The following is an 82662-nucleotide window of genomic DNA, read 5'->3' on the forward strand; positions in this document are numbered from 1 at the left end:
GGTCAGCGTAAACGTCATGACGCCTGGGTCGTGTAACAACGACTTCTCAGCGGGAATAACGACGAACTGGTTACGCGGCTCGCCTTCGCCGGGTACCAGCTCGAAAGTTTTACCTGTCAGCAGCGAACTGAGATTCACATCGCTTAACGATAATTTAGGGCTGTGTAACTCAATTCGTGTGTTGTCACGCAGTAGCGTTACGACGCTGGGATCGACCGTCATTTCGCCGGTGACTTTACCGCCTGGGTTTAAATCCAGTTTTGTGAGCTGACCGACTTCTAATCCTTGATACATCAGCGATGTTGAGCCTGCTTTAAGTCCATTTCCGCTGGGTAAATCAAGCTTGACGATTACTCCACGCTGGCTGTGCGCGAGATCCTGATATAGACCAAACGTGTCGTCTGCCGCAGCAGGTTTTGAGTCTTCGGGTGAATCAAAAGCAATGGCACCGTTGACCAGCGCGGCCAGGCTTTCCAGTTTTACCTTCGCACCGCTAAGGCTGACATCGGCATTCACACCGGAGACGTTCCAGAAGCGGCTGCCTTTTTTCACCAGATTGGTGAAGCGACGTTCAATCAATACATCGATGGTTACGCCCTGATGGTTCGGGTTGATGGTGTAGTCATAAACCCTGCCCACCGGAATCTTACGGAAATAAACCAGCGAACCGCTATTAAGCGAGCCGAGATCAGGGGCGCGCAGATGCAGCATTAAATCGCCATTATCCAGACGATACTTGGGCTGGGTGTCGAGGGCGACGAAATGATCCTCGGCCTCGCCAGTACCGGGCATCATGCCGATATAGTTGCCGCCAACCAACGCATCCAGACCAGAAACCCCAGCCAGCGACGCCTTCGGCGTGACCAGCCAGAACTGGGTATCTTTGCGCAGAGCATCTTTCATGCTCGATTTGATGCTGACGCGGACTTCAATTTTGCGTAGATCTTTGCTGAGGTTGATATCCTGCACCGTGCCCACTTCAACGCCCTGATAACGAACGGGAGTACGGCCTGGCACAATGCCGTCAGCAGACATAAAGTCGATGGTCACGGTATTGCCGCGATCTTCATAGCTTCCCCAGATAAGCCATCCTGCGATCATCAGCGCGATGAACGGTAGCAGCCAGAACGGGGAGATACGGCGTTTTGTTTTAATCTGCGCTTCAGTCTGCGAAGCGGGCGTTTCCTGACTCATGTGCATCCCAAAGTAAGCGGCTGTCCAGCCATTCCACTGCAAGAATAGTCAATATTACCGCTGCACCGAAATAAAACGCAGCCGGTCCCATAGTAAAAGCAAGTATCTGATCGCGATTTATCAGCGACATGGTTAACGCGATAACAAACAGGTCCAGCATCGACCAGCGACCAATCCAGGTCACCATACGGAGTAGCAGGATGCGGGTGCGCAACCCTTGTTCACATTTAAACTGGATACTGAACAACAACGTAAACATCACTATCACTTTGGTGAAGGGCACCAGGATACTGGCGATAAAAACAATGGCTGCTACACCAACGTTGCTGTTCGCCAGGGACATGATGCCGGTCAGAATTGTGTCTTCCTGACGGGCACCGTTAACGTAAATTACCGAGATAGGCAGCAGATTAGCAGGCAGCAACAGGACAATCGAGGCCAACAGAGCTGCCCAGCACTTTTGGATGCTCTGATTTCTGCGCCAGCGTAATGGAATATGGCAACGGGGACAGCGGCCTCGGGCATCAGGATAACCTGTAAAGTGACAGCCGAGGCAAACACGAAGCTGTCCGTCTGGGCGACGTGCGGGACTTTGTGGGTAAAAGCGTTCCCACAATTGCTCAACATTGAGATGCGACAGCGTCAAAATGCTCAGGATCACCAGTGCGATAAAGGCATAGAGTCCCACTCCGGGCAGCAGAAAAGCGTAGTCCTGCACTTTGATAGAGGCGACGCCGATACCGACAAGATAGATATCCAGCATGACCCACTCTTTAAGCCTTTCCAGCATCAATAATACCGGGCGTAGGTTCATGCCGAGAATATTGCCAAACCACAGATAAGCGATTGATGACACGAGTATTACGGGAGCGCCAATGACGCAAAACATCACAAAGGATGCTGTCAGCGGATCGCCTTGCCGGGTCATCTGCCAGATGCCCTGTACTACATTCGCGTCAATGCGTATGCCTAATAAATAGATGTGCAGCAGCGGCTCTCCCCACGCAAAGGGCATCAGTAACAGCATGGTGATAGCCATTGCCGCCAGTCGCGTTAACGACCAGTCACGGCCGTCACGAATTTTGGCCTGACAGCGTGGGCAGAATGCACTTTGGTGCGAACGCATTTTCGGCAAGCTAAACAGCAGGTCACATTCAGGGCATCGTTGGTAATGCGCACGGGGTAGCGCTTCACCAATGGACCTGATCGCTATTTTTTTAGTCGGCGTGATGCGTGGATGAGTAAGGGCCATGTATCGCGAATCAAAGTGTTGAAGTAATGTTATCTTAACCCATGATGGGAATGATCTTGAGCATTTACGCATTTAATGTTTATTTTAGTAGGCTGCAGTTTTAAGTAAGACAACTAAGTGATTACATAATGAACAAAATAGAGCTATACACGGATCTGAACCGTGATTTTCAGGCATTAATGGCAGGTGAAACCAGTTTTCTGGCAACGTTGGCGAATACCAGCGCGTTATTGTACGAACGTCTTGCAGAAGTGAACTGGGCGGGTTTTTACCTGCTTGAGAACACTACGCTGGTGCTCGGTCCCTTCCAGGGGAAAATTGCCTGCGTTCGCATCCCGGTAGGGCGTGGCGTGTGCGGTACTGCAGTGGCGCAGAACCAGGTTCAGCGTATAGAGGACGTGCATGCCTTTGATGGCCATATCGCTTGCGATGCCGCCAGCAATGCGGAAATCGTTCTGCCGATTACGGTTGAGAACCAAATTATCGGCGTGCTGGACATTGATAGCACGGCGTTTGGTCGCTTTACTGAAGAAGATGAACAGGGTCTGCGGACGCTTGTGGCACAGCTTGAAACCGTGCTTGCAACGACGGATTACAAAAAATTCTTTGCGACCGTCGCAGGATAATCAACGGATAACGTAGCAATTACTGATGACGTCATTATAATGACGCCTGTTCATGCCTGCGCTTGTTGGCTACGTCCGTTGTAATCAGGAAATTTCATGGAAAATCAACCTAAGTTGAATAGCAGTAAAGAAGTCATCGCGTTTCTGGCCGAACGCTTCCCGCAGTGTTTTAGTGCGGAAGGCGAAGCGCGCCCGCTGAAAATTGGCATTTTTCAGGATTTGGTAGAGCGTGTTGAGGGCGAAATGAACCTCAGTAAAACACAGCTCCGTTCGGCCTTACGTCTCTATACTTCAAGCTGGCGTTATCTGTACGGCGTTAAGCTGGGCGCAACGCGTGTCGACCTCGACGGCAACCCATGTGGTGAGCTGGATGAGCAACACGTTGAACATGCGCGTAAACAGCTTGAAGAAGCTAAAGCCCGCGTTCAGGCGCAACGTGCAGAGCAACAGGCGAAAAAACGCGAAGCGGCGGCCGCTGCTGGTGAAAAAGAAGACGCACCGCGTCGTGAGCGCAAGCCGCGTCCTGCACCGCGTCGTAAAGAAAGTGCTGAGCGTAAACCTCGCGCTGAAAAACCAGTGGCAAAAGCACCGCGTGCTCCTCGTGAAGAACAGCATACCCCAGTATCTGATATTTCAGTGCTGACGGTAGGGCAGTCTCTGAAGGTGAAAGCAGGTAATAATGCGATGGATGCCACCGTATTAGAAATCACCAAAGATGGCGTCCGTGTACAGCTGAATTCGGGTATGTCTTTGATTGTACGCGCAGAACACCTGGTGTTCTGAAACGGAGGCCAGGCCTGGCATGAACACTTTTTTTAGGCTTACTGCGTTAGCTGGTCTGCTTGCATTTGCAGGCCAGGCACTCGCTGTGGAAGACATCACGCGTGCCGATCAAATCCCCGTTTTAAAGGAAGAAACCCAGCATGCGACGGTGAGTGAACGTGTGACATCACGCTTTACGCGTTCACATTATCGCCAGTTCGATCTGGATCAGGCGTTTTCGGCGAAAATTTTTGACCGCTATCTGAATCTGCTCGACTACAGCCATAACGTGCTGTTGGCGAGCGATATTGAGCAGTTTGCCAAAAAGAAAACCGTCCTCGGTGATGAACTGCGTTCGGGTAAGCTCGATGTCTTTTACGATCTCTATAATCTGGCGCAGAAGCGCCGGTTTGAACGCTACCAGTACGCATTAAGCGTACTGGCTCGTCCAATGGATTTCACCGGTAGCGACAACTTTAACCTCGATCGGAGTAAAGCTCCGTGGCCGAAAAGCGAAGCAGAGCTAAATGCGCTGTGGGACGGCAAGGTTAAATTTGACGAACTCAGCCTGAAGTTGACGGGTAAAACCGACGCTGAAATCCGTGAAACACTGACACGTCGTTACAAATTCGCCATCCGCCGTCTGGCGCAGACAAACAGTGAAGATGTGTTCTCACTGGCGATGACCGCGTTTGCACGCGAAATCGATCCACATACTAACTACCTGTCTCCACGTAATACTGAGCAGTTCAATACTGAAATGAGCCTGTCTCTGGAAGGTATTGGCGCGGTTCTGCAAATGGATGATGACTACACCGTCATTAATTCCATGGTTGCAGGTGGCCCGGCAGCCAAGAGCAAAGCGATAAGCGTAGGCGATCGTATTGTTGGCGTCGGTCAGACCGGTAAAGGCATGGTCGATGTGATTGGCTGGCGCCTGGATGACGTTGTCGCGCTGATCAAAGGACCAAAAGGCAGCAAAGTTCGCCTTGAGATCCTGCCTGCGGGTAAGGGCACCAAGACACGTACCGTTACGCTGACGCGTGAGCGTATTCGTCTGGAAGACCGTGCCGTTAAAATGTCGGTGAAAACCGTAGGCAAAGAAAAAGTCGGCGTACTGGATATTCCTGGTTTCTATGTTGGCCTGACGGATGACGTGAAAGTTCAGCTGCAGAAACTGGAAAAACAGAATGTCAGCAGCGTGATTATCGATCTGCGTACCAACGGGGGGGGAGCACTGACCGAAGCGGTCTCGCTTTCCGGTCTGTTTATCCCTTCTGGTCCGGTGGTTCAGGTTCGTGATAACAACGGCAAGGTGCGCGAAGACAGTGATACCGATGGCGTTGTGTACTACAAAGGCCCGCTGGTGGTGCTGGTTGACCGCTTCAGTGCCTCGGCATCAGAGATTTTTGCCGCGGCAATGCAGGATTACGGTCGTGCACTGATTGTTGGTGAACCGACGTTTGGTAAGGGCACCGTACAACAGTATCGCTCCCTGAACCGTATTTACGATCAGATGCTGCGTCCGGAATGGCCGGCACTGGGTTCTGTTCAGTACACCATTCAGAAGTTCTACCGCGTTAATGGTGGCAGTACGCAGCGTAAGGGCGTAACGCCGGACATCATCATGCCGACAGGTAATGAAGAAACCGAAACCGGTGAGAAGTTCGAAGATAACGCGCTGCCGTGGGACAGCATTGATGCTGCAACCTACACCAGGTCCGATAACCTGGCGCCGTTTGGACCGGAATTGCTGAAAGAGCACAATGCACGTATTGCCAACGATCCTGAGTTCCAGTACATCATGAAGGACATTGCGCGTTTCAATGCGATGAAGGATAAGCGCAACATCGCTTCTCTCAATTACGCTCAGCGTGAAAAAGAGAATAACGAAGATGATGCAATGCGTCTGGCGCGTATTAACGATCGATTTAAGCGTGAAGGTAAACCGCCGCTGAAGAAACTGGACGATCTGCCGAAGGATTACCAGGAACCCGATCCGTACCTGGATGAAACAGTAAAAATTGCGCTCGACCTGGCGCATCTTGAAAAAGACAAGCCAGCGGAACAGCCCGCAACTACGCAATAACCTCAAACAGGCACAAGAAATTGTGCCTGTTTTTTTAACAAACGCATGAAGACGTCAGTCTGATACGATAAAATGTAAAGTTGTGTCTTTCTGGTGACTTAGCACCTATGGATGCTTGAAAATAGCCGTAAGACCCATACGATATGGGTAATCGCATAGTGCGTTTTGTTAAATTGAGGTTAAAAGAAAATTATGATGCGAATCGCGCTCTTCCTGCTGACGAACCTGGCTGTGATGGTCGTTTTCGGGCTGGTATTGAGCCTGACAGGGATTCAGTCAAGCAGCGTTCAAGGCTTGTTGATCATGGCACTGCTGTTTGGTTTTGGTGGTTCCTTCATTTCGCTGCTGATGTCCAAATGGATGGCGTTAAAGTCCGTTGGCGGGGAAGTGATCGAACAGCCTCGCAATGAAAGAGAACGCTGGCTGATGAATACAGTCGCGAATCAGGCCCGTCAGGCCGGTATCGCTATGCCGCAGGTTGCCATCTACCATGCGCCAGATATTAACGCATTTGCTACCGGCGCACGACGGGATGCTTCGCTGGTAGCGGTCAGTACTGGCCTGCTGCAAAACATGAGCCCGGATGAAGCTGAAGCTGTTATTGCGCATGAAATTAGCCACATTGCCAATGGCGATATGGTGACCATGACGCTGATTCAGGGGGTAGTGAACACCTTTGTTATCTTCATTTCGCGTATTCTTGCGCAAATTGCCGCTGGTTTTATGGGCGGGAACCGCGATGAAGGAGAGGAAAGTAACGGTAACCCATTAATCTATTTTGCGGTGGCGACGGTGCTGGAGCTGGTATTTGGTATTCTGGCGAGCATTATTACCATGTGGTTCTCACGTCATCGTGAATTCCATGCGGATGCCGGTTCTGCAAAACTGGTGGGGCGTGAGAAAATGATTGCCGCATTGCAGCGTCTGAAAACCAGCTATGAGCCGCAGGAGGCGACCAGCATGATGGCGTTCTGCATCAACGGTAAATCCAAATCATTGAGTGAGCTGTTTATGACTCACCCGCCGTTGGATAAGCGTATTGAAGCGCTGCGCAGCGGTGAATACCTGAAGTAAGCTGCCTGAACTGATAAAGAGCCGCGATGCGGCTCTTTAGATTGTTGTTACGGTGTGGCGACCGTGAAGTCACTGAACCTCTTTACTTACTGGTCGGTGCTAAAACTGTCCATTAAAGCTTGGCCCAACGTCCCCTGTAGTCTGCTTTCAGATCTTTAATATTGAGTATTGCAGAAGAATGTTTTTTAGTTACCTAACATTTTATATTCTCTAAATGCCTCTTTTACTGATTCAGGATCGTTCGGATATTGAAGTCTAAATCCGTCGATCGTTAACTTATCCTGGGCGGTAATCAGCTCTGTTTGTTGAGTAGCTATAATATTTCTGCTATTCATCAATGAATCGGTTAATTTGTTCTGAAGTTTTTCTGAGAAATCTATATCTATAGTATCAAATTCGGTTCTAGCCCTATGCAGATTTAGCTGTGCCTCGTTGACCCTATCCCCTAAAACTTCTAGATTTGTCTGTTCATTTTTTAACCACCCCGTTATAGCTATTCGTTTAGCATCAGTATCATAGTTAGCAGAGCTAGCAAAAAAAACATCGCATTCTGAAATAAATTGGTGAGACGCATCAGCATCTACCAATAAAGTAATCAGCGACTCACGGATGTTATTGAATTGAGAATTTAGATTAGCAAACGCTTTGCCATCGTGATGGGCGTTGCGAACAGCGCTAAGGACAGAACTAAAACCATTGTGTCCTTTGGCTTTTTGTACGTCGAATCTATTTTCAAAACCAATTTTCATGTTGTGCAAACTGACTTTCATATTCATATATCTCCGGTTATGGAATAAGTAAGACAACTCTTCATCACTATGATGGCATCATGGTTGGTGGATTTCTTTCAAAAAGTGCTTCGATTTCTTTATTGTGCAACCTGAGTGCTAATCTTCTAAATTTTTATTTATTTATTTCGACAATGAATACGGTGATAATTATAGGATAACAATCATCTGTTATTTATATGGATCTGGATTTATTATGGACAATGAAAATGATGTGTTGATGGAGGATCTTCTCAGCAAGATTTCTGAAGAGAATCGCGAACAGTTTATTGAAGATTTATTTGAGTCTGGCGCTACCCGCAAACAGCTGTATGGCATTCCAGATAGCCTGATGAACGGTTTTTACGCCTGTGCATACGAGTATTACCAAAAAGGAGAAATTGAAAAAGCGGAGCACTTTTTTAAATTTTTAATGATGTATGACTTCTATAATCCTGATTACGCATTTGGCCTGGCCGCCGTTTATCAGCTAAAGCAGGACTATAAGCATGCGCTGGATATCTATGCAATTGCCTATGCGCTTGATGATGACAATTTGCGCGCCATTTTTGAAGCAGGGCAGTGCTATATGCACTTGCATAACTACTCGAAAGCACGCGATGCATTTGAAGAGGTCGTGGCTGACGAAAAGGATCCTGAGCTGGTCAAACGTGCCGAAGTGTATCTTAAAGCGCTAACAAAGATTAACGACAGTGATGAGGATCATAACCATGTACGGAATAACAAATAAGCCTGTCTCGCTGGTTACCCAGCAGATAACCAGTGAAGGTGATGTCGAAAGAATCACTACCGCGAAAAATGACACTAGTTCAACCAGTAGCAGCGACGCAAATGCGGCACAGAAAATTGTCCAGGAAAAATTGGTTACGCGCGCAGAGAAATTAGCCATGACCAGTGAATCATGGAAACCGACTTTGCGTTCCCCTGAAAGTGTGACGCTGCGATCATCCCTGCAAGCTGAATCGCAGTCAGGTGAGACCAATAGTGCGATGTCGGGAGGGAGCGAACAATCATCGACCTATTCCCTCGCCGTTGTTTTGGCCACGTTAGCGGTAAAACTGGGGGATTCAGCTGTAGTTGGGCAGCTGTTTCGCGCTACGGCGACACAGTTGATGGGGAAAGGATCCTCCGCTGCACTTCATCAGGCTTCACAAGATGTTGAGAATGCACAGCAGGCAGTGACACAGGCAAACTCAGATTACATTGAGGCCACCAGGGAGAAAGAAGAGGCTGACAGCACGTTGACTGCTGCTGAAAAGGCGCTGGAAAGTGCCGATCAGACGCTGAAGTCTGCAAATAGCGAGCTTGCGGACGCGAAAGAAGATGCTGAGAGGATTTATCAGACGGTGATCAAGGGTTTTACCATTGATCCCAATGAATTGAGCGACGCCCTGGACCGCGAGAAGAAAGCACAACAGGCTGTGGATAAGGCTTCCGGGGAGTACCAAACGGCGCTGAATACCAAAGACAATGCGCAAGAGGCGGTAAATTCTGCCACCGTAAATATGGAGCAAAAGCAGCAAGTGCTGGTGGCGGCAAATCAGACGTTAGCAGCGGCGAAGGATCGTTTAAACACCCTGACGGCTAACGTTCAGAACATGAACAACACCAGTAAAGTTAACAACGCCAGTGATAACGGTGGGATTAATTCAGTTGACCTTCTGATGGCACAGTTAGTGACTATTTTAGGTAAATGTAACGAAGAAACCTTAAAGACGAATATGGAACTGGCAAAAAGTCAGCAGTCAGCCAAACAGGCTGAACTAGAAAAAGAAACCGAAAAAGCAGACAAAGTCGCGAAAAAACAAGAACGAATGAATAAAATTTTTGGTGCTCTCGGTAAAGCTATTGGTGCTCTGATGATGGTTGCTGGTGCTATTTCTGCACTATTCACCGGCGGCGCGATGGCAATTTTATTTATTGCTAGTGCCACCCTCATGATAGCGGATCAGGTTACGCAAGCGGTAACGGGTGAGTCCTTTATGGCGAAAGCGATGAATGCCGTTGTGAGCGGAATTGCTAAAATGTTTGAAGCTATGGGCGCCAATGAGCTTGTTGCTTCTATTCTTGCATCAATAACTTTGTTCATAGGGATGATGGCAGCTATGGCAGCGTTGGGGGGGGGCGCAAAATTTCTGGGTAATAAATTCGCAAGCAATATAGCAAACTCTATATTAAGAGGTCTTTCAAACTATGGAACGTCAGGTTTTGGACGCTTTGCAAAAATGGGAACTGAAATTTTATTCAGAACTTCGCAAGCTGCCAGTGGAATTAACAATGCCTCTTATTCAATCACCAGCGGTGTTTATGAACAACAGCGCGATAATATTTCTGCCAGTCTTTTGGAGATCATGAAAGATAATGATTTTGTCAAAAGATTTATGGATATGATCGTGGAAAACTACAGTGCGACGATGAAAACTATGAATGCGATCATTAAAAATGAAACGGAAGCATCGGGTATGTCTATGCAGGTGGGTAAACAAATTCTGGCACATACCCGTGCATAATTGTAATAGAAAAGGAGATAAGTATTATGGTTGGATCGGTTAATTCAGTGGCTACAGGCAATGTATATCTTAATGCGAGTGATAATACGGATATTGTTCTGACGGAAACTACGCGGAACGTGAAAGATACGCAGGCGTATCAGGCGTTAGTGAAATTGGTTGGCGATGGCTACAAAGGTGCGGACGAGACTAAAGAAGACAAAGCTGCAGTACGTAAAGAGGCTCAGCAACTTCTTAGCCAGTTGTATAGTGGTATAGGCAGCAGCGATACCAGCACAGGCAATGTGGTAACGGTATCAATGCCGAAAGCCAGTTCGCTGTTGACCCTCTTGATTGCCATGATTGAGTCAGAAAATGAATCCTCAGTGGCGGGATATAAGATGTCCGGTGATCTCGGCGTAATTAGCCAGGATTTCACCAATGCTGCGGCAGATGAATTACGTCAGCAGGGGGTGATGGCACTGTCGTCGGGGATTACAAGTGGTTTGACTCAGGCAGCCGGTGCGTCAGTGGCGATTGGTTATGGTGTGAGTGGCGCAAAAAATAGTGTCAGGCAGAGCAACGTGATGAAGAGCCATGTTGAGGGTGAGAGCTACGTGGCGAAGATGAATCTCAAGGCGGACGCTGCAAAGTACGGAGGCAAGGCTGGGGATGCTAATACCTACGGACAAGCGGCAAATACGCTGGGTCGAGCTGCTTCTGAAGGAGAACAAGGCTCGTTTGGTATGGCGACGAAAAATTCTGAAGCCGAGCAGACAACCCTGCAGGCAAGCAGCAAAATGATGGACCAAACTATGGAGATGAGTAAAGAAACAGCGCAAAAAGCGGCACAAGTGATGAGTAGCCTTCTTTCTCTGATGGCTGATGTACGCCACTCGTCAGCAGATCTGGTTTCTACAGTCAGTAGCAATCTGAAAGCCTGATTGCTCATTCATATGTATAAAGGCCCGATATGTTTCGGGCCTTTATATGCACTTAAAAATAAAATATCTTAATCGCTTATTCCGAAACCGATTCTACTGCCTGCTGGCGGTATTCTTTAAGACGTTCAGCAATATTCAATGTCGCAAAAGACGCGGCAATAGCCAATTTAGCTAGCTGTGAGGGTTGACGCTGAAAATCACAGCACCATATTTCCTGTCCATATTCTACACGTAACTCTTCAGCCTGACATGGTCGAAGTTCAACATCAATTCCGGACTGCTTAAAATTATCGCTGATGGCTTTGGCTGAGCGAATGGCATAAGCAGGGAATGAAACGATAGCTTTGTAGTCTGTAATAGCATCACGTGATAGATAATGAGCTAACAGTGTGAGTATATTTTCTATACCGGCCTCACTGGCAAATAATTGCTGTAACTGTTTCTCCAGTTGCTGTTGCGAATGTTGCAACAACTGTGATGTTGCAGATTCAATATTGCTGACGTAATCGACTACAGTTTGTGATGCTTTCTGTATTCCCTCACTATAACCTTCTATCCAGGCAAGAGAACGCAATTCATCAGCCTCATTTCTTGCATCACGCAGAATATGTTGCGCATGTTTTCTGGAAAGTTGCTCAAGTCGGGATGCACTCGTCGCTGAATTCAGCCATTTCGCTTTGATAAGCGGGGTATCTGGCAAAGGATACTGCTTCGGAAGTGAGATTTGTCTAAGCATATTCTAAGGCCTGCAAAAAAAGAAAGTATTCATCAGAATAGATTTGGTCATCTCGGATTTCAGGCTCTTGACATTCATCAGAGAAAAATAATGCCAGTAGAGGGACAAGAGAAGGAGGAAATCGATCGTGCATTGCCTTTACCAACAATGTATATGCATACTGTTCAAGCATAGCGAGATCAGGTTGGCGATATTCCAGATTTATAGGTAAAGATGAAAACCAGGGAATATAAAGGAAAGCGCGCTGTTTGGCCGTTAAAAGCGTGAGGGCGGCGGGAAACCGTAAGAACATAGGAGCAAGTTGCCGAGATGCGGCCATCATCGCTGCACTATAGATTTTATCCCAGCGAGAAATAAAAAACATATTTTGTTCAGAGAGTTGCAATAGATCAATATCAATAGTGTTCTGTGGCAACAGAAGTCTGTTTACAACAGTACGTGGCACATTGCGCAATTTAGCTACTCTGGTAGTATTCGCCCAGTCAGCAGGCATTAGCACAATTTTGCTAAGCATAATTATCTCACTCATAGCTTATCCAATAATTAGCGACGAAAAGAAATCGTCGCTAATAAAAAATATTGTGATTGATTACTCTGTCTCTTTCTTAGAAAAAAAACGCTGAGATATACGGGACCAGAACACACCGAGCAAAATCAGTAATAATAGTAGAACTGAAGATACAATGATAACTGTGTATCCCCATAGCGGATGTGAAGGTTTGATACTCACTAACTTAAGTGGCGCGGTTTGGCGGAACATAACCACAGATATATTTTCATAGTGCATATCCTGCAATCCGTTCTTTATAAATAAGCGTATCTTATCTGTATATGCTGCCTCATCAATTGTTCCCTGATAGGTTATCAATACTGATGCCACCATTGAAGATGAATCATTATTTTCAGGGCTAATACCAGGATAACTCAAATGCACTCTGGCGCTGGTAATATGCTCCAGTTCTTGTAGTGACTGACCGAGTCTCTGTTCAATAGCTGAGATCAGCCGTGCTTTTTCACCAAGGGGGGTCGACACCATAGCGTCCGCAGGAAATTGTTGCGATATCTCAATATCATCAGCGGAGGGAAGGTTATAAGCAGTCAGTAATACCGTCGCTGCAGCCAGACTTTCTGAGGAAACCTGAATGGAATATTTTCCTTTGCCACTGTCAACCTTGAAGGCATCGATGTTATTCGACTCCAGAAGTGTAATGATTTCGTTAGCTTGCCTTTCAGATAGTTGGTCAGCTAATTTTTCATTACATCCGCAAAGTAGAAAGACAAGTAGCAACAGCATAGTCTTTATATTAAATGATTTTATCATGTTTTTATTAATGTTTCGATTGCGGAAACACCCTTACGAGCCAGCGTGCTATATAAACTGGTGTCTATAGTATAAGCGCTCAGCTTGTTTTGCCATATTGCAAGTTGTTCTGGGTCGGAAGTGACAGCTGGGTTATTCAATGCGGCGGTAATTCTGTCTTTCTCAACCTGGGTACCTGCTGCCAGTCTGGAAACTTCTTCAGCTAATCGCGTATCCAGATCAATCAAATCACCCGTGACTAAAGAGGGTTGGGATTCTGAAAAAGTTGCTGTCTGTAATGATTGTGGTGATATATGAGTAATAGACATGCTCACGTTAGTACTCCCTGTCCGTAGGATAAATCGATAGCGGCAAAAGCAGCGGACCTACCTTGCCGCACATCATTTTTATTTAAAGTTAGCAATAATACCCTGGTCAATATCACGGAAAGATTTAACAACGTTCGATTGCGCATTTTTGTAAAGAGTATACTCAGATAATGCAGACTGGTATGCTGCCAGATTAGCGGGGTTACTCGGATCTTTTTGTAAAGTCGTTAATGCATCATCCAGCGCTGTTCTAAGGTCTTGTGTACCTTGCTCAAATCCTAAAGCCATATTGCTAATGTATCCCGTACCAAACTCTGCGTTAGGAACAGTACTTGCATCATGTGAGATATTATTAAACGTAACCATTCTAATTTCCTCTTATTCCATTAAATTTAATAGGGATAAAGCCAGTGGTAATCAGATATGATGGCATAACTGTCATCACCGTTCCGATAGGTCAACGGCCGTAACCCTGGTTCGTCCAGCCCAAAATCAAACTGAATATATTCACTGCCATAATTTTGTTTAAAACTGTCTATCGAATTCTGGATAACAGAGTACTGTTCTCTCTCGATAACACCATGAATAATAAAACTCGCTCTTAAAGTCGTAATGTCTGTTGTAAACTGAAATCCTAATTCGTTGAGTTTGCGTTTAGCAGATGCAATAATTTCTTGATCGGAAGATGAACTAATAATTGTATTTTTTACCCACGGGTAATTTTTACTAATCAAAGCGTTAAATGGCTTGCTGCACGTATCATTAGTACAACGTTCGGTACTAAACATTATTGTTAAAGCTGAAGCATCAGTGAGCTCAATTTTATGGAATGGGAGCTTCAACTCATGGAGCATTGCCGAGAGATCAAGGCGAGCAGATTCAAGAGATACGATATGAATTTTTTCTGCATTAATATTGCTTTTATTAAGTTCCTGCCAGCCCCAGCCGGCATCGGTATCATTTTTCACAATGACATAAATACTGCCATCCTTAAGCTTAACAATATCAGGTTCAACAGGAGACAATAAAGACAGTACTGACGCACTATTGTCCACCTTAGCGTAATAACCGATGAAAGAAGCGGCGGCTACAACAAGGATTACGGTGCTGAGAAAAATCAGCCAATAAAGTTGGCGACGAAAATATGAATTATCGGTTGATACTTTAGTAACTGAAATATCGGCAATACTATTATCCTGATGCAGATCAGAAAATGCCTCAGTGGAATAATTTACAACGTCCTGATTCCAGGATTCGTCCTTGATTTTTAAGGCAATAGTTATCAGGCCAATCTTAACTGGGCTGTTCAGGCTTAAAACACGCTCTGAAGTCTCTCTGCCATTTTCCGAAGAAAGGAGGTCTTCTCCGGCAAGTGACAGTAGCTGGCAAGATACAGTCACGGTATCACTTTCAGCAGAGGTTATGAACGACAACAGAAAGCAGGTACTCTGCTCTGCAGGGGCCGGGACAACAACAGTGTTGATGCTGCTAAAAATAGACTGTTGTTCACTCTGTTCCGCAGTTAATAGCTGTTCCTGAGACATGAAGTAGACATGCACGTTTTCGCTGTGAGGTAATGGAATGTCTACTCCATACATCGAGCCAGAAAGCACCTTCATGACATAGTGGGGCAGGCAATCCATACCTACACGCTGCGAATTCTCTTCCATAAAAATCCCGTACAACAACAAGGTTACTATGCTGATAAGCAGTCTAAGGGATAAAAAAAATGAAAAAAATAAACATTTATTTATTTATTCAGCCAAAAAGAAAATGGAAAAAATAAATAAAAATTTATGTGATATTTTTATGAAAGACATTAGCCTATGCAGAAAGCTAAGGCTCTTGGTGATAAAAAGGGTATTCAGTAGCAAAATGGCAGATGAGTTTGCTCCCAGGGAAGGGAATTTAAATTATGAATAAACATTATATGTATAACAGGCATTTATCATTTATTACTGTGTTGATTTTATCAACCGTACTGTTCGGCTGTACAGTTAAAAAACCGGTAGAAAGAGGTATCGCATTGGTGCCTGACGAACACATTACGCATTCTACGCGTTTATTCAGGCAACAACTTGTGTACTGTGCAACGCAGTATCTTGCCGAAACTCGACATGCAGATGCCGAAATTCAGTGGAATCTTCAGTCAAAAACCTTGACGATCAATAGTGCTGACCAAAATCTGGAACATTTCTTAAATATCTGTGTAACGGACGCCGTAGCAATGATGGCTGATGCTAGCGATAGCGGAAGTATGACAATTTCTGCCAACCAGAGTTCTGAATAAAAACGGATGTAGGCCATGAATGTTAAAGGAATTAAATGGTATTCAGGGAATAACCTCAGTCGTAGGCAGTTATCTGAAAAATTTATGCTATGTGTTTCACTAAGCACTGAAAATAAAACTGATCTTTGCCATAAGAATGTGTGGTGTGAAAACCTTATCTGGAAGATTGGCGAACAGGGAAGATTTTCACAGCATTTAGTCTATGGCCGCCAGATCAGAGATTTTCATCAGCAGTCACGGATTTTAACGGGTACTGTAAATATAGGGTATTTTTCTGAACTGCTTGCATTTCTTGATGCTGCGTATCAGGCTTACTCTGACGTAAATACGAACAGGAATTCTGATGCTCAAAATAAGCATAATGGCAATGTATGCTTAAGATATTCAGAACTAGAACAATTATTTATTATTAGATACATCCGAAGAATTGATAATCTCGATTTTATCTCATTATGCGAATTTATACGACAGCAAGAGTCTTATATGATCGCCAACTATCTTATAGAAAATTATATTAATAATGATATAGGTAATGTTACTAACTTGAGTGAACGTTACGGTTTGTCATACTCGAATTTCAGGAAAAAAACGCAATTATATTTCGGGGATACAGTAAAAACCAGAATGCAGGCATGGCGATTGACAAAAACAATGTTGGACATTGTGGAGACAAAAGAAAGCCTTACTCATATAGCAATGAGTAATGGGTTTAGCTCACAGTCTCATTTGAACCAGGTTATCTTATCCTCTTTCGGTATGACGCCGTCCTCATTGAGGAAGATAAATGAAAAATTATGATGTTTGTCATTCTGAACGGTATGAGTTGTTCCTGTTAACCGACGAGTATTTTATTGATAAGTATGCAGTTCTGTCAATGTTAGTGATGAAATTGAATCAATTTTTTGCGTGTAAAATTAGTATTAATGATGGCTGGGTTTGTTTGTTTCCACTTGAATTATCGGATATGGAATTTCTCACGTCTTTCATGGATGGATATAGCAATGTTTTTCAGGACTGAAGCCGCAATAAAAAATTTAAGTACACTCATTGTATTGGGTGCACTAAGCTATAGTGGAGTAGTTTCTGCTGTTGAAGATAATTCGACAAGTAATGGCATTCGGCAATCGACCCACGGTAGCGATGTTACTTTAACGTCACCAATTAACAGTTTTACTGTCAGTAATAAGAGTGTTGATTTTGTTTTTAAAGCAATATCATCACAAACTAATAAACCATTTATTGTAAGTTCACGCGCAAAAAAATATTCGGTGACAGGGCGGTTCGATCTTAATAAACCAATGGAAATGGTTGAACGAATCACGCAGGACTTAGGGTTAATTTGGTACTTTGATGGTTCAATATATTACATATATGAAGCCTCTGAAGCGAAAACAGCAATCATCCATTTCCCAGCCAGAAGCTATAGAGATCTGGAGGATTTTTTGCACAGCAATGGCATGTATGATGCACGATATCCACTTAAGATGAATATGCCATCCAATACGCTTTATATCTCTGGACCGCCAAAATATATTGAAATTGTGGTTGGCATAGCCGGCTTTATGGGAGAGGGATATTCTTCATCTAACAATGAATTAGTTATTGATACTGTAAAACTACGGCATGTATTCGTGGATGATCGTACTTATAGCTATCGTGGACAAACGAAAACGATGCAAGGTATTGCTACCACAATTAACAACTTGTTTTCTGATAATGGAATTCAAGGAAAAAGTAATGTTGCAGTGAAAAAGCAAATTAAGCCAGAGTCTACAACTGAAACAGGAATTCTCGAAGAATCTGAATTTGGCGTGCGTGCTGAATTAAACGATATTGGCAGATTTTCTGGCGGTGAGATTAAAGTATTGCCATTTTCAGGTCGTAACAGTTTGCTTATCAAAGGTACGCAAGATCAAGTTAACATGATAAAAGATCTTATTGCCCGCCTGGATATTCCTCGTAAGCAAGTCGAGTTTTCACTTTGGATTATTGATATTAATAAGGATGATTTAGAACAAATAGGCGTAAATTGGCAAGGGCAATATAAAGTCGGTTCGAACCTCCAGACATTTTTTAATGCCACAAGTATATTAACAAGCTCGCAAAGTGATATGTTTTTAGCAACTGTTAATGCGCTAAGTCAGAGGGATAAGGCGAATATTGTATCTCGCCCCATCATCCTGGCCCAGGATAATATTCCGGCTATCTTTGACAATTCGCGTAGTTTTTATGTCAAATTGATGGGGGAAAGAGAAGTTTCGCTGCAGACAGTAACCTATGGTACCTCCATCAACGTTATCCCAATGATTTCAGATGATAATAAACTCGTTGAGATGAATGTTGACATTACAGATGGAAATACGGTAGCAGATGATCAAGGTGATACTGCCACGGTAGATCAGTTACCGGTTGTGGGAAATACTGCAATCAGTACCATGGCTCGGGTGGCTGCCGGTCAGAATCTTCTAATTGGTGGCTATACACGCGATCAGTTGTCTGATGGTGTGACTAAAATCCCATTGCTTGGTGATATTCCATTGATCGGTAATTTATTTAAAACAAAGACAAACAATTCTTCGAAGGCCGTAAGACTCTTTTTGATTCAGCCCAGGATACTAGAAGATGATTATAGCCACAAAGATGCACTTGATGGCTACATTAATGATGGATGGGATGCCATTAAAAATTATCAGAATAAGACGCAAAAAATTAATCAAGATGCTTTCATAACACCAACTCATCAGGGATAGAATATGGCATTAGAATCTTTGCCGATGTCCCGCATCCGAAGTGCGGGAGGGATTGGCGATTTAAGCAACGTCCTTGCTAAGATGCAGGACGATGCAGAGGTGAAGGTTGAGAAAAGTTCTTTTTCAGTCGCGATGACTATGGCCGATGATATGTCAGCGTTATTGAGTTCTTTTCTGCAGAATAACCGTGCGGCGAAGGCAAAACCTTCATCACCCGAAAGCATTGCTGAAGAGTGTGAAGCCTCAATAAAGGAGAAAACACCAAACTGTGTGGTTAAAATCAATGATTTTGCCAAAGGTGGAGCAATGACGGCAAAACAATTGTTACATTATCTGCATCAATTATTCGCCGATCCGACAGAAATTGCTTTACTTTTGCACGCATTTATTCTGATGAAAAAGAAGAAAAAAGACGATGATGAGTTACCTGATATTACTTCGGATATCCTCGAATCTGCACTTGAATATTTGATGAAGGGACCTGACCGGAAAAAGGTAAAAGCAGGTATTAACAGTGCAAGTACAGCCAGAAAATTTAGTTTGCTACTAAAACAAAATGAGCAGTCATTGCGTAAAGCTTATGAGGGTTTTCTTACGCAAAATCTTGATCCATTAGAAATATACCAGATGTCGATTGAGAAATTTGGCATTGAAAATCGCTATGCTGTACTGGATTACTATTCTCAGGCTCTGCATTATGATATTAATAGCTATGACCCTTCATGCAGTACACTTGAATTTGGCACTTTACTAGAAGCAAATTTTAGAATGAATATACTTCGTTCTGCCGATCAGATGTTTATGTCGAAGATGAATGAAGGTGAGTATATTCCGTCAACAAATGAAAGAGATTTCAGATTGCTTGATTTCTTTTTTCATATTATTTTGCAACCTGATGAAGCTAAGAATTTAACGATTGAACTGGTTAGCAACTGTATGAAATATTATCCAGGTAGCGATAAAACCAATTTTGTTCAACAAATTTATTCTGCCATTAAGCCACTTCCATTTGCGATCTTTGCAGATAATTTGGCCGATGCTGAAAAAATGAAAATGAGTGTTGAGAATACTCTTGCAATGATTATCGACGGGTTTGCTCGTTTTACTCATATCGGAAGGATATATGGTTAATAGCGGACTGGAGAATGAGGTAAGCAATTTGCTGGCCGGAGAAGAAATCTCTGTTACATTCAAGGGAAAATTATTCCGTTTTTGTCGATATGGAGTATGGTACTTTGTAATGGTGGAAATGCCAATAAATGTAATCGATCTTTCTGCATGGTTATATAAAAACAGTGAAATGCTTAGCCACAAGGAGCAAGTTCTATCGTATCACGATAAAGTTTATTATTGTGTGTTGCAGAAAAAAATAGATATAGCTCTTATATACGAGAATTTTATAAAGTATATAGGGTGTAATTAACATTTATAGCGTAGTCTGAGAAAGATATGTGGCAAAGAATAGCGCAGAGACCAGAATTGTTTTTGGTTGTGTTGATGATATTAATATTAGCTATGTTGATTATACCATTACCAACATGGCTTATTGATGTACTATTAGCTTTTAATATTACATTTTCCATTTTAATATTTATTGGCACATTTTACATACAGAAAGTGTTGGAATTTTCTGCACTGCCTTCACTTTTGCTCATTACAACGCTCTTCCGTCTTGCGTTATCTATCAGTACCAGCCGTATGATACTGGTGCAGGCTGATGCAGGACACATTATTACAACATTTGGTAACTTCGTTATTGCAGGGGATATTGTTGTCGGCTTTATTATTTTTTCAATTGTTACACTTTTTCAATTTATTGTTATAACAAAAGGTTCAGAGCGTGTCGCAGAAGTTAGCGCACGTTTTTCTCTTGACGCCATGCCCGGTAAACAGATGAGTATTGATGCGGATCTGCGAGCGGGAAATATTGATGCTGATGATGCCCAACGGCGGCGCTCCATGCTGGAAAAGGAGAGCCAACTGTATGGTGCATTAGATGGTACAATGAAATTTATCAAGGGCGATGCAATTGCCAGCATTGTGATTATTTTTGTCAACTTTATTGGCGGTGTTTCTATTGGCATGGGGCGCCATGGTATGTCCTTTAGTGGGGCTACCGATGTCTATACGATTTTAACTATTGGCGATGCCCTGGTCGCTCAGATTCCGGCTTTGCTTATTTCTATCGGTACCGGCTTTGTGGTAACAAGGGTTAGTGAGGATGGAAAAAATCTGGGTAACAATATCATTGATCAGATTTTCCAGCGTGATTTTGTTTTGATTGTTACGGCAATTGTAGCCATTTTAATTGGTTGTCTCCCGGGATTTCCGCTGATCGTCTTTATGCTTATAGCCGGCATTATTCTTGCTGTTTATTTTAATCGTACGTTGAAAGCTAAAAAGCAGGCAACGTCTTCGGGGAGTATAAAAACGAGTCCAGGGGGGAGTTCTGGTAGTGAAGGATATACTCTTTTACCCACGGCAAGTATTGTACCTGAAACTGTACCGTTGATGGTAATGCTCCCGGAGCAGGGTTTTAGCGATCTGGATCTTGAACATTTTGGTATGCGTTTTTCACAGGATTTTTATCTTAACTATGGCATTGAACTCCCGAAAGTCAGTGTAATAATGAGTCCAAACGTACAGTTGAACCATGTTGTTGTCCTGATCAATGAAGTTACTGCAGGTGTATTTCCAATTAACTTTGGGTATTTTAAACTTTTGAATCTTGACGGTATTATTGATTTACCCGGTATTGATGTAATCACTACTGAATATGGAAATGAAAATGAATACTGGGTTGCAGAGCAGAGCCAGGAGTTATGTTCATCTTTGGGATTCACGTTGCGTTCGGCAGAAGATGAAATGATGCTCTCTTTTCAGTCGCTGGTGACTGCACAGATTCCTGAGCTATTTGGCATTCAGGAAACTAAAAATATTATGGATAAATTTGAACGCCAGTATCCTGAGCTATTAAAGGAAACTTACAGACATTGTACTGTCCAGCGAGTATCTGAAGTATTACAGCGTTTGTTAAGTGAACGCATTTCAGTAAGAAATATGAAAGCAGTGTTGGAAGCGCTGGCATTGTGGGGAGGGAAAGAGAGAGATACTATCCAGTTGGTAGAGCATGTACGCACTGCGTTGGCCCGCTATATTTCGGATAAGTTTTCGACTGAAAATGTATTATCAGTTATGGTGTTATCACCTGAGATTGAAAATAAAATTCGTAAAGGAATCAAAACATCTGCTTCTGGATCATTTATCAATATGGAACCGGAAGATAATGAGTTTGTTATTGATAGGTTTGAACATCATTTATTGAACCTTTCACGAAAGGATGTTGTATTTCTAACTGCAGTTGATATCAGACGCTATACTAAACGTTTGATAATGTCGCAATTTTCTGATCTGGATGTCATTTCATTTGGCGAAATATCAGAAAGTGTTAAAGTTAACGTAATCAAAATGGTGGATTAACTAAATGGATATTTCAATAATTGTAGATACCCTCAAGAAGGCGCTTGAAATAATGGGATGTGATCCATCGCTGATCTCTGATATAGATCATCATTCCACAATCGAACTTAGTTTTGGTGAAAAACCATCAATTATGTTTAGTACTGTTAACGGTGTTGTGGTTCTTTGGAGTACTGTTGCAAAATATGATCGTCATGCCTTATTAAATGCTGCTCCACAACTTATAGAATCATTGGTAGCAACTTGTGACTGGAGCATGACAGGCCAGTTACAGCTGGTTGAAGATGATGGAAGTTTTGTTCTACGAGTATTTTTAAGTGACAATGCAATTGAACAAGGTGAGTTACTGGCGGATGTATTGAGCGAGTTTTATGAGCGTGTAGATGAATTTAGCCAGGCGCTAAAATAATGCAGGAAATCTTGCTGAGTGATATTTTTGATTGTAACGCCAGGATAACATCGATTCAGGGGGCGATCATTACTGCACCGTTGCGCCATACTTTTATTGGTGAACGATGTCGTATTTATCGCTCGCTGAGCGACCCAGGAATTATTGGACAAGCCGAGACTATTGGTTTTAGCCAGGGCAATGCTGTGCTGTGCCTGCTGGGCGGATCTGAGGGTATTTCATGCTCCAATATTATTGTTCCGGATGGTACTGCTTTTTCACTTTCAGTATCGATGGACACGCTGGGTACAGTTATTAATGCACAAGGCGAGATTTGTGAACGTTTTTCTTCACCAGCTCCTGGTATCGCATCTTTACCGATGCTTCGACCCATTATGCAATCTCCGCCAGATTATAGTGAGCGACGGCCAATCGATAGCTTATTTACGACAGGTGTCAGAGCTATCGATGGGTTATTGACTTGCGGCATAGGTCAACGTGTTGGGATCTTTGCTGGGGCTGGGGCCGGAAAAACGTCCTTAATGACGATGATCATTAGTCATTCATCTGCAGATGTATATGTAATTGGACTGGTTGGTGAACGAGGCAGGGAAGTTACCGAGTTTTTATCTGAGGGGATCCCGGGGGATAAGCGTGACAAAACCATTGTCGTCTATTCTACCTCGGATAGGCCCGCTGTCGAACGACGGAATGCGGCTCTTATTGCCACCACTATTGCAGAATATTTTCGCGATGCGGGAAAGAATGTTGTGCTGATGATTGATTCAATGACACGCTATGCTCGTGCGCTTCGTGATGTTGCGCTTTCTGCTGGAGAAATGCCAGCAAGACGTGGTTACCCATCATCTGTGTTTGATAATTTGCCGCGGATCCTGGAAAGAAGTGGTAAAACTCGACTCGGCAGCATTACTGCATTCTATACGGTATTGCTTGAAGAAGAAGAGGAAGTCGACCCCATCGGTGATGAGGTGCGCTCGATTCTCGATGGGCATATTTATCTTTCCAGAAAACTCGCTGGTACAGGGCATTATCCGGCAATTGACGTATTACGTAGCGTCAGCCGTGTAACCCGTGCAGTATCATCTGATGAGCAACGTGAAGCTGCATCTTTATTCCGCAATTATTTGTCAAAACTGGATGAGTTGAAGCTGATGATTGAATTAGGTGAATACCAACCGGGTGAAAATCCAGTTACAGATAAAATTGTTGGAAAAACTGACATTATAAAAAATTTTCTCCAGCAAAAGATGGATGATAAAACATCATTTACACAAATGTTGGAGTCACTGTATGCCATATAAAAGTATGGAAAACTTGTATTCAACGTACTGCGATAGCCTTGTTCTGAAAGTGACGCGTATTGACCGCGAAATTGAACGACTAAAAAATTTGCTGATTGCTAATGCTGAACGTCATAAGGAGACTGATGTCGGTATCATCACCTTATGGCATGGAGTTACCGAAAGTGAAGTGACGAAAAACAGTATATACGCTATTAAAAGAAAAGAATCATTACTGCTCTCAGTTTTATATCGTCTGGATGCGGAAAGAAATGAGTTAATGGCAAGTCAGCATGAACAAGAAGATGAAAAATCGCGTCTGTTGCAATTACGCGCCAGCTATGAACGAAAAAAACGTAAGTGGTCTTTATGCCAACAAAAAGTTAAACGTCTGAGTAGTGTCAAAAGAATTGCTCAGGAAGAATATTCTATAGAGGAATGTATTGCATGGAAAATATAAAATCATCATCAGTTAAAGCACATTCAGCAGAAAACATGGGCTCTTGTGACGACGTGCAATCTATTGATGGTATTATCCAGAAGTTATTGAATGATACTGATATCAAGTCGAAAAAGAATACTAAAATTGAGACCTTTGACAATAACAAAGATGAGAAAAAAGGAGATAAGGGCACCGAACAAACGGACCAGATTGCGGCATCGGTAATATTAGCTGGAGAACCGCTATTATCCTCTCTGTCGGCCAAATTGGTGCAGCAACTACAAACGAATAATGCGGGTAATAAGTCAGTATCTAATGTGCCAACACGTATTTCCACCGTGAATGTTAGCCAACATGCCGGCGTCGATGTAGGGCGATTAAAGGAAGAAATCCTGATCCACAGTGGATCGGCAACAATTTTTACTGCAGCAGATCCGCAACATCAAGAGAATACTCAGAAAACGGATAAGAAAAAATATGAATCTTCGGAGGTAACCGTGCTATCCGCTATGCCAGTACCTGACAAGGTTATCGATGACTCTGGATGGGTAACGGAAAAGCTATCATCTGGAGAACGCGGAAAGGAGACAGTTAATCAGCAGCAATTAATGTCTGCCAAAAATGTAACTCCTGAGGTAAACGCGAAATCGAATGTGACCGAAGTCAGTTGGACCTTTCCTACTCAACAAACGGCCCAGGTACGCATAGAACACGCACAGAATAAATCTGATACACAAATACAAATTGTGCCTTCGAACATTGAAACTGAGCAGCAGTTGGTAAATTTCCAACAGCAACATCCTTTGCACGGATTACGTGTAGATAATGCCGTGCCGACGGTGAATGACTATCTGCAGAATCAGCAGAACTCACAGCAGCAGAATGAGGCAAACCAGGATGTTTTAAATGACGAGGAGGAGGAGATGTGAATACCATTCTTTCGTGTTTACGGCACCTGGATATCACAGAAAACCTGATCATGCAGTACTGTGCACGCAATGCTATCGCTTTGCAGACAAATCAGAAACGAATGCAGGGAGCGTTCATTCATTGTAGCGGTGTTCACGCCGGCACGGAGGTATGTTTTTTTGTCTCTGCAGAAACGCTTTTGCAGAAATATGGCCTGGAGGATGCTCGATTTTCTGTTCAGCAGATGGGAAAAAAATTTATTTCTTCGCTGTACAGTGAGTTGTTATCTAATCTCTCCCTGGGGACTGAGTGGTTTTCAGAACCTATTGCTGAAGTTGTTATTGAGGACCCAGAATGTCAGATTCCTTTGCATGAAAAAGTCTACAGTGCAGGTGAGGATGCCGGTTTCGTTTGGTTTCCAAAAACATCCCTAACCTCATTAGACGTACCGATTACGGAAACAGTAAACGATTGCCAGCATTTGCTTTGCCCCATCAAAGTATCTCTCGGATCCACATCGTTACCCGTGAGTGATATCGAAAATTTGGCCATTGGTGATGCCTTGTGGATTACAAATGTTCAGATTTACCTTTATGTCGGAAATATCGAATATTGTGCGCTCCAATATGAACAGCACAGTTTTACTGTAAGTGAGGATATTATGGATATGGATATGGATATGGATAGTCAAACAGATAATGCTCTTGTTGATAAGCTATGGGCGACAGATGGACTCAAACTAAACATTGAGTTTGTACTCAGTGAGACAACCATGACATTAGCAGACATTAGTAAGATACAAACCGGTGATGTATTAGATGCCCAGCTTGGTCTGGGAGACCACAAAGTTGATGTTGAACTCAGGGTTCAGGGACGGCCGTTAGCAAAGGGAGAACTTGTTTTACTGAATGATCGCCTGGCGGTGGAAATAGAGGAAGTTTACAACACATTGTGAGATAAGATTATGACGGATTATAATAGCATTGGTCTGATAGGGATTTTGAGTCTTGCGACACTTTTGCCATTTTTTATTGCGGGCGGAACGTGTTTTATTAAATTCTCTATTGTTTTTTCATTGATACGAAACGCCATAGGCTTGCAGCAGGCGCCATCCAATATGACCTTGAATGGCATATCACTACTATTAACTGCTTTCGTCATGTCGCCTGTTGCCCTGCAAGGCTATGACTATTATCGCCAGGAAGGTGTCTCTTTTGATAATGTTGAATCAGTGCAAAATTTCATCGATAACGGCCTTTCTGGGTATAAGAATTATTTATACCGATTTTCTGATAAAGAACTCCTTACCTTTTTTAGCAATATCTATCAGCAGCAATATCCCGTAACAGATGATCATCAGGTTGTTGGGGTTAAGCCAACAGTTGAGAATAGTTCGTTATTTACGCTGTTAGCGGCTTATTCACTGAGTGAAATAAAAAGTGCCTTTGTTTTAGGCTTCTATGTTTATCTTCCTTTTATTGTAGTAGATCTGTTAGTTTCCAATGTATTATTGGCTCTTGGCATGATGATGATGAGTCCTGTAACAATATCATTACCAATAAAGTTGGTACTTTTTGTTGCTATTGATGGCTGGTCTAAGATTGCCACCGGTATGGTCATGCAGTACGCAGCGTTATGGAAAACGGCGGGATAACCATGGACAGTATCTTTTATATAGGCAATAAAGCACTATATATGGTCTTAATATTATCTTCAGTTCCGGTTATTGTTGCAACGGTGGTGGGGATAGTTGTGGCCCTTCTTCAGGCAATTACTCATATCCAGGAACAGACCTTGCCATTTGGTATCAAATTGTTGGCTGTATGTGCCGCGCTGTTTATGACGGCACCGTGGTTTATTGCCAGCCTGAAAAGTTTCGCTGCCGAAGTGTTGGCTCTGGCATTCCAGATACCATAATGAGTCGCCTATGAATGTTTATGTGCTCTACCATGAATATATCCTGTTGATTGTTATCGGGATGGCCAGACTTCTGCCAATAACATTTTTCTTACCCTGGTTTAACAGCCAGGTACTAGGGGGCATGTTAGCCAAAAATGTCATTACGTGCTTTATGCTTCTCGGTTTTTTGCCCCTGCTGAGTGTACAGTTTCCACTGGCGCCAGCGGCGCCACCACTGGTGATTATCGTTCGGGAAGCGATTATTGGTTTACTATGCGGCATTTGCCTGTCAGTGCCATTCTGGACTGCTTTGGTGATCGGTGAGGTTATTGACAACCAGCGCGGAGCAACTATCAGTAGCACTATGAATCCAGGGATAGGGGTTGAAACATCTGTTTTCGCCAGTTTTATGAACTATTTCTACGGTGCGACTTTTATGCTAAGTGGAGGAATGGTTACGCTTTGTGAGGCGATAAAAAAAAGTTATCAAATATTTCCGGTGGCTCAATCCTTTCATTTTGACAAAGCATTAGCATTGCAAGTAATTCATCTTGTTAATGAGTTAATGCTAAAGGCTTTAATTTTGGTAGGGCCTGTCGTCGTCGCATTATTTGTCACAGAATGTGCGCTTGGTTTACTTTCACGTTTTGCATCACAATTGAATGCTTTTTCTGTCGCATTAACGTTAAAGAGCGTTATCGCCATTTTCGTATTGTTGATTTATTTAACACCATTACTTATCTCCCAGTTGACTGGATTACGGCTGAGTGATTTTTTACCGAAGAGTTAAGCATAATGAGTGAAGAAAAAACAGAACAACCAACACATAAGAAGAAAGAAGATTCTGCTAAAAAGGGGCAGATGTTTCTTAGCCGAGATTTTGTAGGGCTGCTTACGTTAATTGCGGTCTCCTCATTTGTGTGGATGACGATTGATGCAAGGGAGTTAACATTTTATTTCGATTTATTCGTCAGTAGCGGTTTCATGCTATCAACGGGAGAATATGCGCGACTGGTATTCACAACAGCGTTTAAAATTATCTCTGGGATCGCCCTGATTTCTGTTTTCACTTCGGCACTGGTGACATTGATACAAACACGTTTTAAAATGGCGTCAGAGGCGATTCGATTAGATCTGAATGCCATTAATCCAATAAAAGGATTTAAAGAAATATTTAGTATCAGGGGGCTGAAAGACAGTATAAAAGCCATTTTGTATCTTGGGATGGCACTTACTGGCTTTAGTGTTTTTATTATAAAATATCACTCTCGACTGTTTACTATACCGACCGGTGGGATCCAGCACTTTATTAATGTATGGCGCGGACTAATGCCATTGCTTTTTTGTTATACCTTATTGCCATTTTTAATTATTATGGCATTTGATGCTTTAGTCGATTTTTATCTATATATTAAAGACTTGATGATGACTAAGCAGGAAATAAAACAAGAGTATAAGAATAATGAGGGCGATCAACATATTAAAAGTGCACGTAAGCAGTTGCATCGTGAATTGCTTTCTGAACAGACTAAAGCCAACATATTGACTTCAAAAATGGTGTTGGCTAACCCGACACATATCGCATTGGGAATTTACTTTAATCCTGCGGTAATTGGCTTACCTTTTATTTCAGTCGTCGAGAAAAACTCTCGTGCTGTTGCGGTTATTGCTTTCGCAGAAAAAAACAATATCCCTGTTATTCGCAATATCTCGCTGGCTCGGCGAATTTTTAAGACGGCGAAAATTTATACTTTTATTGATAGCAGCAGTATTGATGAAATTATGCGCTTACTTACCTGGCTCGAGCAGATGGAACAAGCATGGAAAGATGATATTCCTCAGAATGATGAGTCAGAAGAGAGAGAGGTTGATGTTAACGGCGATAAAGAAAATGCGGAAACAAACAAGGAAGGGGATGAAAATGCGTCATAGTTTATTTCTTTTGCTGTGTTGTTTTATGCCTCCCGCGATGGCAGCGCAGTGGTGTTATGAAGATGCTAATGGAATCATGTATGTCGAACAGCAACGAACGTCAAACAAGGCTCGGCGTTGCGCTATCGCTAAAAATGATGTCATGCAACGCTGGCAAGCCACGAAAGCCAATTCCGCCATTCGCATATCGCGTTCCTCACCGCAGAGCAAGTATACGGCGCAGGTGGCAAAGGGTCGTTACGATAAGGTTATCGGCCACTATGCCCGGCGGTATGGTGTCGATCCGTATCTCGTTAAGGCGGTTATGGCCGTTGAGTCCGGATTTAATCCGGATATTATCTCGGCAAAAGGTGCTGTGGGTTTAATGCAGTTGATGCCTGAAACAGCGAACCGCCTGTCTTCAGTATTGGGGTATTCTCTTGAAAAGCATAGATTAGCTGACCCTGAGATGAATATTCATCTTGGTACTTATTTACTCTCAGAATTAGCGAAACGCTATAGAAGTAATCTCGAACTGGTTCTGGCTGCATATAACGCGGGAGAGGGAAACGTTGCAAAGTATAGCAATCAAATTCCCCCGTTTAATGAGACACATAAATATATTAAAAATGTGATGAGCGAGTATAAAAACATTCATTGAAAAAATGATTTAATGTCTCGTTAATTCTAAAGTTAGAATAAATAATTTGAATTGCTTTGTCCTGCATGAAATTATCGCAAATAATTTCTATTCATAGCTAATTAAGGATTGATTAGCGTTTGCATAAGAAGGAACCGGGTATGTCACATAAATTCCAACATTCTCGACTTTCCGTTGCGGTTGCCAGTGATGAACCGATTGTTATTACCGGATTACGCAGCCTGCTTGCCGGATATGCCGATATTGCGTTTGTAACCCATTCACGAAACGAATTGATCCACGCGTTATCAGGCAAGCTCGATGATAAAAATTTAGTTCTGATTGTTGATGTCTCTTTTGACTGTGAAAATAATAATGATGCCAGTTATTATATCTCGAGAATTCAAAAGATAGCACCGGAACTCAAGCTGATTGCACTGGTAAGTGAAAACTATACGTTTACTCCCACGCTCCGACGTCTCCGGGCGTCAGGGGTGCACGCGTTAATAAGCAAGAAAGATGATTTGGAACGTTGCCTGCCAAAAGCGTTATCTGATTTGGCGGCAAAGCGTTTTTATTCTTCTCCGCGGCTCAAACAGACGGATATAACTACTGATAATGCTCAACAGCAGTCCCCGTTAACCTCGCGAGAACTCGAAATTATTCGCCTGTATGCACGAGGCATGCGGGTAAAAGAGATTGCAAACCTTCTCAAGCGTTCAGTCTGTACGGTTGCGGTACATAAGCACAACGCGATGCAGAAACTTGCAATTACCAGCAACATACAATTACTTCATTATGTGCAATCTCAGGATACGTTTGCCGGGATGCCAGGTAACTAAAACGTTGCACACCTTTCAGGGAAAGATACGATGTCTACAAGTGTCACAACAGCACGGCAAATTTCATTTTCAACGCTACGTACAACCACGAATGCGCTTTCTTCATCGCCTGAGGTGCTACAAGCGTCGACAATTGCCGACGCTGCGGAAACGGGTACACGTCACCAGCAGGTGATTGATATATTGACAGAAAAACTGGCAGTCTACTCTGAACAGTATCATCAGCTTCTCAATGCGGGGATCCTTATCGATACAACTCCTGCGCAGAATATGCTGAAGTCCTCTCTTTCTCAGCTCACGAATATCGGTGCTACAAGCCAGGATAATTCGGGTGAAACGGTAGAAGACTCCGCTGACGTTAAGCTGAGTTGGGATATCACTTTTGACAAAAACATGGATAAGGATGGTGACGGTAAGATTGACGGTGATATCGACTACAGCACTTTTACCTGGTCAAATGACAACGATCACGGTGATGGGAGCAATTTTCCCGAGAGTGACTGGGAAATTTATGCAAATATCAGTACTGAACTTCGTGGACTGCAAACGGGTTATATGGATGTATATACCGATCTTGCTAACCAAAGCGTTGAATTTCTCAATGATGTTAACAGCTTTAAATCACTGATGGTGACATTTATCTCCAGCGATGAAGATAAAATGAAAATTGATGTTGCTGGTGTGAATGATGCGCTTGACGCCATAATTTATGGATGGGGGATATATGATGCCGATGGTAATCTCAACCTGACCCCCATTAACCCTGAAACGAGTGCTGGCCCTTTTCCTGAACGCGGTCCTGTCGCTATCCGTGGGTTAGATGCGCAGGGGGTCTATTATTGGGCGGATCAGCTGGAGCTATCCGATCAGCTTACTATCACAACCCATATAGAAGCGGGCACTGATGGGAAAATGAGTGTGAATACGGGTGATCCTGCGGATGATATTGACAATGTAACGGTGGTTGATTCGGTCGCCAATTCTCATGAACCACCGGAAGAGGACGATCGGCTTTATTTGGTGGCGGAGGCAGATGGTACTTATACTTTATATGTCTACCCGGATCTTCAGCCGATTCGTGATGCAGTTGAGGCTACAATCAGTTTATATGCAAGTGATATCGGTGGGGATAATCCCATCAACGTATCTGCACCCACAAATCCACTTTCACGTGATTTCATTTTTGGAGTTGTCTTTTCAAATCCTGACTATAGTGGGGATAGGGAGCCCTCTTTTCCATACGACTATAAAAATTATGATGGTGGTGAAACAACTGACAGATATTATTATGTACTGCCACCGACTGAGGATTTATATGTTGTATCTGATGAAACCATTGATAAAACTTTTTATAAATTTGATGATGATGTGTATAAAGATTTCACAATTGTGAAGATGGCGGATAAAGGTGAACCTAACACTAACACCTCTGAATCTGACTATATTGTAATCCCAACGTACTTACTGACACCTTCAGTAAAAAATGAATCCGTTTCGGGTGACAAGACAATTGTTCATGTTTCAGAGCCTATGATCATCCAGGCAGAAATGTTTAATTTGAATGCCGATAAGGGTGAAATGTCAGATGTGTGTATTTGGCCTGCTGCAGATTGGGATTACTCTAATGCAGACCCTGTCTCTATCAGTAGCAGTATGTTCAACGAGTGGGAAAACTCAATGAACACGATGTCCAGTACGGTAGAGAGTCAGTCGCAAGTTATGTCAGAAAAATTAAGCCAGGCGAATACCATCTACAATAACCTGACCAAAGTCTTGTCGTCGACGATAGAAGCTCTATTGGAAACTGAAAAAGAGTTCTTTAAATAGGAAGTGATCATGAGTGATATGACCATCAGCACAACGCCTGTTTCCGCAGATGATGCTGCTTCAGCAGAAGACCTTGACCCAACAGCGAATTTGACGGATGAGCAGCGTAAATTGATGCAGCTAGCCACGTCAGGATTTAGTCTGGAGTTTTTTTCAGATTGTATTATGGGCGATACCGACGATCCGTCCAATCCTATGTACCAACCGGAGTGGTGACATCGGCACTGTTACGCGAATAATAAATGATGCCAGGCCCGGCGAAGTGTTGCCGGGCCTGGCGTTTATGCGCGTGGCTGCGTGATACGCAGGCCGCTCACTATGGCGGCAACCGTTGCCAGTACACCCGCGGTTATCAGTGACATATGTGTTCCGCTGTCACCAAACTGATTGAGCATTAACGCCACCAATGCCGCGCCGGTACTCTGCCCTAACAAGCGCGCCGTCCCTAGCATACCACTCGCCCCGCCGCTGCGCTCACGCGGCGCAGAGGTGATGATGGTGTGGTTATTCGGTGACTGGAACAAGCCAAAACCCGCACCGCATAAAATCATCGGCCAGATGATATTAAAATCAGAAGGAGTCGCAGGCAGTATCACCAGCGAAAATAACCCGCTTGCCATGACGGCCATACCCAGCGCACCTAAAAGACCCGCATGAACGCGTTCAATCAGATAACCAGCCAGCGGTGCCATCACCATGGTGGCCAGTGGCCATGGGGTCAGTAGTAGTCCTGTTTCGACTTCGCTACGACCCAGTACGGTTTGCAAAAAGAAAGGCAGGGAAACCATCGCCAACATTTGCGCGCTGAATGAACAAATTGACGTGCAAATCGAGAGTGAAAACAGTGGAATGCGTAGCAGGTCAACCGGTAGTAACGGCACCGGCAGCGCCAGCTGACGGCGGATAAAGAAAAAACCGACCACGATAAGCCCTACAAGCTCAGCACCAATTAACTTAAGCGATTGCCCTTGCGCGAACCCACTGAGTGCAGTAATTAACAAGCCAAACGTTAGCGCATTCATCACTGCACTAGGCAGATCAAAACGTGGCTTATTGCTGCGCGGTGTATTAGGTGGCAGGAAGCGCATGGCCAGCAGCAACGCGATAATCCCCAGCGGGACGTTAATCAGAAACAACCATTTCCACGAGGCAATTGAGAGGATCGCTGCCGCAATAGTTGGGCCTGCTGCTGAGGAAACCGCCACAATAAAGGAGTTGATCCCCATTCCTCGTCCAAGCTGACGTTGCGGATAAATCAGGCGAATGAGTGCGGTATTCACGCTCATCAAAGCCGCGCCGCCAAACCCCTGGGCCACGCGCGCCAGTGTGAGCATGTGCAGCGAATCGGAGAGGGCACAGAAAAGTGATGCGAGCAGAAATACCACCAGTCCGCACTTGTATATGCGACGGTAGCCAAACATATCACCCAAAAATGAGAGTGACAGGAGTGATACGACAATCGCGATTTGGTAGGCGTTAACGACCCAGATTGAGCTGGCCGCGGAGGCCTGAAGATCGGTGGCAATCGTCGGCAGGGCAACGTTAGCAATTGCGCCGTCCAGTACTGCCATAGAGATGCCAATAACAATGGTTAAAATTGCACCGTATCGCTGGGGCAATGGCAGGCCATCGGCCTGAATTTTTTCCATAGGAAGTCAATTTTGTCGGAAATTATGATGAGAATAATAATTTTAGCATTGATATTCAGGCGTTAGGTCGCAGATTTGTAACTAAGTGAACAAAGACAGATTGCGGCGGTTGGTACGTGAAATTATAATAAAAACCGGTTCTGATTTTTATAAAACACTCGCAATGAGGTGGTAAATGGCTATCGCAGATCTGGATAAACAACCCGATTCTGTATCTTCCGTGCTGAAGGTTTTTGGCATCCTGCAGGCGCTGGGTGAAGAGCGCGAAATTGGTATTACCGAATTGTCGCAACGCGTCATGATGTCGAAAAGCACCGTTTATCGCTTTTTGCAGACCATGAAAACGCTGGGTTATGTGGCACAAGAAGGCGAGTCTGAGAAGTATTCCCTGACCCTGAAATTATTTGAACTGGGCGCGCGTGCGTTACAGAACGTTGATCTGATCCGTAGCGCTGACATCCAGATGCGCGAACTTTCGCGTCTGACCAAAGAAACGGTACACCTCGGTGCGCTGGATGAAGACAGCATTGTCTACATCCATAAAATCGACTCGATGTACAATTTGCGCATGTATTCCCGCGTCGGTCGTCGTAATCCGCTGTACAGCACCGCCATTGGTAAAGTGCTGCTGGCATGGCGCGACCGCGAAGAAGTGAAGGAAATTCTTGACGGCATCGAGTACAAACGTAGTACAGATCGTACAATCACGAATACTGATGAATTGCTGGTACTGTTGGATAAAGTCCGTGAACAGGGCTATGGCGAAGACAACGAAGAGCAGGAAGAAGGACTGCGCTGTATCGGGGTACCGGTGTTTGATCGTTTCGGCGTGGTCATTGCGGGTCTGAGCATCTCATTCCCGACGCTGCGTTTTTCTGAAGAACGTTTGCACGAATATGTCGAAATGCTGCACACCGCAGCGCGTAAGATTTCAGAGCAAATGGGTTATAACGATTACCCGTTCTGATTTTAACGCGTTGGATACGCAAAAAACCCGATACGCGGTATCGGGTTTTTTTACGACCTGTCGTCGTAGCCGTCGCAAATAACGTACTGATTTTTTTGCTGCTATATTAACCGTTATCGATAACGACGGTGCTTTTCCTCAACAGGGGACAATCTGACAGGCCAATGATGCCGCTGTTGGTATGGACGTATTGCGCGGTGCTGGTCCCGCGGGCGGTCAGATATTGACATTGCAGGCCCAGACCTGCTGCAGTCTCCTTACTGCCTATCAAAACGCCGTAGCCACTCAGTAATAAACCGATCCAAACCAGAGCGAGTAACACAATTGTGCGGATAATCAGACGCATTACAACCTCTTATCTTTTCTCGTTATGAGTAGATTAGCCTGTACATGGGATGAAACAAGTGAATCATTCCTAAAAACATTTAATGCCGTTACAGTTAACTTAGGGTTTAGGTAACTCATGATAATTTATCAACATAAGCTGTAGATTTGGAGAGTGGAGTTGGAGTGAAAAAAATTCGATGGGTGGTCCTGATAGTTGTCGTGCTGGTATGCATACTGATGTGGGCGCAGGTGTTCAACATCATGTGCGATCAGGACGTACAATTTTTCAGCGGAATTTGCGCCATCAATAAATTTATTCCCTGGTAAGCGCATTTCAGTAACAGTTGATTACCTTCTTGTGCGGCAATGGTAAACTACGCTGTCTACATTGAGGTGGTGAAATGAACGAAGTTTTGAATTCTGGCGCGTTGAGTTTTGCGTCTTTAGCGGTATCGGTGGTGGTTCTGGTTGTCGGGCTTGTATTGTGGTTTTTCATCAATCGGGCAAGTTCGCGTACTAACGAGCAGATTGAACTGCTTGAGGCGTTGTTGGACCAGCAAAAACGACAGAACGCATTGCTCCGTCGTCTTTGCGAAGCTAACGAACCGGAAAAAGCAGAAGAGCCTGCCGCGGTGCAAACTCAGGATGAAGATGATGACATCATTCGTCTGGTAGCCGAACGGTAGTAAACAGAAAGACAGGGTGAGAGTCTGTAGATGCTATTCTCAGATGCTTCATCCTGTCGTCAACGATATCAGATTATTTTCTTCTGCAACAATCCGGCAATTACTGCGCCAGCACACGTGGAGCCTGCGTTTTTCCAGATGCTCTGACCAATTAATATCTTATCTCTGGTTCGACATAAATATAATTATCCATAGATTAATAATATGATTGTGTCATTTTTGTGATGCCGATCGTTTTATTATCAGCGAAACGTTTCTCTTACTTTTTTTTGTGCATTGTCATCATTCTTTCATTATTTTGGTGCAAAACCAGAATGCCGATCTCATTTTTACGCTTGTGATATTTTATGCATTACTAAGCATAAAAAATGATATCTGGCAGAGGCTGTGACAGATAATCTGGAACAGTTGAACCTGATGAGCTATGGTAGAAAAGTCCCTGCTACGGCGCAGGCCAGCCGGGGCAAGGGGAGAGAGGCGAGGATATATTGCTACTCGGCCTGGCGCATAACTGTGCAGTTGTTGTTTGATGAACTGCGGGATTTGTGCGACCGATCGAGACACGTTTAAAAATGGCTTGCCATTATTAACGTTGTATGTGATAACACGGTTTGGGTTAAACGAGGTACAGTTCTGTTTATGTGTGGCATTTTCAGTAAAGAAGTCCTGAGTAAACACGTTGACGTTGAATACCGCTTCTCTGCCGAACCTTATATTAGTGCCTCAAGCAGTAATGTCTCAGTTTTATCTATGTTATGCCTGCGGGCGAAGAAAATACTCTAAGGAATTTTGCAAATGGCAAAGATTAAAGGTCAAGTTAAGTGGTTCAACGAGTCTAAAGGTTTTGGTTTCATTACTCCGGCTGATGGCAGCAAAGACGTGTTCGTACACTTCTCCGCTATCCAGGGTAACGGCTTCAAAACTCTGGCTGAAGGCCAGAACGTTGAGTTCGAAATTCAGGACGGCCAGAAAGGTCCGGCTGCTGTTAACGTAACAGCTATCTGATCGATACCACTGATTTGAAGCGCTCAGGCGCAACCAATTCAGATATAAAGCCTCGCGTATGCGGGGCTTTTTAATTCAAATTACGTCAAAATATTTCTGAATGCCTCTCCATTAGCGCTTTGTTGCAAAGGCGTGATGTTCGTAGCATTGTTTTCCCCGCTTTCTCCCGGCAATTCCCGTTAAATCAGTCACCTGAAAAACTATCTTGCTGGAGCCCCGGTGAAAAAGAAAAACGACGGCGATGCGCGCAATTTTACTCCCGTACGTTTTGCCCTGCTTTGTGTGGCAATACTGTTGAGTCTGGGATTGTTGCTTGGTCGGGTTGCGTGGTTACAAATCGTCACCCCAACGAGTCTGGTCAAGCAGGAGGATATGCGTTCGTTACGTGAAGTCACAATCGCCTCACCGCGCGGGATGATTACCGACAGAGAAGGACGTCCCCTCGCAGTAAGCGTGCCGGTGAATGCAGTTTGGGCCGATCCCAAGACCATTATTAGCAAGGGGGGCGTGGGTTATAACGAACGTTGGCAAGCACTGGCCAGAACCCTGCATCTGTCACTCAGTTCACTGGCGGAACGTGTAAACAGTAACCCTGCCGGACGTTTTATCTATCTGGCACGACAGATTTCCCCACAGCAGGCAGAGTGGGTCGATGATCTTAATCTCCCAGGGATCAATCTGCGCGAAGAATCACGCCGTTTCTATCCCGCAGGTCATGTGGCGGCGAATCTCATTGGCTTTACCAACATTGATGGACAAGGTATTGAAGGCCTGGAGAAAAGTTTCAACAGCCAGTTGATGGGTAAACCCGGCTCTCGTCTTGTGCGCAAAGACAAGTTCGGGCATGTGATTGAAAATATCACGGAAGTGATGCCGGTCCCCGCGCACGAATTGCAGCTCAGTATTGATGAGCGTTTGCAGACGGTGACTGAAGATGCGCTGGACAATGCCGTGACATGGAATAAAGCGGATTCTGGTGCGGCGGTGCTGGTAAGTATTGCCACCGGTGAAATCCTGTCGATGGCGAGTTTTCCCGATTTTAACCCTAATAACCGCGAAGGCGCGGTACTGGATGATTTCCGCAACCGTGCAATTAGTGACACCTTTGAGCCTGGCTCAACCGTCAAACCATTAGTGATCATGACCGCTCTCCAGCAGGGGATTGTGCAGCCTGACAGCGTAATTGATACCCACCCCTTTAATGTTGATGGTCATCGTATCCGCGACGTCGGGTTTTACCCTGAGCTATCGTTGACTGGTATTTTGCAGAAATCGAGCGATACCGGTGTGTCGCACCTTTCGCTGGCAATGCCGGTGCAGAAACTGCTGGATACCTATAAAAGCTTTGGCTTCGGCGATCCAACCGGCTTAGGCCTCACCGGAGAAAGTAGCGGCTTAATGCCTCAGCGACGTTACTGGAGCGATTTGGACCGCGCGACCTTTGCATTCGGCTACGGGTTAATGGTGACACCGCTCCAACTGGCACATGTCTATGCCACTATCGGCAGTTTTGGCGTCTACCGACCGCTTTCAATTACCCGTATCGACCCACCGGTGATAGGAACTCGTGTAATGCCAGAAGCGCTGGTGCATCAGGTTGAACATATGATGGAGAGCGTTGCGCTACCCGGCGGCGGTGGGACCAAGGCTGCGGTGAGGGATTATCGTGTTGCGGTGAAAACCGGGACGGCAAAAAAAATAGGCGATGACGGTAAGTACGTCGATAAATACGTGGCGTATACGGCAGGGGTTGCCCCTGCCAGTGATCCGAAATTCGCGCTGGTGGTGGTGATAAATAACCCACAAAACGGCGCTTACTACGGCGGTGCGGTATCGGCCCCGGTGTTCAGCCAGATAATGGGCGATGTCCTGCGTCTGGAAAACGTGAAACCCGACGGGATGCCAGCCGATTCAGACCATCTGTTGGTGATGCACGGTAATAGCCTGGCCTCGCCGTCGCTGTAAGTTATTTTCGCGGGGCGCAAATCGCGTTACACTTGCGCCCTTAAATCACCAGCCGGAGTTGTCATGTCGTTTTCCTGTCCCCTTTGTCATCAGCCTCTTACTCAAGCGAATAACAGTTTTGTGTGCCCTGGACGGCATCAGTTTGATGTGGCGAAAGAGGGATATGTCAATCTGATGCCGGTTCAGCATAAGCGGTCGCGCGATCCGGGTGACAGTGCGGAAATGATGCAGGCTCGGCGGGCATTTCTGGATGCCGGGCACTATCAACCGCTGCGCGATGCGATTGTGGATGCGCTCAGCAAAACGCTGGGAACAAGTGATGCGTCAATTCTGGATATCGGCTGTGGGGAAGGGTACTACACCCACGCTTTCGCGGATGCGATAGCGGGCTGTACAACTTTTGGCCTTGATGTCTCCAAAGTGGCAATTAAAGCCGCGGCCCGACGCTATCCGCAGGTGACCTTTTGCGTTGCCTCCAGCCATCGTCTGCCTTTTGCCGATGCGTCAATGGACGCCATTATCAGGATCTACGCACCCTGCAAAGCGCAAGAGTTGGCTCGTGTGGTTAAACCGGGCGGTTGGGTAATCACCGCCACGCCGGGTCCGCGTCATTTGATGGAGCTGAAAGGGCTGATTTATGATGAGGTGCGTTTACATGCGCCACACACAGAGCAACTGGACGGTTTTGTTCTGCAACAGAGTATTGCGCTGGGGTATCAGATGCAGCTTAAGGGTAGCGAGGCCGTTGCGTTATTACAAATGACGCCGTTCGCCTGGCGGGCAAAGCCGGAAGTGTGGGAAACGTTAGCAGGAAAAACGAAGTTTGACTGCCAGACTGACTTTAGTATTCATATCTGGCAGCGTGTAGATTAACCGTGGAAGTGTGCCCAGAGGATCTGGGCGCCGATACCAATCAGGACCACCCCGCCTAAAATTTCCGCGCGTTTGCCCAGCATCGGGCCAATAAAACGACCGATCATCATCCCGAGCGTAGACATAATTAATGTGGCGCAGCCGATGGCCAGCGCAGTGGCAATAATGTTGACCTGCAGGAAAGCCAGACCCACCCCGACGGCCATCGCGTCGAGACTGGTGGCAATGGCAGTGGTGACCAGCAGCCAGAAACCGTGACGGCGCTGGGGCTCTTCATCTTCATCATCGTTGTCACGAAAGCCTTCGATTATCATTCGGCCGCCTAAAAAGATCAGCAGAATGAAGGCGATCCAGTGGTTCCACTCCAGCACGAATTTGCTGGCAAGCATGCCCATTCCCCAGCCAATCAGTGGCGTAAGGGTCTCGACTGCGCCAAAGATAAGGCCGGTACGCAGAGCTTCAGAGAATTTAGGTTTATGTAAGGTGGCGCCTTTGCCAATTGATGCCGCGAAAGCATCCATCGACATGCCGAAAGCGAGAAGAACGGTAGCGGTGAGATTCATAACAGCGTCCTGACCGGGGTATTCCATAAAACACATCACTGCCCCCAGTAACCATGCACATAAGCTGGAATCACTGTAAATACAGCGCCATTCAAATATGCATTGCAGTTGATGTGCCTATGGTCTCGCCTGACTAAACGTGATGTTCAGTCCGTACGTGCCACGTTTTTCAACGAGTATGTTGACACGTACATTTCCGGAGTCTGGAAATCGGCTACTCCCCAACGACGGGCGCAACCTTAACATATTTTTGGAATATAAAACAAGAAACGCAGAAATATTATTTGACTTCTAAATGAAAACAATTTTCATTTAGATTTATTTATAGATAAAACGTTAAATTAAATAACATGTGGGAGGGGGGATATAGCCTTAGCTATGTTTGTTTTTCACTGAGATATAAAAAACATAGTTCAGGCTATATTTGTAATCTATTGATTTGAAATGAGAAGTTTATATATCTTCTCCAGGTCGTCTATATTTCGTACGCGAATAAGCAATCGTCTCTGTTCTAATTGCATCACCAGCACACCATCTTCTGATAAATTCATCTCTTTAATCCGGTTATATTCAATCCAGACATTGGCGAAGAAAAAACCTTTTTGTTTGAAAATAATTTTGGGCGTACGGATCCAGAACAGATACAACCCCATTAACACCAGTGCACATAATAACCATGTGGTGAATTGTGCGCCGTGGCTGGTGATGTTGTTGTAGATCAGAATAACAATCAAACCGATGAAGATAACGCTGTCGACTCGACTGCGTGGAAGCAGGGCAACAGTCAGTAGAGTGGGGCCATTACGGCGGGGCATGATGAACTGATCGTAAATGGCATACGCCAGCAGCGATAAGATAAAAAGAACCAGCACCAGGTCCGTGATAGTCATGAATCCTCAACCCTCTAAATAGAAAAACCGGGGGCAAGCCCCCGGTGATGTACAACAGTCTTACAGGCCGAGCAGGCCGACAGCGTAGCCCGCGATACCGATGACGAAGAAGCCAACGATAATCCACAGCGGGTTCACTTTCTTACGCAGAAGCCACATACAGGCGAAAGTCAGCAGCAGCGGAACCAGGCCCGGCATCAGCTGGTCAAGGATAGTCTGCACAGTGGTGACGCGAGTCTGACCATCCTGACCGGTGATAGTGGAAACCACCAGCGGGATGTTTACGTGCGTCCACTTGTTAACCAAGGCCCCCATGACAAACAGGCCGAGGATTGACGCCCCCTCAGTCAGTTTCTGCAGGAAGCCGCCGCCCATATCTTTAACGATATCGACGCCTTTACGGTAGCCATATGCTACACCGTAATAACGGGTTGCCAGACGTACCAGGTTGAACAGGATAAAGAACAGCAGTGGCCCAAGCAGGCTACCGCTCATTGCGATACCCGCGCCGAGCGCGGCAAATACCGGACGCACTGTACCCCAGAAAATCGGGTCGCCCACGCCTGCCAGCGGCCCCATCAGACCCACTTTGATACCGTTGATAGCACCATCGTCAATCTCAGCGCCATTCGCACGCTGTTCTTCCATCGCCAGCGTAACGCCCAGAACCGGTGCCGCTACATAGGGATGGGTGTTAAAGAATTCCAGGTGACGCTTAATAGCCTGCTTACGTGCGTCGTTGTTTTCCGGGTACAAGCGGCGGATAGCCGGCACCATGGAGAAACAGAAACCCAGCGCCTGCATACGTTCGAAGTTCCATGAACCCTGAAACAGGTTAGAACGAATGAACACGCCACGAATATCACTCGGAGTGAGTTTTTTCTCGGTGGTAGTTTTAGTCATATCAACCATTTCGCTCACCTGCTAGTCCAGTTCGTTATCAAGATCGTTGTTACCCGCCGCCTGTACTGGCGCACCGGCTACGCGGTTATATTTCGGGCTCAACTGAATGTAGAGGATGGCCATTACGGCACCAATCACACCCAGAGCAACCAGGTTGAAGTTAGTAAATGCCGCGGTGACGAAGCCAAGGTAGAAGAACGGCATCAGGTAGCCTGCGCGCATCATATTGATGACCATCGCATAACCGACCACGACGATCATGCCACCCGCAATATTCAGGCCGCCGGTAACGACTTCCGGAATCGCGTTCAGCATGCTCTGAACTTCACTGGTACCGACAGAAATCGCTACGATTACCGCTGGGATAGCGATACGCATAGCCTGCAGGAACAGGGAGGACACGTGCAGCCAGGAGAGCGCTGTCAGGTTGCCGTTTTCGGCCGCCTTATCCGCCGCGTGCTGGAAGGCTACGGTGATGGTACGAACGATAATGGTCAGAACCTGGCCTGCTGCTGCCAGCGGGATAGCCAGCGCGATGCCTGCACCGATACTTTGGTGACCGGCAATAACCAGAACGGTAGAGATAATGGAAGCCAGTGCGGCATCAGGCGCAACTGCAGCACCGATGTTCATCCAGCCCAGAGCGATCATTTCCAGGGTACCACCGATGATAATACCGGTTTTCATATCCCCGAGAACGGCACCAATCAGCGTACAGGCCACCAATGGACGGTGGAACTGAAATTCATCGAGTACCGACTCCATACCCGCGATACATGCGACGATGAACACCAGCACAATCTGAAGAGTGGTAATCTCCATTGTACTTCTCCTATTGCTATACAGACTTAAGTGTGAAAACTAAGTAAATGCCAGGTGGTTATTTCGCCTTGGCAATCAAATCCATCATTTTCAGTTTCTGATCGGTAGAAACCTTACGGGCTTCGAGTTCAATACCGCGTTCGTTGAGTTTCTTGAAGGCTTCGATGTCTTTTTCATCCACCGAAATCGCGTTGTTTACCTGCGTTTTACCCTGGCGGAATGCCATGCCGCCAATGTTAACAGAGGTAATTTTTACGCCACCTTCAACGATGCGCTCTACATCGGTAGGGTTGGTGAACAGCAGCATTACACGCTCACCGGCGTATTTCGGGTTGTTATAGACGCGGATCATTTTCGCGACATCAACCACGTGTGCTGTAACGCCTGGCGGGGCGACCTGAGTCAGCAACGTCTTACGCACGGTATCAGCAGCGACTTCATCGCTGACGACAATAATGCGCGTTACGTTGGTTTCTTTGGTCCAGCGGGTTGCCACCTGACCGTGGATTAAACGGTCATCGATACGCGCGAGGCCGATCTGCATATAGTCATTCGGGCCCATAGGTTTCGCGGGTGCCGCTGCCTTAGGTGCTGCGACGGGGGCAGGTGCGGCTTTTTCAACAGGTTTTGCTTTCAGCGCTTTTACGCCTTCGCTACCCGTTTCAACCGCCAGTGCGACTAATTCATCGAAGCTGGGGTTGTCGTCACGCGCCATGAAGGTTTCGACCAGCATGGGAATGTTCACGCCTGCGATAACTTCGTAATGCTCTTTATCGACGACAATGCGGCTCGCAGCGTTAAACGGGCTGCCTCCCCATGTGTCAACGAGAAACAGCACGCCTTTACTGGTATCCAGTTTTGCCAACTGAGCGTTATACTTTTCAATCAGCGTTTCGGCATTTTCGCCTGGAACGAAATCGATCCAGCCGACGTTTTCCTGCTCGCCTAACAACATCTCTGCTGTTTTAAGTAACTGCTCTGCAGCCCAACCATGTGTGCCTATTACAATAGCAATGGTCACTTGCTACCTCCTTTATTATCGTTAACACATCAACGTGAAGATGCATTTTGAATCGCTCGTCCGCAATCGAATCGATTCAGATAAGGGTTACAAAGAAAAACCTATGATTTTCGTGAATTATTTTAGATATCGAAAAAAATATTTTATGTGATGAAGATCCGTAATTTAACTTCCGATCATAAGAAATTTCGAAGGGTGAAATATCTCCGAAACAACTTATTGCAAAGGAAGGTAAATCTTTGCTAAAAACCGGTTGTCTCTGTTATGTTTAGCATCTGTTTAATTACTCAGGAGTATAGGGCAGTAGCCCACCATATGGATCGTCACCGACGTCATTTCACCATCAGGCCGCTTTGCGCCTGTCAGATTGGCACTTTTTGCCACAAATTTTCTCTGCATATCGCTTTAACGCCTGAGATGTTCAGGGCGCAGTTTGGTCATTCCTTAAGCAGGAGCTTGTCATGGAACTCTTAATGGACCCGCAGATTTGGGTGGGTTTGCTCACGCTTGTCGTTCTCGAAATTGTTTTGGGTATCGATAACCTGGTCTTCATTGCGATCCTGGCTGATAAGCTGCCGCCGAAACAGCGAGATAAAGCGCGTTTAATCGGTTTGTCACTGGCGCTGATTATGCGTCTGGGCTTGTTGTCCGTGATTTCGTGGATGGTAACGCTGACGAAACCGCTGTTTACGGTAATGGACTATGCGTTCTCCGGGCGCGATCTGATTATGCTGCTGGGGGGTATCTTCCTCTTGTTCAAGGCTACGACAGAGCTGCATGAGCGGCTGGAAAACCGTGAACATGATACCGGGCAGTCAAAAGGCTATGCGAGTTTCTGGGTCGTGGTGACGCAGATTGTTATCCTCGATGCGGTGTTCTCACTGGATGCGGTCATTACTGCAGTCGGTATGGTCAACCATCTGCCGGTGATGATGGCGGCGGTGGTTATTGCGATGGCGGTGATGCTGCTGGCGTCGAAGCCGCTGACGCGATTTGTGAACCAACATCCGACGGTGGTGGTGCTGTGTCTGAGCTTCCTGCTGATGATTGGTCTGAGCCTGGTTGCCGAAGGCTTTGGCTTCCATATTCCGAAAGGTTATCTGTACGCGGCGATTGGCTTCTCCATTATTATCGAACTGTTTAACCAGATTGCCCGTCGTAACTTTATTCGCCACCAGTCGACACTGCCGCTGCGTGCGCGGACTGCGGATGCAATCTTGCGTCTGATGGGCGGTAAACGTCAGGCCAGCGTGCAGATGGAATCCGACAATCCGGTGCCGGTTCCCGTTCCGGAAGGCGCATTTGTGGAAGAAGAACGCTATATGATCAACGGTGTTCTCTCACTGGCATCCCGTTCATTACGCGGCATCATGACACCTCGTGGTGAAATTAGTTGGGTCGACGCTGATTTGAGCGTAGCGGAAATTCGCGAACAGTTGCTTTCTTCTCCACACAGCCTGTTCCCGGTGTGTCGCGGCGAACTTGATGAAATTATCGGTATCGTGCGTGCTAAAGAGCTGCTGGTGGCGCTGGAAGACGGTGTGGATGTTGCAGCGATTGCGTCTGCCTCGCCGGCAATTGTCGTCCCGGAAACGCTGGACCCGATTAATCTGTTAGGCGTGCTGCGTCGTGCCCGTGGTAGCTTTGTCATCGTCACTAACGAATTTGGTGTGGTGCAGGGGCTGGTAACACCGCTGGATGTATTAGAAGCAATTGCGGGTGAGTTCCCGGATGCCGATGAAACCCCTGAAATCATTGCTGATGCCGGTGGCTGGTTGGTGAAAGGCGGCACCGATCTGCACGCGCTGCAACAGGCACTGGACGTGGATACGCTGGTGGATGAGGACGAAGACATCGCCACCGTAGCGGGGCTGGTGATTGCGGCTAACGGTCACATCCCGCGTGTCGGTGATGTTATTGAGGTCGCACCGCTGAGCATTACGATTGTCGAAGCCAATGACTATCGTGTGGATTTAGTTCGCATTGTTAAAGAACAACCCGCTCACGACGAAGACGAGTAAACGGGGTTAGCGAAACGGCATAATGGGCATGATATGGCGCCCGTTATGCCTGGCGGGTGGTGGTGTACTGCCCGCCAGCCATTTGGGAAAATCGCGCAGCGGCATCGGCTTCGCATACAAAAAACCTTGCAATAAATGTACGCCATGACGGCGTAAATGCTGTGCCTGTGCCTGCGTTTCTACGCCTTCAGCCACCAGTTCGATATTCAGCCTTTTTCCCAGCGCGATAATGATGTCTGTGACGGTTGAATTCACGGCGTCGGTTCCTATCGCCGAAGTAAATGATTTATCAATTTTCAACACATCCGGGCGCAATTTTTCCAGCCAGGAGAGTGAACTGTTTCCGGTACCAAAATCGTCAATCGCCAGCTTAACGCCGAGGCGATTCAACTCGCGCACGATCCGATAATCCACATCCAGTAAGGCATCGCGTTCGGTCAGTTCAATAACCAGTTGCTGGATGGGATGCTGGCTGAACCAGTACTGATTGAGGTCTTTTAACAGCGTACCGTGGCGGAAATGGCTGGCGGCAACATTGATACCGATATGAAACTGGCTACTCATCGGAAAAACGTGTCGTTGCTGAATGGTTTCTGCGATGACATGACGGGTAAGAGGGACAATCAGGTTGTGCTCTTCGGCGATAGGAATAAACACTTCCGGCGAAATCCAGCCCTGACGCGGGTTGTTCCAGCGCAACAGAATTTCCACGCCCATACATTGCTGGGTCTGCGCATTCAGCAGTGGCTGACAAAACAACTCGAACTCATGCGCCGCGAGAGCCAGATTAATCTCCCAGGAAAAACTCATTCTGCTGGCGGTTGCCAGCCAGGCAAGGTAGCCCACCAACAGGCTCAGGATCACCGCCAGCGGTAGTTGTGTCGGCAGATGTTTCATCGCCAATTCACTGGCGCCTGGGCCGGTGACGCTGATCGTGAAGGGGAAATGTTGCGATGAAAGCTGATAACGTTTTTCATCGTTTAGTGTAGGCAAGGTCTCGACAACACCTTGTCCGTAGAGCAGGTGGCGGTTGCCGACGGTTAAACTGGCATTGGTGATTTGCGGTGGCTGGGGTTCCAGCAGCATGGTTGCCAATAAATCAATATTGACGATTTCCAGTACCCCATTTTCACCATCCGCGGAGGCCGGATACCACTGCGTCAGAATGGGACTACCTTTAATCAGCGAATGGTCGGTAGACAACAGCAGTTGTGCCTCCCGGCTCGGCAATTCAGGCTGAATTTGGCGGATAGGCACATTGCGATAGCCAAAAATACTGGAGCAATAAAGAATCCCCCCCTGAATCAGACTGATGGAGCGCACGGTTTGTAGTCTGGCAGCATGTTTGCTCAAGGGTAAACGCGCCACCGAGCAGGGAAGACCAATCAACGGGAGCAGCATGTCGCGCCCGGCCTGCAGTGGGAGCAGCACATCATCCAGTGCTTCAACGGCATGATTAGCAAAAGTGACGGTGTAACGGTGATTTATATTACGCTCCGAAATAAATCGGACCGTTAATGTGAGGATGAGCGTCAGTAGTGCACATATTGTGCAGACGATTAAGCGATTACGGCGATAGTTTTGAATGATCCGTTGTGCTGTTTGCATGCGGGCCGCCCGATAAGCCGTTGGTCCCAGAAGCCAACAGCAACAGAGCAAGTGTAGTGGGGAAAATTACAGTAGACGAGCAAGAAGGGGTAAATTCGCCCATCCGTCGCAGATGGGCGAAAATTAAGTATTAGTCACACTGGACTTTGATTGCCAGGCCACCACGTGATGTTTCGCGGTATTTGGCGTTCATATCTTTGCCTGTTTCGTACATGGTTTCGATGACTTTATCCAGCGAGACGCGCGGTGCGCTGGTACGACGCATCGCCATACGTGCGGCGTTAATCGCCTTCACGGACGCAATAGCGTTACGTTCGATGCACGGAACCTGCACCTGTCCAGCAACCGGGTCGCAGGTTAAGCCCAGGTTGTGCTCCATACCGATCTCGGCAGCCACACAAACTTGTTCCGGGCTGGCGCCCAGTAGCTCAGCCAGACCTGCAGCAGCCATGGAACATGCCACGCCGACTTCACCCTGACAGCCCACTTCGGCGCCAGAGATAGAGGCGTTCATCTTGTACAACGCACCAATTGCGCCCGCCGCCAGGAAATAACGGGTGTAGATATCCGGGCTGACAGATTCAATAAAGTGATCGTAGTAAGCCAGAACGGCAGGCACGATCCCGCAGGCACCGTTAGTGGGGGCTGTTACTACGCGACCACCCGCAGCGTTTTCTTCGTTAACCGCCAGCGCAAACATGTTCACCCAGTCGATCACGTTCATCGGATCGTTGGAGAGCTTGTCGCTGGAGACCAACATACGGCGCAGGGCAGAGGCACGACGAGGAACGCGCAGCGGTCCCGGCAGAACGCCTTCGGTGTTCATCCCACGATCGATACAGGCCTGCATGGTTTGCCAGACGTTGCCAAAGTACTCTTCAATCTCTTTCTTGCTGTGCAGTGCGAGTTCGTTCTGCATCACCATGCCAGAGAGAGACAGACCGGTGCTGTTGCAGTATTCCAGCATTTCGGTCGCGGATTTGAACGGATAAGGTACGCTGACTTCGTTCGCTGCATCCTGGCCAAAATGTTCTTCATCAACGATGAACCCACCGCCAATGGAATAGTACGTTTTGCTGTAAATGACGGTTTCGCCGTTGTACGCATGGATCTGCATCCCGTTTTCATGCAACGGCAAATTGCCGTTGTGAAAACGCATGCCGTCATTCTGTGGGAAATCCACTTCGTGTTGACCCTGCGCAAGCAGCAGGCGGCCACGCGCTTCTACATCGCGGATAAATCCGGGAATGCTGTCAATGTCCACGGTAGCAGGCTCATTGCCCGCCAGACCCATAATAATGGCGATATCGGTGTGGTGACCTTTACCTGTGAGCGACAGTGAACCATACACGTCGACGGCAACACGGGTAACGCTGTCCAGTAATCCTTTTTCGACCAGGTCATCGACGAACTGTTTACCCGCCTTCATAGGCCCTACGGTATGGGAAGATGAGGGACCAATCCCCACCTTAAACATGTCGAATAGACTAATCACGATAATACTCCTACAGGGCGACTGGGCTTTCCAGTAACGATGTTATAACTGCGCATAGTGTAAGAGGGAACGCGGCGATCGGCTTAACTATTCACATGAATTAAACTAATAGATAACCGCGGTTTTACTAATGTTGTGACCTGAGTTTCAAGTTGTCTATGGCGTGCGTAAAGATAAGTATAGTCAGGGCTTCACGCCAATTTGCAGCGCCAGCTCACGAATTATTCCGGCGGTCATTCCCCAGACGAAATAGTGTTCATACCAGGAAAGCCACACGCGATGTGAATCGCCGCGGCGGTAGATATCGAGGGGATGGTAACGACCTAAATGCAGGGCTTGCGCCAACGGCATTTCAAACACCGCTGAAACCTCATCTTCACTTGCCCGATACGGTAAATTGGGCGGGATGATGCCCACCACCGGTGTGACCTGGAATCCGGTCACACTATCGACCGGCGGCAGCACGCCAATAACCTCAACGGATGAAGGCGGAATAGCCACTTCTTCCTGGGCCTCGCGCAGGGCGGCGGCAATTAGCGAAGCATCGCTGCTGTCCACCGCGCCTCCAGGAAAGGCGACCTGCCCGGCATGTTTTCGCAAATGAACGGAGCGCTGAGTCAATAGCAACCCTGGCTGTGGGCGACGGACGATAGGGATCAGTACGGCGGCCTGGCGTTGGTTTAGCGCATCATGATTTACCTGCGGGCGCAGGAGTTGAAAACGTGATAAAAAATCATCAAGCGTCAGGCTGCTGTTTTCCACGAGTCAGTTCTCCAGTTGGTGCAAAATACGATTCACTTTATCAAATGTTTCCTGATATTCCGCGTCTTCCTGACTGTCCGCCACAATGCCGCCGCCAGCTGAACAGTACAACTGCCCGCCGGTCGCCGTCAGGGTGCGAATGGTGATACTGGTATCCATATTGCCGCAAAAGCTCAGATAACCGATGCTGCCGCACCAGGCGTTACGACGATGCGGCTCCAGCTCATCAATAATTTCCATTGCCCGCACTTTTGGCGCGCCCGTAATGGAGCCACCAGGGAAGGCGGCACGTAATAGATCGGTCGCGTGCAGCGTCTGCGGCAAACGTGCGGTGATGGTACTGACCAGATGATGTACGGCCGGGAAGGGTTCAACCACAAACAGTTCCGGAACCTTTACCGAGCCGGGCACGGCGACGCGGCCGATATCGTTACGCATCAAATCGACGATCATCAGGTTTTCCGCCCGATCCTTTGGCGAATTGGCCAGCGTGTCGGCTTGCTGGCGATCGGCATCAGGATCGTCCAGTCTGGGTAGGGTGCCTTTAATGGGGCGCGTCTGGATATGCTGATTTTCCAGTTGAATAAAGCGCTCCGGTGACAGGCTAAGGATCGCGCCGTCTTCCAGGCGTATAAACGCACTGAATGGCGCGCGGTTGGCGCGATTGAGCTGGACAAACGCTTGCCATTCATCGCCCTGGTACTGCGCCTGAAAACGTTGGGCCAGGTTGACCTGATAGCAGTCGCCGCTGTGCAGATACTGCTGCACCTGACGAAACTTTTCGCCGTATTGCTCACGGCTCATATTCGAGTGCCATGCCGACGTTAATGTAAAGGGCTCGCATACCGGCGGCAGTTGATTTTCAAGCCAGGCCAGACGGGCATGCACATCGCTATGGCTAAGCAGTGATATAGTCTGTAGCTGGTGATCGACAATCAACGCCCAGTCATAGATACCGACGGCCATATCCGGCAGGGCGATATCGTATTCGGCAATATTCGGCAGCGATTCAAAGCGGCGGCCCAGATCGTAGCCAAACAGGCCCAGTGCACCGCCCTGGAACGGGAGGTCGGGATGATAATCGGGCTGAATAGCCAGGGCGGTTAGCGTTGACTGTAATACTGCCATCGGGTCATCAGGCGTGCGCAAAATGCCTTGCCTGTCCTTGACCACCGTCTCCAGAGCCCGCGTGACCAGCGTTGCTAAGGGGTCGGCGACCAGAATATCAAAACGGTTATGCGGATGATCGGCATCACCTGAATGTAACAGCATCGCCCAGGGGAGATGGCTTAAGGTCGAAAAATAGCGTTCAGCGGCGTTTTGACACCAGGGTAATGTGATTACTGCGGGAGATAACGTCTTCATCAGTCCTGACTCGTTGCTACTCTACTGGCTAACTGCCCGGTAGCATGAAATAATTAGCGCAGACAATTTAGCAGGAGTTAACAATGTTTGCAGGTTTACCTTCACTCAGTCATGAGCAGCAGCAAAAAGCGGTAGAGCGTATTCAGGAACTGATGTCGCAGGGGATGAGCAGCGGACAAGCGATTGCTCTGGTTGCTGAAGAGCTACGCGCCAGCCATACCGGTGAACGGATCGTGGCGCGTTTTGAAGATGAAGACGAGTAACGTTGCTTAAACCGCAGCGATAATCTTGATCTCGACTTTGTATTTCGGGTTCATCAATCCGGCCTGTACCGTACAACGTACCGGCGCGTGACCGGCAACGACCCACGCATCCCAGGCTTTATTCATTGCGGCAAAATCACTTTTGTCTGCCAGAAAAAGGGTGGCATCAAGGATTCGTGACTTGTTGCTACCCTGTTTTTCCAGCACCGCATCAATTTGTGCCAGCGTATTTGCAGTTTGTTCAAAGGCATCTGCGTCCAGGTTCTCCGGTACGCCGGTGTAGTACAACGTGTTGTTATGGATAACCACGTCAGACCAACGTGCTTCGGCATCAATGCGCACAATCGTCATAAATCATTCCTTATTTACATTTTTCTTCATGGGCTTCAGATTGCGCCAAGACTGCCATAATGTTGCGCCCGCGTCACCTCTTCAACTGGCGAAAGACCCGCTGGCCTGACATAATCCCTGTTCAAATGAACAGGGGGCAGTGTGACGGACGATTTTGCAGCAGACGGTCAATTGGCTAAAGCGATACCGGGTTTTAAACCGCGTGAACCACAGCGACAGATGGCGATTGCTGTCAGTCATGCCATTGAAAAATCACAACCGCTTGTTGTAGAAGCCGGCACTGGCACAGGTAAAACATACGCTTATCTCGCCCCGGCGCTTCGCGCTGGAAAGAAAGTGATCGTGTCGACGGGTTCGAAAGCGTTGCAGGATCAGCTCTACAGTCGCGATCTTCCCACCGTTGCCAACGCACTGAAATTCACCGGTAAGCTGGCGTTGCTAAAAGGGCGCTCCAACTACCTGTGTCTGGAACGCCTCGAACAGCAGGCGCTGGCGGGTGGCGATCTGCCGGTACAAACGTTGAGCGATGTCATACTGCTGCGTTCATGGTCAAATCAAACGCTTGATGGGGATATCAGCACCTGTGTCAGCGTGGCGGAAGATTCACAGGCCTGGCCACTGGTGACCAGCACTAACGACAACTGTCTGGGCAGCGACTGCCCGCTGTATAAAGAGTGTTTCGTCGTCAAAGCCCGTAAAAAAGCGATGGATGCCGATGTGGTGGTGGTCAACCACCATCTGTTTCTCGCCGATATGGTGGTGAAAGAGAGTGGATTTGGTGAATTAATCCCCGAGGCAGATGTGATGATCTTCGATGAAGCCCATCAGCTACCGGATATCGCCAGCCAGTACTTTGGTCAATCACTCTCCAGCCGGCAACTACTCGACCTGGCGAAAGACATTACGATTGCGTATCGCACAGAATTGAAAGACACCCAGCAGCTACAAAAATGCGCTGATCGTCTGGCGCAAAGCGCGCAGGACTTTCGCTTACAGCTCGGCGAACCCGGCTATCGCGGAAACCTACGAGAGCTGTTGGCTGACCAGCGCGTACAACGCGCGTTTTTGTTGCTCGATGACACGCTGGAGCTGTGCTATGACGTGGCGAAATTGTCACTCGGGCGCTCTGCGCTGCTGGATGCCGCGTTTGAGCGCGCCACGCTCTACCGTGCCCGATTAAAACGCCTGAAAGAGATCAACCAGCCAGGATTCAGCTACTGGTATGAATGTACCTCCCGGCATTTTACGCTCGCATTGACGCCGCTTACCGTGGCCGACAAATTCAAAGAAGTGATGGAACAAAAGCCGGGGTGCTGGATATTCACTTCCGCGACATTGTCGGTAAACGACGATCTCCACCATTTTACGGCGCGGTTGGGCATTGATGAAGCAGAATCGATGCTGCTGCCGAGCCCCTTTGATTACACGCGTCAGGCACTGCTGTGTGTGCCACGCAATCTGCCGCAAACCAACCAGCCGGGGGCTGCGCGCCAGTTAGCATCCATGCTGCGACCTATTATCGAAGCTAACAACGGGCGCTGCTTTATGCTGTGTACCTCGCATGCGATGATGCGTGATTTGGCGGAACAATTCCGCGCCACCATGACGCTTCCCGTACTTTTACAGGGCGAAACCAGTAAAGGGCAACTGCTACAGCAGTTTGTCAGCGCAGGGAATGCCTTGCTGGTTGCCACCAGTAGTTTCTGGGAAGGGGTGGACGTGCGTGGCGATACGCTGTCGCTGGTAATTATCGATAAATTGCCGTTTACCTCCCCGGACGATCCGCTGTTAAAAGCGCGGATGGAAGACTGCCGCCTGCGCGGCGGCGATCCGTTCGAAGAGGTTCAGCTCCCGGATGCGGTTATCACGCTGAAACAGGGGGTAGGGCGACTGATCCGTGATGCTGACGACCGTGGTGTGCTGGTGATTTGTGATAACCGTCTGGTGATGCGCCCTTATGGCGCGACCTTCCTGGCAAGCCTTCCGCCTGCGCCACGTACGCGTGATATTGCGCGTGCTGTTCGCTTTCTTGCGATACCATCGGCTGAGTAATTTGTTACGGAGTGTGGTAAGATGCGCGCCAAATTTATTGATCTGATCACATATACCCATGCGAATTCTGGCTATCGATACCGCCACAGAGGCGTGCTCTGTTGCCCTGTGGAATGACGGTACTATCAAAGCTCACTTCGAGCTTTGCCCACGAGAACATACCCAACGAATTTTGCCGATGGTCCAGGATATCCTGGACGCTGGCGATTTAACGCTCACCGATATTGATGCTCTGGCATTTGGTCGCGGCCCCGGTAGTTTCACCGGTGTACGCATCGGTATTGGTATCGCTCAGGGGCTGGCGTTAGGGGCGAATTTACCGATGATCGGGGTTTCTACTCTGGCGACAATGGCACAGGGTGCCTGGCGTAAATCCGGTGCGACACGCGTGCTGGCAGCGATTGATGCGCGTATGGGTGAAGTGTACTGGGCTGAATATCAGCGTGATGAAGATGGTATCTGGCACGGCGAAGAGACGGAAGCGGTATTAACGCCGGAGCAGGTACACGATCGCCTGCTGCAGCTTTCTGGCGACTGGGTAACCGTTGGCACGGGCTGGCCAGCCTGGCCTGAACTCGGCAAAGACAGTGGTCTGACGCTGAACGAGGGTGATGTATTGCTTCCAGCGGCAGAAGATATGCTGCCTGTCGCGGCGCAAATGCTGGCATGTGGCAAGACCGTGGCTGTTGAACATGCTGAGCCGGTTTATTTACGTAACACCGTGGCGTGGAAGAAACTTCCTGGTAAAGAATGAATCTTAGTAGTAAATCCCCCGGTGAATACGAGCAGCCGCCGATGTGCAGTTGTCTGAACGTGCCGGGGCAGGCGCTAAGAAAAGGGAGTCGCAACATGGTGGTCCAAAAGCAGTTAATGAAAGGTGTACTGGCAGGCGTATTGGCGTTATCGCTAAGCGGCTGTGTCACCATCCCGGATGCGATTAAAGGTTCAAGCCCGACACCGCAGCAGGATCTGGTGCGGGTGATGAATGCGCCGCAGTTGTACGTCGGACAAGAAGCGCGTTTTGGCGGTAAGGTGGTGGATATTCAAAACCAGCAGGGGAAATCCCGACTGGAGATAGCCACCATGCCGCTCGACAGCGGGGCACGACCGATTCTGGGCGAAGCGTCACGCGGGCGAATTTATGCCGATGTTAACGGCTTCCTCGACCCGGTAGATTTTCGTGGTCAACTGGTCACCGTAGTCGGGCCCATTAGCGGAACAGTGGACGGAAAAATTGGTAGTACACCGTATAAGTTCATGCTGATGCAGGTAACCGGTTATAAACGCTGGCATATTACCCAGCAGATTGTGATGCCTCCGCAGCCGATTGACCCCTGGTTCTACGGTGCGCGTGGCTGGCCTTACGGTGGCTACGGCGGATGGGGATGGTACAATCCCGGTCCCGCACAGGTTCAGACGATAGTAACAGAGTAACTCATTGTTTTAATGGTAAAAGAAACAGCGGCTCGTCCGCTGTTTCTGCATTAACGTGGATATAAGAAAAATAAATAGTGACGTGCTTCGCAACCTTGTCGTTGTGTAATAAACAAACTGGTACGCTGAGTTAATATTATGTTAATAGTTTGTTTATTGCCTGGGGTTGTGATGACGACGAATACGCATTTTAGAGGTGATGTATTGAAAAAGGTTTGGCTTAACCGTTATCCCGCAGGTGTTCCCGCGGAGATCAATCCTGACCGTTATCAATCCTTGGTGGAACTCTTCGAACACTCAGTAAGGCGCTATGCCGATCAGCCTGCGTTTATGAACATGGGGGAGGTGATGACCTTCCGCAAGCTCGAAGAGCGCAGTCGGGCATTTGCGGCTTATTTGCAACAAGGACTTGGACTGAAAAAGGGCGATCGCGTGGCGCTGATGATGCCCAACCTGTTGCAATATCCCGTTGCACTGTTTGGGATTTTACGTGCCGGCATGATTGTGGTGAATGTTAACCCGCTGTACACGCCTCGCGAGCTGGAGCATCAGCTCAACGATAGTGGTGCCTCGGCGATCGTCATCGTCTCTAACTTTGCGCACACGCTGGAGAAAGTGGTCGATAAGACCTCGGTTCAACACGTGATTCTGACGCGTATGGGCGATCAGTTGTCGACCGCGAAAGGGACGCTGGTTAACTTCGTCGTGAAGTATATCAAGCGTCTGGTGCCAAAATATCACCTGCCGGATGCCATCTCATTTCGCAGTGCGCTGCAAAACGGCTACCGCATGCAGTATGTGAAGCCGGAAGTCGTGTCTGAAGATTTGGCTTTCCTGCAGTATACCGGGGGTACCACCGGTGTGGCGAAAGGCGCAATGCTTACGCACCGTAACATGCTGGCTAACCTGGAGCAGGTTAATGCCACTTACGGACCGTTGCTGCATCCGGGTAAAGAGCTGGTGGTGACGGCGCTACCGCTGTACCACATTTTCGCGCTCACCATGAACTGCCTGCTGTTTATTGAACTGGGTGGACAAAACCTGCTGATCACTAACCCGCGTGATATTCCGGGGTTGGTGAAAGAGCTGGCAAAATACCCGTTTACCGCGATGACCGGCGTCAATACGTTGTTTAACGCGTTGCTGAATAACAAGGAGTTCCAGCAACTGGACTTTTCGTCGTTGCACCTGTCTGCTGGGGGCGGAATGCCCGTTCAGCAGGCGGTGGCAGAACGCTGGGTGAAGCTGACCGGCCAATATCTGCTGGAAGGTTATGGTCTGACCGAGTGTGCTCCACTGGTAAGCGTTAACCCGCACGATATCGACTACCATAGCGGCAGTATCGGGTTACCGGTTCCGTCTACCGAGGTCAAACTGGTGGACGATGACGACAATGAAGTTCCGCCGGGAGAGCCGGGCGAACTGTGTGTTAAAGGGCCGCAGGTGATGTTGGGCTACTGGCAGCGCCCGGATGCGACCGATGAAATTGTCAAAAATGGCTGGTTGCACACGGGTGATATCGCAGTGATGGACGACGAAGGCTTCCTGCGTATTGTCGATCGTAAGAAAGATATGATCCTGGTGTCGGGTTTTAACGTTTATCCGAACGAAATTGAAGATGTAGTCATGCAGCACCCTGGCGTTCAGGAAGTGGCTGCCGTCGGCGTACCGTCGGGCAGCAGCGGTGAGGCGGTAAAAATCTTTGTGGTGAAGAAGGATGCTTCGTTAACCGATGAAGCGCTGGTGACTTTTTGCCGTCGTCATCTGACGGGCTACAAAGTTCCGAAACTGGTGGAATTCCGTGATGAGTTACCGAAATCTAACGTCGGTAAAATTTTGCGACGAGAATTACGTGACGAAGCCCGCGGCAAAGTGGACAATAAAGGCTGAGCGTTAAGACAGCCAGCAGAAAACGCCGGATAATCCGGCGTTTTTTTTGGCGAAAACCTAAGAGAGCACGATTTGAATTATCAAATGATCACTACGGACGACGCGTTAGCCACGCTGTGCGAAGCCGTCCGTGAATTTCCGGCGATAGCCCTGGATACAGAATTTGTTCGCACGCGTACCTACTACCCGCAGTTGGGGCTGATCCAGCTGTTTGATGGCAAACACGTTGCTCTGATTGACCCGCTAGGGATCACCGACTGGTCGCCGCTGCGCGATATCCTGCGTGACACCGCGATCACTAAATTTCTGCATGCCGGAAGTGAAGACCTGGAAGTGTTTCTCAACACGTTTGGTGAACTCCCGCAACCACTGATCGATACCCAGATTCTGGCCGCCTTTTGTGGACGCCCGCTGTCGTGGGGTTTTGCTGCGATGGTGGAAGAGTTCACCGGGGTGGCGCTGGATAAAAGTGAATCGCGCACCGACTGGCTGGCCAGACCGCTGACCGAGCGGCAGTGCGAGTATGCGGCGGCTGATGTTTGGTATTTATTACCGATCACCACAAAACTGATGGCAGAAACCGATGCGTCCGGCTGGTTGCCCGCTGCGCTGGACGAATGTCGTTTGATGCAACAACGTCGTCAGGAAATTCTGGCGCCCGAAGATGCGTGGCGAGAAATTACCAATGCCTGGCAGCTGCGTACCCGTCAGCTCGCTTGCCTGCAACTCCTGGCCGACTGGCGGTTGCGTAAAGCGCGTGAGCGCGATTTGGCAGTGAACTTCGTGGTGCGCGAAGAGCATTTGTGGGCGGTTGCCCGCTATATGCCGGGAAGTCTGGGGGAACTGGATAGCCTGGGTCTCTCAGGTAGTGAAATTCGTTTCCATGGCAAGACGCTGATTTCACTGGTCGAGAAAGCGCAGGCAATGCCGGAAGAAGCCTTGCCGCAACCGTTGCTGAATCTGATGGATATGCCGGGTTATCGCAAGGCATTCAAAGCCATTAAAGCCCTGGTGGCCGACGTGAGTGCGGAGCAGAATCTTAGCGTGGAACTCCTTGCTTCGCGTCGTCAAATCAACCAGTTGCTCAACTGGCACTGGAAATTAAAGCCGCAGGCGTCCCTGCCGGAGCTGATTTCCGGTTGGCGTGGCGAACTGATGGCCGACCGCCTCAAGGCGCTGCTGCTGGACTATCCGCAGTAAGCGATCAGGCCGACCGGGTAGGGCATCGCTTATCCGGTCGGTAAAATTCTACAAATCTAGCACCAGGCGTTTGCCTTTGGCGCGTGAACAGCAGATAAGCATGCTCTGCTGGCTGGCTTTTTCGTCGTCGCTAAAGTATTGATCGCGGTGATCCGCTTCCCCTTCAAGAATCGCCGTCTCGCAGGTACCGCATACGCCTTCACGGCACAGACACTCGACTCTGGCAGCTTTGTTATTTTCGATAACCTGCAGAATAGTCATCTCTTGCGGAACGACAAACTCACGTCCGGAACGTGCCAGCACGAGGGTGAACGCATCACCGCTCTTATCCTCTAGCGCAAACTGCTCAAAATGCAGCGTATTGTTATCCAGACCGTGGCGTGCGGCCTCGCTTCTTACGGCATCGTTAAGCACGGCCGGGCCGCAGGTATAAATGTGGGTGCCGGGTTCTACATCGGCCAGCAGACGTGCCAGGTCGAGGCGTGTGCCTTCGCTCGAAAGATGCAGATGAATGCGACCGGCCTGGTGGTGCTGTTTCAGTTCATCATGAAACGCGCAGTTTTCCGGGCTGGGTGAACAGTAATGTAGCTGCCACTGTGCCTGGGCGTTTTCGAGTTCCGGGATCTGCGACAGGAAGGGCGTAATACCAATGCCGCCAGCAATTAACAGATGCTTTTTCGCCTGCGGTTCGAGGGCGAAAAGATTATTGGGCGTGGAAATCGTCAGCGTATCGCCGGGTTTGACCTGCTGATGCAGGTATCGTGAACCGCCTTTGGAATTCTCTTCCAGGCGTACAGCAATTTGCCAGGTGCGGGTATCGAACGGCGAGCTCATCAGCGAGTACGCATTGCTATAGAGATTTTCGCCATCGCGCATTTGCACGATAATATGGCTGCCGCCCTGGAACGCAGGCAACAGATCGCCTGAGGCAGCCGTTAAGGTGAAGCGCTTTACATGCGCGGTAATCGTTTCAATCTGACTGACCTGAACTTCTCGCATTTGATATTCAGACATTGCGGCACTCCCTAAAAAATCTGTCCGGCGCGGGTTACCCGGCGCGCCGGAATCTGTCGTTACAGCCCCTGGCAGAGATATTTCATTTCCAGGTAATCTTCGATACCGTGTTCGGAACCTTCTCGCCCCAACCCTGACTGCTTCACACCCCCGAACGGGGCGACTTCATTCGAGATCAGTCCGGTATTAATCCCGACCATGCCATACTCCAGTTGCTCAGAAACACGCCAGATGCGCGCGGCATCATTGCTGTAGAAGTAGGATGCCAGTCCATAAATGGTGTCATTTGCCTGGCGGATCACATCCTGTTCATCTTCAAATTTCACCAGCGCGGCGACCGGTCCGAATATCTCTTCCTGGAGCAACTGCATGCCCGGCTGCACGTCGCCGATGACGGTGGGCGTAAAATAGTTTCCTCCCAGCGCATGGCGTTGCCCCCCGGTTAACAGCGTGGCGCCCCGCGTCAGCGCGTCATCGAGAAGCGACTGCACTTTGTCTACGGCAGCGGTATTGATTAGCGGACCGATTTGTACGCCGGGTTGCTCACCGTTGCCGACTTTCAGCGCGGCGACCCGGGCCACGAATTTCTCACAAAACGCGTCATAAACAGCCTGATGAATGTAAAAACGGTTCACGCAAACGCAGGTCTGTCCGGCATTGCGGAATTTTGCCACCAGCGCGCCTTCAACGGCTTTATCGAGATCCGCGTCCTCAAATACGATAAATGGCGCATTGCCGCCCAGCTCCAGTGAGACCTTTTTGATAGAGTCGGCACACTGGCGCATCAGTACGCGCCCTACCTCGGTAGAGCCGGTAAACGACAGTTTGCGTACGCGATCGTCAGCGGTGAACAATGCACCAATTTCGCGGGACTTTCCGGTCACGACATTGATAACACCTGCCGGAATACCGGCCTGACGTGCAAGTTCTGCCAGCGCCAGAGCGGTAAACGGTGTTTCGTTGGCCGGTTTTACTACCATCGTACAACCTGCGGCCAGCGCGGGACCGGCTTTGCGGGTGATCATTGCTGCAGGGAAGTTCCATGGCGTAATTGCCGCGCAGACACCAATACCCTGACGGATCACCATCAACCGCTTATCCGCCGCAGGCGAGGGGATAATCTCGCCATTAGTACGTTTAGCCTGCTCGGCAAACCACTCAATAAACGACGCGGCATAGACAATCTCTCCTTCCGCCTCAGCCAGCGGCTTGCCCTGCTCGGCGGTCATGATTTGCGCCAACGCCGTTTTGTTGTCGAGAATTAAATGATGCCAGGCTTTAAGCAACGTGGAACGCTGGGCTGCGGTCATTGCCCGCCAGGCCGGTAGCGCCTGAGATGCGGCATCAATGGCGCGTTGCGCCTCCGATGTTCCCATGTTGGGAATTTGCCCCAGAACGGCCCCTGTTGCCGGGTTGCTGACCGACAACGTGTTACTGTCATCGGCATCACACCAGTGTCCGGCGATAAACGCCTGCTGGCGAAAAAGTGAAGTCTGAAAAACGGTCATATCGAACTCCTTCGCGGATTATTCCTGAAACACCTGAGCGACCAGATTATGGAAATGGGCAATGCCATGTTCGGAGATTCCGCTACCGCTGGTATCCGCCATAATGCGTCCCTGTCCACGATAGCCACGTGATTTCAGACCTTTTTGTACGCTCTCAACCAGACGTAAATCCTCAGGGCGGAAGACATTGCGATACCATTCGATCAGCGCTTTTTGCTCTTCGGTCAGCTCTTCATTTGTGAAATAGATGTCGTAGTTTTGCAGTGTGGTTTCTGCATCCACCGGGAATTCATAAATAACAGTCATCATGCCTTTGATTGGCGTGACGTTGAGCATGGTGCACGGCCACAACCAGAAGCCGTGGAACGCAGCATCAACCCCTTCTTCGAACTTAAACGACTGCTCAGAGGGTTTGGCAAAACCGTATTGCAGCGTCCAGTTGCCGTGCATGGTATGCCAGTAACGGTCAACCTGTACTGAGTCGGAAAAACCAGGGTGGGCCGGACCGCAGTGGTAGCACTCCAGATAGTTATCAACGATATTTTTCCAGTTGGCCGGCGTGCGGGTAGTGAAACGCGCGGCGAGTTTTAGATCGTGCACGTCAGGGCAGGCCTCGACGACTTTGGCTGCCAGTCCCGGAAGCTGATCTTCAACGCTACCGGCGTTCGGGTCCATATTGATGAAGACAAAACCGGCATATTCTTCGAGTCGTACTGGTGTCAGATGAGCCTTTTCACTGTCAAAGTTGGCGACGTTTTCACAGTTACGCGCATGCGCCAGATTGCCATCAAGTTTGAACGCCCACGCGTGGTAGGGGCAGGTAATCACGTTTTTGGCTTTCCCTTCGCCGCTCAGCAGTTGATGACCACGATGCGGGCAGACGTTGTAGAATGCGCGCAGTACATTATCGCGACCACGCACCAGCACGATGTTCTCACCAATCACTTCACGTGTGACATAGTCATTTGGCTTTGCCAGTTCGCTGCTGTGGGCAACACAAATCCAGCTTTTGGCAAACACGTTCTCTTGTTCGTGTTCAAAAGCCTGCTGGTCGGTATAGAACCGTGCCGGGATAGTCCAGGCGTCCTGCGGATTGGCACAAAAATTTTGCGGCAGAATAAACTCAGGGCTCAGATTGCTCATTGGATTACCTTTAATTTGTGAGTAAGAGGATTTTTTACTGGCGCTTAATTGCCGCCTTTGAGTAGTGTCCCAGCCGGTGGCGTGACGGGCGCGTCGACCGGTGCTTCGGGAAGATGACTTTCGATTTGGTGAGCAGGAACATGGGCATAATCCTGCCGTACCCAGCGCAGAAAACCGCCGACCTTCACCAACAGGATGGCGAGGAAGGGAAGGGCGGTCAGTACCACCGTGGTCTTCATTGTTTCCAGAGACGCACCGGTGAATAAAATGGATAATGGAATCAATGTGATAACCACACACCAGAACAGACGTAAACCTCGTTCAGGATCTTCCCCTTCCTGTAGGTTACGTGTGCTGGTGGCGGCCATGGTGTAGGCCACGGCATCCATATGCGAGGCAAGGAAAATGATCATGATGGCCAGATACGCGACCAGGAACAGCTTCCCGGCAGGCAGTGACATCAGTACCTGCTGCACCGCCGTTTCTCCGCCCTGCGTTGCCATGATCTGCGGGATATCAATCACGCCATTGACAAACTGATGGATAGAGTAGCTCTCCATCACCCCGAAGAAGAACCAACAGCCGACGGTACTGCCAAGGATTAATGCCCAGATAACCTCTTTGATTTTGCGCCCGCGAGAAACGCGCGTCACAAACATAGCGACGCCCGGGGTGTAGGAGATCCACCACAGCCAGTAGAACACCGTCCAGTTGCGGGTAAACTCACCGTTACCGAGCGGGTCGGTAAACAGGCTCATCTGCAAAAAGTTTTGTGTCGTCAGGCCGATAGCGTTGATGATGTTATTGGTGATGAACTCGGTTGGGCCGACAATCAGTACCACCAACGGCAGTAAAAATGCCCCCCAGCCCACCATCTTGCTCAGACGTTGCAGACCATTGTTGATGCCAATCCAGGAGCTGAGGCAGAAGATGCCGCCAGAGAACAGGATCACAAAGGCTTGCACCGTAAAGTTATCCGGTAAACCGGTAAGTGCTGATAAACCACGGGTGAAGGTTGCAGCGGTAACGACCAGGGAGATGGTTAACGCGCCGACGGTGGCGATCAGGAACATCAAATCGACCAGTCTTCCCCATACGCCCTGTGGATGAACGCCGGTGATAGCAGCAATTATCCCGGACAGGCTCAACCCTTTGTTTTTACGCACATGGAAATGGTAGGCCATGGTTAACGAGGCCAGTGTGTAGGTCGCCCACGCGCTGATCCCCCAATGGAAAAAGGAATAGGGCAGACTGAATTCCAGCGCTTTTTGTGAGTGTGGGGCGATGTTCAGACCCGGTGTTTGGTAGTAATAGGCCCATTCAGCAACACCCCAGTAGAGCGTGGAGGAGCCTAATCCAGCGCAAATAAACATAAACAGCCAGGAAAGCGTACTGTATTCTGCTTTACCTTCACCGAGGCGAATATTGCCGTATTTGCTGGTGGCCAGCCAGACAACCAGCCCCATAGCCATGAGGACCAGGATCTGCACGGCGGAACCCAGCATGCGAGTGACACCGTTAAAAATGGTATTCGCTACTTGTGCAGACTGCTGAGGGAAGAGACTGAGTGTGGCGGCGATAAAAAGAATAGCCACCAGGCTGATGGCTATCAGTGGCACATCTTTTTTCTTTACGTTGCTCAACATGGATGATCTCCTGGGCATAGTCGCCCGCGTTTGGCATTAGCCTGTCGTTGTTATCATGCTGTAGGGTAAGATTTTGTCGCTTCGTATTTAACAATTTTATTATTTGTTCTTTACACGAATTAAACAATTGCCTGATGCGTGAAGCAATAAAACACGGAACGGAAATAATAAAAAGTGAATTCACGCAGGTTATTTGACGTACAGAACACATAAAAAAACCGCGTCAGTGACGCGGTTCATATTTCGTGGTTTGACCTCTAACGCAGTGCCCGGCAGATAGCGTCACCTACCTGTTGCGTGGTGGCATTGCCTTTCATATCCGGCGTTTTAGGGCCGCTGGCAATCACCTGTTCAATCGCGGCCAGAATGCCATCGTGGGCGGCCTGATAATTCGCATCGCCGTTGCCAAGGAAATCCAGCATCATCGCACCAGCCCAGATGGTGGCAATTGGGTTAGCAATATTCTTGCCGTAGATATCCGGGGCCGAACCGTGGACCGGTTCGAACAACGATGGGAAGGTTCGTTCCGGATTTAAGTTTGCCGAGGGTGCAATGCCAATCGTGCCAGTACAGGCTGGCCCTAAATCGGACAGGATGTCGCCAAACAGGTTAGAGGCGACCACCACATCAAAACGCTCTGGTTGCATGACAAAACGGGCGCACAGAATGTCGATATGCTGTTTATCCCAGCGGATTTCAGGGTACTGGGCGGCCATTGCTTCAACACGCTCATCCCAGTAAGGCATGCTGATGGCCAGGCCGTTTGATTTGGTGGCCGAGGTCAGCGTTTTACGCGGACGGCTCTGTGCCAGTTCAAACGCGTAACGCAAAATGCGATCAACGCCACGACGCGTGAAGACCGACACCCTCGCTTACGCGCCCGCCCAGTGATGAATACTCGCCTTCGGTATTTTCACGCACAACGTAGAAATCAATGTCGCCGGGTTTCTTACCCGCCAATGGGCAAGGAACACCAGGAAACAGGCGTACCGGACGCAGGTTGACGTATTGATCGAACTCACGACGAAACTTGAGTAACGAGCCCCATAGTGAGATGTGATCCGGTACGGTGTCCGGCCAGCCGACGGCACCAAAGTAGATAGCGTCGAAGGATTTCAACTGTTCATGCCAGTCATCCGGCATCATCTTGCCGTGATGCGTATAGTACTCGCAGCTGGCCCATTCCATTTGCTCAAAGCTGAGCGACAGGTCCCAGCGTTCGGCGGCTGCCTGTAACACATGAATGCCTTCAGGCAGGACTTCTTTACCAATGCCATCTCCGGGGATAGCGGCAATACGACAGGTTTTCTTCATAGCAGCTCTCACTTGTACGCCATCAAAATTGACTTTCCCCTTATCCTATAATTGACTGATTAATAGTTAATCCCTCCAACTGGTGAAACATAAAACACAGATCATGAATAATCTGCCGCTGTTAAATGATTTACGCGTCTTTATGCTGGTTGCCCGCCGCGCGGGTTTTGCCGCGGTTGCTGAGGAGCTAGGCGTTTCACCCGCTTTTATCAGCAAGCGTGTTGCGTTGCTGGAACAGACACTGAACGTGGTGTTGTTACACCGTACGACACGGCGTGTCACCATCACGGAGGAAGGGGAACGGATCTACGAATGGGCCCAGCGGATCCTGCAGGATGTGGATCAGATGATGGATGAGCTGTCTGATGTCCGGCAGATCCCGCAGGGGATGTTACGTATTATCAGCAGCTTTGGTTTTGGTCGCCGTGTCGTGGCTCCAGCGTTGTCAGCGCTGGCAAAAGAGTATCCGCAGCTGGAGTTGCGGTTTGACGTTGAGGATCGGTTAGTCGATCTGGTTAATGAAGGTGTCGATCTTGATATTCGTATCGGGGATGATATTGCACCCAATTTGATCGCACGTAAGCTGGCGACCAATTATCGAATATTATGCGCATCACCCGAGTTTGTGGCGCAGCACGGTACACCGAAACAACTGAACGATCTGTCCACGTTGCCCTGCCTGGTGATTAAAGAGCGCGATCATCCATTTGGCATCTGGCAAATGCGTAACAAAGAGGGCGTGCACTCGATCAAGGTGACGGGGCCGCTCTCCTCCAATCATGGCGAAGTTGTTCACCAATGGTGTGTGGATGGTCAGGGGATTGCGCTACGTTCATGGTGGGATGTCTGCGATAACATCGCCAGTGGGCATCTGGTTCATATATTGCCTGACTATTATCAACCAGCAAATATTTGGGCTGTTTATGTGTCACGTCTGGCGACGTCGGCAAAAATCCGTATTACCGTGGAGTATTTACGTCGCTATTTTGCTGAGAACTACCCGAAGTTCAGTTTGGAATAAATGGGGCGCAGCCTGGACTACGATCAAAAATAAAAAAGGCAGAATAATCTGCCTTTTTTCAACCATGACTCATTTACAAAAGACGCTATTTAGACTCTTCTGCTTCAGGTAAAGTCACGTTAAGTTCGAGGATAGAAATATCGCCGTCTTTTTGTTCAAGCTGTACGGTGACCATTTCAGGATCAATTTGTACATACTTACAGATAACGTCGAGAATATCTTTCCTCAACTGCGGTAAATAATGCGGCTCGGCGTCACTACGACGACGTTCCGCAACAATAATCTGCAGTCGCTCTTTAGCGATGTTCGCTGTGCTCTTTTTCCGCGAGAGAAAAAAATCCAGTAATGCCATAACTTATCCTCCGAACAGGCGTTTGAGGAAACCTTTCTTCTCTTCTTCAATGAAGCGGAAAGGACGTTCTTCTCCCAACAGACGGTCTACGGTATCAGCATAGGCTTTGCCGGCATCAGCATTGATGTCGAGAATAACCGGCTCACCCTGGTTAGACGCGCGCAGGACTGACTGATCTTCAGGAATCACGCCAACCAGCTTGATTCGCAGAATTTCCAGTACGTCTTCCATGCTGAGCATGTCACCTTTATTTACGCGGCCAGGGTTATAGCGCGTAAGCAGCAGATGCTCTTTAATCGGATCTTCGCCATTTTCAGCGCGACGAGATTTCGACGCCAGAATACCCAGAATACGGTCAGAGTCACGTACAGAAGACACTTCCGGGTTGGTGGTAATAATGGCTTCGTCGGCAAAATATAGGGCCATCAGCGCGCCGGTCTCAATACCGGCCGGGGAGTCGCAGACGATGAAGTCAAAATCCATCGCTTTCAGATCGTCCAGAACTTTCGCGACGCCTTCACGGGTCAGCGCGTCTTTATCACGAGTCTGTGAGGCCGGAAGAATAAAGAGATTTTCGGTACGTTTATCTTTGATCAACGCCTGATTTAACGACGCATCGCCCTGAATAACGTTGACGAAGTCATAAACGACGCGACGTTCACAACCCATAATCAAATCAAGGTTACGCAGGCCGATATCAAAATCAATAACGACTGTTTTCTTTCCCTTCTGGGCCAAACCTGTAGCGATGGCCGCGCTGGAGGTGGTTTTGCCAACGCCCCCTTTACCCGAAGTAACAACAATAATGCGTGCCATAGAAATTCCTTGTTAAAAAGGGATCAATTCAACGGTTGAACTGTCAAAGCGTTCTCTGCCAATTGCAGACGTGCCGCTTTGCCATAAAATTCTGCTGGGATTTTATCACTCAGCCAATAAACACCTGCGATAGACACCAGTTCTGCCGTCAGGTGGGTACAGAAAATTTGCGCTTCCCGATCGCCGCTTGCGCCCGCCAGAGCACGGCCTCTCATCATGCCATAAACGTGAATATTGCCATCAGCGATAAGCTCTGCGCCCGCACTGACGTGACTTGTAACAATCAGATCACATTGTGGAGCATAAATGCGCTGACCGGAACGAACCGGTACATTTATTAATCGTGTTTTTGTGATGGGAGTAACGTTTTGCGGCGGTGCGGCAGGTGCCGGAGCTTCAACAGGTGCGGAACGAATGGCTTTTTCTTTACCTTCTGTCAGTAAAGGAAGCCCCATTTCGTCGATTTCTGCCTTAAGTTTTGCATCCTTGCATCCGCTAACACCAATAATGCGCAGACCCGTGGACGTGATGATTTTTTGCAGCGCCGACCAGTTTACCGGGCTTTCAAGGCCACTCACGTTGATCACCACGGGAGCATGTTTTAAAAATGCAGGTGCCTGCGCGATTTTGTCTTCCAACGCCTGACGAATAACCTCGGGTTCTGCTTCATGTAAGTGAACCACTGATAAGGTGAAGCTACTGCCTTTAAGCTCGATTGGCGTGTTTGACATCCTGGCCTTACTCAATTTGCTATTTATCATCCCCAGTGCGGGGTGATATTCCGAAGACTATGAGGCATGTTATAGTCAGTATTATATTGAGGCAAGCCACCATTCCGTGAATTCAGAGTAAAAGATATGTTTTGTGTGATCTACCGAAGCAGCAAACGTGACCAGACCTATTTATATGTCGAAAAAAAAGACGATTTCTCGCGTGTTCCTGAAGAACTGATGAAAGGATTTGGTCAGCCAAAGCTGGCAATGATTTTACCGCTTGATGGTCGTAAAAAACTGGTTAATGCCGATCTTGAAAAAGTAAAACAGGCACTCACCGAGCAGGGCTATTATTTACAAATACCACCGCCGCCTGAGGATTTACTCAAACAGCATTTATCTGCGGTAAAACAAAATACACCAGACGCTAAACGTTAAACTGCATCCGGCAGCAGCATGTCGCATCGATGCAGTACCTGAAATCTATGACTACGTTAGGGGAAAGTAATGTATCAACATCACAACTGGCATGGTGCTCTGCTGGATTATCCGGTGAGCAAAGTGGTTTGCGTAGGTAGCAATTATGCAAACCATATTAAAGAGATGGGGGGAGCAACGCCGGAAGAGCCGGTGTTGTTTATTAAGCCTGAAACTGCGCTGTGTGATTTGCGCCAACCGCTGGTTATTCCGGCGGATATGGGTTCCGTTCATCACGAAGTTGAACTGGCCGTGCTGATCGGGGCAACCCTGCGCCAGGCGACAGAAGAGCATGTGCGCAAAGCCATCGCTGGCTATGGTGTGGCGCTGGACCTGACCCTGCGTGATATCCAGAGCAAAATGAAAAAAGCGGGTCAGCCGTGGGAAAAAGCGAAGGGTTTTGACAACTCTTGTCCGCTGTCCGGGTTTATTCCGGTCGCGGAATTTAACGGTGATCCGCAGGATACTCAGCTCGGATTAACGGTGAATGGCGAAGTGCGCCAGCAGGGCACTACGGCGGATATGATCCATCATATTGTTCCATTGATTGCTTACATGAGCCGATTCTTCACGCTTAAAGCCGGTGATGTGGTACTGACCGGGACGCCAGCAGGCGTTGGGCCGTTACACAGCGGTGATGAACTGGCTATCAGTTTCCATGGTCAGACGCTAACCACCCGGGTGTTGTAATCTCTGCTTGCCGCCTATTTCGGGCGGCAAAACTTGCATCAACGTGCCAGACTGGTTATAAGGTGCAGCTTTAGTGAAATAGCGGATACCCTGATGAGCGACATACCTTTCTGGCAAAGTAAAACCCTTGATGAAATGACCGATGCCGAGTGGGAGTCATTATGTGATGGGTGCGGCCAGTGCTGCCTGCATAAGCTGATGGATGAAGACACCGACGAAATCTACTTTACCAACGTCGCGTGTAAGCAACTCAATATCAAAACCTGCCAGTGCCGTAATTATGAACGACGATTTGAATACGAGCCCGATTGCATCAAACTCACGCGTGATAACCTGCCAACCTTTGAATGGTTGCCGATGACCTGCGCCTATCGTTTATTAGCGGAAGGGAAAGGGTTACCGGACTGGCACCCATTGCTGACGGGGTCAAAGGCGGCAATGCACGGTGAGCGTATTTCAGTACGCCATATCGCGGTGAAAGAATCAGAAGTGCGTGACTGGCAGGACCATATTCTGAACAAACCTTCATGGGCGGACTAAGCCGCCCATCGATTAACAGGCGTTAAGGATTAAGACTTTTTCGCCTGATACATCTCATCACTATGGTTGTCATCTTCAACCCAGAAATTAATGTTGAACTGCGCATCGTCGCTTAATTCAACGCGATGCCAGTACTGCGGTGGGCTGGTCGCGAATTGTCCGGCATTAATGACCACTTTTACTTCAGGTTCTTTTGCGTCTTCATTGGCAAAACCGTAATACGTTACCGTGCCTTCCATCACGCAGAGTTGTCCAAAAACGCCCGCTGCTGTGTTGTGGTGAGAAAGCAGAGCGGCCGGGACATTGTCTTTCGTAAAGAAGGGAGTGGAGCGTTTAACTTTCCAGTTTGCCGGGATGCGTAGATGGGACATAAGACATCTCCTTGGTGTGGCATCTATAAGATGCATTTAATATACATCTTATAGATGCCAGCAGGCAATGAATTTAAGGCAAAAAAAACGCTCCCGAAGGAGCGTCTCTGTTAGCGACCGAAGAGGTCACGTTTTTTCGGTTTGAACGGCTGTGCTATTAGCACCAACACGGCAACGACCAGATAGGCGGCAAAAATCCCCAGCAGCCACTGCGGCATCTCCAGGGTTAAAAATGACCACTGACGCTCAGCACAGTCACCGGAAGCCATAAATACCTGCGGCAGCCATTTATCCAGCGGTAACCAACTCGGGAAGCGCGCAGCAAAATCACAGGTCATGAACGGTGACGGGTGCAGCTGAATCATCGTGTGTTCATACGCTAACTGAAGTCCGCGCCAGGCGCTGTAAATCCAGATAAGCATCGCCACATAACGCAGCGGCGTTTTTGGGGCGATGGCGCCCACCAGACCAGCACCCATCACGCCAAATAATGCGCTACGTTCGTAAATACACAACACGCAAGGTTTAAGCAGCATGACATGCTGGAACCACAAGGCAACAAGTTCCAACGCCAGGGCGGTGAGCGCCAGCAATAACCATGCTCCACGCCCACGGGAGCACTGGTTTAAAAATCGCAACATAATAATTTCCCTGCAACATGCGTAGAGACCGCAGTTTAAACCAATTCAATTTATGCGCCACTAGCGGCAATTGAAATATTGTGTAATCGGATAATTATCATGCAAAAAGTCAAACCGGGCAGTGATTTACCCGGTTTATTGTTATGAAAGTGTAGCTAACCAGCCTGTTTGCATCATCCATTCGGTCACGGGGACCAGCGTGAACTCTACGCACAACAGACCCACCAGCGTCAGGACGATCGTATACGGCAATGCCATCCACACCATACGGCCATAGGAGAGGCGAATCAGTGGTGCCAGTGCGGAGGTAAGCAGGAACAAGAATGCCGCCTGACCATTTGGTGTCGCCACGGAAGGCAGGTTGGTTCCGGTATTAATCGCCACCGCTAACAGTTCATATTGATTCAGGCTAATCGTCCCGTGCTCCAGCGCCGCTTTCGCTTCGTTGATGTAAATGGTGCCAACAAAGACGTTGTCTGAAATTGACGACAGCAGACCGTTGAAAAGATAGAACAGGGTCAGCTGTGCATGTTCAGAAGACTGCAAAACAAACTGAATAATCGGCGCAAAGAGTTGCTGATCGATAATCACCGCAACCACGGAGAAAAATACGGTAAGCAGCGCGGTGAAGGGCAGCGATTCGGTGAAGGCTTTACCAATAGCGTGTTCGTCAGTGACACCGGTTAACGACGTCGCCAGAATAATCACCGAGAGGCCAATTAATCCGACTTCTGCCAGATGCAGCGCGAGGGCGACGACCAGCCATACGCCGATAACAGCCTGAATAATCAGCTTGATTTTATCCTGGCGGGTACGTTGTTGACGGCTTTCATCGTCAAACTGTTGCAGAACGCCACGGACCGCTTCCGGTAATGTTTCTCCGTAGCCAAACCAACGTAACTTTTCAACCAGCAGGCAGGTGAGCAGACCGCAAATCAACACCGGAACGGTGACCGGTGACATGCGCAGGAAAAAATCACCAAAATGCCAGCCAGCCGCTTTGGCGATAATCAGGTTCTGCGGTTCGCCAACCATGGTCATCACACCGCCTAACGCGGTGCCGACTCCCGCGTGCATCATCAGGCTGCGCAGAAAACCGCGGAACTGCTCGAGTACGGCTTTATTGTGCTGGTCGATATGGCTGTCATCCAGCAAATTGTTATCTTCCGGGCGGGATGAGGCGACGCGATGGTAGATACCGTAAAAACCGACCGCCACGCTGATCACGACCGCGACCACGGTCAGTGCGTCGAGGAACGCAGAAAGGAAGGCAGCGGCAACACAAAAAGCCAGCGACAGCAGCATCTTGGAGCGAATACTGAGCAGCAGTCGGGTAAAAATAAACAGCAGCAGTTGCTTCATAAAGTAGATGCCCGCCACCATAAACATCAGCAGCAAGAGCACTTCAAGGTTGGCGGCAACTTCTTCACGAACATGTGCGGCGCTGGTCATGCCGATGACGACAGCTTCGATGGCTAACAGCCCGCCCGGCAACAGTGGATAACACTTAAGCGCCATTGCCAGCGTAAAAATGAATTCGGCCACCAGCAACCAACCCGCAATAAAGGGATTGATGAAAAAAATAAGCGGGTTAACGATTAAGAAGACGAGCAGTGCAAGTTTATACCAGTCCGGCGACTGGCCTAAAAAATTGCGCCACATAGCGCGGCCCCATGATAGCTCCATGGTGATTTCCCTACCTTTAAAAATGAAATCATGTTTTTATGTTTGACCGCAAAGCTTAGCGGGAGGTGGGAGTACAGGCAAGCTATTCACGAGACTGGCAAGGTTGGCTGTACTGTAGCGTTATTTGGAAAATGAAGCCTTGATCCACTTTTTCTTCATTGCGTCAGCTATCAGCTAAGATACCCATCTGGTATGATGTGTATAACTATGTTTTGCTGTGTAATGGAATTTTTACTATGGTCATTAAGGCGCAAAGCCCGGCTGGGTTCGCGGAAGAGTACATCATTGAGAGTATCTGGAATAACCGCTTCCCACCTGGCACTATTTTGCCCGCTGAACGTGAACTCTCCGAACTTATTGGAGTAACACGTACCACGTTACGCGAAGTATTGCAGCGTCTGGCGCGGGACGGCTGGTTGACCATTCAACACGGCAAACCGACGAAAGTGAATAACTTCTGGGAAACCTCCGGACTGAATATCCTGGAAACGTTGGCGCGTCTCGATCACGAAAGCGTTCCGCAGTTGATTGATAATCTGCTGTCTGTGCGTACCAACATCTCGACGATCTTTATTCGCACCGCATTCCGCCAACATCCTGATAAAGCCCAGGACGTTTTGGCCACGGCGAATCAGGTTGCTGACCATGCTGACGCGTTTGCCGATCTGGACTACAACATTTTCCGCGGTCTGGCATTTGCGTCGGGCAATCCGATTTACGGTTTGATCCTCAACGGCATGAAAGGACTTTATACGCGTATTGGCCGTCATTACTTTGCCAACCCGGAAGCGCGCGGCCTGGCGCTGAACTTCTACCGTAAGCTGTCAGAGCTGTGTGAGCAGGGCGCTCATGATTCGGTCTATGAAACGGTGCGCCGTTATGGTCACGACAGTGGCGAGATTTGGCACCGTATGCAGAAGAATTTACCAGGCGATTTAGCTATTCAGGGACGCTAATCGCGCAATGCCGGATGGTGACGCCAAAGCGTCTTATCCGGCCTACAATGCGTCTGCGTCGTAGGCCGGATAAGGTGTTTATACCGCCCCCGGCAATCAGCTTTACAGGCCGTTCATCCTTGGCGGGCAACGCTCCAGCAGCTCAACGCTGCCGTCCTCATTTTGCTGCTCCAGCATCACATCAAATCCCCACAGCCGATGAACATGCTTCAACACTTCTTTGCGTCCTTTATCCAACGGCGCGCGGTTATGTGGGATGTAACGCAAGGTCAGTGAACGGTCGCCGCGCAGATCGACATTCCAGATTTGAATATTCGGCTCCAGGTTGCTCAGGTTATATTGCGATGACAGCCTGTTACGGATCTCGCGATACCCCTCCTCATTGTGAATCGCTGAAATTTCCAGGTAATTATGGCGGTCATCATCCAGCACCGTGAACAGGCGGAAATCGCGCATCACTTTTGGTGACAGGAACTGGCTGATAAAGCTCTCATCTTTAAAATCGCGCATTGCGAAATGTAGCGTTTCCAGCCAGTCGGAACCCGCAATATTGGGGAACCAGTATTTGTCCTCCTCGGTGGGCGACTGACAAATACGTTTGATATCCTGGAACATAGCAAAGCCCAGCGCATAAGGGTTTATCCCGCTATACCATGGACTGTTATACGGTGGCTGGAATACCACGTTGGTATGGCTATGCAGAAACTCCAGCATAAAGCGCTCGGTGACTTTGCCTTCATCATAAAGATGGTTGAGGATAGTGTAGTGCCAGAAGGTTGCCCATCCTTCGTTCATCACCTGAGTCTGTTTCTGCGGATAAAAATACTGGCTCACCTTACGCACAATACGCAGGACCTCTCGCTGCCAGGACTCAAGCAGTGGGGCGTTTTTCTCCATAAAATACAGCAGGTTTTCCTGCGGCTCAGAAGGATAGCGCCGTGCGGTAGAGATCGTCTTCTCTTCCTCTTTCTTCGGCAACGTACGCCACAGCATATTCACCTGGCTTTGCAGATACTCTTCACGGCTTTTCTGCCGGGCCTTCTCTTCCTGTAGTGAGATTTTTTGCGGGCGTTTATAGCGGTCAACGCCGTAATTCATCAGCGCATGGCAGGAGTCGAGGAGTTTCTCAACTTCATCAACACCGTAACGCTCTTCACACTGGGTAATGTAGTTTCGCGCAAAGATCAGGTAATCGACGATGGAGCTGGCGTCCGTCCAACTGCGGAACAGGTAATTATTCTTGAAGAACGAGTTATGTCCATAGCAGGCATGCGCCATGACCAGCGCCTGCATGGTGATGGTGTTCTCTTCCATCAGGTACGCGATACACGGGTTGGAGTTAATAACAATCTCATAGGCCAGTCCTTGCTGACCATGCTTGTACAAGCGTTCGGTTTCAATAAATTTTTTACCAAACGACCAGTGCGGATAGTTGATTGGCATCCCGACGCTGGAGTAGGCGTCCATCATTTGCTCAGAGGTGATCACCTCGATTTGGTGCGGGTAGGTATCCAGCCTGTAGAGTTTCGCCACGCGGTCTATCTCTGCCAGATAGACATCCAGCAGATCAAACGTCCAGTCGGGTCCATCGCTTAACCGTGTGCTGTCCTTGTTCATGGAATCAATCGTAGCCATTCGCGCACCCTCATTGTTGGCGGCACTCTCTGTCTGGAGTACCTCATTTCAAGCATAGATCATGGTGTTAAAAAGCGTGCTGCAGGAGAAATTTTTTCTTTGCGATTTCACGTCAGCGAAGCGTCGAAAAGCGGCCAGGTAACAAAATTTTATGCTGGATAAAATTTACGCGCAGCAGGAGATGCCAAAGCAGAGACTTCCCTGCCATCACTGCTATGTGTGAGATACATCACCATAAAAAAGCCATATGTTGAATAATATTTTCAACTGAGTTATCAAGATGTAATTAGAAGATTGTTCTTTTACTGTTAACGGAGTGGCTATGCGAGTTGTCATACTGGGAAGTGGCGTCGTTGGCGTGACCAGCGCTTGGTATTTAAGTCAGGCTGGACACGATGTCACCGTCATCGATCGTGAGCCGGGTCCGGCACTGGAAACCAGTGCGGCTAACGCCGGGCAAATCTCTCCAGGTTATGCCGCGCCGTGGGCGGCGCCAGGCGTACCGCTAAAAGCGATTAAATGGATGTTTCAGCGCCACGCGCCGTTGGCTGTACGCCTCGACGGAACGCAGTTCCAACTGAAGTGGATGTGGCAAATGCTGCGCCACTGCGACACCAGCCACTACATGGAAAACAAAGGGCGCATGGTGCGTCTGGCGGAATACAGCCGTGATTGTCTGAAGGCGCTGCGAGCCACAACGGGGATCGAGTATGAGGGTCGTCAGGGCGGTACGTTACAACTGTTTAGAACCGCTCAACAGTATGAGAACGCCACGCGTGATATTGCCGTGTTGGAAGATGCCGGTGTGCCGTACCAACTTCTGGAGGCAAATCGTCTGGCGGAAGTCGAACCTGCGCTGGCAGAGGTCGCGCACAAACTAACAGGCGGGTTACGGTTACCGAATGACGAAACCGGTGACTGTCAGCTGTTTACCCAGCGTCTGGCGCAAATGGCCGAGCAGGCGGGGGTAAAATTCCGTTTTAACACTCCTGTCGATAAGCTACTCAGCGAAGGCGAGCAAATATATGGTGTCCAGTGTGGCGACGAAGTTATCAAAGCCGATGCCTATGTTATGGCCTTTGGCTCGTACTCCACGGCGATGCTCAAAGGGATCGTTGATATTCCGGTGTATCCGCTTAAGGGCTACTCATTAACCATTCCGGTGGCAGAAGATGATGGTGCGCCGGTTTCCACTATTCTTGATGAAACCTACAAAATCGCCATTACCCGTTTTGATGAGCGTATTCGTGTTGGCGGTATGGCAGAGATTGTGGGTTTTAATACCGAGCTACTACAGCCACGTCGTGAAACGCTGGAGATGGTGGTGCGCGATCTCTTTCCGCGCGGCGGTCATGTTGAACAAGCCACCTTCTGGACCGGGCTGCGTCCGATGACGCCAGACGGAACGCCAGTGGTGGGGCGTACCCGCTTTAAGAATCTGCTGCTCAATACGGGTCATGGCACATTGGGTTGGACAATGGCCTGTGGATCGGGTCAGTTGCTGAGCGATATTCTCTCTGGTCGCACGCCAGCCATACCTTATGACGATCTGAGCGTGGCGCGTTACAGTCCGGGATTTACCCCGTCTCGCCCGCGGCATTTACACGGTGTACATAACTAATAAGGACGCGAGATGACCCGCCCGATACTGGCCAGCATTGACCTGCAGGCGTTGAAACAAAATCTGACCATTACGCGTCAGGCTGCGCCGGACTCCCGCGTCTGGTCGGTGGTGAAAGCCAATGCCTACGGACACGGTATAGAACGTGTCTGGAATGCACTGGGAGCGACCGATGGTTTCGCTATGCTCAATCTCGAGGAGGCGATCACCCTGCGGGAGCGGGGATGGAAAGGACCGATTTTAATGCTGGAGGGTTTTTTCCATGCCGCAGACCTGACGGTGTATGACACATATCGTCTGACCACCTGTGTCCACAGTAACTGGCAGCTCAAAGCGTTGCAAAATGCCCGCCTGAACGCACCGCTGGATATTTACCTGAAGGTGAATAGCGGCATGAACCGGCTGGGTTTCTTACCAGAGCGAGTAGCGACCGTCTGGCAACAGTTGCGGGCAATGCCTAACGTGGGTGAGATGACGCTGATGTCGCATTTTGCTGATGCTGAACATCCGGATGGCATCAAGGACGCGATGGCGCGTATTGCGCAGGCAACGGAAGGGCTGGAGTGTCGACGTTCGCTGTCGAATTCGGCTGCGACGCTGTGGCACCCACAAGCGCATTATGACTGGGTTCGTCCGGGTATTATTCTGTACGGCGCGTCGCCGTCGGGACAATGGCGGGATATTGCCAACACCGGACTTAAGCCAGTGATGACGCTGAGCAGTGAGATTATCGGCGTGCAAACGCTGAAAGCGGGTGATCGGGTGGGTTACGGCGGTCGTTACACTGCCAGCGGTGAACAGCGCATAGGGATTGTGGCGACAGGCTATGCCGATGGTTATCCGCGCCATGCGCCAAGTGGGACACCGGTGCTGGTGGACGGTGTACGGACCGGGACGGTCGGCACGGTATCCATGGATATGCTGGCGGTAGACCTGACGCCATGCCCACAGGCGGGGATAGGAACGCCTGTGGAACTGTGGGGCAAAGAGATTAAAATCGACGATGTGGCGACAGCGGCGGGCACGGTGGGCTATGAATTAATGTGCTCGCTGGCGCTGCGCGTATCGGTAGTGACGGTGTAACTTTTGTCGGATTGCCTGATGGCGCGTATCAGGCCTACAGAAGCAGTACATTTGTAGGCCGGGTAAGGCGCAGCCGTCACCCGGCCAAAACAACTGCGTTATTCATCCTCATCTTCTGCCACGCGGACACCCACTTTCAGCACGGCATTATCCTCTTTCTCGGCGACCGTCCAGATCATACCGGCAAATTCCACCTGGTCACCGACGACCGGCGCAGCACCCAACAGCTGCTGAACAATTTCCCCCAGCGTTTGCTGCTTATCGCGATACCCGGTGCCATCTTCCAGACCATAAATCAGAGCCACATCGGCATATTTCGCGCTGGCTTCGAGAATAAAATCACCAAAGAAACGCTGATCTAACGACACCGGCGGCGACTGGCTGAACAGCTTGCCTAAGGCGGGCAGGTCGCGTTCGCGGCCAATGACGCACAGCACATCGCCTTCACGCAGGCGGGTACTGCCTGAGGGGTGAAACAGCACGTTGTCACGAAACAGTGCGGCAATACGCGTTTCCTCTGGCATATGCAGGTCACGCAATGCGGCCCCTACGCACCATTTATCGGCACTCAACTGGTAAACGAATTGCTCCCAGGGATTATCCGGGTGAATATCGAGACCAATACGTGAAACCGGCCAGCCGACTGGCGGAACCACGACTTTGGCTTTTTTGGCGGCCCACGACAGCGACGTTCCCTGGAACAGCAGTGAGATCAGTACCACAAAGAATGCGACGTTAAAGAACAAACGCGCATTTTCCAGACCCGCCATCATCGGGAAGACGGCAAGGATGATAGGTACCGCACCACGCAAGCCAACCCAGCTAATGAAAATGCGCTCGCGCAGATTGAAACCACGAAATGGCAGCAATCCGGCGAACACCGACAACGGACGCGCGAAGAAAATCATCCAGGCTGACAAAATCAGCGCCGGAATCGCAATAGGCAACAGATCGGACGGCGTCACCAGCAATCCCAGCACCAGGAACATGGCAATTTGCGCCAGCCAGGCCAGACCGTCAAAGTTTTGCAGAATACCGAATCGGTTGCGGATCGGGCGATTCCCCAACAGGAAACCACACAGATAAACCGCCAGAATGCCGCTGCCTTCAAGCGCGGTAGTCAGGGCAAAAATCAGGATCCCGCCGCTTAAGGCCAGCAGCGGATACAGCCCGGCAGGCAGTGAAATACGATTAATCATCTGCTGGAGCAGGTATCCACCGCCGAGACCGATAGCGATGCCTAAGCCAAACTGCTGGATAATATGCACGGCGAACATCCAGCTTAAACCGGTCTCGTGGTTCTGGATCATTTCGATAAGCGTAATGGTCAGAAATACGGCCATTGGGTCATTACTACCTGACTCAATTTCCAGCGTTGATCCCACACGTTCGTTCAGTCCTTTACCGCCGAGCAGGGAAAATACCGCTGCGGCATCGGTTGAACCGACAATCGCGCCAATCAGCAGCCCTTCGATGAGATCCAGATGAAACAGCCATGCCGCCATCATGCCGGTTAAACCAGAGGTAATCAGCACGCCCACGGTCGCCAGCGATAATGCCGGGCCTAGCGCAACACGAAAGGAGCTGGCCTGGGTCCGCATCCCGCCGTCAAGCAGGATCACGGCCAACGCCAGGTTACTGACCATGTAGGCAAACGGGTAGTTATCAAAAGGAATGCCGCCAACACCGTCCACGCCCGCTAACATGCCAATAGCGAGGAAAATCACCAGAATCGGGATACCAAGACGTGATGAGAATGAACTAAGCAAGATACTGCAGGTGACGAGAACGGAACCCAAAATAAAAAGGCTAATGATTGCTGCGGCATCCAACGTTCGGTTACTCCTGAATTACGCTGTTTCGTATTAATAAACCCTAACATAATAACGACAGAAACAGCGTTTTACTTAGCCCTGAGGCAGGCTTTTTTTACGATTTAAGCACCGGATGACCGGAGATTGTGAGTTGACTGCCGTTTTTATCATTTTTCAGCACGGCTTTGGCCCCTAAAGGTAAGGTGACGGTGCGTTGTTCATGGCCAAAATCGAGGCCGCTTAACAGTGGAACCGATAATTTGGCACGCAAAAACGCGCAGACTGAATCAAGACTATAACCGGCATCATAATCATTAGGCGCACTGCCGCTAAAACTGCCGAGAATGATGGCATTCTGGCGGGCGAGGATCCCGGCATGATAAAGTTGCAGCAGCATGCGCTCGATGCGAAACGGGTGCTCGTTGATGTCTTCCAGCACCAGAATACCGTTCTCAATGGCGGGCATCCACGGCGTCCCCATCAGCGAAATGAGCATCGCCAGATTTCCGCCCCACAGCGTGCCTTCGGTAGCGCAATCCGGGCCATGACCTTGCCAGTCGAGGGTAAATTCGGCATTGCGTAAAGCCTGCCAAAAATGGTGCTCGGTAAAGGCATTCATTTCTTCGGCACCGAAGTTAGCCGCCAGCATCGGACCACTAAACGAGATGACATGACTCTTCGCCAGCAGCCCGCACTGAATGGCCGTGAAATCGCTGTGACCACACAGCAGGAGTGGGTTCTGTTGCTGGCGAACGGCCAGCGCCTGCCAGTCAATATCTGCCAGCAAACGGCTTGCACCGTAGCCGCCGCGCACCGCCATCACAATAGTATCAGGCGTTTTTAGCTCAACGAGTGAGTTCACATCCGCCAGACGCTCGGATTCGGTACCGGCAAAACGCTGACAGCGACGGGCAATGACGGCAGTGTTATCGACCTGATGACCGGCCTCGGTAAGACGCGCAAGCCCACGTAATGCTGCCTGCTGGTTGATACAGTAGCCCGACGGGGCAATTAAGTGAAACCGGGACATGGCATTTCCTTGCTACAACTAAAACCAAATGTATATCATGCCGCGTAGGTATGTCGTTGTCACCTCAGCGACAGGTTCCGGCTATAAGGATAGATGACGTGAAATTGAGATGGTTTGCTTTTTTGGTTGTAATACTTGCGGGCTGTAGTTCAAAACAGGATTACAAAAATCCGCCATGGAATGCAGAAGTTCCGGTTAAACGCGCGATGCAATGGATGCCTATCAGTGAAAAAGCCGGTGCGGCCTGGGGCGTTAGCCCACAATTGATTACGGCGATTATCGCTATTGAATCAGGGGGTAACCCCAATGCAGTCAGTAAATCTAATGCCATCGGTCTGATGCAGCTTAAAGCCTCTACCTCCGGGCGGGATGTGTATCGTCGCATGGGATGGAGCGGAGAGCCGTCGACCAGCGAGCTGAAAAATCCAGAGCGCAATATCTCCATGGGGGCGGCGTATCTGAGCATTCTTGAAACCGGTCCGCTGGCGGGAATTGAAGACCCACAGGTGATGCAATATGCGCTGGTGGTGTCATATGCGAACGGTGCCGGGGCGCTGCTGCGGACGTTCTCCTCTGACAGGAAAAAAGCCATCAGCAAAATCAACGATCTGAGTGCCGATGAGTTTTTTGAGCATGTTGTCGATAACCATCCTGCGCCGCAGGCTCCACGTTATATCTGGAAGCTTCAGCGAGCGCTGGATGCGATGTAACGCGCGTGATATTACTCGCGTACTTTATTCGACTTTTCCCGAGCCTCGCGCTCAAGCGAAAAAATAATCCGCTGTAAATTCCGCTCCACCGCCGGGCCGACGTTGAGAAAACGAAAGCTCAGGCGGGGAGTGGTGATGGTCTCATTTTTCCCGTCGATCACTTTTCGCTCGGTAATCGAGATGAGCTGGGCATCAACGTGGTACACGCCCCATTGTTCCATATTCAGTTCAACCTGCGAGAAGCGCATACCTTCGACCAGCCCCTCCGGTGTAGCCCCTTCTAATAGCGCGCCCATGCCGCCAAGAGACAAATCGAATAAGCGGAAATGCAGGATACTGTTGTCCGGCATTTTCGCCTTGCAGTGATAGGGCGGGTGTAACGGTGCACCGATGCGGAAGTATTCCCGGCGCTGGACGAACCACAGCGAAGGTGGCAACGATGAGACAAAGGCTGGCAATCGTTGATACTCGCCTTTTGTCAGCTGTGGCAGGGTAAACTCCACCTTGGCACCCTGCGTTTCGGCGATAATTGAGATCTGGCTGGCGCGTTGCACGGCCTGGTTTTCATACTCCTGACTGCCAAAATCCATGATCAATTCGTCCGGGCTGACAGCAAGAATTTTGCTGATGAACTGACCTCCTGACCAGGAGATACGCAGGGGAACCTGCTGTGAATTTAAGTCCCGGAGTACCCCTAATACTGCGAGCGGGTTTTGCTTCAGGAACTGCTCATTGTAGTTACTCACACCTAATGACTCCTGGATACCTGGCTTATCGTTGGGTTATCGGCATCGCGAGACGGAACTTAATACAAATGGATGAAATTTTTTACTCCAGCCAATGAATTAAGTCTGAGTGCAAACAGCAGGTAGCGATGGCTTGCCTATACTTAACGTGCTGGCGCAGGAATGTCTTGCGTATGCGTTCACTGGAAAGAGGGCCTGAAAATGGGAATTATTGCCTGGATTATTTTTGGTCTGATTGCGGGGGTTATCGCCAAGCTGATTATGCCGGGGCGTGATGGCGGCGGATTTATCCTGACCTGCATTCTCGGTATTGTCGGTGCTGTGGTCGGTGGGTGGCTGGCAACGATGTTTGGTATCGGCGGCGATGTCAGTGGGTTTAATCTCCACAGCTTCCTGGTGGCCGTGGTCGGCGCGATTGTGGTACTGGGTGTTTTCCGACTGGTACGACGAGATTAATCAAACGGCCCCCGAGCAGTAATGCCGTTCAGTTAAGCATGTCTGGTGAACATGTGATTCTTGCTCAGAGTTCCGTTCACCTTAGTTGTGTCATTTCTCTGAAGCGCAGATACCCGTGAACGTGCAAGGGAGGCTCACCGCCGCCTCCCTTGCATCCCAGGCTCCCGGCGGGAAAATCGTCGCTACGCGAGCTATTCGTCTTATGCCGTCTGCCTGTCGGGTCGGGGCCGAGCCTGCATCCATGCAGGCCGTCCCCTCTGTCCGCATCCCTGCGGACAGCCCCGGTCAGCCGTCAACGCCTCATC

At 48.6% G+C, this 82662-nt stretch carries 83 protein-coding genes, 2 pseudogenes and 1 riboswitch (1 of these 86 only partly in view); of the genes and pseudogenes, 49 read left to right on the forward strand and 36 right to left on the reverse strand.

All coding sequences use genetic code 11. The features are described from left to right. Both FDX19_RS03345 and yebS read right to left on the reverse strand, forming a co-directional pair. On the reverse strand, positions 1 to 1194 hold the 5' end (the start) of the coding sequence (locus tag FDX19_RS03345) for a PqiB family protein (RefSeq protein WP_137381593.1). It extends 1440 nt beyond the left edge of the window; only the first 1194 of its 2634 coding nucleotides appear in the window; it begins with the start codon at positions 1192 to 1194; the stop codon falls past the left edge of the window. After that, entirely contained in the window at positions 1163 to 2446 is a 1284-nt protein-coding gene (gene yebS / locus FDX19_RS03350) for a membrane integrity lipid transport subunit YebS (protein ID WP_137381594.1), read from the reverse strand. The genes FDX19_RS03345 and yebS overlap by 32 nt, the downstream gene beginning before the upstream one ends. A 128-nt stretch (positions 2447 to 2574) precedes the next feature. Between yebS and FDX19_RS03355 the strand changes: the two genes are divergently transcribed. From FDX19_RS03355 to htpX, 4 genes are all read left to right on the forward strand, one after another. Next, entirely contained in the window at positions 2575 to 3072 is a 498-nt protein-coding gene (locus tag FDX19_RS03355) for a GAF domain-containing protein (RefSeq protein WP_048211393.1), read from the forward strand. Positions 3073 to 3168: 96 nt separating this feature from the next. Continuing rightward, positions 3169 to 3855 carry an RNA chaperone ProQ gene (proQ, locus tag FDX19_RS03360; RefSeq protein WP_137381595.1) on the forward strand — a complete coding sequence of 229 codons (687 nt, stop codon included), beginning with the start codon at positions 3169 to 3171 and terminating at the stop codon, positions 3853 to 3855. A 19-nt stretch (positions 3856 to 3874) separates the two neighbouring features. Further along, positions 3875 to 5923 carry a carboxy terminal-processing peptidase gene (prc, locus tag FDX19_RS03365; protein WP_137381596.1) on the forward strand — a complete coding sequence of 683 codons (2049 nt, stop codon included), beginning with the start codon at positions 3875 to 3877 and terminating at the stop codon, positions 5921 to 5923. A gap of 192 nt (positions 5924 to 6115) precedes the next feature. Beyond that, on the forward strand, positions 6116 to 6997 hold the full coding sequence (gene htpX / locus FDX19_RS03370; RefSeq protein ID WP_137363906.1) for a protease HtpX: 882 nt from the start codon (positions 6116 to 6118) through the stop codon (positions 6995 to 6997). 185 nt (positions 6998 to 7182) lie between these two features. On the opposite strand, the gene FDX19_RS03375 is transcribed toward htpX, so the two are convergent. Next, on the reverse strand, positions 7183 to 7773 hold the full coding sequence (locus tag FDX19_RS03375) for a hypothetical protein (protein WP_137381597.1): 591 nt from the start codon (positions 7771 to 7773) through the stop codon (positions 7183 to 7185). Positions 7774 to 7981: 208 nt separating this feature from the next. On the opposite strand from FDX19_RS03375, the gene FDX19_RS03380 reads away from it, so the two are divergent. Genes FDX19_RS03380 through FDX19_RS03390 form a run of 3 tightly spaced genes read left to right on the forward strand, consistent with a single transcriptional unit; the run spans position 7982 to position 11218 of the window. Next, on the forward strand, positions 7982 to 8515 hold the full coding sequence (locus FDX19_RS03380; protein WP_137381598.1) for a SycD/LcrH family type III secretion system chaperone: 534 nt from the start codon (positions 7982 to 7984) through the stop codon (positions 8513 to 8515). Further along, positions 8496 to 10295 carry a type III secretion system translocon subunit SctE gene (sctE, locus tag FDX19_RS03385; RefSeq protein ID WP_137381599.1) on the forward strand — a complete coding sequence of 600 codons (1800 nt, stop codon included), beginning with the start codon at positions 8496 to 8498 and terminating at the stop codon, positions 10293 to 10295. The genes FDX19_RS03380 and sctE overlap by 20 nt, the downstream gene beginning before the upstream one ends. A 26-nt stretch (positions 10296 to 10321) precedes the next feature. Further along, positions 10322 to 11218, forward strand: coding sequence for a hypothetical protein (locus FDX19_RS03390; RefSeq protein ID WP_137381600.1), 897 nt, complete (start codon positions 10322 to 10324; stop codon positions 11216 to 11218). A 76-nt stretch (positions 11219 to 11294) separates the two neighbouring features. Here the strand turns inward: FDX19_RS03390 and FDX19_RS03395 are convergent, their stop codons facing one another. The 6 genes from FDX19_RS03395 to FDX19_RS03420 all read right to left on the reverse strand — a co-directional run bounded on the left by FDX19_RS03395 (position 11295) and on the right by FDX19_RS03420 (position 15253). Beyond that, positions 11295 to 11954: a type III secretion protein HrpE gene (locus tag FDX19_RS03395; protein WP_137381601.1), complete on the reverse strand. Its 660-nt coding sequence runs from the start codon at positions 11952 to 11954 to the stop codon at positions 11295 to 11297. After that, positions 11947 to 12483 carry a hypothetical protein gene (locus FDX19_RS03400; protein WP_137381602.1) on the reverse strand — a complete coding sequence of 179 codons (537 nt, stop codon included), beginning with the start codon at positions 12481 to 12483 and terminating at the stop codon, positions 11947 to 11949. Before FDX19_RS03400 ends, FDX19_RS03395 begins: the two co-directional genes overlap by 8 nt. A 60-nt stretch (positions 12484 to 12543) precedes the next feature. Further along, positions 12544 to 13275, reverse strand: coding sequence for a type III secretion system inner membrane ring lipoprotein SctJ (sctJ, locus tag FDX19_RS03405; protein WP_137381603.1), 732 nt, complete (start codon positions 13273 to 13275; stop codon positions 12544 to 12546). Beyond that, positions 13272 to 13583 (reverse strand): type III secretion system inner rod subunit SctI, encoded by a 312-nt coding sequence (gene sctI, locus FDX19_RS03410; protein WP_305764229.1) that lies wholly within the window; start codon positions 13581 to 13583, stop codon positions 13272 to 13274. The genes sctJ and sctI overlap by 4 nt, the downstream gene beginning before the upstream one ends. Positions 13584 to 13661: 78 nt before the next feature. Then, positions 13662 to 13949, reverse strand: a complete 288-nt coding sequence (gene sctF / locus FDX19_RS03415) for a type III secretion system needle filament subunit SctF (protein WP_137381605.1) — start codon at positions 13947 to 13949, stop codon at positions 13662 to 13664. Between the two features lie 26 nt (positions 13950 to 13975). Then, complete coding sequence (locus tag FDX19_RS03420; protein WP_137381606.1) at positions 13976 to 15253, reverse strand: PrgH/EprH family type III secretion apparatus protein; 1278 nt, start codon at positions 15251 to 15253, stop codon at positions 13976 to 13978. Between the two features lie 245 nt (positions 15254 to 15498). Here FDX19_RS03420 and FDX19_RS03425 point away from each other — a divergent pair, with 245 nt between their 5' ends. The 18 genes from FDX19_RS03425 (at position 15499) to FDX19_RS03515 (ending at position 32478) form a co-directional block, all read left to right on the forward strand. Further along, complete coding sequence (locus tag FDX19_RS03425) at positions 15499 to 15873, forward strand: hypothetical protein (protein WP_137381607.1); 375 nt, start codon at positions 15499 to 15501, stop codon at positions 15871 to 15873. Between the two features lie 15 nt (positions 15874 to 15888). Next, a complete protein-coding gene (locus tag FDX19_RS03430; protein WP_137381608.1) occupies positions 15889 to 16671 on the forward strand; it encodes a helix-turn-helix domain-containing protein in 783 nt (260 codons plus the stop codon). A 203-nt stretch (positions 16672 to 16874) separates the two neighbouring features. Next, positions 16875 to 18623 (forward strand): type III secretion system outer membrane ring subunit SctC, encoded by a 1749-nt coding sequence (gene sctC, locus FDX19_RS03440; protein ID WP_137381610.1) that lies wholly within the window; start codon positions 16875 to 16877, stop codon positions 18621 to 18623. Positions 18624 to 18626: 3 nt separating this feature from the next. Then, on the forward strand, positions 18627 to 19754 hold the full coding sequence (locus FDX19_RS03445; RefSeq protein ID WP_212734700.1) for an HrpJ domain-containing protein: 1128 nt from the start codon (positions 18627 to 18629) through the stop codon (positions 19752 to 19754). A gap of 318 nt (positions 19755 to 20072) precedes the next feature. Continuing rightward, the gene (locus FDX19_RS03450; RefSeq protein ID WP_137381611.1) at positions 20073 to 22103 is read left to right on the forward strand and encodes an EscV/YscV/HrcV family type III secretion system export apparatus protein; all 2031 of its coding nucleotides are present in this window, start codon (positions 20073 to 20075) and stop codon (positions 22101 to 22103) included. 4 nt (positions 22104 to 22107) lie between these two features. Further along, positions 22108 to 22512 (forward strand): hypothetical protein, encoded by a 405-nt coding sequence (locus FDX19_RS03455; RefSeq protein ID WP_137381612.1) that lies wholly within the window; start codon positions 22108 to 22110, stop codon positions 22510 to 22512. Continuing rightward, positions 22512 to 23813, forward strand: a complete 1302-nt coding sequence (gene sctN, locus FDX19_RS03460) for a type III secretion system ATPase SctN (protein ID WP_137381613.1) — start codon at positions 22512 to 22514, stop codon at positions 23811 to 23813. Before FDX19_RS03455 ends, sctN begins: the two co-directional genes overlap by 1 nt. Continuing rightward, a complete protein-coding gene (locus tag FDX19_RS03465; protein WP_137381614.1) occupies positions 23803 to 24252 on the forward strand; it encodes a hypothetical protein in 450 nt (149 codons plus the stop codon). Before sctN ends, FDX19_RS03465 begins: the two co-directional genes overlap by 11 nt. Continuing rightward, positions 24240 to 25163, forward strand: a complete 924-nt coding sequence (locus FDX19_RS03470; protein WP_137381615.1) for a hypothetical protein — start codon at positions 24240 to 24242, stop codon at positions 25161 to 25163. Before FDX19_RS03465 ends, FDX19_RS03470 begins: the two co-directional genes overlap by 13 nt. Next, complete coding sequence (locus tag FDX19_RS03475; protein ID WP_137381616.1) at positions 25160 to 26098, forward strand: FliM/FliN family flagellar motor switch protein; 939 nt, start codon at positions 25160 to 25162, stop codon at positions 26096 to 26098. Before FDX19_RS03470 ends, FDX19_RS03475 begins: the two co-directional genes overlap by 4 nt. Before the next feature lie 9 nt (positions 26099 to 26107). Continuing rightward, a complete protein-coding gene (locus tag FDX19_RS03480) occupies positions 26108 to 26797 on the forward strand; it encodes an EscR/YscR/HrcR family type III secretion system export apparatus protein (protein WP_137381617.1) in 690 nt (229 codons plus the stop codon). Positions 26798 to 26799: 2 nt separating this feature from the next. Further along, a complete protein-coding gene (sctS, locus tag FDX19_RS03485; protein ID WP_137381618.1) occupies positions 26800 to 27060 on the forward strand; it encodes a type III secretion system export apparatus subunit SctS in 261 nt (86 codons plus the stop codon). A gap of 10 nt (positions 27061 to 27070) precedes the next feature. Continuing rightward, positions 27071 to 27832, forward strand: coding sequence for a type III secretion system export apparatus subunit SctT (gene sctT / locus FDX19_RS03490; protein ID WP_137381619.1), 762 nt, complete (start codon positions 27071 to 27073; stop codon positions 27830 to 27832). Positions 27833 to 27837: 5 nt separating this feature from the next. After that, a complete protein-coding gene (locus FDX19_RS03495; protein ID WP_137381620.1) occupies positions 27838 to 28974 on the forward strand; it encodes an EscU/YscU/HrcU family type III secretion system export apparatus switch protein in 1137 nt (378 codons plus the stop codon). Next, on the forward strand, positions 28964 to 29614 hold the full coding sequence (locus tag FDX19_RS03500; protein ID WP_137381621.1) for a lytic transglycosylase domain-containing protein: 651 nt from the start codon (positions 28964 to 28966) through the stop codon (positions 29612 to 29614). The genes FDX19_RS03495 and FDX19_RS03500 overlap by 11 nt, the downstream gene beginning before the upstream one ends. 140 nt (positions 29615 to 29754) lie before the next feature. Next, positions 29755 to 30435, forward strand: coding sequence for a response regulator transcription factor (locus FDX19_RS03505; protein WP_137381622.1), 681 nt, complete (start codon positions 29755 to 29757; stop codon positions 30433 to 30435). Between the two features lie 30 nt (positions 30436 to 30465). Further along, on the forward strand, positions 30466 to 32262 hold the full coding sequence (locus tag FDX19_RS03510) for an IpaD/SipD/SspD family type III secretion system needle tip protein (RefSeq protein WP_137381623.1): 1797 nt from the start codon (positions 30466 to 30468) through the stop codon (positions 32260 to 32262). 9 nt (positions 32263 to 32271) lie between these two features. After that, positions 32272 to 32478 carry a hypothetical protein gene (locus FDX19_RS03515; RefSeq protein ID WP_137381624.1) on the forward strand — a complete coding sequence of 69 codons (207 nt, stop codon included), beginning with the start codon at positions 32272 to 32274 and terminating at the stop codon, positions 32476 to 32478. A gap of 65 nt (positions 32479 to 32543) precedes the next feature. Here FDX19_RS03515 and FDX19_RS03520 read toward each other — a convergent pair whose 3' ends face one another. After that, entirely contained in the window at positions 32544 to 33911 is a 1368-nt protein-coding gene (locus tag FDX19_RS03520) for an MFS transporter (protein ID WP_137381625.1), read from the reverse strand. A gap of 175 nt (positions 33912 to 34086) precedes the next feature. On the opposite strand from FDX19_RS03520, the gene kdgR reads away from it, so the two are divergent. Further along, positions 34087 to 34878: a DNA-binding transcriptional regulator KdgR gene (gene kdgR / locus FDX19_RS03525; protein ID WP_137381626.1), complete on the forward strand. Its 792-nt coding sequence runs from the start codon at positions 34087 to 34089 to the stop codon at positions 34876 to 34878. A gap of 106 nt (positions 34879 to 34984) precedes the next feature. Here the strand turns inward: kdgR and FDX19_RS03530 are convergent, their stop codons facing one another. Further along, a complete protein-coding gene (locus FDX19_RS03530) occupies positions 34985 to 35224 on the reverse strand; it encodes a YobH family protein (RefSeq protein ID WP_137381627.1) in 240 nt (79 codons plus the stop codon). Between the two features lie 164 nt (positions 35225 to 35388). On the opposite strand from FDX19_RS03530, the gene mgrB reads away from it, so the two are divergent. The 6 genes from mgrB to rlmA all read left to right on the forward strand — a co-directional run bounded on the left by mgrB (position 35389) and on the right by rlmA (position 39734). Continuing rightward, positions 35389 to 35532, forward strand: coding sequence for a PhoP/PhoQ regulator MgrB (gene mgrB, locus FDX19_RS03535; protein WP_003034977.1), 144 nt, complete (start codon positions 35389 to 35391; stop codon positions 35530 to 35532). Between the two features lie 74 nt (positions 35533 to 35606). Then, positions 35607 to 35891 (forward strand): YebO family protein, encoded by a 285-nt coding sequence (locus FDX19_RS03540; protein ID WP_137381628.1) that lies wholly within the window; start codon positions 35607 to 35609, stop codon positions 35889 to 35891. Between the two features lie 639 nt (positions 35892 to 36530). Further along, positions 36531 to 36674, forward strand: a complete 144-nt coding sequence (locus FDX19_RS03545) for a DUF2627 domain-containing protein (protein WP_003034983.1) — start codon at positions 36531 to 36533, stop codon at positions 36672 to 36674. Positions 36675 to 36686: 12 nt separating this feature from the next. Continuing rightward, positions 36687 to 36896 (forward strand): transcription antiterminator/RNA stability regulator CspE, encoded by a 210-nt coding sequence (cspE, locus tag FDX19_RS03550; protein WP_001062678.1) that lies wholly within the window; start codon positions 36687 to 36689, stop codon positions 36894 to 36896. A gap of 219 nt (positions 36897 to 37115) precedes the next feature. Then, positions 37116 to 38861 carry a peptidoglycan glycosyltransferase FtsI gene (ftsI, locus tag FDX19_RS03555; protein WP_137381629.1) on the forward strand — a complete coding sequence of 582 codons (1746 nt, stop codon included), beginning with the start codon at positions 37116 to 37118 and terminating at the stop codon, positions 38859 to 38861. Positions 38862 to 38924: 63 nt separating this feature from the next. Beyond that, complete coding sequence (gene rlmA, locus FDX19_RS03560) at positions 38925 to 39734, forward strand: 23S rRNA (guanine(745)-N(1))-methyltransferase (protein WP_137381630.1); 810 nt, start codon at positions 38925 to 38927, stop codon at positions 39732 to 39734. On the opposite strand, the gene mntP is transcribed toward rlmA, so the two are convergent. The 5 genes from mntP to manX form a co-directional block, all read right to left on the reverse strand. After that, a complete protein-coding gene (gene mntP / locus FDX19_RS03565) occupies positions 39731 to 40297 on the reverse strand; it encodes a manganese efflux pump MntP (protein ID WP_043016042.1) in 567 nt (188 codons plus the stop codon). The two genes, rlmA and mntP, sit on opposite strands and share 4 nt — an antisense overlap. A 6-nt stretch (positions 40298 to 40303) precedes the next feature. Then, positions 40304 to 40532, reverse strand: a riboswitch (yybP-ykoY riboswitch). Between the two features lie 196 nt (positions 40533 to 40728). Continuing rightward, complete coding sequence (locus FDX19_RS03570; protein ID WP_137381631.1) at positions 40729 to 41187, reverse strand: DUF986 family protein; 459 nt, start codon at positions 41185 to 41187, stop codon at positions 40729 to 40731. Between the two features lie 60 nt (positions 41188 to 41247). Beyond that, positions 41248 to 42099, reverse strand: a complete 852-nt coding sequence (locus FDX19_RS03575) for a PTS mannose transporter subunit IID (protein ID WP_003833769.1) — start codon at positions 42097 to 42099, stop codon at positions 41248 to 41250. 12 nt (positions 42100 to 42111) lie between these two features. Further along, the gene (locus tag FDX19_RS03580; protein WP_005122174.1) at positions 42112 to 42912 is read right to left on the reverse strand and encodes a PTS mannose/fructose/sorbose transporter subunit IIC; all 801 of its coding nucleotides are present in this window, start codon (positions 42910 to 42912) and stop codon (positions 42112 to 42114) included. 58 nt (positions 42913 to 42970) lie between these two features. After that, entirely contained in the window at positions 42971 to 43933 is a 963-nt protein-coding gene (gene manX, locus FDX19_RS03585; protein ID WP_005122176.1) for a PTS mannose transporter subunit IIAB, read from the reverse strand. Between the two features lie 461 nt (positions 43934 to 44394). Here manX and yoaE point away from each other — a divergent pair, with 461 nt between their 5' ends. After that, the gene (gene yoaE, locus FDX19_RS03590; RefSeq protein ID WP_048211405.1) at positions 44395 to 45954 is read left to right on the forward strand and encodes a CNNM family cation transport protein YoaE; all 1560 of its coding nucleotides are present in this window, start codon (positions 44395 to 44397) and stop codon (positions 45952 to 45954) included. Positions 45955 to 45960: 6 nt separating this feature from the next. Here yoaE and FDX19_RS03595 read toward each other — a convergent pair whose 3' ends face one another. The 4 genes from FDX19_RS03595 to pabB all read right to left on the reverse strand — a co-directional run bounded on the left by FDX19_RS03595 (position 45961) and on the right by pabB (position 51184). Continuing rightward, complete coding sequence (locus tag FDX19_RS03595) at positions 45961 to 47562, reverse strand: EAL domain-containing protein (RefSeq protein WP_137381632.1); 1602 nt, start codon at positions 47560 to 47562, stop codon at positions 45961 to 45963. Positions 47563 to 47692: 130 nt separating this feature from the next. Next, complete coding sequence (gene sdaA / locus FDX19_RS03600; RefSeq protein WP_137381633.1) at positions 47693 to 49057, reverse strand: L-serine ammonia-lyase; 1365 nt, start codon at positions 49055 to 49057, stop codon at positions 47693 to 47695. A gap of 183 nt (positions 49058 to 49240) precedes the next feature. Then, complete coding sequence (locus FDX19_RS03605; protein WP_137381634.1) at positions 49241 to 49819, reverse strand: CoA pyrophosphatase; 579 nt, start codon at positions 49817 to 49819, stop codon at positions 49241 to 49243. 3 nt (positions 49820 to 49822) lie between these two features. Beyond that, on the reverse strand, positions 49823 to 51184 hold the full coding sequence (gene pabB, locus FDX19_RS03610; RefSeq protein WP_170974339.1) for an aminodeoxychorismate synthase component 1: 1362 nt from the start codon (positions 51182 to 51184) through the stop codon (positions 49823 to 49825). An 83-nt stretch (positions 51185 to 51267) separates the two neighbouring features. Here pabB and FDX19_RS03615 point away from each other — a divergent pair, with 83 nt between their 5' ends. Beyond that, positions 51268 to 51447 carry a YoaH family protein gene (locus tag FDX19_RS03615; RefSeq protein WP_003020986.1) on the forward strand — a complete coding sequence of 60 codons (180 nt, stop codon included), beginning with the start codon at positions 51268 to 51270 and terminating at the stop codon, positions 51445 to 51447. 6 nt (positions 51448 to 51453) lie between these two features. Here FDX19_RS03615 and FDX19_RS03620 read toward each other — a convergent pair whose 3' ends face one another. Continuing rightward, positions 51454 to 51798: a RidA family protein gene (locus tag FDX19_RS03620; RefSeq protein ID WP_042307863.1), complete on the reverse strand. Its 345-nt coding sequence runs from the start codon at positions 51796 to 51798 to the stop codon at positions 51454 to 51456. Positions 51799 to 51939: 141 nt separating this feature from the next. Between FDX19_RS03620 and FDX19_RS03625 the strand changes: the two genes are divergently transcribed. The 5 genes from FDX19_RS03625 (at position 51940) to rnd (ending at position 58374) form a co-directional block, all read left to right on the forward strand. Then, positions 51940 to 53850, forward strand: coding sequence for an ATP-dependent DNA helicase (locus tag FDX19_RS03625; protein WP_137381636.1), 1911 nt, complete (start codon positions 51940 to 51942; stop codon positions 53848 to 53850). A gap of 58 nt (positions 53851 to 53908) precedes the next feature. Then, complete coding sequence (tsaB, locus tag FDX19_RS03630) at positions 53909 to 54604, forward strand: tRNA (adenosine(37)-N6)-threonylcarbamoyltransferase complex dimerization subunit type 1 TsaB (protein WP_137381637.1); 696 nt, start codon at positions 53909 to 53911, stop codon at positions 54602 to 54604. Positions 54605 to 54699: 95 nt separating this feature from the next. After that, on the forward strand, positions 54700 to 55284 hold the full coding sequence (locus FDX19_RS03635; RefSeq protein WP_137381866.1) for a Slp family lipoprotein: 585 nt from the start codon (positions 54700 to 54702) through the stop codon (positions 55282 to 55284). Positions 55285 to 55488: 204 nt separating this feature from the next. Next, positions 55489 to 57174 (forward strand): long-chain-fatty-acid--CoA ligase FadD, encoded by a 1686-nt coding sequence (fadD, locus tag FDX19_RS03640; protein ID WP_137381638.1) that lies wholly within the window; start codon positions 55489 to 55491, stop codon positions 57172 to 57174. An 84-nt stretch (positions 57175 to 57258) separates the two neighbouring features. Beyond that, a complete protein-coding gene (gene rnd, locus FDX19_RS03645; RefSeq protein ID WP_137381639.1) occupies positions 57259 to 58374 on the forward strand; it encodes a ribonuclease D in 1116 nt (371 codons plus the stop codon). A gap of 48 nt (positions 58375 to 58422) precedes the next feature. Here the strand turns inward: rnd and FDX19_RS03650 are convergent, their stop codons facing one another. From FDX19_RS03650 to FDX19_RS03670, 5 genes and pseudogenes are all read right to left on the reverse strand, one after another. Then, positions 58423 to 59388, reverse strand: a complete 966-nt coding sequence (locus tag FDX19_RS03650) for a PDR/VanB family oxidoreductase (RefSeq protein ID WP_137381640.1) — start codon at positions 59386 to 59388, stop codon at positions 58423 to 58425. Between the two features lie 59 nt (positions 59389 to 59447). Then, the gene (locus FDX19_RS03655; protein ID WP_137381641.1) at positions 59448 to 60896 is read right to left on the reverse strand and encodes an NAD-dependent succinate-semialdehyde dehydrogenase; all 1449 of its coding nucleotides are present in this window, start codon (positions 60894 to 60896) and stop codon (positions 59448 to 59450) included. A gap of 18 nt (positions 60897 to 60914) precedes the next feature. After that, positions 60915 to 62039, reverse strand: a complete 1125-nt coding sequence (gene yeaW, locus FDX19_RS03660) for a carnitine monooxygenase, oxygenase subunit YeaW (protein ID WP_137381642.1) — start codon at positions 62037 to 62039, stop codon at positions 60915 to 60917. 44 nt (positions 62040 to 62083) lie between these two features. Beyond that, the gene (locus FDX19_RS03665) at positions 62084 to 63685 is read right to left on the reverse strand and encodes a BCCT family transporter (protein WP_137381643.1); all 1602 of its coding nucleotides are present in this window, start codon (positions 63683 to 63685) and stop codon (positions 62084 to 62086) included. 257 nt (positions 63686 to 63942) lie between these two features. Then, positions 63943 to 64999, reverse strand: a pseudogene (locus FDX19_RS03670) (tartrate dehydrogenase). A gap of 103 nt (positions 65000 to 65102) precedes the next feature. On the opposite strand from FDX19_RS03670, the gene FDX19_RS03675 reads away from it, so the two are divergent. Beyond that, complete coding sequence (locus FDX19_RS03675; protein WP_137345949.1) at positions 65103 to 66020, forward strand: LysR family transcriptional regulator; 918 nt, start codon at positions 65103 to 65105, stop codon at positions 66018 to 66020. Positions 66021 to 66105: 85 nt separating this feature from the next. On the opposite strand, the gene minE is transcribed toward FDX19_RS03675, so the two are convergent. Genes minE through minC form a run of 3 tightly spaced genes read right to left on the reverse strand, consistent with a single transcriptional unit; the run spans position 66106 to position 67919 of the window. After that, on the reverse strand, positions 66106 to 66372 hold the full coding sequence (gene minE, locus FDX19_RS03680) for a cell division topological specificity factor MinE (protein WP_003833739.1): 267 nt from the start codon (positions 66370 to 66372) through the stop codon (positions 66106 to 66108). 3 nt (positions 66373 to 66375) lie between these two features. Further along, the gene (minD, locus tag FDX19_RS03685) at positions 66376 to 67188 is read right to left on the reverse strand and encodes a septum site-determining protein MinD (protein WP_005122235.1); all 813 of its coding nucleotides are present in this window, start codon (positions 67186 to 67188) and stop codon (positions 66376 to 66378) included. Positions 67189 to 67211: 23 nt separating this feature from the next. Beyond that, on the reverse strand, positions 67212 to 67919 hold the full coding sequence (gene minC / locus FDX19_RS03690) for a septum site-determining protein MinC (RefSeq protein WP_137381644.1): 708 nt from the start codon (positions 67917 to 67919) through the stop codon (positions 67212 to 67214). A gap of 126 nt (positions 67920 to 68045) precedes the next feature. Here minC and FDX19_RS03695 point away from each other — a divergent pair, with 126 nt between their 5' ends. The 3 genes from FDX19_RS03695 to FDX19_RS03705 all read left to right on the forward strand — a co-directional run bounded on the left by FDX19_RS03695 (position 68046) and on the right by FDX19_RS03705 (position 69608). Further along, positions 68046 to 68339 (forward strand): YcgL domain-containing protein, encoded by a 294-nt coding sequence (locus FDX19_RS03695; RefSeq protein ID WP_137381645.1) that lies wholly within the window; start codon positions 68046 to 68048, stop codon positions 68337 to 68339. 69 nt (positions 68340 to 68408) lie between these two features. Next, the gene (locus FDX19_RS03700; protein WP_137381646.1) at positions 68409 to 69068 is read left to right on the forward strand and encodes a fumarylacetoacetate hydrolase family protein; all 660 of its coding nucleotides are present in this window, start codon (positions 68409 to 68411) and stop codon (positions 69066 to 69068) included. A gap of 93 nt (positions 69069 to 69161) precedes the next feature. Continuing rightward, a complete protein-coding gene (locus FDX19_RS03705) occupies positions 69162 to 69608 on the forward strand; it encodes a YcgN family cysteine cluster protein (RefSeq protein WP_005122244.1) in 447 nt (148 codons plus the stop codon). Positions 69609 to 69637: 29 nt separating this feature from the next. Here the strand turns inward: FDX19_RS03705 and FDX19_RS03710 are convergent, their stop codons facing one another. The 3 genes from FDX19_RS03710 to nhaB form a co-directional block, all read right to left on the reverse strand. After that, on the reverse strand, positions 69638 to 69979 hold the full coding sequence (locus FDX19_RS03710) for a DUF1971 domain-containing protein (protein ID WP_016153372.1): 342 nt from the start codon (positions 69977 to 69979) through the stop codon (positions 69638 to 69640). 110 nt (positions 69980 to 70089) lie between these two features. Next, positions 70090 to 70620, reverse strand: a complete 531-nt coding sequence (dsbB, locus tag FDX19_RS03715; protein ID WP_005122248.1) for a disulfide bond formation protein DsbB — start codon at positions 70618 to 70620, stop codon at positions 70090 to 70092. Positions 70621 to 70761: 141 nt separating this feature from the next. Beyond that, positions 70762 to 72306: a Na(+)/H(+) antiporter NhaB gene (nhaB, locus tag FDX19_RS03720; protein ID WP_137381647.1), complete on the reverse strand. Its 1545-nt coding sequence runs from the start codon at positions 72304 to 72306 to the stop codon at positions 70762 to 70764. Positions 72307 to 72542: 236 nt separating this feature from the next. On the opposite strand from nhaB, the gene fadR reads away from it, so the two are divergent. Further along, positions 72543 to 73262, forward strand: a complete 720-nt coding sequence (fadR, locus tag FDX19_RS03725; protein WP_137381648.1) for a fatty acid metabolism transcriptional regulator FadR — start codon at positions 72543 to 72545, stop codon at positions 73260 to 73262. 102 nt (positions 73263 to 73364) lie between these two features. Here the strand turns inward: fadR and FDX19_RS03730 are convergent, their stop codons facing one another. After that, positions 73365 to 74897, reverse strand: coding sequence for a SpoVR family protein (locus FDX19_RS03730; protein WP_048211425.1), 1533 nt, complete (start codon positions 74895 to 74897; stop codon positions 73365 to 73367). Positions 74898 to 75219: 322 nt separating this feature from the next. Between FDX19_RS03730 and FDX19_RS03735 the strand changes: the two genes are divergently transcribed. Together FDX19_RS03735 and dadX are read left to right on the forward strand one after the other, a co-directional pair. Further along, positions 75220 to 76518 carry a D-amino acid dehydrogenase gene (locus FDX19_RS03735; RefSeq protein WP_137381649.1) on the forward strand — a complete coding sequence of 433 codons (1299 nt, stop codon included), beginning with the start codon at positions 75220 to 75222 and terminating at the stop codon, positions 76516 to 76518. A gap of 12 nt (positions 76519 to 76530) precedes the next feature. Continuing rightward, positions 76531 to 77601, forward strand: a complete 1071-nt coding sequence (dadX, locus tag FDX19_RS03740; RefSeq protein ID WP_137381650.1) for a catabolic alanine racemase DadX — start codon at positions 76531 to 76533, stop codon at positions 77599 to 77601. 98 nt (positions 77602 to 77699) lie between these two features. Here the strand turns inward: dadX and FDX19_RS03745 are convergent, their stop codons facing one another. Continuing rightward, on the reverse strand, positions 77700 to 79433 hold the full coding sequence (locus FDX19_RS03745) for a potassium/proton antiporter (RefSeq protein WP_040232328.1): 1734 nt from the start codon (positions 79431 to 79433) through the stop codon (positions 77700 to 77702). Between the two features lie 97 nt (positions 79434 to 79530). Continuing rightward, positions 79531 to 80445 carry a muramoyltetrapeptide carboxypeptidase gene (ldcA, locus tag FDX19_RS03750; RefSeq protein WP_137381651.1) on the reverse strand — a complete coding sequence of 305 codons (915 nt, stop codon included), beginning with the start codon at positions 80443 to 80445 and terminating at the stop codon, positions 79531 to 79533. Between the two features lie 98 nt (positions 80446 to 80543). Here ldcA and emtA point away from each other — a divergent pair, with 98 nt between their 5' ends. Beyond that, positions 80544 to 81155 (forward strand): membrane-bound lytic murein transglycosylase EmtA, encoded by a 612-nt coding sequence (emtA, locus tag FDX19_RS03755; protein ID WP_040232326.1) that lies wholly within the window; start codon positions 80544 to 80546, stop codon positions 81153 to 81155. An 11-nt stretch (positions 81156 to 81166) separates the two neighbouring features. Here the strand turns inward: emtA and ycgR are convergent, their stop codons facing one another. After that, positions 81167 to 81901: a flagellar brake protein YcgR gene (ycgR, locus tag FDX19_RS03760; RefSeq protein ID WP_137381652.1), complete on the reverse strand. Its 735-nt coding sequence runs from the start codon at positions 81899 to 81901 to the stop codon at positions 81167 to 81169. A 201-nt stretch (positions 81902 to 82102) separates the two neighbouring features. On the opposite strand from ycgR, the gene FDX19_RS03765 reads away from it, so the two are divergent. Together FDX19_RS03765 and FDX19_RS25255 are read left to right on the forward strand one after the other, a co-directional pair. After that, the gene (locus FDX19_RS03765) at positions 82103 to 82357 is read left to right on the forward strand and encodes a GlsB/YeaQ/YmgE family stress response membrane protein (RefSeq protein WP_048212573.1); all 255 of its coding nucleotides are present in this window, start codon (positions 82103 to 82105) and stop codon (positions 82355 to 82357) included. 121 nt (positions 82358 to 82478) lie between these two features. After that, positions 82479 to 82662, forward strand: a pseudogene (locus FDX19_RS25255) (hypothetical protein); the annotation flags it as partial.

Source organism: Citrobacter sp. wls619 (assembly GCF_005281345.1).
Lineage (GTDB): Bacteria > Pseudomonadota > Gammaproteobacteria > Enterobacterales > Enterobacteriaceae > Citrobacter.

Excerpts from the sequence above, each read along its gene's own strand:
- sctT (WP_137381619.1), top strand. The coding sequence starts at position 27,071 with ATGAATGTTTATGTGCTCTACCATGAATATATCCTGTTGATTGTTATC.
- FDX19_RS03395 (WP_137381601.1), bottom strand. The coding sequence starts at position 11,954 with ATGCTTAGACAAATCTCACTTCCGAAGCAGTATCCTTTGCCAGATACC.
- kdgR (WP_137381626.1), top strand. The coding sequence starts at position 34,087 with ATGGCTATCGCAGATCTGGATAAACAACCCGATTCTGTATCTTCCGTG.
- FDX19_RS03735 (WP_137381649.1), top strand. The coding sequence starts at position 75,220 with ATGCGAGTTGTCATACTGGGAAGTGGCGTCGTTGGCGTGACCAGCGCT.
- FDX19_RS03530 (WP_137381627.1), bottom strand. The coding sequence starts at position 35,224 with ATGCGTCTGATTATCCGCACAATTGTGTTACTCGCTCTGGTTTGGATC.
- minD (WP_005122235.1), bottom strand. The coding sequence starts at position 67,188 with ATGGCACGCATTATTGTTGTTACTTCGGGTAAAGGGGGCGTTGGCAAA.
- yoaE (WP_048211405.1), top strand. The coding sequence starts at position 44,395 with ATGGAACTCTTAATGGACCCGCAGATTTGGGTGGGTTTGCTCACGCTT.
- FDX19_RS03355 (WP_048211393.1), top strand. The coding sequence starts at position 2,575 with ATGAACAAAATAGAGCTATACACGGATCTGAACCGTGATTTTCAGGCA.
- FDX19_RS03465 (WP_137381614.1), top strand. The coding sequence starts at position 23,803 with ATGCCATATAAAAGTATGGAAAACTTGTATTCAACGTACTGCGATAGC.
- FDX19_RS03575 (WP_003833769.1), bottom strand. The coding sequence starts at position 42,099 with ATGGTTGATATGACTAAAACTACCACCGAGAAAAAACTCACTCCGAGT.
- minC (WP_137381644.1), bottom strand. The coding sequence starts at position 67,919 with ATGTCAAACACGCCAATCGAGCTTAAAGGCAGTAGCTTCACCTTATCA.
- FDX19_RS03635 (WP_137381866.1), top strand. The coding sequence starts at position 54,700 with ATGGTGGTCCAAAAGCAGTTAATGAAAGGTGTACTGGCAGGCGTATTG.
- FDX19_RS03470 (WP_137381615.1), top strand. The coding sequence starts at position 24,240 with ATGGAAAATATAAAATCATCATCAGTTAAAGCACATTCAGCAGAAAAC.
- yeaW (WP_137381642.1), bottom strand. The coding sequence starts at position 62,039 with ATGAGCAATCTGAGCCCTGAGTTTATTCTGCCGCAAAATTTTTGTGCC.
- FDX19_RS03450 (WP_137381611.1), top strand. The coding sequence starts at position 20,073 with ATGTGGCAAAGAATAGCGCAGAGACCAGAATTGTTTTTGGTTGTGTTG.
- FDX19_RS03380 (WP_137381598.1), top strand. The coding sequence starts at position 7,982 with ATGGACAATGAAAATGATGTGTTGATGGAGGATCTTCTCAGCAAGATT.
- dsbB (WP_005122248.1), bottom strand. The coding sequence starts at position 70,620 with ATGTTGCGATTTTTAAACCAGTGCTCCCGTGGGCGTGGAGCATGGTTA.
- FDX19_RS03420 (WP_137381606.1), bottom strand. The coding sequence starts at position 15,253 with ATGGAAGAGAATTCGCAGCGTGTAGGTATGGATTGCCTGCCCCACTAT.
- FDX19_RS03695 (WP_137381645.1), top strand. The coding sequence starts at position 68,046 with ATGTTTTGTGTGATCTACCGAAGCAGCAAACGTGACCAGACCTATTTA.
- FDX19_RS03495 (WP_137381620.1), top strand. The coding sequence starts at position 27,838 with ATGAGTGAAGAAAAAACAGAACAACCAACACATAAGAAGAAAGAAGAT.
- FDX19_RS03515 (WP_137381624.1), top strand. The coding sequence starts at position 32,272 with ATGAGTGATATGACCATCAGCACAACGCCTGTTTCCGCAGATGATGCT.
- prc (WP_137381596.1), top strand. The coding sequence starts at position 3,875 with ATGAACACTTTTTTTAGGCTTACTGCGTTAGCTGGTCTGCTTGCATTT.
- htpX (WP_137363906.1), top strand. The coding sequence starts at position 6,116 with ATGATGCGAATCGCGCTCTTCCTGCTGACGAACCTGGCTGTGATGGTC.
- dadX (WP_137381650.1), top strand. The coding sequence starts at position 76,531 with ATGACCCGCCCGATACTGGCCAGCATTGACCTGCAGGCGTTGAAACAA.
- sctF (WP_137381605.1), bottom strand. The coding sequence starts at position 13,949 with ATGGTTACGTTTAATAATATCTCACATGATGCAAGTACTGTTCCTAAC.
- nhaB (WP_137381647.1), bottom strand. The coding sequence starts at position 72,306 with ATGGAGCTATCATGGGGCCGCGCTATGTGGCGCAATTTTTTAGGCCAG.
- mntP (WP_043016042.1), bottom strand. The coding sequence starts at position 40,297 with ATGAATCTCACCGCTACCGTTCTTCTCGCTTTCGGCATGTCGATGGAT.
- FDX19_RS03570 (WP_137381631.1), bottom strand. The coding sequence starts at position 41,187 with ATGACTATCACGGACCTGGTGCTGGTTCTTTTTATCTTATCGCTGCTG.
- rnd (WP_137381639.1), top strand. The coding sequence starts at position 57,259 with ATGATCACTACGGACGACGCGTTAGCCACGCTGTGCGAAGCCGTCCGT.
- FDX19_RS03455 (WP_137381612.1), top strand. The coding sequence starts at position 22,108 with ATGGATATTTCAATAATTGTAGATACCCTCAAGAAGGCGCTTGAAATA.
- FDX19_RS03480 (WP_137381617.1), top strand. The coding sequence starts at position 26,108 with ATGACGGATTATAATAGCATTGGTCTGATAGGGATTTTGAGTCTTGCG.
- FDX19_RS03705 (WP_005122244.1), top strand. The coding sequence starts at position 69,162 with ATGAGCGACATACCTTTCTGGCAAAGTAAAACCCTTGATGAAATGACC.
- FDX19_RS03510 (WP_137381623.1), top strand. The coding sequence starts at position 30,466 with ATGTCTACAAGTGTCACAACAGCACGGCAAATTTCATTTTCAACGCTA.
- rlmA (WP_137381630.1), top strand. The coding sequence starts at position 38,925 with ATGTCGTTTTCCTGTCCCCTTTGTCATCAGCCTCTTACTCAAGCGAAT.
- FDX19_RS03710 (WP_016153372.1), bottom strand. The coding sequence starts at position 69,979 with ATGTCCCATCTACGCATCCCGGCAAACTGGAAAGTTAAACGCTCCACT.
- fadR (WP_137381648.1), top strand. The coding sequence starts at position 72,543 with ATGGTCATTAAGGCGCAAAGCCCGGCTGGGTTCGCGGAAGAGTACATC.
- pabB (WP_170974339.1), bottom strand. The coding sequence starts at position 51,184 with ATGAAGACGTTATCTCCCGCAGTAATCACATTACCCTGGTGTCAAAAC.
- FDX19_RS03390 (WP_137381600.1), top strand. The coding sequence starts at position 10,322 with ATGGTTGGATCGGTTAATTCAGTGGCTACAGGCAATGTATATCTTAAT.
- sctC (WP_137381610.1), top strand. The coding sequence starts at position 16,875 with ATGTTTTTCAGGACTGAAGCCGCAATAAAAAATTTAAGTACACTCATT.
- proQ (WP_137381595.1), top strand. The coding sequence starts at position 3,169 with ATGGAAAATCAACCTAAGTTGAATAGCAGTAAAGAAGTCATCGCGTTT.
- ldcA (WP_137381651.1), bottom strand. The coding sequence starts at position 80,445 with ATGTCCCGGTTTCACTTAATTGCCCCGTCGGGCTACTGTATCAACCAG.
- sctI (WP_305764229.1), bottom strand. The coding sequence starts at position 13,583 with ATGTCTATTACTCATATATCACCACAATCATTACAGACAGCAACTTTT.
- yebS (WP_137381594.1), bottom strand. The coding sequence starts at position 2,446 with ATGGCCCTTACTCATCCACGCATCACGCCGACTAAAAAAATAGCGATC.
- FDX19_RS03765 (WP_048212573.1), top strand. The coding sequence starts at position 82,103 with ATGGGAATTATTGCCTGGATTATTTTTGGTCTGATTGCGGGGGTTATC.
- sctE (WP_137381599.1), top strand. The coding sequence starts at position 8,496 with ATGTACGGAATAACAAATAAGCCTGTCTCGCTGGTTACCCAGCAGATA.
- FDX19_RS03500 (WP_137381621.1), top strand. The coding sequence starts at position 28,964 with ATGCGTCATAGTTTATTTCTTTTGCTGTGTTGTTTTATGCCTCCCGCG.
- FDX19_RS03400 (WP_137381602.1), bottom strand. The coding sequence starts at position 12,483 with ATGAGTGAGATAATTATGCTTAGCAAAATTGTGCTAATGCCTGCTGAC.
- FDX19_RS03700 (WP_137381646.1), top strand. The coding sequence starts at position 68,409 with ATGTATCAACATCACAACTGGCATGGTGCTCTGCTGGATTATCCGGTG.
- FDX19_RS03545 (WP_003034983.1), top strand. The coding sequence starts at position 36,531 with ATGTGTGGCATTTTCAGTAAAGAAGTCCTGAGTAAACACGTTGACGTT.
- FDX19_RS03520 (WP_137381625.1), bottom strand. The coding sequence starts at position 33,911 with ATGGAAAAAATTCAGGCCGATGGCCTGCCATTGCCCCAGCGATACGGT.
- FDX19_RS03580 (WP_005122174.1), bottom strand. The coding sequence starts at position 42,912 with ATGGAGATTACCACTCTTCAGATTGTGCTGGTGTTCATCGTCGCATGT.
- FDX19_RS03730 (WP_048211425.1), bottom strand. The coding sequence starts at position 74,897 with ATGGCTACGATTGATTCCATGAACAAGGACAGCACACGGTTAAGCGAT.
- FDX19_RS03595 (WP_137381632.1), bottom strand. The coding sequence starts at position 47,562 with ATGCAAACAGCACAACGGATCATTCAAAACTATCGCCGTAATCGCTTA.
- sctJ (WP_137381603.1), bottom strand. The coding sequence starts at position 13,275 with ATGATAAAATCATTTAATATAAAGACTATGCTGTTGCTACTTGTCTTT.
- FDX19_RS03620 (WP_042307863.1), bottom strand. The coding sequence starts at position 51,798 with ATGACGATTGTGCGCATTGATGCCGAAGCACGTTGGTCTGACGTGGTT.
- minE (WP_003833739.1), bottom strand. The coding sequence starts at position 66,372 with ATGGCATTACTGGATTTTTTTCTCTCGCGGAAAAAGAGCACAGCGAAC.
- sctS (WP_137381618.1), top strand. The coding sequence starts at position 26,800 with ATGGACAGTATCTTTTATATAGGCAATAAAGCACTATATATGGTCTTA.
- FDX19_RS03445 (WP_212734700.1), top strand. The coding sequence starts at position 18,627 with ATGGCATTAGAATCTTTGCCGATGTCCCGCATCCGAAGTGCGGGAGGG.
- FDX19_RS03655 (WP_137381641.1), bottom strand. The coding sequence starts at position 60,896 with ATGACCGTTTTTCAGACTTCACTTTTTCGCCAGCAGGCGTTTATCGCC.
- FDX19_RS03615 (WP_003020986.1), top strand. The coding sequence starts at position 51,268 with ATGTTTGCAGGTTTACCTTCACTCAGTCATGAGCAGCAGCAAAAAGCG.
- FDX19_RS03375 (WP_137381597.1), bottom strand. The coding sequence starts at position 7,773 with ATGAATATGAAAGTCAGTTTGCACAACATGAAAATTGGTTTTGAAAAT.
- sctN (WP_137381613.1), top strand. The coding sequence starts at position 22,512 with ATGCAGGAAATCTTGCTGAGTGATATTTTTGATTGTAACGCCAGGATA.
- FDX19_RS03650 (WP_137381640.1), bottom strand. The coding sequence starts at position 59,388 with ATGTCTGAATATCAAATGCGAGAAGTTCAGGTCAGTCAGATTGAAACG.
- FDX19_RS03505 (WP_137381622.1), top strand. The coding sequence starts at position 29,755 with ATGTCACATAAATTCCAACATTCTCGACTTTCCGTTGCGGTTGCCAGT.
- FDX19_RS03425 (WP_137381607.1), top strand. The coding sequence starts at position 15,499 with ATGAATAAACATTATATGTATAACAGGCATTTATCATTTATTACTGTG.
- FDX19_RS03540 (WP_137381628.1), top strand. The coding sequence starts at position 35,607 with ATGAACGAAGTTTTGAATTCTGGCGCGTTGAGTTTTGCGTCTTTAGCG.
- FDX19_RS03675 (WP_137345949.1), top strand. The coding sequence starts at position 65,103 with ATGAATAATCTGCCGCTGTTAAATGATTTACGCGTCTTTATGCTGGTT.
- cspE (WP_001062678.1), top strand. The coding sequence starts at position 36,687 with ATGGCAAAGATTAAAGGTCAAGTTAAGTGGTTCAACGAGTCTAAAGGT.
- FDX19_RS03665 (WP_137381643.1), bottom strand. The coding sequence starts at position 63,685 with ATGTTGAGCAACGTAAAGAAAAAAGATGTGCCACTGATAGCCATCAGC.
- tsaB (WP_137381637.1), top strand. The coding sequence starts at position 53,909 with ATGCGAATTCTGGCTATCGATACCGCCACAGAGGCGTGCTCTGTTGCC.
- FDX19_RS03430 (WP_137381608.1), top strand. The coding sequence starts at position 15,889 with ATGAATGTTAAAGGAATTAAATGGTATTCAGGGAATAACCTCAGTCGT.